Raw genomic sequence first — 115,343 nt, 5'->3', positions numbered from 1 at the left:
AACGGAGAGATAGGCTTCCTGAGCGATATCCGCCGCATGAACGTAGCCATGACCCGCGCCCGCAAAAAATTGGTAATGATCGGTGATAGCTCAACACTTGCATATGCTCCTTTTTATGGAGATATGATCAGTTATGCGGAACAGCTAAACGGCTATCAAAGCGCATGGGATTATGCAGGCTACGATTAAACGTCAATTGTTTGTTACATAAGCTTTAGCCCCATTCCAGCATAGGATAATGGTTAAATTTATCCTTTCAACATTATCCACGCCTTGTATGAATTTTAAAGCACACTATTTAACAAAACTCATCACGTTCGCAAGCTTTTTTATCTTTTCAGGGCAAACAAACAAAGTATCGGCCCAGGTCATGACCGATGATCCACATTTGGGCATTATCCCTGCCCCTGCTTCCATTACCAAAAATAGCGGCACGTTTACATTTAGCCAGCTTACAGCAATCAAGGCCGATAATCCGAAAGATAAAGCTGTTTTATGGCTAAAAAGCTATCTGCAGGATACCCGGCGCCTGAATATTAAAATAACTAAATACAATTCAAAGCTTAAAGCCGCAAAAAGCAGAGGGTTAATCTTAACTGCAAAGGGAGCCGATAAATTGCCCGTGGAAGGTTATAAACTAACTATCACACCACGTAATATCATCATAGTTGGTAAGGATGCAGGCCTGTTTTACGGTATCCAAACCTTGTTGCAACTTTTTCCGGTTGAAAACGCTGCCGTTTACAAATTGCCTTGCACGATAATTGAAGATTCGCCCCGCTTTGGATACCGGGGAATGATGTTGGACGTATCGCGTCATTTCTTCACCATTCCGCAGGTAAAAAAGGTGATCGAACTTATCGCTTCTTACAAACTCAATACCTTTCACTGGCATTTGGTTGATGGCCAGGGATGGCGTATCGAGATCAAGAAATATCCCAAACTTACGCAGGAGGGTGCATTCCGTCAGCAAACCATGTTTGGCAGCAACCGCGACTGGCCCGATTCGCTTAGCTACGGCGGCTTCTATACGCAGGAACAGATCAGGGACGTGGTAAAATTCGCTGCAGACAGGTACATCAACGTCATCCCGGAAATTGAAATGCCTGCACATTCAGAAGCTGCCTTACGTGCCTATCCCGAGTTTAAATGCGATACCGTTGCTGGCCAGAAAGCCCCGCGCGATATTAACAATCTATACTGCCCTACCGAGCAAACTTTTACCTTTTTACAGGATGTGCTTACAGAAGTTATGGCGCTATTCCCAAGCAAATACATCCACATTGGTGGCGACGAAGCCGGCAAGGAACCATGGAAACAATCGGCATTTTGCCAAGCTTTGATGAAGGAAAAAGGCCTGAAAGATGAAAAAGAACTGCAAAGCTATTTTATCCAAAGGATAGAAAAATTCATCAATTCCAAAGGCCGCAGCATTATAGGCTGGGATGAGATATTAGAAGGCGGCCTCGCCCCTAATGCCACTGTAATGAGCTGGCAGGGCGAGGAAGGCGGCATTAACGCTGCCCATCAAAAACATAACGTGATTATGACACCGCAAACCACCGGTAATTACTTTGATCATTATCAAAGCAGTTCGCCGCAGGAGCCGGTATCATTTGGCCGTTATGCTACTTTAGAAGAAACATACAATTATGATCCGGTTTCAAAGCAGCTTACCCCCGACGAACAGAAATATGTAATAGGCACTCAAGGCAACCTTTGGACGGAGTATGTGCCTACCGTAGCCAAACTTCAATACCAGATCATGCCGAGGGTATTCGCCCTTTCGGAAGTAGCCTGGAGCAAGCCGGAGAACAAGGACTATACAAACTTTTCAGAAGTACGCCTCGCCAAACACTTTGCAAGGCTTGATGCCATCAATTATAACTACCGTGTTCCCACTGCGCTGACAACAATTGATACCATGGTAGTAGGCCCTCATTTTGTTTACACGCTAAAATCGGTGGTACCCGGCGCTAAGATTTATTATACATTAAACGGCCGTGACCCGTTGGATACCGATTTGCAGTATGAGGGGCCTATCACGTTCTCCATTCCGCAAAACGAAAAACGGGAATTGAGGACAAGGGTAATTACACCATCCGGGCGCAGGAGTATCGCCACCCGCACTTTGATGTACAATAAAGCGCCACTACCTCCGGTAACCTACACGACTAATAAACAGGGGCTCAAATACAGGTGGACAAAAAATACATTCACCTCACCCGATCAGCTTAGTTATACAGCACCTCAAGATTCGGCTGTCAGCAATAAACTGGATGCTGAAGCTTTGAAAAAAGACAACCCGAATTTTGGTGTAGTTTATGACGGTTACGTGAATATATTGGCCGATGGTACTTATAACTTTACCCTTGCAAATTATGCCGCCAGTCAACTGTTTATTGATGGCGTACAGCTAACAGAAGCTGAATACGCGTTGCCGCTGGCAAAAGGTTTTCATCAAATAAAGGTAAAGTATATATACAACGCGCCGCCACCGCCAACCGGCAGGTACAGGCCCCGCGTAGCGCCGCTTAAAGTATATGTTACTGCTCCGGGAAGTTTTGAAAAGAAAGAGTTGAATGCAGCTGATCTTTATTATTGATACATGGAATTAGGTATTAGCACCTTTGGTGAGATCCACCCCGATGGGACGAGCGGCAACGCCGTAAATGCCCATAAGCGGGTTCAGGAGTTATTGGAAGAAGTAAAGCTGGCCGATGAGGTTGGTTTAGATGTATATGCCTTCGGCGAGCACCATCGGCCCGATTTTGTGATCTCGGCACCTGAAATATTGATATCAGCAGCAGCGGCTATTACCAAAAACATCCGGCTGTCAAGCTCGGTTACAGTATTGAGTTCGGTCGACCCTGTGCGTACATTTCAAAACTTCGCCACTGCCGACCTGGTATCTGGTGGCCGTGTAGAGATGATAGCCGGCCGGGGCTCCTTTATTGAATCTTTCCCGCTTTTCGGTTTCGACCTGGATGATTACGATGCATTATTTACCGAGAAGCTCGAAATGTTTTTGCAGATCAACAAGCAGGAAATTGTTTCGTGGCAGGGTAATTTCCGGGCACCAATCCGGAACCAGGGCGTATATCCTCGTCCGCTGCAACAGGAAATTCCGGTTTGGATTGGCGTTGGCGGAACCCCTGCCTCAGCAAAACGGGCAGGAGCACTTAACCTCCCTATGATCATCGCTATTTTGGGCAGCGCGCCAAAACATTTTGTACCCTTTGTTGAGCTTTATCGCGAGTCGGCGGCCAAAGCCGGGCACGATGTAAGCAAGCTCCAATTGGCCATCAGTTCGCAATTTTATATTGCAGGGACCTCGCAACAAGCAGCCGACGAGTTTTATCCAAGCTACGAAGCCCTCATGACCCGCGTCGGCAAAGACAGGGGTTGGTCACCCATGACAAGGGAACAATTTGAGTACCTGCGCGATTTTGGGCCATTGGTAGTAGGCGATCCGCAACAAGCCATCGACAAGATCATGCAACAATATGAGCTTTTTGGTAACACCCGTTTCGTAGCCCAGTTAGTTACGGGCTTTACCAAGCACAAGGATATTTTAAAAGCAATTGAACTTTACGGCACCAGGGTTGCACCTGTTGTACGTAAAGAAACTAAGGCAAAAGCTTAAGCTTTTGCCTTAGTTAAAAACTCTTCAATGATAGTTACCGCCGGGTAGTTCCCATCTTCACGAACCTCACTAATCTCACCTATATAATCGCCATGGCCTGCGGGCAAAATACAAAGTTGGGCATTAGGAAGTGTGCGGTATAGCTCAAGCGTATGCTCGGGCCTGATCACGTCTTTATCTCCGGCTATCACCAACGCCGGCATTGTTATTGAACGGATGGCCTCATCGCTCCAATCCTGAAAACCCTGCATCCGGTGAAGGTCACGCTTATGCATTATTTCTAAAGCGGCCTGGTCATTGTTTATGGCGAGGAATGCGTCCTGCAAAGGTTTGGGCATACTGTCAAGGGTCGCGTTCTTCATAAAATCCCAAAACCAGTCATCAAAACCACTGCGTTTATAAAACGAAGAAGCGATCACTATTTTATGAACCAGTTGCGGATGCCTGATGGCTATTTGCATAGCGGTATTACCTCCGTTGCTAAAACCCATAATATCGGCCTGTTTTATATCCAAATGCTTGAGCAAAGCGGCTACGTCATCAGCATCTTGTTCAAATGAGGTAGGTACACTTCTATCGGGCGTACGACCATGCGCCTGGAGGTCTACCCCAATAACCTGGTGATTTTTCGCAAAGCCCGACAATACCCTGCCAAAAGTAACGCTGATATCTGAACCGCCGCCATGGATTAATACCAGCGGGAAGCCCTCGCCGTGAATTTCATAATACATTTTCAGGCCGTTAACTGTGGCATAGTTACCGGAAACATTTATTTGTGTCATATCCATAGGTTTTAATTTCAATACAAACTTATCAGTATGAAGATAAGGCGCCGGGTAGTAAATATGACAATTTGAGGTATAAAAAATGACAGCTCCCAATTACTGCCGCACAGCCATAGCGGTAACGGCCTGCAAATACCAGGCGGCATGAGGTAACCATTGTTCTGTCCATCGCCATTCGTTGCCGTTGTCTTTTATTTTAAAATCGATACCGCTGCCGTCCGGGTTCTCCTTTTTACCGGTGATTCCGTTAGAAATCCCACCCTTGCCCGATCCATGGCCGAAATTTGAACTCATGTAAGGCACATTGTTTTTACCATACTGGTACATAAAGCACATTTGATAAGGGTTACAACCTAAAATCCAGGCTATCTGGTGCGATGCATACTCTGCCAGTTCTCTTTTTATGCCCCAGCCGCCTTTTTCAGGATAAACCAATCTTCCTCCTACTAATACCGCGGCAGCCAGCGAGCCCAGGCGCGCATTTTCTCCCTGCCACCACCAGCCGGTTTCATTTTCATGCGGGATAAAAAAGCCCTCTTTTACAGCACCTTTAAACTTAAAAGATTGGCGGGCGTAGCCAAACGGATTATCCACATTAGCGGTTACCTTCAGGTTATAATCCAGTGCTTTTTTTATGGTTGATAATGCATTGGACCGCTCATCAGCTTCTTGCTCCTTATCCAGGTACCTGCATAAAGCAATAACGGGTAAGCCGGCATCTGCTGCGTGCCAGAAAGGCCTGTCGCCGTCGTCAGCAATAAAATACCCCGCGGGGCTCATTCGCTTGTTCAAACTTAGCGCGCGTTTTCGGGCTTCATCACGATAAAGGGAACTATCGGTAGCAATCCACAATTCGGTAGCAGCCATCAGGGCACAATAGTCGTCAATGATATTTTCCTTGCCGTCGTCATCATATTGGGTATTGTTTGCCAGCAAGTGCGCGAAAGCCCGTTTGGCAGCGGCAAGATATTCCGCCGACTTAAAGTCACCGTCTTTTTTCAGTTGCGAGATTCGCGCCAACGATGCAATAGCCATCCCACCTCCTTCTCGAAAAGCAGCCTGGTACTCATCTGTTGTAACGCTGTTTGCTTTTAACCCTACAACACGCCTGGCTTTAGGATCTTTATTAAAATAGCTGAATACGATCATGTAAAAATAATCGTCTTTTGACAGGGCGCGCATCATGTAGTCGGCCCCCCAAAGTGCTTCATTCATCATGCCATCATAAATCCCCAGTTTATTTAACAAACCCGGCGCGGTTTGCATTGTATTGATCATTGACCAGGTTACCAACGGTATTTGCTGGGGCGACATAAAATTAGCATAAGCCAAATGCGAAAAGTATTTGCTTACATCGCCCGACGCATCGCACCAGCCGCCGCGCAGGTCAACTGTTTTATGGCTGCCATAAAGCTGAACGGCTGCGTCGGCCTGCAGCTCCGTTGGTGTGTTAGCCCGCTGCTTGTTATAGTAGCTTAATACCGATGGGATGGTAGTTACTGCCAGTGCGTTTTCCTTGATCTGAAACCAATCGGATTGGGAATGAAAATCTTTAGTACCAATGTAAACCCTGTATTTTCCCTCCGCTTTGAATTCCGAAAAGTCAGCCTGGTAAAAATATCCGTCCTTGTCCCATTCCTCAACCTTTAACGGGCCATTTAACGGAGCAATATATACAGCATTACCATTTGAGTTTTGTAACGCGAAAAGTATACCCGGCACAAGTTTGGTGTCGCAACGCACAACAACAGTTTTTGCTCCCCGGGCATCATACCCTACCTGGTTCATGTAAAAAACAGGATTCGCTTTACACAGATAGCAAAACAGCGAAAAAAAAGCTGACAGGATAATTCGGCGAACAAATGAATTCATGTAAATGCAGTTTAATGATCAATGCAATTTACAGTATTTATAAACCGACAGTTAGTAACCCTGGCCTAAAAGCGGCAACCATACCCCTAATTTACCACTACAATTTATCCAAAAAACGCTTTATAATTTAATGGGGTATTAAAACAAACTATAACATGCTGCCTGTTTACCCGTTTTATTTAGGTAACTTTGAAACTTATAAAAATTGGCCGTTACATTAAGCTGATTTATTGAGAACTATTAATGACGGGAGGTGTAACAACCTCTTTAACCCGATAACCGAAGCCCTTGTATAAATACTTTACGAGGGCTTTCGCTTTTACAAACACTATTATGGACGAAAGAAATTATTTAAGCACGTGGCAAAAGTACATGCCTGTAATACGCCTGCACTTGAAAAGAAGTCTGCAAGACGAGCAGCAGTTTAAGTTAAATATAACTGATTTTGAAGCGGCCGGCAGCAAGGGGAAATCCGGTTATACCTTTAATATCAATATCGAAAACGGCAAGGTCACCAACAACATCAGCGGATCGGCAGTGGCGCGCGATTTGTACGAACTCCTTAAAGCCGATGAAGCTGTTAAAGCGATTTTAAAGGATAAAAATGTAAAGATAAGCGTTGGCAAATCGTTTGTCCTCAGTATTAAAACTACGCACTTATCTTCGTACAGATAATAATATCCGGAAGTAACTTCAAAAAGGAAATAACCTGTCAGGGGCTTATTTCCTTTTTTTATGAGATGATTTTTTGCTTTTACCTGAAGAAGAAGACTTTTTTGAAGATGATGACTTCTTAGAGGACGAATGCTTTGATGAAGAAGAATGTTTTGATGAATGAGAGGTTCTTTTTGAAGACTTTCCATGTCTTCTCCTCGGGCGGTATCCTTCATCTTCTATATTCTGATCTGCCGGTCTCTCCATTTTCCTGATCTTCGGACCAAAATCAATAGCCTCATCATGGAAAAACTTATCAAAAGGATTAAAATAATAGATGTTAGCTGCATCGTAGATTTTGATACTTGCTTTTAAACGGTTATTGAAAGCTTCTTCGTCCTTAAGCTCAGGGGCTGTCCATCCAGCTTCGGCCAAACCGGCTATACGCGGAAACAGCATAAAATCAAGGCGCTTTTCAGAGCCGATCATTTCAGTCCAGACATTGGCCTGTACACCAATGATCTGTTTTGACTGCAGGTCTTCGTTATTCTGCATCTGCCTTTCAGGAAAACCATAAACGCTACCCACGGTATTATACACACCTTTCCACCTGCGGCCCGAGATATGATCAGCATCCTGCACAAAATCAAAATACATAGGCAGGCGCGGACAAAGCACTACCTGGTAGCCTTTTTGAACGGCTAAATGCAGCTGGCCCGGTAAATTTTGCCTCCACCAAAAGATAATAGTTTTATCAGCCGGCAGGTTTGTTCCGGTAGCTTCATCCCAGGCCAATACTTTATTACCTGCGTTTATGGCAGTGTCGGCTACGCGCTTAAAGAAATAACGCTCCAGCTCGCCTACATCGGCAAAATTATTTTTCTGCATAAACCCGGCTATTGAAGGGTTAAGCGACCAGGCTTTAACACCCAAAGCCACTTCATCACCACCCAAATGGATCATTTTAGAAGGAAAAAGCGTGCTGGTTTCCTTAATGATGTTACCAAGAAACTGGTAAGTGCTATCGATTGCAGGATTAAAGGTAAAATTAGGGTATCCTTCAACACTGCCGCCGCTAAACTGCGGATAAGCTTTGTTGGCCGCTGTAGCATGGCCCGGCATATCAATTTCGGGGATCACAGTTATAAACCTTTCCGCGGCATAAGCAATGATCTCTTTGATCTGTGTTTGGGTATAATATTGAGGATCGGCAATTGAATCACTGTAATTACCGATTCCGCCAATCAGTGTCAGCTTAGGATATTTTTTTATCTCCAAACGCCAGCCCTGGGCATCGGTTAAATGCCAGTGAAATTTATTCAGCTTATAGTAAGCCATCCAGTCAAGGATCTGCTTAACTTTTTCCATCCCGAAAAAATGGCGGGATTCGTCGAGCATCAGACCCCGCCATTGATAGCGCGGGGTATCGGTAATGGTTAAAGACGCTAAGCTGATGGTTTCGCCCCGGGGCTGGTCTTTGATCATTTGCAGCAAAGAGATCATCCCATAAAACACCCCATCACGGTTTGACGAAGAAATGGTAATTTCATTGGCAACAATTTTTAAGGAATATGCCCCCGCGGCGGGATCGCCGTTGGTTAACAACAAATGAATAACACTGCCTGCATCTTTATTATCAACGGCAAGCGTAAAACCGGCCGACAGGCTTACCTGTTTTTGGAAGTAACGGGCTATTGGCAACAACGAAGCATCATTTACACCAACGGTACTGTGATTACTAAAAGTAAACTGCCCTGTACCATTAACAACAGACTTGGGCTGCGGGATTATATTGACATTTTGCGCCCGTACGTATCCGGAAAACAAAATAAATACAAGTACGATCTTAAATTTCATTTAAAAACAACTCAAATAGTTTGGGGCTGCTATGATATGAATTTTCTTTGAAAAACCCGGTAATTTGTTTGTAACAAAGTGTTTAACTGCTGCAACCAGGCAGGTTTTATCCGTGAGGTCATGAAATCACCTGTTAATGCGTTCCGGGAGTTGTATAAATTGCTTCACAATTTTTGAGATACGATTGTAGAGTTAGCTATAACAACATGTAAAGCGTTACTAAAATTACCACAGCGCGAAGAACAATCACAAAACGAGCGTTCTGGATAAATTGCAAATTACTAAATTACAGCAATTTACATCAGCACAAGTATTGCATCCTATGAACCAGGCTCGCATCAAAAGGGCGGGAAGGAATATTTCTGGCCTGTTATTCCGCAACAGATATTTCGTGATTGCTTCGGTAGTAATTGTTGTTTTAGCAGCTTCAGTTTATTTACTTTTTTCATCCCCTAAATACAAAGTGAGCGTAGAGTTGGATGCTTCCGGCGATTGGGAACTATTAACGACAGCAATTAACGAGTTGCGCTCTGAAACCACGATAAAAAAAGCGGTCAATGCATTGGGGCTCCAGGTAAGTTATTATCATAAGGGAACTTTTACAACAAAAGAGATTTACGGGGATTCATTACCCATTAAGCTTATATCTGGAAAGAGCAACTTCTATACTGCTCCTGTTGAGATCACCATCAATTTAATTAATGGCAGCGTTTGCAGGATTGATCAGAATAATGTACTCACAGATGTACCTTTATACCACCCGGTTAAACACGGATCTTTACGCTATACCATAATAAAAGGGCCTGCCTTTAAACCCATACAACTACCGCTGATTGTAAAACTCACTTCCTCCGCCGATTTAACTGAACAATTTAGCAATAGTATGCGTGCGAAAATTTTGAGCAATAGCAATTTTGAATTGAGCATAAACGCGAATAATGCTCAAAAGGGGCATGATTTTTTGAACAAACTTGTAGAAATTATTAATGCCCAATATGCCAAACCAAGCTCACCCACTAAACCGGCGGTTATTGATACCATGTTACTTCTTAAATTAAACGATAGTATAGCATACTATAAAGCAATGGCCGATAAATATCATGAACAGCAAGCCATACTGAACAACATCAAAAAACCAAGGCAAATGCCAAAGCCGAGAGCTATTCCGGTACTGGTGACGGTAAAGACTGCATTGACTGAAAAAGAAAGAGCCGGCCTAAATGCGCTTACTGCCGTTAAAACATACGCCTTGAAACCTAATGACGCTTTTGTTATTATACCGGATAATCATCAGGTTAGCGATTACCGTATCGAAGCACTCATAAAGGATTTTAATAAAGCGCAACTCAATAAACAGCGGGTAATGCAGGATTCGGACAATGCTGATGCAAGCGTTTACGCTTTCAAACTCGAACTTAATTCAATAAAAGAAGCACTTGTTAACAGCATAACGGTAAAAGAACAGAAAATCAGAAATGCTCATCAAATTAAAGATGTCCGCCAACTTAAGTACATTGATCAACCAAAAGATGTTGAGCAACCTCAAGATAGTGTGCAACCAAAAGATGTGGATCAACCAAAAGATTCAAAATCAATAGCATCATTTTTATCGCTGCAATTGAATGATTCTATCGCCCAAATAAACGCTGTAATTGAAAGTAAGCAACAACAGTATAACAGGCTGTTACATGGCTCAGGCAGGCAAAATCCCGGGCCAAGGCTCATTATAAATGAAACGTGGCACACGCGGGAATCAATGATCTCCAAATCATTATTAGTATATTTTTTTGCTTTACTGACAGGTTTGCTGCTGCCTGTTTTATTGCTGATTATAAATGAATATATAACATCAGTAAAAAAAGGGAGGCGCAATAAAATGCAGGGAAAGACAAATCCCTAACATGCAAAACGGCCGATCAGGATTTCTGATCAGCCGTTTTCCGTTTTCACGGGGGTAGATAAAGCTTATTTCCAGCCGCCGCCTAATGAGCGATAAAGCTCAGCGTTGGCACTAAGTTGAGCCATTTTAATAGATGCTAATTCAAGCTCACCTTGCAATACATTACCTTGCGCAGTAATCACCTCAAGATAGGTAGCAAGCCCGTTTTTAAACAACATGCTCGCATTGCTTGTAGCTTGTTGCAATGTTTTAACGCGGTTAGCTGCGATAGTTTGTTGCTCTTTAAGCTTTTGGAGCCTTACCAAAGCGTCAGATACTTCGCCAACCGCATTTAATACAGATTGACGGAATTGGATCACGGTTTTTTCGCGGTCAACTTTGGCAACTTCATATTGGGTGCGCAGTTGTTTATGTTGTAACAACGGTTGCGCTATACCACCTGCTACTGTACCAAACAATGAAGCCGGAATATTAAACCAGTTGCTTGATTTAAATGAGTTTAAACCACCCTGACCGGTTATAGTTAATGAAGGGTAAAGCTGGGCTTTAGCGATACCAACCCTCGCGTTAGCTATATTTAAAGCCAACTCCGAACTGCGTACATCTGGCCTGCGGCTCACCATTGCTGATGGTACGCCTGCCGAAAGTGTTTCGGGGAAAGTAATATCATTAAGTTTAGCGCTACGTTCAATGGCGTCAGGTAACCTACCTGCCAATATGCTCAAGCCATTCTCCTGAACATTGATATCGCGTTCAAACTGAGGAACCAATTGCGCAGCAGCTTCTAACTGGGCCTGTGCCTGCTGAACACCTAAAAGTGTCACCTGGCCGGCATCGTACTGCAATTTGATGATGCGCAATGTACTGTCATTCAGTTTTACGTTCTTCTTAGCTATCTCCAGTTGCTCGTCGAGCATCAGCAAGTTATAGTAACCTTGTGATACACTTGATACGATGTTGGTTTGGATAGCCCTTTTAGCTTCGTTAGTTTGCAGGTACTGGGCCAAAGCTTCACGGTTTTGACTGCGAATTTTACCCCAGATATCAGCCTCCCATGAAAGTGAAAGGTTGGCGTTGTAATCTTCAACATGTTTTGTACCAATGTTAAACTGTTTAATGCTTAGCCCGGTAACACTGTTATCAGATGGACGGTTGCTGCTTGCCGTAACATTTAAACCAACAGATGGTACATAGTTCCATTTAACTTGTTTAAACTGTAATTGCGCAGCTTCGATATTTTTTACGGCCACTTGCATATCGTAATTTTTAACGATGGCACTGTCAATCAGCTTTTGAAGAGCAGCATCGGTAAAAAAGTTTTTCCATTGCAAGTCGGCAATGCTGCTGGTATCGCCGGTGGTAACCGCGTTCCTGAAAGCTTCAGGTTGCGCGTCCTTTGGCGTAGCAACATCTTTTGAAACTTTACAGCCTGCCAGCACTACCAGTGCTAAAGCCAAACTGCCTATTATATTTTTCATTGTTATATCTTTTTTAAACTATCACGGATTTTAAAGGCCGTGATAGTTTTAGTTGATGTTTTGATTGATTAAGCTGAATATTCGTTTTCTAAAACTACAGCATCTTTACCATGGTCGCCGGCAGCGGCAAGCGGCTTAGGTTTGCCACTAATGCGTTCCTGCAAGCCCTGGAATATCACGTATAGTACAGGTATGATAAATAAACCTAACAATACGCCTGAAACCATCCCGCCTGCTGCACCAATACTGATAGAGTGGTTACCCTGTGCAGATGGGCCGGTAGCGATACTCATCGGGAATAAACCGAATACGAAGGCCATGGAGGTCATGATGATTGGACGGATACGGAGCTGAGCAGCTTCGATAGCCGACTGAACCAGTCCATGCCCTGCCCTTCGCCGCTGTACCGCGAACTCTACGATCAGGATCGCGTTCTTCGCTAACAAACCGATAAGCATGATTAGCGCAACCTGCACATAGATGTTGTTTTCGATACCGGTTAAGCCTAACACAATGAATACCCCGAATAAACCTGTAGGTATTGAAAGTATTACCGCCAATGGCAGGATATAACTTTCATACTGTGCAGACAGCAGGAAGTATACAAACACCAAACATAACAGGAAGATCACAGTCGACTGACCACTTGAAGCAATCTCCTCGCGGGTTTGGCCGGTAAACTCATATGCAAAACCTTGCGGCAATTGCTCCTTAGCTGTTTCCTCAATCGCTTTGATGGCATCACCAGAGCTGTAGCCCGGTTTAGGGATAGCATTTATTTCGATAGAGTTGAACAAGTTGTAACGTGAAGCAGTTTCTGAACCATACACACGGGTTAATTTAACCAGGGTGTTGATCGGCACATTTTCGCCCGATTTGTTTTTAACAAACACACGGTCAATTGCCGATGGATCTGTCCTGTCGGCAATATCAGCCTGAACAACCACGCGGTAGTATTTACCAAAGCGGTTAAAGTCTGATGCCTGTGCGGTACCGAAATAAGCCTGCATAGTTGACAGGATATCCTTAACACTTACGCCCAACTGATTGGCTTTTTCGTCATCAACCTCTAATTGTAACTGAGGGTAATCAGCTTTGTATGAAGTAAAGGCGAAAGCAACAGCCGGCTTTTGCATCAGTTTCATGATAAAGTTATTGGCGACGCCGCTAAATTTATCCAGCCTGCCGTTGGTTTTATCCTGCAGCATTACGTCAAGCGCTTCCACGTTGCTGAAACCAGGAACGGTTGGAAAGCTGAACACGAAGAACGTACCACCTGGTATGCCTGCTAATTTGCCCCTAACAATATTCTGGATAGCATCAATATTCTTAACTTCTCCCCTTTCTTCAGTAGGCTTTAACAACAGGAAGATAACACCTGCCGACGGGCTGCTGGATTGTGTTAAGAAGTTAAAACCCGACAAGGCGGTAACAAATCGCGCAGATGGCAATGTTTTCAACTGATCCTCAGCCAGTTTAAAGGTTTTGTTAGTTCCTGCTAATGAAGTACCTGATGGTGTATTTACTGCTATCGCCACAAAGCCCTGGTCCTCGGTAGGAATAAAGCCTGTTTTGGTTTTGTTTACCATGTAAACTGTAGCAACAACTACTAAGGCAAGGCCGGCCATACTGATCCATTTGTTACGGATCAAAATTTTCAAGCCGCCAACATACCTGTTGGTCATATAATTGAAGCCACCATTGAAGCCCGCGTAAAATTTCTCTACGAAGCTTTTCTTAGGTGCGTTATGACCGTTTTCGCTATGTTTATTCTTTAAGAATAACGCAGCCAAAGCCGGGCTTAAAGTTAAAGCGTTAACAGCCGATATAATGATAGATATAGCCATGGTTAAGGCAAACTGGCGATAGAAGATACCTGTTGAGCCCGTCATGAAGCTCACCGGTAAAAACACCGCCGCCATAACCAGCGTAATGGATATAATAGCACCCGTAATTTCGTGCATGGCCTCCGTAGTTGCAGCCTTAGGGGTTAGGCTTGGGTCATGCTCCATTTTGGCATGCACCGCCTCCACTACCACAATGGCATCATCCACCACAATACCAATAGCCAATACCAACGCAAACAGTGTCAACAAGTTAACCGAGAATCCAAACAGGTTCATGAAGAAGAACGTACCGATAATAGCAACCGGAACCGCTATAGCCGGAATCAATGTTGATCTGAAATCCTGCAGGAATATAAATACTACGATAAATACAAGGATGAAGGCCTCAACTAACGTATGCTCAACCTGGTTGATAGACTCGTCAAGATCGGTTTTAGTACGATAGAACTGGTTGTATTTAATCCCGACAGGGAAATCTTTAGATAATTTCACCATCAGGTTGTCGATAGCGATCTGGATTTCGTTGGCATTTGAACCTGACAATTGGATAATACCGATGATAATACCATCGTGGCCATTCAGGTTACTAACACTATTGTATGAATAAGCACCCAGTTCAACACGTGCTACGTCTTTTAAACGCAATACAGAACCATCTGCATTAGCACGGATGGCGATGTTCTGGTACTCCTCTGGTTTGGTAAGTTTACCTTTATATTTAATTACATACTCAAATGCTTCGTTGCTGCGCTCGCCAAATTTACCTGGTGCTGCTTCAAGGTTTTTGTCCTGTATAGCGGCGGTTACTTCGGCCGGTGTAACATTGTAAGTTGCCATTTGGGTAGGATTTAGCCAAACACGCATTGAATAATCCTTAATACCACCAAAGATACTGGCAGAACCTACACCCGGAATACGTTTAATTTCCGGAACGATATTGATCTGCGCATAGTTGGCTACAAAGGTTTGATCGTATTTTTTGGGGTCTTCAGAGTAGATGGCCATAGCACCGATAAAGCTGTTTTGCTGTTTGGTAGTTGTAATACCATATTGCAAAACCTCGGCTGGCAACTGGCTTGAAGCCTGTGAAACACGGTTTTGAACGTTTACCGCTGCCTGGTCGGGGTTAGTACCCTGTTTAAAGTAAACGGTGATACCCAATGTACCGTCATTACTGGCGGTAGAGGTCATATAGGTCATATTTTCCACACCATTGATCGCTTCTTCTAAGGAAGGCGTAACGGAACGTAAAATAGTTTCGGCATTGGCACCCGGATACACGGCTGATACTAATACCGACGGAGGGGCAATATTAGGAAACCGCTCTAAGGGCAGTTTTGTTAAACCAAGCACACCCACTATCACCAACAATATGGAGATAACAGTTGAGAGTACCGGTCTTTCTATAAATTTCTGAAACATGACTTTAAAGTTTAAGTGTATGTATTATTTCTTAACTACAGCGGCTACTTTATCTGCAGCTTTTTGAGGCTGGATAACCATGCCTTCCTGTAATTTATCAATGCCCTCTAACACGATCTGGTCGCCGGCTTTAATGGCTTCTTTATCTTTAACCAGGTAGTGATCGCCCGATTTACCAATTATGTCGATAGGTTGTTTTTTCACTTTGCTGCTATCGCCAACTACAAATACAAATACTTTATCCTGCATTTCGATAGTTGAAGCTTCCGGAACGATCAAAGCATCTTTATGACTCAGGCTTAAACGGATCTTGCCGGTATTACCAGAGCGTAAAAGACCGTCAGGGTTTGAGAAATTTGCCCTTAAAGTGATAGCGCCGGTGTTTTTATCAAACTGACCGTCTACAATATCAATTTTACCTTGTTTAGCATATTCTGTATTATCAGCTAACAATAATGATACTGATGGTACATTTTTCAATTTATCTTTCAGGTTAGCGCCGGGATATTGTTCTTTAAAGGCAACAAAATCTTTTTCGCCCAATGAAAAGTAAACGTGTACATCATGAACATCTGATAATTGAGTTAGTGGAGCAACATCCGCAGGAGCAACAAGGCTACCTTGTTTCTTAGCAAGCAGACCGATATAACCGCTTACGGGAGCTTTTATTAAGGTGTAACCCAAATTGATCTGCGCGGTAGCTACGTTAGCTTTAGCCGATTCGATGTTGGCTTTCGCTACATCAGCTGCTGCTTTAGCCGTTTTTAGCTGGTAGTCAGAAACTACTTTATTAGCTACAAGCGGAGTTAATTTTTCAACTTCCAGTTGCGCATTTACATGTGCTGCTTCGGCGACGTGTAAGCTTGCTAATGCGTTATTTAAAGCCGCACGGTATGGTTGTTCGTTAATTTTAAATATTGGCTGCCCGGCAGATACGAAAGCGCCTTCGTCAACAAATACTTTATCTAAAGTACCGCTTACCTGTGGCCTGATCTCTACGTTAACGGCACCTTCAATTGAAGCAGGATATTCCTGGTAAGTAGTTTCGGTACCTGATACTATAGAAGCAACCGGTAAGGCTGGCGGTGGAGGTGCTGTTGGAGCCTGCGGTGCAGATGAACATCCGTATAATGTTAAAGCTGCAACTGCTGCTAAAAGGAGTGTTTTCATGAGTGATGATTTTAAGAGTGGTGAATGAATAGGATTAGAAAAAGCCGTTGGGCTTGTGATATATGATGATTTGATTGTTTTCATTGTTTTATTGTTGCCGATCATTTTCAATTGAGATGCCAGTTATATAATTAAACTGACTATCAATTACTTATATTTATAATATTTATTTCCAATGCCTTATATCGTTATTTTCACGATTTTTCATGACGATATACCGAAACGATGTACGCTAATTACAGCAGTTACATAAATTAGATGTTACAACACCGTTAAATCGTTTAACACTGTTAAATAGATTGCGAGGGTTGTGAGTGAGCTTTTTCATTGTATTAAGAGTTTGTTTTAAAAGTGCTTAACAATTGCCTAACACTGTAAGGTAATTTAACAGTGTAGTTTTCAAGCCGCAGAAAGAATTAATCTTTCATCGACCTGATGATACCGCCTATGGTATCTTTCAAAACCTGGCGGTTAACTTCGTCAGAGAATCCCCTGCTCAGTAAGTTGATGGATACCAAACCGTGTACGACCGACCAAAAGGTATAGTACTTGGTGCAGATCATTTCGTCATTGATATCTTTTATATCCATCAGTTGCATAATAGCCTCGCTAACCATAGTAGTAGGGAGCTGGGCTTCGGGCATTGATTTTACCATTTCGCAGCAACAGTTCATCTGTACGCCAAACATAACCTGGTAAAGTTCCTTATTGTCAAAAGCAAAGTTCCAGTAAGCAAGCCACATGGCCTCCAATTGCTTTTCGGGCAGGCGGTGCTTTTCTTTGGCTTCCTCCATGTCCTTTGCTAATATCAAATAGCCTTTGCGGGTAAGTTCCATTAATATAGCATCCTTATTTGCAAAGTATTCATATATAATGGGCGCGGTGTACTCAATTACATCAGCAATCTTACGCATGCTTAAAGCCTGCCAGCCTTCATGTTTAACTATGTGGAGCGCAGCATCCAGGATATTAACCCGGGTTTCCTCTTTTAAGCGCTGAATTCGTTCTTTACTTGCCATTTTGATTACACTATTAAATCATTTAACAGTGTTAAGCAAAAGTATAACGGTTTTAAGGATTATTTACCATCCCTTTGTAAAAAACGTTTCATCCAATTGTCATGGATTAAACCTTTTGAGTCAAATCTGGTCGGTAAACGCTTATTTCTTTACCAGGTAAACCAATTGCCCAATATGATAGCCCTGGTGTATAGTACGATTAATCAGGATATTTAATCTGTTACGGTGCGGCTCTTTTGCAAAATCATCTGCCGCGATGGCGCTATGCGGCTTAAACCAGTCTTCGGGCTGCATCGCATTCATTCTTTCGGTTAAAACCTCATTTACTTTAGCCCAATACTGTTTCAGCTCGGCCAATGAAGGCTTCTCCAAACCGGAATTTTCCGGATTTTTAACAAAAATTTGATCCAGCTGTGGATAGAGCCTTTCGCCCAAACCTAAATAGGTAAACATTCCGTCGCTAACAGCAGTAAGGTGACCCAGCAGGTAAATACCGCTGTTTCGGCCGGGAGCAGTTTCGGCAGCAAGAGCTTCGTCAGTTAACTTATCGAGTAAACCGTTTAGGCGACTGTTTTGCAGTTCCCAGTTGGAGACTACCATTTTGATAAATAATTCTGTTGACGGCTGTATGCTGGTTTCGGTAATGTTTGTGCTCATTTGTTGCAGATGTTATATCAAACCAGTGGGTTTGATGACACAATTATAAGCTAAAACGGGATTGACGTAAATACTAAGCAGCTTATATGACAAAACTATGATACCACGGGCTCATCTTCAATTTTACGCACCAGCCATATCATCATGGCAGCAAAGGCGGCAACAACAAAAAAGGCTATTTGCAGGTTTGCTGCCTGCGCAATAAAACCAACTATCGGCGGTACTATAACAAAGCCCAGGTAACCAACTGTTGATATGGCGGCCAGGGCCTGGCTGCTGTTCATTGTTTTTGATTTACCGGCCATGCTAAAAATAAGCGGCACTATACAAGACACCCCCATGCCTATCATGGCATAGCCCAAATAAACGGTTAAAGTATATGGTAAAAACACAGATACCAGCAAACCGGCCAAAACCAGCGAGCTGCTATAAGTTAACACCTTTTTTATACCAATGGCCGATACTACCCTATCGCCCGCGAAGCGGCCAATGGTCATGGTAACCATGTAAACTACAAAACCCGCCTCCGCAAATGATTTGGTGGCATGGACTACCTTTTCAAAATAAACACCGCTCCAGTCGTACAGCGTGTTTTCGCAGGCCATAGAGGCGAAACATATTAAAGAAAATTTAAGCAAGTGTTTATCGGGCATGGAAAACACCGATTTATTGGGTGTTTCGGCAGGCTGATAGTCATATGTTGAGGGATAAAATATTACCGAGAGGATCAGCATCGCAACTCCCACACCTAATAAATGATATGAAGGAGCCACGTTAAATAATACCATTAAATAGCCGACAGCAGCGCCGCCAAAACCGGCCAGGCTCCAGATGCCATGAAATGTTACCATGATCGATTTATCATACAAAGCCTGGATCCCCACGGCCTGCGAGTTCATAGATAAACCTAATATATTACGGGTTGAGCCAACAAAAAATAAAACTACTATCAGTTGCCACATATAAGCTGCAAAACCGGGGAGGCAAAGCACCAGGCTAAAGGCCAGTGCACCTATCAGCATCATTATACGGCTGCTGAAATGCTTGATCATTTTAGCCGTTAAAGGCATGGTAAGCATCAGGCCAACAGGCATGGCAAACAGCACAACCCCTAACTGGGCTTCATTTAAATTAAGCTGATGTTTTATGGATGGAATACGCGAGGCCCATGAAGAATACCCGAAGCCCGAAACAAAGAAGAAGACACTGTTGGCAATCCGCATTTTTGATTTGCCCGCAGCCGTTAGCTGATCCATACTTAATAATTAAGCGCAAATTTAGCTATAATTTATAAGTGCGGCTGCCGTTATCTGCAATTAAATGCAGTTTACATACATGGCTGAAGCTCGCCGCAGGGCTGATTGTTTCGCACTGCTTTATGAAAAACTTTATTGAAACCTTGTTGTACGTAAGTTAACCCGAGGTTTAAAAGGGCTGATACCTGCAGTGGTGTGGTATCCGGCAGGGTGAGTGATATGAGGTGTGATATGAGTTTCATGATTACATTATCGTTTCCGGCTGCAAAATTGCTACAATAGTTTCAAAAAAAATTTACCCGGATCAACAACTGACTTTAGGAAGATAATTGATAATGAGTATGATAAACCGTTGACAAACGGCCTACCTAATCCTCTCTTTGGGAGAGAGTTTGGGATGAGCCCTGCTCATCCAATTGCAATATTGATGCGTTAGTTTGTTAGCATGTTTTTTTAGCTTTACTTTTGAGATAAGTATTTAAATGAAAGACACCACCAAAACTTTGAGTTCAGGACCTACATATAAAGCAGCCGGTAAAGTAGCAACCATTATCGAAAGGCATTTCAGGCATTTTCACGCCAAAGCCCTCGCCGATAACGATGAGATAGACCTTGCTCCTACCCCCAGCTGCACCACTATTGAATCACTTATCGATATCTCGTTTTGGGCAAGCTTGCGCCGGGAAGAGGGATTTTCGCCAAAATTCACGCTTGCTTTTTTGCCGCCCGAAGCTGCCGGTCAGCCGTTGTTGTTTGGCGGTAAAATTAAACTCGCGCCTAATATCCTCACCAAATTTGCTTCGGCGGTACAACAGCCGGGCATCCATTTGGGCATCTGGATAGAAGATGATGAACTATACATCTGGGGGACCACCCTGGCTATCCCGGCTTATTGTTTTGTGCTGGAAGTAATTGAACCCGGATTATTAGTGATCAAACATCGCCGTATAGAGGGCTTTGGCAAATTTGTAAACATAGCCATATTAAAAGGCGACGATATTAAAGTAGTTGACGAGCATGGCTCCAGCATTTCTGATTGCCCTAATGTACTTTCGGCCATGCTTGATTTTACTTTACCATCCCTATGGAACGATCCGGTAAACGTATTAGTTCAGCTGGCTACCTCCATGCAAGCCCACAAACGTGGCGGCATATTATTAGTTGTGCCCTCCGGAAACGAAGAATGGCGCGAATCTATCATTACCCCGATCTCCTACCCTGTCGATCCTCCGTTTTCGGGCCTTACCGATTTGATGATTCACGAAGGCATCGACCGTTACCACACCTCATGGCAGGAAAAAATGCGGCGCGCGGTTGATACCATAGGCGGATTAACCTCGATAGACGGCGCTACGCTAATAAATGATAAACACGAGCTGCTGGCTTTCGGCGCCAAAATAGGCCGCGCAGCAAAAAGCTCACCTGTTGAAGAGATCGTAGTGACCGAGCCTATCGTCGGTTGCTCAACCAGGGTGATCCACCCGGCGCAAAACGGCGGTACAAGGCATTTAGCGGCAGCACAGTTTGTCTTCGACCAAAAAGATGCCTTAGCACTGGTAGCTTCTCAGGACGGCCGGTTTACGGTATTTGCATGGTCGCCGGTTGTAGGCATGGTGCATGCGCATCAGATTGATATTTTGTTGTTGTGAGTTAGAGGTTAGTGGCTGGAGATTAGAGGTTAGTGGCTATCGGTGTGATTTCATCGAGGTTGCCTGAACCTGAATTTACAGAATTAAAGAATTGGCAGGGTAAAAAGGAAAGACGAAAGACACATTCTATAAAATCCTCAATTCGTTTAATTCGAGCAAAAAAAATCTGTGAAACCTGAAAATCAAAAAATCCAGGTTCGGACTTAATCGCAATTCAATAACAAATCGTAATATTTCCGCATCAGTACGGTATCGTAGTTAACCAGCGACTGATAAGCTTCTGAAACCAGCTCACTGAGGATAGATGATCCAAGCTGCCCGCCTCCATTGGGGATGGAGTCGTAATAAACAATGATTTCCTTCACCCTTATTATTTCGTACAGTAACTGCTGAACCAAATCCGTCTGAGTACCCGTCTGCATACCAGCCGAATTGCTATTCAGGAAATCTAAAGGATCGTTAGCAGCAGGGGTCATTTTTTTATCAAACAGGATCGGAATTATGGTTTTATCAACTACGTATTAACAGTTAATAAGTTTAAACATCCGCTTTTTGTTTTAAAAAAATAAAAAAAATTAAAACAAAATAGCAAAACCCTCATAAAGAGGGTTTTGCTATTGTATAAAAACACTTAATTATTTTGCTTTGGCTCAGGCTTAGGTAAGAGAACCTTACGTGATAGCTTCAGTTTACCTTGCTTATCTACGTCAAGCAGCTTAACCCTTACTTCGTCGCCTATCTGGAAGATACCATCCATCGTTTCAATACGGCGGTGATCAATTTCAGATATGTGCAGCAAGCCATCTTTACCAGGCATAATTTCAACAAACGCACCGAAAGGCATAATTGATTTTACTTTACCTTCGTAAATCTCGCCCACTTCTGGTTTTGAAGCGATAGCGCGGATGCGGCCTAAAGCGGCGTCGATAGATGCTTTGTTATCAGCAAATACCTGAACGATACCCTGGTTGTCTTTTTCCTCGATAGAGATGGTTGCGCCTGTTTCACGCTGCATTTCCTGGATGATTTTACCACCTGGCCCTATAACCGCACCAATAAATTCTTTATCAATTTTAATGGTAACGATACGCGGAGCATGTGGTTTGTAGTCGGCACGTGCCTCGGTAATGGTTTTAGCCATTTCGCCAAGGATATGTAAACGGCCGTCTTTAGCCTGGTTTAACGCGTTGGTTAATACTTCGTATGAAAGGCCGTTGATCTTCAGGTCCATCTGTACAGCAACGATACCGTTTTTCGTACCGGTTACTTTAAAGTCCATATCACCTAAGTGGTCTTCATCACCAAGAATGTCAGAAAGGATAGCATATTTGGTACCCATTTCGTTGGTGATCAAACCCATCGCGATACCTGATACAGGCTCTTTAATTTTAACACCTGCATCCATCAGTGCCAGTGTACCGGCACAAACTGTAGCCATTGAAGAAGAACCGTTTGATTCCAAAATATCAGAAACTACACGGATAGTGTATGGGTTTTCATCTTCAGATGGCAGTACTTGTTTCAATGAACGCATGGCCAGGTTACCGTGGCCTATTTCACGGCGACCGGCACCCCTGTTAGGCCTAACTTCGCCGGTTGAGAAACCAGGGAAATTGTAGTGTAACAGGAATTTTTGGTAACCGTTAATGAACGCACCGTCAATCATTTGCTCGTCATCCTTAGCACCTAAGGTAACGGTAGTTAATGATTGTGTTTCACCGCGGGTAAATATCGCCGAACCGTGAGCAGATGGTAAATAGCCAACTTCGCTCCATATCGGGCGGATCTGTGTAGTAGTACGACCATCTAAACGTTTGCCCTCGTCTAACACAAGGTTACGGATAGCATCATACTCCACATCGTGGTAATATTTTTTAGCAAGGCCTTTAGTAATATCATCTATCTCACCTAAGGTTTCGATATAGGCGTCACGCACTTCTTTAAATTTAGCACTCCGCTCTTCTTTTGCAGATGCAGCAGAAGCAATGGCGTAAACCTGATCATAAGTAGCAGCGTAGATAGCTTTTTTCAAGTCCTCATTGCTATGCTCATGGCTGTAAACACGTTTTTCGGTTTTACCAACTTCAATGGTCAGTTCTTTTTGAGCTAAACATTGCAGTTTAATAGCAGTGTGGGCAAACTTGATGGCTTCAACCAATTCAGCTTCCTGAATTTCTTTTGATTCGCCTTCAACCATGTTGATATCATGCTCGCTACCTGCAACAATAAATTCTAAAGTTGCATTTTCAAGCTGGCTTAATGTAGGATTGATTACTAACTGTCCGTCAATTTTAGCAACACGTACCTCAGAGATTGGACCGTTAAAAGGTATATCAGATACAGATAAAGCTGCAGATGCTGCCAAACCGGCCAATGCATCGGGCATAATATCTTTATCGGCAGAGATTAAAGAGATCATCACTTGTGTATCAGCGTGATAATCTTCAGGGAACAAAGGACGTAAAGCACGGTCAACCAAACGGGAGATCAAAACCTCATAGTCTGATAAACGAGCCTCACGGCGTAAAAAACCACCCGGGATACGGCCTGTTGCAGCGTATTTCTCCTGGTAGTCAACCGATAAAGGCAAGAAGTCAACTCCTTCTTTAGCTTCAGGCGATGATACAACAGTAGCCAGTAACATGGTATCACCCATTTTTACTACTACCGAGCCATCCGCTTGTTTGGCCAGTTTACCTGTTTCGATCTCAATGGTGCGTCCGTCGCCCAGATCAATAACTTTTTTAATTACGTTTAAACTCATCTTTTTTTGTTTGTGATGCACTTTTCATCTTCGGGAGCGCATCGGATTTTATGTGTGTAAATATATGTTGCAAAAGTAAAAAAGCCATCCTAAAATGGGGATGGCTTTTAAATAAAAAAGGAGAGAATTACTTAATGATATCCCTTAGCTGTAAAGCTTTGATGATAGCACGGTACCTTTCAATGTCTTTATTATACAGGTAAGCAAGTAACGCACGACGTTTACCTACTAATTTTTGTAGCGATAATTGAGTTGAAAAATCCTTTTTGTTTTTTTTCAAATGCCCTGTTAAATGAGCAATACGGGTAGTAAATAAAGCTACCTGACCTTCGGCCGAACCTGTGTCAGCTGCTGATTTACCGTGTTTTGCAAAGATCTCTGCCTTTGCTTCTTTACCTAAATACATTACTTGAATAATATTAAAGCGTTAACTATTTTATTAATTGTGGGTGCAAAGATAGTGATTAATTATGCAAAAGCAAGGGGGCGGATGGATTTGTTTTTGGGGTTTGTTTTAATGGTGAATGGCTGATTGGGTTGGATTAAGTGAGTGGTTATCTTTTCAGGAGTGAACGGTTGGCTGGTTGATTAAGTGAGTGGTTGGTTTATGATGAGATTTATGATGAGTAGTTAGTTTTTGAAGTGAAGGTGGTTGGGATGAGTTCGATAAGTGCCTATTATAGTCTGAACTCAAATTTTTGGAATTAAATAATTGGCAGAATTCCAGGCAAATTCATAAATTCCTCAACTCGTTCAATTTCGGTTAAGCTATAATAAATTCGAAATCAAAAATCCCGACTCCGAAATCAATTATGGCGTTACCTTCGGCCCGCGCTATACGCTCATACTGCACAGGCATTAGCCACGAGGCCGGTACCCGCTACTATCGCTAACGCAAATTGTCTGAATCAGAATTTACAGAATTTTGGAATTAACAGAATTTCTTGCGACTCGTTTATAATTTTGAAAATTCTCAAATCCTGTAAATTCTGATTCAGACAACAATCAACGCCCCTCCGTCCAGCTTTTAAAGATAGCCGATTGCAGCTGATCAGGATTTGGTAACGGAGTTATCCTGAATGATTTTTCACGCTTTTTACCAAGCGCTACATCAATATCTTTGGTGACTCCATCTTTCAGAATGGTAAACTTCACTACATCGCCTTCTTTACGGTTATCCAGTGCTTTACCCAAAGCTTCTGGATTAGCGGTCTCGCCATTAACCTTCAAAATAACACTGCGCCCACGAATGCCTGCATTCCAAGCCGGCGATTTATAAGCAACAGTATTGATCCGGAGGGTGTCACCCTGCTGCCGCACGTTAAGGCCAGCCCATGATTCCGATACCACTTTAGTAGCAGTATCAACAGCTAGTCCTCCGTAAGCGAAATATTTTGGATAATCAGGCGGTTTAACGGTGGATGCATATTCAAATACCTCGGTTAAAGGTACGCCCGCCATTTTCTCACATTCATTCCTGAATTCCTGTTCTGTAAAACCGCGGTTCAGCTTTTTGTAATACTTATAATAAAGCAGGCGCATTACATCATCAAGCGTTTTTTTATTTTGCGTTGCATGGCGGATGCTGAAATCAAGCATCAAACCAAGAATCGGCCCTTTATCGTAGTATGAAATGGTTTTATTAAAATCATCGCCCTGCCTGCCGTTTGGCCCGTCATCCCAGGTGTTGTAACTGGCCTGTGTTGCCGATTGATACAAATGGCCCGGCTCATTTTCGTAGTTACGCAGATTATTCTGAAAATCACCAAACATATCTTCATTGTTCATTAAACCGGCATGCCTGGTTATCATATACTCATAATAAACGGTAAAGCCCTCTGATACCCAAAGCATATTGGTATGGTTCTCTTTCGAATAATCAAACGGCCCAAGCTCCACCGGCCGAATACGTTTAACATTATAATGGTGAAAATACTCATGCGCTATAAAGTTGTACAGCTTTTTACGAGCTTCGGTAGTATTAAACCCTTCACCTCCGCTAAAACTTAACGAGGTTGAGTTTAAGTGTTCGATACCGCCGCCGCCAGCGCCTATTGATAAAAAGGTATAATGTGTATAAGGAATTTCTCCTATGATGTTGCTGCCGGTCACTACTATCTTTTTTAGGTCGTTCATAAACGCCTTCCTGTCAAAAGCAGGCAACTTATAACCGATAAAGTTGTGTGGTTTATTCTGCACGCTGAAAGGTGGCAAAACTTCCAGCTCGCCCATTAAAAAAGGGCTGTCATAAAGCACATCAAAATCGGCCGCTTTATAAACATGGTATTGCCCTTTCAGGGTGTCCAGCCCGGTTGCTACCAGATCATTCCATTTACTGTAAGGCTTCATTTGGATGGTGACCGGATGGCGTAATTCCTGGTCGAGGTACATGAACAGGCCCCCGGGGGTGATGTAGCCTCTTGTTTCGTCAAGGTAAACGTTGCCCACAAACGGCACAACGGCTTTAACATCGTATGAGATCTTTACATCTCCGGCCGAGGGGTTAATAACCTTCCAGGTATCCTTAGTGGGCTTATCAAATTTAAGCGAATTGCCTTTTGCATCGGCAACAGTAAAATTTTGTACAGCTCCGGCAAAATTGATTAGCTGGTAATATCCCGGCGTCCAAACGCACATCTTAAAATCGAGCGTTTTGAGGTGGGTTTTATTGGTCAACTCAACATGATACAAATGGTCGGCCGCCTTTTCCATCGACACAGAATATTGCATATTAACAGGTTGCTGGGCCCAAACACCGGCACAAAAAAACAGGCAAAACGACAGGGTTAAATTAGATAGTAATTTCATTATCTGCTTGGGTTTTGCCGAATATAACAAACAGCGGTTTATTTATCCCACCAATCACCGGAAATTAGCCCGAAAAATGCCTGTATTTATCCACTGGGGATAAATTTACCAGATGTTTTAACTTAAGAAAACAGGCCATGATCAGCTTATTTCCCGGATAAACTACTCCTTCGGCAGCCCATCTTCAAACCCACAATCGCCACTGCTCGCAGCTATATCCAGGTTCCAGGCCGAAGTTAGGAAATAAGGCGCTGTACCATCGGCATTCTTAGTGCTATAGGTACACTTAATCACCCTGCTTTCGCCTGGTGCCAGCGAGATATAGTTATCGCTGAAGATCACCGGTAAAATATCGTCACCACCTTGCCCTTTTAAAGCGCGCAGATGTACAAAAAACGCAACTGCACTGCCTGTATTTTTGATAATTACTATATGCGAGGTGCTGTCCCCTTCAGCTTTACCGGTTTGACTAACCACTAATTTAGTTTTGGGTAAAGATTGCAGGGCTGAATAATCCGCATAAGCCGATTGTGGTGTAGTAAACCAGTTTGATTTTTTCCAATTCAGCTCATCGCTTTTTTTGGAGAGCCAGTACCAGTTGATGCTTTTAGTTCCACCGCTTTTATCGCTTAGCTCAAGGCGCAACAGGTAAGTATCCGTTAAACCGGTAATGGCGGGCAGGGCGAATAATCTTTTTGATGCATCGGCACCTATATCGGCAGTTGCGGTTTTGCTGAATTTATTTGACCCATCGAGGTTATAAACATCAGCCTTAACTTTTAAACCGGTAAAGATTTTTAAATAGGAGTTGATAATTGCTACCTCATTAGTTTTGTAAGAATACAGCACATGCAGCGGCTCCATCGCCTTTTTCATGCCAAAGTAAGTACCGGCCGGATACAGGTAATAATCATATGTATGCCAGATAATGCCTGGCCACGGATTGCTCAGCATCCATTGCACGACGCCAGTGGCAGTTTGATATTTGTTTAACCCGTAGGCTTCCATCATGGCGCGGTGAGCCTCGTAGTTTTGTGCCTGAGCTTTGGCTACATAATTTTTAATGGATGCAGTTTCGCCGTAACGGCCGTAAAGCGCTTTGGTGAATACCTTTGTGGTGCCAAATGAGCCTGTACCGCAATGATAGTTCCAGGCGGCCGAGGTTATGTTCAGCGAATCTTTAGGAATAAATTTCACCAGGCTTTCATACGGCGGGATTGACGGGCCGGGCGAAATCTCGGTAGCAAAACTGTAAGTACCGCCATACTTTTTGGCGGCATCGGTTTCCCAATAAATAGGCGGCACCCACTCATACGGGCCGGCCATTTTTACACCGCTATAGCCCGATACCTTTGACTTACTTTCATTAGCGGTTGCTAATAAAGGGTTAGGCCATTTTAACTGCTTTTCAATCTTCAGGTAATCGCGCTCAACAGAGGTATCTGTCGGTGGCATATCGCTGCCATTGAGCCATACAAACAAGCTGGCTTTGTTGCGCAGCCAGTACATCACACTACTATCTGACGCCATGGCAACTTTTCGTTCGGCCGGATCCCATTTTTCGGGATGTTGCCAGGTGCCGCAGCACATCCAGCCGTTCATCACCATCAGGCCGTATTTATCGCACAGATCGTAAAAATTATCGTCTTCCATTTTACCCTCGGAGCGTACAATGTTCATGTTCATATCACGCACCAGGCGGATCTCCTGCTCCTGCCTTTCGGGCGAACGGCGCTGAAAAATATCAGGCGACCAGGCCGCACCTCTTAACATAATTGGCTTGCCATTCACAATAAACTCCCGCGACTGGTTATTGTCAATAATCCTGGATATAAACTGCCTGATCCCAAAGTTCTCACTCACTGAGTTGCTCAGCTTTTTATTAACCAAAGCCGATACTTCAATGTGGTTGAGGTTTGGCTTACCATATTGCCAGGGCCACCAGATGGATGGATCTTTAATATTAAGCTGCTTAAACTCCAAAGGCGAAAAGTTTATGTTCTTCGACTCGTTAGGCAGCAGGTGTACTTTTTTTTCGAAGGATATATTTTCATTGATCCTGCCTTTTATCACCGCATCCTGTGGTTTATTGGTATAGTTAGTCACCTGGGCATCTACGGTTAAATGGGCTACCGCAAGCGAAGGCAGGTCAAAATCAGTAGTAACCAGCGGGAACTTTACGCCTACTTTATTGTAAGTTCTCACTTCGACGTTGTTGATGATACCACCATTATAATCCTGCGGATAGGGAATCCAGTCGGCATAATCAATGGCAAGGTCGCCATCACGTTTGTTTGGGGTAAAAGGCCTAAGCACTTCAATAGCTAAAGCGTTGGTGCCGCTATAGTTGATATTTTTGGTGAGGTCAAGATCAATGATGCGATATGGGCCCTTCACTTTTGTTGAATCGGCTATTTTAACCCCGTTGACCCAAACGTTGGCTTTATAGTTGATGCCATGTAATCGAAGGATCACGTTTTTGCCATTTTCGGCAGCAGGCAGGGTAAACTCCTTCCTGAACCACCATGGTTTATCCAGCTTCGGATCTGCCAGTTTTTCAAGGTTCCTGCCCATAAACGGATCGAATTTGTATACGTGATTGGCCAGTAAGCCAGCTAAAATGGTTGATGGCACGCTTACTTTATACCAGCCTTGGGTATCAAATTTTTCTTTAGAGATGTCTGTAGCAGCGGCAGGTGCCGTAACTACCGATTGCATTTGCCAGTCATCCTTCAACAGTAAGTTAAAATTCTCCTGCCGCTCCTGCGCAAATGCCCTTGTACTGAGCAGGGCTATTACCGACATTAATAATATTTTTTTCATGATAGATTGACTTTACTTCTGATTATCGTAATACAAAGCAGCCGCACCAATGATACCGCTGTTTTGCAGTTCCGAGATCTCGATTTTTATACGTTCAAGCGTTTTTGAGTAGGCAAAGGTTTTCACCTGCTGCCACATGGTATCTTTAAAATATTCAAAAGCCTGGCTTACCGATCCGCCTAAGATAATCAGCTCGGGATCATAGGCGTACATGATCATTTTTACAGCATTCCCTACATGGTTTCCTAATTCGGCATACAGCTCCAATGCCCTTTCCTTGTCGGCCTGTGCATCTTTAAATACCTGTACGCCATCCAATCCGTATACATTACTAAAAAATGAGCCGCTGCAATAGTACTCCAGGATGTTATCGATATAGGGAAAAAGACCTATCTCCCCGGCGCCGCAATTGTGGCCTGTGTACAGTTTACCATTGGTGATAATGCCGGTGCCGAGCCCGGTGCCCAGGGTCACGCCAACCATGCTGTCAGTACCTTTTCCCTTTCCAAAATATAACTCACCTGCGGCAAAACAATTGGCGTCATTATTTACATATACCGGGATGTTGTATCGCTCCTGCATCAGTTTTTTCAGGTGTACTTCCTTCCATGAGGGAATATATTGCACATCATAAACAATACCTTCGGCCACATCAACCACGCTGGGCACACCTATACCAATGGCGCTGGCCTTATCGTTTTGCAGCAGGGCATCAACAACGGCATAAATATCGTTCAGCACATCTTCCACACTGCCGTCGCTTTTTATCCGTTGCGATACAATATTACCGATGGCATCATGATTAACCACCGCGCCGCGGATATTGGTAGCACCCAGATCAATACCTATAACTTTTATATTGCTCATTTATATATTATGCTTTATTATCAAAATATATATTATGCTTTATTATCAAAAATAGTTTTGTTGGTAACCAGCGGCTTAGCCCAAAAACCGATGCTAAGCATGTAGCCAAATGTAATGTACAGGAAAAACATTCCCTGTCTTAAGCCAAACAGGCTGCCCAGGCCGCCTATCAGGAGCTGAACCACTGCGCCGCCAATAATACCGGTAACCAGGATCCCGGCAAATGAACCGTGATCTTCAGCTATCGAACTCAACGCCAGCGAGAATATAATGGGATACATTACCGACATGAAGAAGCCAACTATTGAAAATGAGTACAATGATGTTTGAGCGCTGCCGAACAAGCCAAGCGTGAGGAAAATGAGTGCCAAAATGGTAAAGATCACCAGCAGCTTGCGGCTATCCATCAATTTAAGTAAAAACAAACCTAAAATGCCGCCGGCAGTCATCAATCCCCAGAAATAGGCTACCGCGCTGGCACCTGTGGTTTGCGGATCAAACTTGTGGTAAACGAGTAAAAATTGCGACATCCAGTAGGATACGCCCTGCTCGCTGCCCACATAACAAAACAGGGCTATAAAATAAGCTATAACAACGGGCTTTTTAAAAAGGTCAACGTGGGTTTTCCATGGCCCGGCTTTTTCATCGCTGGCCAGTTCAACCTTCGGAAATTTAGATACCAGCATAATCACCAACATACCTAAACAAATAACCGCAAACAGCCAGTACAGCGAGATCCAGGGCATGGCTGTAGGTACGTGCGCCTCAAGCAAAGGGAAAATACCACCCTTGCTGCTCCCCATGTTTTTAACCATGTATGAATAAACCAGCGGACTAACAAATGATGCCCCGCCGAATATGAGCTGTGCCAGTACCGAGGTAAAAGCGTAATTTTCCTCTCCGCCCGATGTGCGGAGCAATGGATTAATCACCACCTGCAGCATGGCCATACCGCAGCCAATTAAAAATAATGATATAATGGCGGTGAGATAATTAGGATAAACAGCTAACAGTAAAGAGCCAAAGAATGCCACCACAAAAGCAGCAACCATAATGGTTTTCTCATTATACTTTTGAACCAGTATGCTCGACGGGATTGACATAACCCCGTAGGCAATAAAAAACGCGAAGGGCAATACCCCTGCCAATACATCGCTCAGCTTGAAATCCTTAATAAACTCGGGAGATAACGGCCCGATGATATTGGTTAAAAACGAAATAACAAAAAACGTAAGCATGATCAGCGTTACGATGTAGTAGCTTTTCTTCATCAACTGGAGGGTTATGGTTTTTGGTTCGGTATAAACCTAAATATCGGTAAAAAAGCCGTTGGCGGAATAATTTTACAAAAACTCATTTAAATTGTTACACTTCCTTTTTAAAACATTTTAAAAAGTTTAAAAGCAATCGATCTCAATCTCTTTCGTAATATCTTGTTAACTTAATTCAATCAAAACATTTAGGGTACATGAATGTGTTAATGGAACAAATACCTGCTATATGACCCCAAAAAAAGAGAAAGAGCTTACTTATATCGAAAAAGTATGGCACACTGTTGCTATTGTTGCCTTATTGGTTGTAGTGATACTGATAGCCCGGGTGGCTTTTAACGTACTACTCATGGTACTTTCAGGCGCACTGATCGCGACTTATTTTCATGGCCTTGGCGACCTGATAGAGCGCAACACTAAAATGCCGAGGCGGTATGCCATGATCATATCTGTAGTTGGTTCATTTTTAATTGTGGCGGGCTTGTTTTATTTGATGGGCACAACCATACAGCACCAGATAGCTTTACTTAAAGATACACTCCCGCATACGGTTAATAATTTTAAAGCTAAACTGGCTTCAAACCCAACCGGGCAGCAAATACTTGATTATTTTTCGGGCGATAATGACCCTGACAAAGTTGTGGTTACCGTACAGCACTTTTTCAGTACCAGCTTTGGCGTGCTGGGTGATATTTATATCATCCTGTTCCTGAGTATTTTTTTTACTACCAATCCCGATGTTTATAAAAACGGCATTTTAATGCTGCTATCAGATCAAAAAAAACCTTTGGGACAAGATATTATGGACAGGATCAGTCTTTCATTAAAAGGCTGGCTTAAAGGGATGCTGCTCTCTATGGTATTATTGGGCTTGCTGCTTACCACCGGCTTAAGCATTATGGGAATTCCGGCGGCATTGATATTAGCCTTATTTGCAGGCATGTTAAAGATCATCCCTAACCTGGGCTCGGTTATAGCCATGATACCGGGTGTATTACTTGCCCTTACCGTGGGCACAAATACCGCCATTATAGTGGCGCTCATTTATGTTGTATCGCAAACCGTAGTGAGCAATATCGTAGTGCCGATAGTACAAAACCGTATGATCAACCTGCCTCCTGCGCTTACCATCATCAGCCAGGTGGTTATGGGAACGCTTTCGGGGGTACTGGGTATCATATTGGCAGTTCCTATTGTGGCCATTATTGTGATTTTGGTTGATGAATTGTATGTTAAAAAACTTGGCGATGCCGAGGTAATAGCGCATTAAGGAATATGATCTCATCAAAAAAATCGATATATAGCGCGCTAATTGCCAACCTGCTCATAGCAATAACCAAATTTATAGCGGGCGTTATAGGTCGAAGCGGGTCTATGATCTCCGAGGGTATCCACTCGTTAGTGGATACCGCTAACGAATTGCTGCTATTGTTTGGCCTGCACCGGGCCCGCAAAGAGCCCGATAAAACCCATCCTTTTGGCTACGGTAAGGAGCTATATTTTTGGTCGTTCATTGTATCTATCATGATATTTGGCCTGGGCGGAGGGTTATCTATTTACCAGGGTATATTACATATCCGCGAACCCGAACCCCTTGGCGACCCGACGATGAGCTATATCGTTTTGGGATTATCCGTCATATTTGAAGGCTCGTCGCTCATCATCGCCCTGAAAGAATTTAACGCCATAAGGGGAGATCAAACCTGGTGGGATGCCGTAGTTAAAAGCAAAGACCCATCAACCTTTTTAGTGATGTTTGAGGATAGCGCAGCCGTTGCCGGACTTTTTATCGTTGGCATCTGCATGTTCCTGAACCATCGTTATCACATCCCCGTGCTTGACGGTATAGCATCATTATTGGTTGGTTTAATTTTGGTTGGTGTTTCGGCCATATTAGCCCGGGAGAGCAGGAGTTTGCTTATGGGCGAAGGCATTTCGTCTGAATCGCGGACGAAGATAAGCACCCTCGTTGAACAGGATAATGCCGTTTTAAAGGTGATGCACATGCTGTCAACCTATCAATCGCCCGATGAAATTATTTTGATGCTGATAGTAGCTTTTAAAGATGATCTGAATACCGAACAAATCAACGAAGCTATAGGCCGGATCCGGGATTGTATTAAGCAGGAGTTTGGTTTGGTGCGCTTTGTGTTGGTACAACCCGAAACATTTTCGGCAGAAATTACTGAAACAGGCAGCGTACTTTAATTGTATATTAGCTATTGATAACAAACACCTATCTCATGGAAGAACAAAAATTTCATTACGCAACTGTAACCGAAGCTATAACCAAATTAAAAGAACAAGGCTATACCCATGAATTTAGCCTGGAAGGTGATCACCTTAAAGCAGGCGCGGAAAACTTCCCGGTAAAAGAATTTGAAATAGTGGACCTGTACCGCTACGAAGGCCCCTCCGACCCCTCCGATGAGGCTATTGTTTACGCCCTTGCTTCAGCGGAAGGTATTAAAGGAACACTGGTAACGGGCTATGGGATCTCGACAGATGAGGCGACTATAGAAACGCTAAAGAATTTACATTATAAGTATCGGCAGGGCCGACAATAGTCTGGCCCTTTAATCGTAGTCACCTTAGTTCCAACACACATTTCAACCTTCACTTTAAAGGAAGGCAACCATCTCGGGATAGTAAATTGACCGAAAGAAAAAAGGAATTATTTTAAATACTCTTCGTAATACTTTGTTATCAGCACCTGCTCATGAAATGTCGTTCGGATAATTTCGCGGCCATGCTTGCGGATGTGATCTAATTTTTGCGTTGCAAGGTGAGCTTCGTTCAGCTTTCCGACAATGTCGACGGTATCTAATGTACAAACCCAGCCCAAGTTATTTTCACCAACAAAATCAGAAAGACCTACATTTTCGGAAACTAAAACAGCTGTACCCATATGCAATGATTCAACCACCACATTCGCGAAGTTTTCATTAAAGGAGGTGAGGACACACAGATCAGACTGGTTAAGCCGTTCAAATTTCTCATCCCGGTTCACCCAGCCTATCCAGTCAATTTTTGAAGCTATATTTAACTCATTTGCAAGTTGTTTCAATTGCTGTATATATGCTTCCTCTCCATCGCCCGCAATAACAAGTTTCAGGTTAAAAGAAAGCTTGCTTATAGCAATAAATAGTTTTTCAAGTCCTTTTTTATGATGAATGCGCGACATAAAAATAATCGTGAAGCACTCATTATGGGGCCCCTTTATTTCAATATCAGGTAATGATAAAATATTGGGTAATACAAAGCCCTGCCAGCCCGGAATCAACTTCCTGCATTCCATATATTCAGATTGGGCGGTAGCGTGCAGCACGCATTTCTTTAAAATTTTACGACCACCTAATTTATGGATCAATTTTTTGTAGCTGCTGTTCCCGCTTTCAAATACGTACCCGCTCAGCATGCCGCGGGGCGCCAAAATCACTTTGGCCTTACTGAACAAGGCGATCCGTGCAGCCATTACGTTTAAAATGTTCCACCACGAATGGATGTGGATCACATCATAATGGCTGGCGGTTTTAACAAGCCTGCGCCATAATGCCGGACTAACGTGTGTATGATCACCGGTGATCCGTTTAAAATAAATTACATTAACCCCTTCCACATTTGTTATAGTGCCGGGTATTACATCCAGTTCGGTTTTACCGTTGGCTGTAGTGGTATAAACGTCAACAACATGCCCATTAGCTGCTAACCCCTCGCAAAGCCGCGATACAGATTCAGTTGGACCTCCGTAGCCATAAGCGGGTTTATAAGCAGGTATAATGTGCAGTATTTTCATAAAACATCATTAGCAATATGCGAATGCAAATATGCATCCCGCGGAGGGATTATTTAGCCTGCTGCAATTTTAAACCTAAAATTAACGAGGTATAAACGGAGCAGGCAAATCCTGGACGAAACCAACGGTACTAACTCCTAAGATTATCTGCGCTGCGCTCCCCGCCGGGACGAAGTAAAAATAAAAAATGTTTAACGCCGCAGCTCAATTAAAAAGAAGCAGAGTTAAACATTTTTTATCAGATCTTAATATTTTTAACCGGCAACTTTGGTTTGGACCGGTTTAAAATTAACATCGTATAATACCATACTATCTTCTATCACCTGATGGCCGTAACTTACCCCCATCCAGCGTTCAACAGTTACATTTTTGCCTTCCAAAACCTTGTAATCTTTAAAGAAGCACTCAATCTCTTTAATAGTATGTGGCGGCAACTCGCTTAAATCATTTATGTAGTTTACCGACATATCATTATTGGCAACCGCAATGATTTTGTCATCCTGTTCGCCATTGTCAACCATATGCATTACCCCTATCACCTTAGCTTCGATGACAGACAACGGAAAAACATCAACCGAACATAAAACTAAAATATCAAGCGGATCCTGATCATCACAATAGGTTTGTGGGATAAATCCATAATTGGCCGGATACATTACTGACGAAAAAAGAACACGGTCTAACTTTAAAAGCCCGGATTCTTTATCAATCTCATATTTAGCTTTTGAGCCCTTGGGAATTTCAATAACGGCGTTTACAACATAGGGAATTTTAGGTCCGGTTGAAACTTCATGCCATGGATGCTGTGTATTCATTGGTAGTAATTCAATATTTTGGTTATTTTTTTATGAAAGTACTAACAATTTACCGATTCGATTAAAATATTTTCATTTTATTTCAATTCACTTTATTACCCAAATGCATCAAAGAGCTTGTTACCGTTCAGTTTCAAGGGTTTACGGCTTTTATAAAAATGCAGGCGGTATGCATGCTTTTGGTACATACCACCACTGCAAACTAACATAATAAACCAGCAATCAATAAACCACAAAGGCAGGCTGCGGGTTTAACTCAGTGATCTGCCAATGTAAAAGTATATGGTTATAAACCATTTTTTATCCATTAACTGTTATTTAATGATCAACAACCAGCCTTTGCCTTTTTCAACCGGGATCCTGTCATTCAAGCCAAATATTTTGCCAGGCTGATAACTTTTTATCTCAGGAGCAGTAATTGTTGCTCCGGCCGGATTGATACCTAATTTTTTCCAGTCGATATTTAATTGAAAGTCGGTATCTGCATCTTCCCAGCTGGCAACGGCCACCATGGCAGCGCCATCTTTTTTGTAAACGGTGGCTATCACTTTGGCTTTATCGGTTTTCACCGGATTATCGTCAACCCAGTAACCAATCATTTTTGTGCCTTTCATACCAAAGTTATCCCAGGCTTTCCAGATCAGGCGCGGATCGGCACCGTCGCTCCATGGCATACGGTTGGTCATGCCGTAAACCATGCCACGCCATTTATTGCCTCCGCCCTGCAGCATCTCGCCCATTAAACCAAACGGAATACCACTCACTTCAGTCAGGAAGAAATCAGGATCATTTTTTTCATAGTCAAAATACTCACCAAACCATAAACGGTTCAGGTAAGGGAAATGCTCCATATACAGGTTAGCACTGTTATTAAATCCGTCGCTTTTGTTGTACTGGTTAGCAGAATGTAAGTCAATAATGCCGGGATGACCATCTTTGGTTAATACACGTTTGATACGTTTCATGGTAACACGGTCGAACGCCACGTCATCAAGGTAAATACCGTCGATACCTACGTTTTGGGTTAACCAGTTCATACCTTCCACGTAGTAATTATGCCAGCGGTTCATGCCGCTGTTAATAATAGCGGCATCCTTGATTTCAGGGACAAACCAGGCGGCAATATAGTCATCGCCCACATGCTCCTGTAACCAGCTAAAACCTCCACCCTTGCCCGGTGAATAGATCTCATGGCCTAAACTGCGTAACGCAAAAGTTTCATAGGCATGGTTTGATAGCTCGCGGATGGTATTGTAGATTTTCACCTTTAACCCGGCGGCATGGGCCGAGTCATCATAGGCCTTCATTTTTTGCCATGCAATAAACGGGTAGTTAATAGTTGGGTTTATTGCCGTTGCGTGGTGAATATTGATAAGCGTTGCTCCAGCTTTTTTTATAGTATCAATAGGTTTGTACGCGTGATAAAATCTTGTAGCCCACTGAAAATCGGTATTGATGGTATGGAAAGGCGTTATCAATAAAGTAAAGTTATAATAAAGCTCATCCCCTTTTTTCAGGTCGTGCTCGCCGCTGTAATTATTGGCCAATACCGCTTTACCATCAAATGCTACTTTAATACCGCCTTTGTTATCGTTACCCCATGAAGTTGGTAACAACAACGGCTTTTGCAAATAGAAATTAGTATTCAGCGGACGGACATATTTTTCATCTCTTAACGAATACTGCAAACCGCCGTTCACATTGCCTATCCAGGCACCATCCTGGTTTTTATGGGCAACATCCCATTTCCATTCAAAGTTTTCGGGTCGGTAGCCCCCTTTTTGACCAAGGCCTATCATATATTTGGCAAAATCCTTTTTAAAAGGGATGTGCATGGTAATATCTTTCAGGCTAACATCCTGCAGGGCTTTTACTTTCACGGTATAAGCCATAAAGCCGTCAAACTCCAGCGAGGCGGTTACATCCATCTGTAAACTATCATTAGCGCTTACTGCCGTCCACTGCACTGTGCCTGCCTCTTTTTTAGTGAATTGCACACCCTGGCTTTTCAGGTTTATCTTTTTACCGGCGGCATCAATAAAATGAAAGTGGATGCCCTCGGTAAGCAGGTTATTAGGTGTTGCCGCGTACTCCGTCATCTCTGGGGTAAAGTAAGTCTGGATCTGTTTGGGGAAACCATCTTTATTCACCTCCACTTTACGGCCAAGCAGGCTAATAGTATTGCCGCTTATTTCAAGCGGCGTATACGGCGAAATAACGGTATTTTGTTGCGCCATGGTTGAGTTTAACCAGCCCAGGCGGGTCATTTTATAAGGCTCGCTTACACCGCCATCTTTCGATATTTTGCTATTTACCTTAACAGATAAGGCAATTGTTTTTGCAGGTTTTCCGTTGATGCTAATGGTAGCCTTACCGGTATAAACTGAAGGTAAAATTGCGGCAGGTACATTCACTCCACACCATAAAGCCTGAATGTCGCCCTTAGCCACGTTTACTACTTTAGTAAGTGGTTTTGCGTCATAAGTAGTGCCCCCTGTATTGATACAAAATAGTGCCGAAGCCGGGATCACCTTACCTGTAGCCGATTTCAAATCGCTGAATGTTACCTGTACATTTTCGATATTTTGCAGCGCGTAAATGCCCAACTGAAATGCAAAGTTTTCACCGCGGGCTGCTTCACCGGCATATGTACTCCTCGCACCAAGCTCAATCCAGCGTTGCGGTAAATCTTTGGTCATGCGGATGGAGTTCATCCTGTCTTCCGGGAAAACTAAAAATGCTTCTGCTTTATGTTTACTAATCAAAGCTTCAGTTTCTGCTTTAGTAGCAATCACCTCCATCGGGTAAAAACTGTTAAAAGCATCAATAGACTGATACTCTTTTACCGAAGCTACAGGCGCCTTGCCGCTTACTGCATTAAGCCAGTCAGATGAAGCTGTATTTTCGGGTTTGAGATAAACACCTTTAGGATAGTTTGAGCGCCCCTCATTTTTATAAGGCATGTAATACACAAAATAAGTGCCCTTACCCGATGTCGGCTCAAAATACATCTCGCCACTTTCACGGTTTACTGCTCCGATTTTTACGTTGGTAATCTTTTGTTTGGTTTTAGCATCCTCAATAATGATCCGCTTGTTTTCGGGCTCGTTATCCCTGCGCCGCCAGTTGATCACTGCTTTAGCCACTTTACCTGTACCATTAAAGGTTAACACCACACGGTGGTTACCCAATGAATCGGCCAGCCAGCATTTATCGCAATTGGTATAAGGTACTTTTTGCGCCGAAGCAGCAAAGCCGGATAAAAGGAAAGTGAAAGCTAAAAATTGTTTTTTCATGAAATAAATTTAGTCAGTCTTTTTATAATAAAAACTATGTCATTATAAGCATAGCGTGGCTATCGCGTAGCTAATGCATACCGAAGATGCATAACTACGAGATTGCTTCGTCGTCCCTCCTCGCAATGACATAGTTGGGTTTGGTATTATCTTCTAAATAGCCGGTGTAATCCCCTTGCCTTCCCAATAATCAATGATCGGCTTGTACGGCCCGTATTTATGCTGCTGTTCGGAAAAAGGATCTTTAAACGGCCCTTTGTCGTAATCAATCGCTTTTTCTTCGTAATGCGGATAATCAACCTCCTTAGTAGTCTTAGGCAGCGGGCGTTTATGTTTTTTATCGTCATTAACAAAAGCAGCTATATCAAGCGCCTGGGCATCGGTCAGGAAGGGTTTGCCTTCGGCTGTTTTATCATAAGGCATGTTGGCCTTCAACCATTGCGCCAGTTTAACCACCCTGTGCATACTTGAACCCGGGCGATAGGCCAATAATCCCCATACCGGTGGATATTCGTAAGTTACATTATCAAAACGCATTTTGCCTTCGCCGTTTTTGGCATGGCAGCGCTCGCAGTTTTGCGCGTATAGCACTTCGCCCCTGTCTGATGATGCCGCAACATCCGGCAGTTCGACTTCCATATTCTTTAACCCTTTGGTAGTTTTAGATATGTTTGACGAATCACTCAGAAACTTCAGGTAAGCCATGATTGAAACCATCTCTTTACTATCCAATGGCAGCGGCCTGCCTAAATTAGGGCGCATTACACAATTGTTGATGCGCTCGGCCAAAGATAAAATCCTGCCCTCTCTTGCCCTGTACTGCGGATAATCACGAAATGACCTAACCAAATTAAAAGCGTATGGTCTTGTACCTGCATCGCGGTGGCAATTGGTACAATTCATTTTATTGCCGGTGTAATGGCCGTTAACCCCTTCGGGGCCAATATAGTATGCGGTATGCAACATCAGTTCGCGACCATAACGCACCGCATCGCCGTATTTACCGCCGGGCATTTTGCTGGTATCCACAGCAACCAGGTTATTCACGGCTGACGAATCAGCCTTATCCGCCTCTTCGGCCCTGCTCCCACTGCACGATACTAATTGCATAGCGTTAGCCAAAGCAAATAATAGCGACAGGAAAGTTATATATTGATATTTCTTTTTCATTTTTAATGATCTATGGTTTTAAATATGGATCAAGCTGTTCGTATTTTATAAAACCTGCACGGTAAGTTGGCACCGATGTTTCCATCGTCCATTGCAAAACGCCTTTATCATTTGCCAGCACCACAATATGCCTTTTGGAGCAACATACCAATGTGATTGTATCATTGATCATATAGGCACTGCCCATACGTCCGTTAAAAATTTCTTTAGGTAGTTTAATGTGCATGGCAATGGTTGAGGTTTGATTTTTTTCATCAATCTTCATAGCATATACACCCGACTGGTGTTTCTCTACCCCGTTATCAAAAAACATGAGGTTTCCCTGCTTATTAATGTGGGCAGCGTGGGCCTGGGTAAAGTTGCAGTCGGCAGGCATGGCGATGGTCCCCCCCTGGCCAAATTTGTAAATCACTTTACCGGTTTTGCTATCTATTTTCCAGATCTGTCCGTTATTATAAAATGACATCAGGTAATTACCATCAACATCATAATTTAAACTGTTGGCATGCATCCAGTCCTTTTTTGTTTTCAGGATTTTTGGATCTTTCAACGGATCCATTACATCAAACACGCTCCATTTATAAACCTGCCTGCCGGTTTTATCCATCACCATAATACCATCGCCGTTAACGGAATCCTGTTTACTACCTCCAACAGATGTGAGATCCATAATTTTCTGATCAACAAAAATGGTTACCAGCTGGCCTTTATCATTCTTCAGGATTTCGTGGTGAATGGTTTGCTTAAAATCGCCCTGCCCTTTGGTGAGGTGCAGTAGGGTATCGCCAAGCATATTGATCTCCAATATCTCACTGCCGTAACTGGTGGGTTCATCGTTGCGGCCTAAAATAGAGAGCAGGGTTTTATCCCTGGTAAAATTGATCACTTTAAAACCCAACCTGTCAATCATGTGGTACCACCTGATTTGCCCTTTGGCATCAACCAAAAACGCCACACCAGGCGCATAACGTTTGTTGATAAGCATTAAGCCGTCATTAAACTGTACCGGCAGTATTGCTTTTGCAGCAGTTTTTGCATGAAACTGTTCCTGTAAAAACAACGGTAGCTGGTGCGATTTGAACGTATGAGGCTTACTAACAACTGTATCGCCGCCATCTACAGTTACAATATGGTAGGAATAAGTAGTATCAGGCAAAATATTACAAAGCAAAAGCTTATGTGACGTGCCGCTGGCGGTAGCAGTCGACCGGTATTTAACCGGCTGCTTACCTTCTATCCAATATTCGGCGTACAGATCAACGGGCTTGCTGGTCATAACATCAAGCTTAATTTTTAGCTCGTTATTATTATACAGGCCTATGTGAATTTCTTTTATAAGATTGCCGCCTGAACATCCGCAAATTACTGAAATCAACAGCCCCTTCGCTAAAACTTTAAACCAATCCTTCATCACTAATTTTGTAATACCGGTTAAACAGTAAAGAATATACAACCCATTGAAGGCTGTATACTCTTTACTAATATTTGAATTGTATGCTTATTGCTGCCTGCCCGCATTATTCAGCTTGGGGTTGATGTTAACCTGGTTAAGCGGATATGGGAAATACTCGTCGCGCGGCAACTGTACGGTATTGGTTTGGCCAACACGTTTCAGATAGGCGTTCACGATCACATCATATTTGCCAAAGCGTTTCAGGTCGGCCCTTCTTTTGCCTTCATAATATAGCTCCCAGCCGCGTTCCTGTAACAATGCATCGCGGAAAGTTGCCTGGGTCAAATTAGCCTGCACCAATAATTTGGCATGTGAGCGGCCTTTAACCTGGTTTACTAATGAAACAGCCTCTGCGGTTGGACCATTCAATTCGTTTAAAGCTTCGGCGCGACTTAATAACACATCTGCATAGCGTAAAACATCCACACTATGGCCATCATAGTAAGTGTTGGCCCCATTTGGATCGGCATACTTCATGGTTGCAACATCCGGCATATACAATACTCCATCCGGAGCGGTAGCGCCCTGCGAAGGGGCTTGTTTGTGGGTTAAGCCGTCGACGCCCTGGTATTGGGTGAAGAACATCTTTTTACGGTCATCCTCATCGCCATAGCTGTTGTAAAAATCCCAGGTTACAGCGTAGTACTGCCACCTGTCGGTTAACACCGGATGGCTTAGCGGACCGAAGTGGTTCAATAACTCTGTTCCGTTAACGTTAGCATCGCTTAATACCGAGAAGATATTTTCAGAACACCAGGTGTTTGATTCTTTAAACAAACCCTCATAAGTTGGATATAACTGGTAAATACCCAAATCCATTACCTGTTTTGTAAGGTCGGCCGCTTTTTGCCATTGGTGCTCACGCAAATAAACCTTAGCCAGCAGGAACATCGCCGCACCTTTAGTGGCCCGGCCAACATCGTTAGTTGTGTAGATATCACTTTTTGTGTAATCTTTAGGCAAAACATTGATTGCATTTTGCAGGTCGCTGATCATCAGCGCGTCAACATCCGCAACAGGGCTTGGTGCAGTTTGAGCCTTATAATCAGGATTGGCTATATCTTTTTCGGTAGTTAAGATCACCGGTCCCCAGGCATCAGTAAGGTCAGAGTAAGCTATAGCACGTAAAAATTTCATCTCGGCTAAAAACTGATTTTTCTGGGCATCTGTAATACTTTTCATTGCCGAAATATTATAGATAGCGTTATTGGCGTTGGCCACCAATTTATAGATCTGCCTGTAATCTTCAGCTATCAAACCGTTGGCCGAGTTCCATTGCACCAGTGACAGTTGTCCCGGGTCGCCGGCGTAGCTACAGTGGCCTACATCAGTAGTTAAATCGGTAAGGGCGAAGTGCCTTACCGTCCAATAATCAAAATTGTCACCAACCGCCGGACCTTTTAAGCGGGCATAGACTGAGTTAACCGCTGCAATGGCGTCAGACTTGGTTAAGAATGCGTTTTGGCTTGTTAAGCTGCTGTATATTTTAGGCTCGAGGTTGGTTTTGTTACACGAAAACTGTGTAACTACCGCGGCTGCTAAGAGTAGAATATTATATTTTTTCATTTTGACTAAAATTTTGTTGATCCCCTAAATGGATAATTTCATTAATGGATAGATGCCTTAATACCGAATGTTATCGTTCTGAATGCCGGGAACGAGTTAAAGTCTAAACCGCCACCGGTAGCACCAGAATGTACGTTAACTTCCGGGTCGGTACCTTTATAGCCCGTAATTGTCCATAAGTTTTGTGCTTCCGCATAAACCCTTATTCCCTGTAAAATTTTCAGGTGCTGAAACAATGATGAAGGGAAGTTGTAAGCCAGTGTAAGTGATTTTAAACGTACATAAGAAGCATTTTCAACAAAGCGCGAGTTTACATAGCTGCCGTAAGTACTTAGATAATAACCTTCGCGAGGGATAGAGGTATTTTCGTTTTTACCTGCAACAAACCTGTTTAATCCAGCTACACCTGTAGTTGACTCTAATACCATGGCATTCATGTTGTACAGGTAATAATCAAATGCGCCCTGGAAGAATATCCCCAGATCAATGCCTTTGTAATGAAAATCGTTACCAAAACCTGCCATGTAATGCGGGTTAGAGTTGCCCAGGTAAGTGCGGTCGTCCGGGGTAATTTTACCGTCGCCGTTCACATCTTTGTATTTAGGGTCACCTGCTTTTGAATTTGGCTGCGGTGCATATTTTTCACCGGTTTTCACTACGCCTTCGTAAACGTAGCCATATAGCTCACCTAATTCAATACCCGGTACAACCCTTGTAAATTCCTGTCCGGAAACAGTACCGCTTGGGTTCGCAGTATTGGTACTGATCACGGTTACTCCCGGACCTAAATCCAATGCTTTTTGCTTATTGTAAGCAAAAGTAACCGTACTGTTCCATGACAAATCTTTACCACGCACATTGTTGGTATTTACAGAAAGCTCGATACCACGGTTTTGAATAGCGCCGCCGTTTACATACTGATTACTGAACCCCCATTGCTGTCCTATAGGGATCTGAATTAACAGGTCGGTTGTTTTTTTACTGTAATAGTCGATACTTGCATTAATACGGCCATTGGCGAAACCCATATCCAAACCAACATCAAACTGCCTGGTGCTTTCCCATTTTAGATTAGGGTTAGCCAATGTTTTTGGTTCTATCCCTGTTTGAAGATTACCGGTTTCATTCAGTACTACACCATAAGGCCCAAATGTTGAAAGATATAAGCTCGCAGGGATACGGTCATTACCGGTAACACCGTAACTAACACGCGCTTTTAAGTTTGAGAAGGTATTCAGATCTTTTATAAAATCATCATCGGTAAGTTTATAAGCTACTGCGCCTGCGGGGAAAAAACCTGAACGCTTGTTTGAACCGAAGTTTGACGAACGGTCGTCACGATAAGAGAACGAGGCTAATAACTTATCCTTATATGCATAATTAAACCTTGTAAAATATGAGGTCAACATAGCCTCTGCCTTACTGCTGCCATAACCATTTACCAATGATCCGGCACCAAGGTTGTAGTATAAGAATGCATCGGTTGAGAAGCCTTTAGCACCGGCACTTAACCCTTCGGTAACATCTTTTTGATTTGATGTGCCTAATAAAACAGTGAAGTCATGATCCTTAGCAATGTTGAACTTATAGGTAAAGTAATTTTCAACTATCCATCTGAAAGCTGATGATGTTTGCTCACTGGCAACACCACCCTGCTTGGCGCCTGCTATGGTAGTAGTAGGCAGGTACTGGCCTGCTGTAGTTTGAGTGTATTCGGTACCGGCCGTAAGATGATAAGTTAAGCCATTAATTATTTTATAGTCTAAGCCGATATTGGCGTTAATCAATTTATTGCCGCTATTGTTTGTTGGTTCCAAAAGGCCGGCCAAAGCGTTAGTCTTTGTACCCTGGGTAACGTAATAATTATAAGTACCATCGGCATTATATGGTTTTACGTTTGGTGGTGCAGTCAATAAACTAAATAATGGCGCGGTTATATCGCCGGAGTACGATTGCAATGTTGAGCTTGAGCTGGCACCATAAAAATTAGCGCTGATCTTCAGGTTTTCATTCATTGTTTTCTCAGCTCCTATCCTTGCAGTATATCTTTCAAAACCGGTATGTTGCAACACACCAACCTGTTTAATATGATTACCAGCAACATAGATCTTTGAATTCTGATCACCTGAACTTAAACTGATGCTTTGATTTTGAACTGTTGCGTTGCGGGTTGCAAGCTTTAACCAATTGGTGTTGGCCACCTGGAAACTTGACGGGTACGGCTGTGGTTTACCATCTTCAATAGCTGTAGCATTCTGAATATCAGTATACTGCTGCCCGGTTAACAGATCCGGCTTATACCTTAGATATTGCGTACCGCCTGATATATCGGCATCCAAAGAAACCTTGCCGTTTTTTCCTTTTTTGGTGGTGATCAAAACAACGCCGTTACCGCCCCTTGCTCCATAAATGGCTGTTGCAGAAGCATCCTTTAATACCTGGATATCTTCGACGTCATTAGGGTTAACCTGGTTGCCATTATCGCTGATAAAACCGTCAACTACATATAAAGGAGAGGTTGATGTATTGATAGAGTTGCCACCCCTTACAGTGATATTAATCCCTGAGCCCGGCGCAAAACTGGCCTGTTGTACCTGCACACCGGCTGCTTTACCCTGAATGGCCTGACCGATATTAGTAGTTGTACCACCAAGTGTAAGGTCATCACTTTTTATTGAACTAACCGATCCTGTTATATTTCCTTTTTTAACGGTACCGTAACCTACTACTATTACTTCGTTCAGTTTATTAAGGTCCTCCTGTAAAGTGATAGTAACGTCTGAAGAACCGTTAATCGATACTTCCTGTGGTTTATACCCTACATAAGAAACAACCAACACTGTTGAATTGCCCTTTAATGTAATTTTAAACTTACCGTTGACATCAGTTGTAGTGGTATTTTTGACACCTTTTTGGGTAACGGTAGCACCAATTACAGGACCGTCTTTATCTTTTACGCTACCGTTGATTATTGTTTGCGCGTTGGCAAGTACCGGCAATAATAGTAGCAGGCAACAGCACATCAACTTAAAAAGGCCATTGATCTGCCTCCTTAAATAAATGTGTTTGCTGAAGCCCTGATCGGGGTTTGAGTAAATTTTAATCATACGTGGTGGGTGTTAGTATTAATTAATTGTTAGTTTTTTGTTGTGATTTAGCCTTGTTTTTGAATATTGGAAATTAGAGATACAGGATTTTGAAAGCAAAAAATCGCCCCTCCAAACACAGCGCAAACGTTTGCTTTGGGTAAAAACAGGCTTACGCAAACGTTTGATTCAAAGTATTTTGCAGTGAGAAAACTTAATTTTCAGAGGCGTTCAGCGCGTTAAACAGGTAATGGGAGGGATAAAATGGGCATCAATTTTATGGATTCTGCCTATTTGAGGATTAAGTCTGAAGAATTTGATTATAAGCGCGTTGGAATATCATTTACAATCACGCTCGCCACTGCCCGGCCGGCGCTCATAGCAGTTAGCATAAGCGGACAAGGGGGTTAACAGGGTTAACACAAATTCAATTATTCATATATAAATATCTAATAATCAACTAAATACAAAAAACAGGGGTTACACTAAAAAGCTACCGCTGTGCCGGAGCCAGGGGCAGCTATGATTGTTTAAAAAAATAAAGCCCGGCTTTTGGCCGGGCTTTACACAAAACATGCAAAAAATATAAACGATAATTAAAAGCCGCTGTCATCAAGCGCGAAGGTATTTTTGCGCTCTTTCCATTTACCGCGGGTAAAATCAGGAAACGCTATGCTGGCATTACCTTCTTTTAATGATTTTGTTGATAAAGGCGTAATTACACTCATGGTAACAGAATCATAAACATCAATAGGTGTTTGGCGTTTTTGCTTTACTGATTCAACAAAGGCGTTAAACACAAACCAGTCCATACCACCGTGACCGGCACCTTCGGCAAATTTTTCGTATTTTTTCCAAAGCGGGTGGTCATATTTATCAAACCATTCTTTTGCCGGATCCCATGAGTCATCTTCTTTTGATTTATGATCGATATACACGCTTTTGTTTACATCCATCCACAAACCCTTAGTACCCTGCACCCTGAAACCTAATGAATATGGGCGCGGCAGGTGCGTATCATGGCTCAGCATTATGGTTTCGCCATTGGCACAGTTGATCATGGTAGTAGTTACATCTCCGTTTTTGTAATTGATCTTAGCGTTCGGGTGACCGGGCGATAATTCTTCTACGTATGCTGCCAAACCCTTTGCTTTAGTGCTAAACGATACCAGGTTGGTAAAACGGTTACCTGCATTGATATTGGCATAGTGCATACATGGGCCTGCACCGTGAGTTGGATAGATATCGCCATCCACATCGATATTGAACTGCGTACGCCATTGGGCCTCGCTCAGGGCTTTAGGGCCAAACTCAACGCCGCCACCGTAATATTGCTTACCGTTATTGAATAATACTCCTCTTAAATTATGCTGATATCCGCCTTCTAAATGGATGATTTCGCCAAACAGGTCATGGCGCACCATGTTCAAGGCTGCCATCACGTCACGACGATAACAAACGTTTTCAAGCGTCATGTATGGGATACCTGTTTTTTCAGACGTATTAACGATGTCCCAGTGGTCTTCAACCGTAAGACCGGCAATTACCTCGCAGCCTACATATTTACCGGCTTTCATGGCATCAATAGCCTGCGGGTGGTGAAACTGCCATGGCGTAGCAATAATTACCGCATCGATATCTTTATGGTCGAGCAGTTTTTTGTAAGCATCCAGTCCGCCGGTGTATTCCTTTACGGGGGCATGGCCTTTTTTGGCGATGTATTCGCGGCAAATCTTCAGTGAGCTTTCCTGTGTATCACAAATGGCAACGATCTCCACATCATCGCGAAGCAAACCTTCGGCAATATGGCTCATGCCGCGGGCACCTACGCCTATGTAACCTAAACGGACTTTCGCAGGTGCCGATGCAAACAGCCTTCCTGACGGTAAAATGCTAAAACCGGCTGCCGCAATCGCGCTGGTTTTCAAAAATTGTCTTCTTTCCATATATAATATTGAGGTTTTTGGGGCTTATTTATTAGGGAGTTTTTCAAAATCAATTACAGGCTTTTGCTTTGTTGCGTTGCGATCGTACGGAGTTTTAAGCGGTACGTAATTGTTAAAAAAACCTCCGTTTTGAAGAAAGAACTTGTCGCCTTCCTTTCCTCCTGCATAATCCTTACGATAGTTGGCATTAGCCGTAGCGTCGCCGGTATAAATGGCATGGGTAAGCTCCTGCCAGTTGTTTTCGCTGTCACCTATCCACTGGTTAGTAAAATAAGCTTTGCGGATCTTATCGCCATTTTCAGGTTCAAAATTTTCCACAAACGAATACAAATGAGTTAAATAAGTGGCCTTCTGCGGGCGGGTAAAGCTGGCTATTAAAAACCATTTCCCGGCAGTTACATCTTTAAAATATGCGGTATAAGTGGTTGTGTATTTTGCATTATCCGGCTCGGCGCTAAGCAAAAAGGCGTAAGCTTGCCCGGCTTTCCATGGGAAACGCATATAACTTTGGCCTCCCGAGCCCTCATTCCCGAACTCACCTATATGCACATTACTGCCACTCTTAACCCGTTTAATGCGCATGCTATCCGGGATACTCTTCGGATCTTCAGTATTAAAAGGGCTCCATACTGAAAATAGCACCCTTCGTTCGGTTGCGGAATTTACCTGCATACCGAAATATCCTTCTCCAAAACCATCTGCCATAAAATAAGAGCCTATCACGTCCTGGCCTTTGGGCACGATAATCTCGTTATAAAACCATTTTACTTTATTCTCTTTGTCGGTGGGGACTGGGTAGCGTAAATGCACAGAAGGCCCCCTTCTGCCAAAATGAAATGAGCTGCCTTTTGCAACATATGAAATATCATTATCCGGCTTTTGCAGGGTAATTACCAGGTCAGATACATCTGCATAAACAGTCCCGGTTTTACTGATGCCTTTTAAACTGATCTTTACATAACCCGGCCGACTGATGTGAACCTTCCCAAAACTGACAGTATCAAAGCTTGTGTTGCTTATTTTTTTGACGACAGCATTTTTTCCTGCCGATACCAGCAGCGTACTGTTCCCCTGCGGTACCCGTACCACCAGCGCAAGCTCAAGGTCCTGTGCAACACTAACCCTGAAATAAATATTACAGGTTGATTTTATGCTTCTCAGGCCAATCAAACCTTCATCGGTTATAGTATCCGGCGCGCTTACCCAGGCATTACCACCAAAAGGGATAACATGACGCAGTTTTGAAGCATCAATGTGTACCGTCTGTGCAATGGCAGCTCTATTTCCTATGCAAATAAACAATATTGAAAGACAAATTATAACGGTTTTCTTCATCATTGGGTTATAACACAAGTATCGTTTCATAAATGTACTCGCATTAGTGGCTTTAAGAAAAAATAAATGTTTCAATTTCAACGCAAACGTTTGAAAAATGGGCATAATTATCCCTTAACTGGCATTAATTGAAAAACAGATATTTATCAAACATTATGGGTTGATGACTTCGGCTTCTAAAATTGGAGGTAAATATGCCTGCTAAACGATTATTTCTTTATTGCAGATAAGCGAGGCTCTCTAAATAAAATTAAAAGGGACTATATGGCATTGCCAATATTCAAATCTCCACTATACTAACCGGCCAACCTATGCAAACCGATGATTTAGCCACGCAAACGTTTGCAATGCAGTTAATACAAGCTATTTCATAATAATCGCTTAACTTTAACTATAAAAACAACATTAGCCCGTAATTAATGCAAACAAAGCCAACTACTATAAAAGAGATAGCACAAATATTAGGCATCTCGGTTTCTACAGTTTCAAGGGCCTTGCATGATCATCCGAGCATAGGACTCACCACAAGGGCGAAAGTTAAAAAGCTGGCCGGCGAGTTAAACTATGAGCCTAACCAAACCGCTATTTTTTTGCAAAAGGGCAAAACCCTCACCATCGGGGTCATTTTACCCGAGCTTTCGGAGGCTTTTTTCTCCTCGGCCATAAGCGCTATTGAAGATACTGCCTATAAAAAAAATTATACCGTATTGCTGGCACAATCACATGATGATGAGCAAAAGGAAAAACAGCTGGTTGAAAAAATGAAAAACCACCGGGTTGATGGCCTGCTTGTATCGGTAGGGAAAAATACCTCCTCGTACCAGCATTTTGAAAACTTAAAAAAATACAATATCCCGGTAGTTTATTTCGATAGGATCCCGGCTATACCCAACATCCATTATGTAGCCTGCAATATGGAAATCGGCACCATTGAGGCAGTGAGTTACCTGCTAAAAAAAGGTCACCGGGCAATAGGCATGATCAACGGGCCGCAAACCATGGTTGCTACCGGTGAGCGTAAAGAGGGCTACATCAAAGCCATGACCAAAAACAGGCTTAAATATGACCCTTCACTCATAGTTTCGTGCGACCTTACCGAAGAAGGCACCAGGAAAGCGTTAGATGAATTATTGGCCAGCAAACGCAAACCAACCGCTATAGTAACCTTTAATGATTATGTAGCACTTTTTGCTATTAAACATGCCAGTAAACTAAACATCAGGATCAATAAGGATCTTGAATTTGTAAGCTATGCCAATTTACCGCTAATCAATTATATGGAGAATATTCCCGCCGCTTCGGTTGAACAATTCCCATATTTACAGGGACAAAAAGCAACTGATATTTTGATGGACCTGCTGCACCACCAGGGTACCGGCGGCAATGAACCAAGCGCCTTTTACAAGGTGATCATTGAATCGCAACTGGTTGAAAACAAAAAATAAACCTAAACAAAAAAACACTCAAACGTTTGCGCATGGCTATCGTTTATGAAATTAGCTATGTTTGATGAGTTAACGTCTATAATATGTTTGATGATATCCTTATAAATTTTGGATTAAACGTTTCTGAATACCATATCCGGCCTTTTGGTTCGGGTTTAATAAACTATACTTATAAAATAAGTGGTGCTAACCATTCCTATATTCTTCAGCAAATCAACGTCGCTGTTTTCAAAAGGCCCCATCATATCGACAGCAACCTTGTACTAATCAAAGAGTATCTTGATAAACACAAGCCAGGTTATTTATTTGTAGCCCCGCTAAAGAATCAAAACGGGAAATCGATCATTCAAGCCGCCGACGGTAAGTTTTACCGGCTTTTCCCATTTATTGAAGGGTCACATACAGTAAACTTTTTGCAGGATACAAAGGAAGCCTATAGCGCCGCGGTGCAGTTTGGCCGGTTTACCCGTTTGTTAAATCATTTTGACATCAGCAAACTCGAATACACGCTTCCGGATTTTCATAATCTAAAATTACGGGTTGCACAGTTTGAACAGGCTTTAAAAACAGCCGAACGCCGAAAACTGGAACAGGCAGCTAAGGAAGTAAAAGCTGCTGATGATCATATCAACATATTGCATACCTATAACCTATTTACAACCAATAACGAAATCCCGCTCCGGGTGATCCACCACGATACCAAAATAAATAATGTGCTGTTTGACAAAGAGCAAAACGCGCTATGTATTGTTGACCTTGATACAGTAATGCCCGGCTATTATTTAAGTGATGTTGGCGACATGATGCGTACCTATTTGTCGCCCGCCAACGAAGAGGAAAAAGATCTGGATAAGATTATCATCAGGACAGATTTTTTCAGAGCGATATATAAAGGTTATATGAGTGAAATGAGCAACATCCTTACTGAAACTGAAAAACAGTATTTCACCTTTTCGGGCAAACTAATGATCTATATGCAGGGCCTCCGTTTTTTAACAGATTTCTTAAATAACGATATTTATTATGGTACACAATATGAAGGGCATAATTTGATCAGGGCTAAAAACCAGTTTAAACTACTTGAAGGTTACATCAATGCCGAACCTGTATTTAGTGAAATAATTGCCGGTGTAGATAAAGAATTACTGACCACTGCCAACGGCATTTAACCTGTCGGGCCGCACAATGTTACCAACAAACCTTGCACAGGCCTCGCTAAATTCATACTTTCGACGCCCGTATTGGCAGCAACCGGCCTAAACCGGGGCACGGGAAACAACATTTATGAAAGTTATTATAGCCGAAAAACCATCTGTAGCCAGGGAAATTGCCAAAGTTTTTGGGGCAACTACAAAGAAAGACGGTTATATTGAAGGCAAGGGTTTCACCTTTACCTGGGCTTTCGGTCACCTGCTGCAGCTTGCCGCCCCGCAGGAGTATGGTTATTACGGCTGGAGCGTTCAGCACCTGCCGATGCTGCCTCAAAAGTTTAAGCTCTCTATTCGTAAAGTAAAAACCAAGGATGGTTTGGTGGATGATCCAACAGTAAAAAAACAACTGGATACCATTCAAAAGCTATTTGATGAATCCACTGAGATCATTGTAGCAACGGATGCCGGGCGCGAAGGGGAACTCATCTTTCGCTATATTTACTATTACTTAAAATGCAAAAAGCCTTTTAAAAGGCTCTGGATCTCATCGCAAACTGATGAGGCTATCAAAGAGGGCTTCCGTAACCTGAAGCCCGGCAGCGATTATGATACACTGTTCAATTCGGCCCATTGCCGTTCCCAGTCGGACTGGCTGGTAGGTATGAACGCCACGCAGGCACTTAGTCTTTCATCGGGGATCCGTGGCGCGGTACTTTCATTAGGCCGGGTGCAAACCCCCACCCTTGCCATGATCTGTTCTCGGTACCTGGAAAACAAAAACTTCGTACCCGAAACATTTTACCAGGTAAGCATTCACCCCGATAAAGACGGGCAGGTATTTAAAGCGATATCTGCCGAAAATTATAAAACAAAAGATGAAGCACAGGCCGTGCTTGACAAGGTACAGGATATTGAAGGCGGCTTTCCGCAGGGCGGTCATATTTTACAGGTAGAAGCAAAACCACGTAAAGAACCACCTCCTTTGCTGCACGACCTGAGCAGTCTGCAGCAGGAAGCCAACAAACGCAAAGGTTTCACCGCCGATCAAACCCTTACCATCCTCCAAAACCTTTACGAAAACAAACTGGTTACCTATCCCCGTACCGGCAGCCGCTATATAGGCGACGATGTTTTTGCAGGCGTGCCTGCACTGATTGAAAAGCTGGAACAACATCCGCTGTTTGGCAAACAAGCCATTGCGTTGGGCAGCGCTACGCTTAACAAACGAAGTGTAAATGCAAAAAAAGTAACAGATCACCACGCCGTGCTTACTACCGGCGAAAACCCGCACCAGCTTTCGCCTGATCAGCAAGCTGTTTACGACATGGTGGCCGGCCGTATGCTCGAAGCATTTCATCAGGATTGTATTAAGGAAGTCACAAAAATTGTGGTGCAATCGGGCGCTAAATTCAACGCCAGCGGAACGGTGATCCATACTGCCGGCTGGCGTTCTGTATTTAACGATAAGGAAGACGACAAAAAGGACGAAGAGAACGCAACGCTGCCTAAAGTAACCCAGGGCGAAAACCTCCCGATAACAGCCAAAGCCCTGCTCGAAAAGCAAACCAAACCCCGGCCACTATACAACGAAGCCACCCTGCTTAAGGCATTGGAAACGGCAGGCAAAGAGATTGACGACGAAGAGCTGCGTTATGCCATGAAAGATAGCGGCCTCGGAACGCCGGCAACAAGAGCAGCCATCATCGAAACCCTGCTTAAACGCAATTATATTATCAGGGAAAAGAAAAACCTGGTACCCACAACTACCGGCATTGCCGTTTATGAGGTAGTAAAAAATCAGCAGATAGCCCAGGCCGAACTTACCGGAACATGGGAAAAACGTCTGGAAGAGATCCGTTCAGGAGCATCCGTTACCGAATTCCAGAACGAGATCAAAACCTATACACGAGCCATCACTTCCGAATTACTGGCGCAGGGAAAATCATTGAAAATCCCGGCTGTGGAAGCAGTCGGGAGTAAAGTTACAGCCTAAAGGATGGCGACATGAATAGCGCTATCAATAAGAATAACAGGGCCTTAACTGCAACTACTCCGGCGCTGGTTAAAACGTTAAGTGTCGATTTTACTTTGGTAACACGATAAATTTGATATTCGTCCGTATAAAAGCTTACATTCATTGCATTATGGATCTAACCACGCTTATTGTCATTACCATTATAGTTTTTATTATAGCATTTGCGGCTTTCAGGTTATTTGATGTTAAGAAGAAAAAGAAGAAACTTGAATTGGAGCGATCAGCAAGGATTTTACCACTTTATAAAAAGGCGGAAGCGTCTGCAGGTTTAACCGCCGAAGATGTTTTGCCCTTTGCCCAAAATCTGCTTACCCGCTACGACACCTTTTTGTATTTAAAAGAACTTGAGGAATTACACTTGTTCCCGGAGGCATACCTTACGCTTATTAAAGGGGCGGAAAGCTCACTGGCCCAATGGCTGGAGTTCCCTACCGAATTGGATGCCTGCCCCGACGAAATTGAACATATTAAACGGGTTACCATTGATTTTGACGGCAGAAACAATTTTATCCACTACGAGGTGTTTAAATACCGTGTAAACCCACCCCACTGGGCTGCTAAAAACGGGTGGATGCTTGGCGTTGTCGGTCCGTTTTTTGACGATAGCAAACCTTATGATTTCCCCGGGGCTACTTTTAGCAGGGTAAACAGTACCATTGATAAAGTAACCCCGGAAGAAGAGGCCAAATGGGTACACGAAAACATTGGTATGCGGAGGTAAGCGCAACAAGTTTTGAACCAGACTTACGAAGTTTTAAAAACTTCGTAAGTCTTCAATTCTTAAACTCATTCATCATCCTTCAGTTCAATCCAAACCGGTGCGTGATCGCTTGTTTTTTCCCAGCCTCGTACATCCCGGTTTACACCTGCAGCTACCAGACGTTTTTCCAGGTGAGGGCTCAGTAAAAAATGATCGATCCGTAAACCGGCGTTACGGCCGTAGGCATCGCGGAAATAATCGAAAAAGGTATAAATCACTTCGGTAGGATAAATTTTGCGGATAGCATCCGTCCAGCCCTGTTCTACCAGTGTTTTAAAGGCTTCGCGTGTTTCAGGGCGAAAGAGCGCGTCATTTACCCAGCGCTCGGGTTTATAAACATCGAGCTCGGTAGGCATTACGTTATAATCGCCGGTTAATATAACCGGTTTATCAGCAGCAAGTAAACCGGCTGCGTGAATTTTAAGGCGTTCAAACCAACCTAATTTATAATCGAACTTGGGTCCGGGTGCAGGATTGCCGTTAGGCAGGTACAGGCAGCCAATGGTAATACCATCAACAAGTGCTTCAATATAACGGCTATGCTCATCTTCCGGATCGCCGGGAAGTGCGCGGCATACCTCTGTAATTTCCCTGTCTTTTGCCAGTATTGCAACGCCGTTCCAGCTTTTTTGGCCATGCCAGATGGCTTTATAACCTGCATCAAGTATGGCCTGCTCCGGAAAGTTTTCCTGTGGAGCTTTAAGTTCCTGCAAGCAGGCAACGTCAGGGGATGTTTCCTTTAACCAGCGGAGTAAAACAGGCAGGCGCCCATTTACACCATTTACGTTATACGTAGCTATTTTCATGATGCAATTTAAATAGTTTAGGTTATATCATGCATGTTCCAAAATATTAAAAGCACGGCCACCCATCGCAAGCAATTAGTTGCAATGATTCATGAGCGGTAAATTATTCCCTTACTTTTCAAACTCATCCGGGTCCACTTCAGGCTGGCTTGGCTCAGTATCGGGGATTTCATTCGGGATATTTTCCGGCGCTTCTTCGGGCATTTCCGGCTCTCCGGGGTCCGTAGGCTGCCTGATCTCCGGCCGCTCCGGGTTTACCGGCATTTCATCTGGCTCGTTTGGCATGGTTCTCTTCTTTGACATATCTTAATAACCACCAAGCCCGGGATAGGTTTTCCTAAATGACTATTTAAGGGCCATAATGTGCCTTGTTTCCTGCGAAAACTGGTCTATCTTTTTCGTGCTGGAAAAGCTTTTAATAACTAATGCTTTTTGCTTGTTAGATCCCGGTACCTGGAAATACATGTTAATATCGGTACCCGAGTAAACGAAATTATAGGTACGCCTGGTGATTTGAAAATTAATAAAATCGGCAAAGGCAAAAGTCTGATTACCGACACCAAGCGGATTGATCCTGCTTACAGTCTTGTTCGCCGTATCGAAAACTATTTTAGTAAAGGCGGAAAACACAAACGCTGCTCCCCCCAGCAAAAATCCCCCAATAACTAAAACCTTATGAAAAAGGTCCGAATCATGAGTCATAGATTGATTGATGAATTCATTTAAAGCAAGGGCTATCAAACATAAACCAATCAATAGCCCGCCAATCCACTTACGCTTAATTGCATAATAAGGCGGGTGGGTGTCATAAAATTTATAATCGGTAATAGCTGTATCGGCATAAGTGGGCTCAATGTAACCCGTCGAAAGGAATTGCATAATTACCGGGAACGCTTCCTGGGTTAAGGCAATTGCGTTCGCATCATCATTCTTTGTATAATTTGCCGATACTACAACCCCTTTTCCATATTTGTTTCTTTTTGGAAAAGCGCGATAATTATAGCCCCCCATGGTATTACGCACAACGCCTATGTTATCCAAATCGTCAAATTTTTCAGAACGAATATTAAGCCAACCAAAAAGTTTTTTACGCATTACCCGTGCACTGCTATCAAAAACCACTGATGTACGGCCAACTCCCCACAATATGCCAACAATAATCGTCAGCCCCAGGAACATGGTTATCATAAGCGATACGGATTGCGAGGGGTCGGGATAAAGTGTTTTACAAAAGAAAATGATAAATGCCGTAAATATTACCGCGAAACCAATGCTAAGTACATTATAAATACGATAAGGATACAATGTCACCCGCTCGCTTTCAATATCCCAGCGGGTTTGTGCAATTTTTTTTAGTGCCATAAAGGTTTAAATTTAGTATCCATTAAACAAGCCTTTCTTAGCAAGGTTTTAACTATGAGGTAATATTTCCAACCTGACTAAATCTTATTGCAATACGCTGTCATGATCCCATTAAAAAACCTCTTGCATTTTAAAAATGTTTAATTACATTTGTAGTGTACTACCATACTAATACACTATAAAATGATTCAAATAAGCAATTTGAATTTTAGCTACAACAGCCGGAAGCCCTTGTTCAAAAATCTGAACCTTTCGTTAAAGGCCGGCCACATTTATGGCCTGCTGGGTAAAAACGGAGCAGGGAAATCAACCCTGCTGAAAAATATTGCCGGCCTGGCTTTTCCGCAATCGGGCAAATGTCTTATCAACGGAACAGAAAGTTCAAAACGATTGGTATCAACCTTACAAAACCTTTATTTTATTGCGGAAGAGGTTTACGTGCCGGCGTTAACTCCGGGACAATTTTTGGACAGGACAGCGAGCTTCTACCCTGCCTTCAGCATTACCGACTTTTACAGTTATCTGAAAATATTGGATATTGATCCCGATCTGCTGATGACCAAAATGTCATACGGGCAGCAAAAAAAGATGATCATCGCTTTCGGGCTGGCTACCAATACCAGCGTGCTGATCCTTGATGAACCTACCAACGGGCTTGATATCCCTTCAAAGGTCCAGTTCAGAAAATTGATCGCATCGGTTTTAAATGAAGAGCGCTGCATCATTATTTCAACCCATCAGGTAAGGGATTTGGACAGCCTCATTGATACCGTGTTGATTTTGGATGACCACCGCATAGTGATTGAAAATACGGTAGACGAGCTTACCGAGAAACTATTTTTCGGTGTTTTTAAAGACCTTACCGGGATGAATGCGCTGTACGAAGAAGAAACCCTCATGGGCAAATACGCTATTGTACAAAACACCACCGGCAAGTACGGAAAAATGGACCTTGAGTTATTATTTAACGCAGCAACAACCAATAGCAGCAAATTACTAAACGCACTAAAACCAAGCACAAATCATGAATAATTACTTCAGTTTAAAGCGCTTTGGCCTGTTGTTTATGAAGCACACTGTTGAGCATTACCGCGCCTATTTAATGTCGGCAGCGGTTTTGGCAGGGGTATTTTTACTTGGCGGTTCGTTTGTGTTTTATATGATCCCGGGTCCGGTAGATGCCGGCTTTCAGATGGCCATGTTTGGAGTACTCATGATTATCGCAGGGCCATTATTTACAAGCACTGTTTTTACTGATCTGGGTGATAAGCGCCGGGCAGTTCCAATGTTAACCCTGCCTGCATCACAACTCGAGAAGTTTATGGTCGGCTGGGTTTATTCGTATGTTATATTCCTTTTGGTGTACACAGGCGTTTTTTACCTGGTATTATTTATCCTGATCAATCTCAAACCCTGGCCGGCGCATCAAATTGAAATACTCACCCTATTTCAGGATAAATTTGTACTGGTGATGATATTGTTTTCCTTGCTGCATGCCGTCACGATATATGGAGCAATCCGGTTCGAAAAATTACACTTTATAAAAACAGGTTTCAGTTTCTTTATTTTTTATGCACTGCTAATCCTTGTGAATACAGTGTTCGTAAGATTTATTGTTGGCAGGCCAATCAAACCGGTAACGCCTTTTTCATTTCTCAATTTCCAGGATGGTATGAACTTTTACTCCATTGGTTTAAATGCGCAGCAATCTGCCTGGGCTTTTATTGTGATTCCTATTATATCGCTGCTGATCTGGATAGCGGCATATTTTAGGTTTAAGGAGAAACAGGCTTAAAAAAGACGATCATGGAATTTAAAGATAACGAAGCGATATACCTCCAGATAGCGGCTTTTGTGAGCGATCAGATCCTGATGGGCAAATGGCCCGGCGGGCAAAAGATCCCATCGGTACGTGATATGGCAGTTGAGCTGGAAGTAAACCCAAATACGGTTATGCGATCGTACGAATTTTTGCAGGGGCTCGAAATTATTTATAACAAACGCGGCCTGGGTTTATTTGTGGCAGAGGATGGCTTTGACAAAGTAAAAGCTTACCGCAAAGAAAACTTTGTGCGTCAGAACTTACCCGAACTTTTTAAAAACATGTACCTGTTAGGTATATCGATAGATGAGATCAGCCTTCAATATCAACATTTCCAGGCGCAACAAAATAATGAATTAAACCAGGCAAGCAACGATGAAAACAAGCAATAAATTCTTACTTACCGCGGTATTGTTACTGATAGTTTCGGTTGGGATCTATGACTTTCAGCTAAAAGCAGAATATTTTAAAGGTGAGTATAAAAACCCTTATAATGGCTTTAACAACCTAAATTTCCAAAACTTCAAGGTTATTGAGCTTGGTTCATCAACGGCTATCAATATTATGCTGGTTCAAGGGCCATTCAAAGTACTTGCTGACCCTGCCGCCATGGAGTTCATGAAAATTGAACAACGGCACGATTCGCTCTTTATTCGTGCCGCGTTTAAAGATAACTTTCATAATGTACAAGCCCCAAACGTTCTGTACATATCCATGCCGCAATTAAACGCGTTTTACGCCGATGCAAAATATAAGGCAGGCGACACTCAAATTGTCGATACCACTGCCGCGCAAGACTTCAAATGGCGCGCTACTACCATCAGTGGTTTCAACGGGGACGGGCTCAACATTATCCAGGACAATGCTTCCACTGTCCTGCTAAAAAACAACAAGTTTAATGTATTAAATGCCGTCATAGGCAAAAGCTACAATAGCTCTTCAAATCTATCTATTGAAACAGGTAACCAATTCAGTAAAACCAACCTCGATATCCGGAACAAAAGCCGCTTGTGGATCAAGGACGATAGCCTCAGCAACATAACCTACAAACTTGCCGACAGCGCTAAACTCGTCCTGAATGGAAATACAAGGATGATCCGTAATAATAAATGACCAAAACTTAGCAAATCATGAAATTAGTAATCAACTCACTCTCCAAAACCTATGCCAACGGCGTACATGCTTTAAAAGATGTTTCGCTGACCCTTAATAATGGCATGTTTGGCCTGCTTGGCCCAAACGGAGCCGGTAAATCATCACTGATGCGTACCATAGCCACCCTGCAGGAAGCCGATAAAGGCAGCATTTTTTTAGATGACCTGGACGTATTGAAAAACAAAACCGCGGTACGCCAGCTGCTTGGTTACCTGCCGCAGGAGTTTGGGGTTTACCCAAAAATATCGGCCGAACGAATGCTTGACCATATTGCCCAGCTAAAAGGTGTTGGCAACAACGCCGAACGCAAAGACCTTGTACTTCAATTACTGGAAAACGTAAACCTTTATAAAGACCGGAAAAAGCACCTTGGCACCTACTCCGGCGGTATGAAACAGCGTTTTGGAATAGCACAGGCACTAATCGGTAATCCCAAACTGATTATTGTTGACGAACCCACAGCAGGCCTTGACCCGGCCGAACGAAACCGTTTTTACAACCTGCTGAGCCGTCTGGGTGAAAACACCATCGTGATCCTGTCGACCCATATTGTTGAGGATGTAAGCACACTCTGCGCTAATTTCGCTATCATTTGCCAGGGCGAGGTTTTATACTCAGGTGACCCGGAAAGCGCGGTAAATGAACTGAACGGAAAAATTTACAGCAAGGTGATCACCCAATCAGAACTGGGCTTTTACAAAGATGATTACCAGGTGATATCAACGCAGCTTAAAACCGGCAAACTCCATATCCGCATTATAAACGAAGCCGATCCCGGCAACGGTTTTATCAGCAGCACGCCAAACCTGGAAGATGTGTACTTCAGCAACATCGCCACACGTATAGATGTAGATACCATTTAAAACTACTATAAACCAATAGTTTATGTTTCTTAAAATATTTCTGTTCGAGATCCGGAACCGGGTCCGCAGGCCAGCCGTTTACCTTTATTTTTTGGCAGCACTGATATTTACAGTGTTCACTTTTTCAACAGGCTCGTTACCATTAGGCGAAAAAGAGCACATCAACGCGCCTTATGTACTTGCGTTGTGGTGTTCGGGCATCACTATGATGATGACGCTTGTGAGTTCATCAATTATGGGCACTGCCTTATACCGCGACATTGAATACAACACAAAAGATTATTACCTAACCTACCCTATCACCAAAGCAGGTTATTTCTGGGGCCGTTACCTGGGCTCGTTCGTTTTCATGCTCCTGATCTCAACAGCGGTTATCATTGGCGCCTTAATAGGCACCAAACTGGGCCCTGCTATGGGATGGACGGATGCAAAACAATACGGCCCCAATAACCTCATTTACTATCTGCACCCGTTTTTCACAATCGGGCTGCCTAACGTTTTGTTCACTTCTTCATTGTTTTTTGGACTTGTAGCCATCACCCGCAATGTAAAGGTTATTTACTTTGGCGGTATCCTGCTGTTCCTTTTTTACTTCATCGCGTTGTTTTTTCTTAACCATATTAACAACCCCACGGTAATAAACCTCAGCGATCCTTTTGGGCTTAACGGTATCAGGATGCAAACCAGTTCTTCAAGCATCATTGAGCAAAATACTACCTTATTCCCGGTTACCGGTACGTTTATGCTCAACCGTGTATTATGGGGCGGTATTGGGATAGTTATTGTGCTTTTCACTTATTTCAGGTTTAGCTTTGAGCGTTTCTTTAGCGGCAGGCGTGATAAGGCTGCTATTGACGAGGCAGGCACAAAAACTAAAACCCAGGTAACTATTAAACCAGTTGTTATCTTTACAGGCAAATACAACAGGAATACCTTATACAACCTGGTAAAGGTTGAGCTGCTTAACATCATCCGCGATAACTACTTCTGGATCATATTAATCGCCGGCAGCTTATTCCTCGGTTTTGTATTCTGGCTTGGCGACAACAGGAATGGCGTACCGGATTTTCCGCGTACAGTTACGTTGTTGGCGATCTTCAACGATGCCTTTCCCTTTTTCATTTTCTTTATCCTGATGTTTTATACCGGCGAAACCCTGCACCGTGACAGGGCAACCCGCTATGCATTTATCAATGACTCTCTCCCGCCTCCAAACTGGATTTTAAACGGATCGAAGCTCATCACCTTATTACTTATTAGTACCGGCTTATCCTTCCTACCCATACTAACCGGGGTTATCGTTCAATTATTAAAAGGTTATCACACATTGAATCTATCAGTGTACTTTCTCTACATAGCCTACATATTGCTGCCCGCTTTGCTGCAGATGGTTGTTTTTTGCTATGTTGTGCACGTTGTTATCAACAACAAATTTGCAGCCCATGGCATAGGCGTGTTTTTATGGGTGATTGTTTTCTTTTTGCGCAAAACCGGCACTTTTGATTATAATCTGCTGCTGTACTCGTACACCCCATCGTCGGGAATATCTGATATGACTGGCATAGGGCATATGGCAGCGCCCATTAGCTGGTTCAACCTGTACTGGATGTTGTTTGCTGGTTTGCTGATCGTTGTTTCGGGATTATTTTATTACCGAGGCGTAACATCGTCCTTTAAAGAACGATTACGCCTGCTACCTCAGCGCTTCAATCGCAGTACAGCCTTGATCACTGTAATAGTAGCCATAGCATTTTTGGCTGTAGGCGCATGGAATTACTACAATGTGAGCTTTTTAAACAACTATCTCATCAAGTATGAAAATACCGCAAGGGCCGTGCAGTATGAAAAATCGCTCAAAAAATATGAGCACCTTTCCCTGCCTAAAGTAACCAGCATAAAAATGCAGGTAGAGCTTTACCCGGATAAACAACAGGTAGCCACACACGCATTGGTAACCATCATCAATAAAAACAAAGTTGCCATATCACAAATGCTGCTCGACGGCGATGAGCTCACCAATTATTCGCTTAAAACCAATGGCGTATTGGTTCCGTTTACTACCCCGCTGCTTTATCCCCGCGGATTTTTCAACTGGTTCAGGCCGAAGACAGATACTGCTGACTTCCGGTTATACAAGTTCATAAAACCGCTAATGCCGGGCGATTCATTAACATTAGAGATCAACTCAGAAATAGTGCATAAAGGGTTTACCAATGGCATGTATGCTGCAGCTCTCATTAACAACGGTACCTTCTTTAACGGAGGATTACCGGGTTTAGGCTACGATGAAGATGACGAATTAAACAGTCCTTATGAACGCAAAAAGGCTGGTTTGCCCGAAAAAAAGCAGGAGGAAATACAGCAAAATAATACTGAAGGCATCAATACACTTAAAGCAGGTAGGGCCGCCGATCTTTTGAAACTTGATGTTACAGTTGGCACACTCGCCGGTCAAACAGCTATTGCTCCGGGGCAGCTCGTAAAAAACTGGCAGCAGAATGGCCGTAACTACTTCCATTATGTGCAGGATAAGCCCGGTATGTATATGCCAATGGGGATTATATCCGAAAGACTGGCCGTAAAAAAAGCCGCTGTTCAACTGGACCACAACGTAAATATCGAGGTTTATTATAATCCTGAGCACAGCACCAATATCGACAGGTATATCGCGGCTTATAAAGATGGTTTAAATTATTACAGCAAGGTTTATGGTGCCTATCCGTTTAATGATATCCGACTGGTGGAAACTTCTGTTTACGGTCCGCAGGATGCCTCCATGACAACGCTGGACACTTACGCAGAATACTTTGGCTGGAATGCCGATTTCAGGGATCCCAATAGCTTTGATTATTGCTATGCCAATACAACAAGGCTGCTGTCGCAACAATGGTGGCGTTTCCAGACAGCCCCAAACAGCACTGTAGGAAGTTTAGTGATCCCCGAGGGCCTTTCAAACTATGATCAACTGGTAATGTCCGAACATAAATACGGTAAGGACAACATGCGTTATATCGTTTTAGACCAGTTATGGTATTACCTGTTTATCAGGCGGCACCTTAATGAAAACGAGCATCCCTTGATCAAGGCCAATCAATGGTTTTTATGGGGTGGAAAAGCAAGCGTGGCACTGTATGGTTTGCGCGACCTGATTGGCGAAGACAGTCTGAACGTGGCACTGCGCGAATTTAAAAAGGCCTATACTTTTAAAACAGACGGCCCGTTTGCCGGCGCCAACAATCTTTATCAATGCCTTCAAAAGCATGTGCCCGATTCGCTGCAGTATTACCTTACCGATACCTGGCAAAAGATCACACTATATGATAACAGGGTGGTTGAAGCCAGCAGCAAACCGACAGGTAATAAAAATGAATATAAAATTACTTTTAAGCTTGATGTTAGCAAAGTTTGGAAGGATGCCAAAAACAACGATATCCCGGCTGTAAACATGAACGATTATATTGATATCGGGATTTTCGGTAAGCAGGTTCAAGGTGCCGGTAACCGGATGGTGAGTAATACCCTGTACATCAAAAAGTATAAGCTTAAACGCGGGGTACAGCAAATCAGTGTTATTGTTAAAGGCCAGCCCGCCTCTGTAGGCATCGATCCGTTCAGTAAACTCATTGACAGAAATCCTAACGATAATATCAAAGACCTTTAAAAGCAAAAAACGGGGTTGCGCAAAACGTACCCCCGTTTTTCATAATCTCACCAAATTTTACGGCTTAAATAATTTGTTCTCCCCTTCTATTTCAACATTAGCCTGTTCAACTATAGCCTTGTATTCGTAATCGGCTTTTAGTGGAATGGTCGCTTCAAAAGTGCCATCAGTCTTAATATTTACCCAGGTGCCGGCTGTCCACTTACCTGCATATAAAGTTTCTACCTGTCCATGGTAAGGGCGATAATCAAACCGGGCCCTTTTTGCCGAAATACTTTTGTAATTCAGGATTTTACCTTTTAAAACTGCACCGGTCTTTATTTTTGAACCCGCACCTGTTTCAACAATGGCGGCTTCTTTAAAAACGGGGTCAACATTTTCCAGTTTGATCACTACCGGATTAGGCCAGCGGTGATCATCATAAATACGCTGCGCCTTTACAACAGATACTTCAAGCCCCTTATCGGTTTGCTTATACCGGCAGCTTACATCATCGGTTTTATATTCAATCACCTTACTATTTTGCCCCAATACGCTTACTTGAGTCTGATCATTGGCGATGGCAGAACGGATCAGAAAAGTTTTGCGGCTCCCCTCCTTCCAATCAGCCGCATTGGTAACAATGGCATAAAGTGTATGCCCGTTTTTAGCGGTAAACCAGGTATCGCCCTCCTTGCTGATCACCCAACTTCGCACACTGTCAATACATTCGCGGTTAACAAAATACCAGGTCGACACTTCCCGTAACCGCTCTTCCTGTTCAATGGGCAAGGCGCCATCAGGCTTCGGGCCAACGTTTAACAACAGGGAGCCACCTTTGGCCCTCGCCTCTATCAATAAACCAATTAACTGGGTGCCCGATTTATAGCGCTCGTTAGTTGGCTGATATCCCCAGGCAGTTCCCATCGTAATGCATGACAGCCATGGCTCATTGATCATGGCACCCGGCATGATCTGTTCGGGGGTTTTGATAGCACCCCGGGTTATCAGCAAGTCCGGCTGTAACTTCCAGCAGGTTTGCTTTACCACATCCTTAGGATCGCCATCTATAAAAAGTATATCTATTTTACCATAATTGGTCATCAGTTCCTCGCATTGCTTCCGGGTGTATTCGTCATATTCATGGCGGGTTTGGGCATCCATCTTCACATCGGTACGACTTATAGGTATATGATGATCGCGAAGAAAATTAAAGTCCTCGGGCGAAAAATAAAATCCTACCTGCAAACCTGCTTCGCGAGTGGCATCCACAAACTCTTTTAACAGGTCTTTCTTGTATGGTGTATGGGTTATACTAAAATCGGTTGTTTTGGTATCCCACATACAAAAACCCGAATGATGCTTGGTAGTAAACACAATGTATTTCATGCCGGCCAGTTTTGCCAGCGTTGCTATCTGGTGCGGATCAAACTTGGAGGGATCAAAAGTTTTGGGCAGCTCATTAAAATAACGGTTTACGTAATCGTCACTTGCCCCAACCAGCGAGTGACTGATCACCACACCCAGCTGGCTATCCATACTAAAATGAATAAACAAGCCCAAGCCGGTATTTTTAAGCCACAGTTCGCGCTCGGGTTTGTTCAGGTTATAATTACTTGCATTATCATCCTTAACCAAATCATTTTGTGCCGATACGCGCTGAATACAACAAAGCAGCAATAGGAAAAAAAGGTATTTCTTATACATCAAAAAAAGGTTAAAAAAATCAGGGAAGGCCCCACGCCCTCCCCGAAACAACATCAACTAATTTAACAAATCAAATTTTAACATTATTGTTTATCCCACCACATCCTGGTTAAAAAATCATCCGGTCCCTGGCGAGATATGGCAGCTGCATATGATGCAGCATTTAAATTCTGCTCGCCAACAGGGTACAGCATCCTCCTGAATATTTTACCGCCTGTAGCATTACCAACATAATTATTTGGTACAAGTGCGGGGTAGCCGGTACGCCTATAGCTTGCAAAAACCTCTTGTGCATCAGGAAATATGCCAACCCAAAACTGGGTATAGATCTGCTCCATTTTTTGATCAAGCGTGCCGCCTGTATTGAATGGATGCGCGTTGATATAAGAGTTTATTTGAGCTGTTGTTATGGTGCCTGCACTGCCGGCAATGATGCTCCATTGACGCATGGACGCCGCAATGCCATTTTGGTATAATGACTCGGCGGTAGCAGCGGTATACCATCCCCTTGCAGCAGCTTCAGATAATAGGAAGTAACTTTCGGCAGCTGTAAAAACCAATCGCGGAGAATTTAACAGTAATATAGTTTTAGGATTTGGCTCTGAATAGGTTACAAAATCGGCAGGTTTGGCATTTAATCCTGCTGACATACCTTTTTGAATAGCTGAAGTAGTATCAGCTACGCCGCCGTTCCACACTACAGATACTACGGCCAGGCGCGGATCTTTATTGGCTTTCAGATAATTAATAAACACATCCTGGTACTTGCCTCCTTCGGTATTGGTACTGCCGTTACCTGCAATATAATCGTTGTTATAAAGATCAAGCGCTAAAGGGTTTTTGTTGATGTCCTGGCCGGCACCAACGTAAGCTACTTTGGCCACATCGGCATCATCTAAAATAACACCGCCCGCTATAGCTTTTGTTGCCCATGTTTGCGCTTGAGCGATATCAACTTTGGTCATGCGCATGGCACACCTGAGCATAAGCGAGTAAGCAAACTTTTTCCACTTTACGGTATTGCCGCCATAAATTAAATCGGCCGAACCGAAAGTTGTCTTGGCAGCATCAAGGCTTTGGGCCGCCTGGTCAAGCTCCTTCAACAAATCGGCATAGATATCTTTTTGTGCATCGTAAGCCGGCTTATATATAGCCTGATTATAACCCTGTGCAGCCTGCGAATATGGGATATCGCCATACAAGTCGGTAAGCCTGCTGAAGCAATATACTTTCCAGATCCTCGCTTCGGCCTGCAGGTTTACCAGTGAAGCATCGGTGCCAACTGCCTTTAAAACCTCACCTAATTCGTTGATCTCATTAGGATAAGCATTGGAGAAAGCTGCCGCCGACTGCGGGCCCTGGCTCAATACATATTTTGACCCGAAACCGGCCACGTCATTAAAACTGGTGGTGTACTGCATGGTGCCCAGTAACAAATCAAGCATACGTGCTGTACCGTCATATTGAGATTTGGTAAAAATGTACTGTGGTACCGCTTTTGATGATGCATCAGGGTTGATGTTTAGCGTATCAAAGTTTTTAGTGCACGATTGTGTGGCGATAATGCCAAGCATTATTAGTGCGTAATAAATATATTTGGTTAAATGTCTTTTCATCGTATTCAATTTAATTGTTAAAACTTAACAGCCAGGTTTACACCAAGTGAACGTGTACGCGGTAAGCCAATAGACTCGAAGCCCTGAGTTTTACTATTGGTAAAGCTTTGCTCCGGATCGAAATTATCTGTCTGCTTATAAATAGTCCAAAGGTTCCGGGCCACGAAAGAAATACTGGCCGACTGGATTTTAACTTTGTTTAAAAGGCTTGTTGGAAGTGCATATGACAGGATAACCTGACGAAGTTTAACAAAGCTGCCATCGTGCAAAAACAGTTCGGAATACGTTTTGTAATTATCATAGTATGACCTCAGACCACTTACAGGTACCGTGCGGGTGTAAGGAGCACCAGTTTGATCAACACCGTTCAATACTAAGCCGTTTTCCCTTCCCGGCAATGTTGATTTCATTAAGCCCAAACGGGTAGCGTAAACTTCCATAACCGAAAACACTTTGTTACCGAATTTGCCGTCAACCAGGAAGTTTAACGAGAACCGTTTATACCTGAATTCGTTGGTTAAACCCATGGTAATCGGGGCAACGCTTTTACCCAATTGCTGTAGTGGGGTTTGTACCGGTAAGCCTGTGGTAGCGTTAAACACTACATTACCATTAGCATCCTTTTGCATACGGGTACCAACCAGCATACCAAAGGGTTTTCCTTCAATGTTATCTAAAATACCCCAGTTACCTACCGAAGTGGCCAGCTGAATGGTATTAAGGCCGGGGGCCAGCTTAACAACTTTATTATCATTATAGGCTACATTATAACTCGTGCTCCAGGTAAAACTGCTCGTTTTTACAGGCGTACCATTCAATAATACCTCAATACCCTTGTTGCTTACCTGACCAACGTTCAGGATCACGTTATTATAACCCGATGTTGAAGAAATTGCTGTATTTACAATGTCGTTGGTTGTTTTACGATCATACAGCGTAACATCCAAGCCTAAACGGTTCTTAAGCATCTGCAATTCAAAACCACCTTCAAATGTTGTTGAAGTATATGGTTTAAGAGTGCTGTTGGTAATATTATTACTGGTTACATTTTGCAGCGGCTGCCCGGCACTTGGCACATTACTGTAAGTAAGGTTGATAGCATATGCATCAGGATCGCCTCCGCCTACCTGGGCCCATGAGCCACGTAGTTTTACAAGATTAAAAAAATCAGGGAGTTTAACTGCATCCGAGAGGATGAAGCTTCCGCCCACGCTTGGGTAAAATATACTGTTGCTTTTAGGACTAAGCACTGAAAACCAATCTTTCCTGCCGGTGAATGACAGGAACACCAGACTCTTGTAATCAAAATCGGCGGAGCCAAAAATCGAGTTGGTCACAATCTTGGCATTGTATGGTAGGGTTGATGAAACTGCAAGGTTGGTGAAGCTGTAAAAATATGGAATCGTAAATTGCGAACCATTAAGCGTTAGCTGATTGGTTGTGTATTTACGGCTGTTTACGCCGCCCAAAACATTTACATTTAAATCACTAATGATCTTTGTTTTATAACTAACGGTAGCTAACTCGTTGGTTTCAGACACATCCGATTTAATGCCTGCATATTGGCCATTAGGTATGTACAATGTACCGGTTGGTAGTATATTGGTATAGTTGTAATTGAAAAAGTCGCGGCTGATGGTGGCTTTGAAAGTAAGGTTTTTTATGGGCGAGTAAATAACTGATCCCTGGCCAATAAAACGGTTCTTCACATCATCCTCTTTGTACTTATTGATCACAAAATATCCGTTTGACGCGATGGATGCATCGTTCCAGATCTGCTCATTACCCATAGCATCATAACCCGGCTTCAACCAGCGAACATCAACGGTATTAGCAACCTCAAGCGGGGTCCAGTTTGGGTTGCCCAAAGCATCGCCTGCGCCTGTACGGTTATGACCGGTTTCAACGTTGTATTGTGCTAAAGCCTCAATCGATAGCTTATCGCTCAGTTTGCCGTTCAGGGCGAGATTAAAAGTTTTACGATCATAGGTAGTACCCGGCAAAATACCTTTACTGTTCAAATCGGCAGCCGAAAACCTGTAGGTAAAAGCTTCGTTGCCGCCCAAAAAAGCCAGACTGTTGGTATAAGTACTACCTGTTTGATAATAGTTTTTAAGATTATTTTTCTGTGCAACATAAGGGTGGGTTTTCCCATCAACAGCTACATAATCAGTAGAGCCGTCAATTTTCGAACCCCATGAGCGCCTTCCGCTTGCCTGCGCAGCCGCCAGGGTGGTTGGTTTTACGCCGCCATCGCCCTGCCCGTACTCGTACTGGTAATCTGGGAATACAGCTACATTATCATAGGTGGCTGTCGAGTTAAACTCAACCCCTACCCCTTTCTGGATCCGGCCTTTTTTGGTGGTGATTAAAATAACGCCATTTGCTGCACGCGAGCCATAAAGTGCCGCAGCCGTACCGCCTTTAAGTACACTAATCGATTCAATATCGTCGGGGTTTATAGCTGCTATACCATCACCGCGGTCAACATTATTGGTAATACCATTAACCGTAGCAGGGCCACCGGGTACGCTGTTATCAATCGGCATACCGTTCACCACATATAATGGCTGGTTATCACCGGCAAGACCGCCGTTACCCCTGATCACCACGCGGCTTGAACCGCCCGGACCGGTTGATAAGCCCGCCGCGTTAACACCGGCTACTTTACCGGTAAGCGCGTTGGCTACGTTATTTTCACGGGCCTGAGTAAATTCGGTACCCTTAACCTCAGTCACCGAATAGCCCAATGATTTTTTTTGCTTGCTGATACCAAGGGCAGTAACCACAACCTCATTAAGGGCTTTGTTATTTTGCATCAGTTTAATTTGCAAAGGTGATGCAGGGTCAGTTACGGAAACTTCTTCCTGGTTGTATCCTACATAGGCTACCACCAGCGTCAATGGCTTACCCGTGTACTTATCTGGCACTATCAATCTGAAGCTGCCTGTAATATCGGTAATTGCCCCCACCTTATTATCCATTTTTAAATAAACCGATGCGCCAACAACCGGCTGCCCATCGCCTGCATCCACTACCTTACCTGTTAATGTAACTGCTGCAACAACTGCATTAATATCCTTTACTGTAAAAATGGAGATCTGATTATCATTGATCTTCCGGTACGTTAACTGAAAGGCCGATAATAATTGTTTCAGATTATCGTCAAGCGTTAACTGGCTGATGTTGCTTGTTAAATTTGCAGGCACAAACTTGTTATCAAGCAAGCCTTCCTGGTAAGCTATCTGAATATTGAATTGTTTTTTCAGGTTTTCAAGTGCATCTTTCAGGAGCACTTTGCTTTCAACAGCCTGCGGTGTTGAATAACCGAAGGTTTTTGCGTGGATCCTGTTGTTACTGGTTAATGCCATTTGGGCATAGCCGTATGCCGACCGGCCAAGCAATACCATCAGGAAACAGCAACATCTTAAAAAAATGAATGAGTCGAGTTTTCTCATAAGTTATTAGTTTAGGGGTTTAATTTTGTTATAGTGATATTTTTGTCTGTTCGGGTAATTTTCACCGGAAGTGTAGTGGATATAGTTTCAATCAGTTCCTCAACATTAGGCACGTTGATCTCACCTTCTATTTTGAAATTGGCTAAGTCAGGGCTTGAAAAATCAACCTGATAGCCGTAATCATCGATCATGATCTCGCTGATCTGCGCCAGGCTGGCATCATTAAATAAAAGCTGGTGTTTTGTCCATTTGGTGATTTTTTCAGGAGCGGGAAGAGTAATGCGGGTAAGTGCTTTTTTATAAGTATGCTGCACGTAATCGCCCGGTTTCATAATAAGCGATTGTTTCCCCGTTACGGCATCAACGTAATCAAGCCTGATCTTTCCCTGAACTAAACCTACGTTGGTTTTATTATGCCTGCTTCTGACATTAAAAGTTGTGCCCAACACCTCAATATCCATATCAGGGCAATGCACAATAAATCTTTCAGAAGGCTTAATATGGGCTGGGTCTTTATTGATATGCGTTACATTGAACAATCCTTCTCCATTTATCCAAACCTCTCTTGAATTTTTATCCCAGTTATCGGAGTAAGTTAATTTCGAGTTACCATTGAGCACCACGGTTGAGCCATCGGGCAAGGTGACAGTGCTCAACTCTCCATAAGTAGTATCAATTTCATTTTGCCTGCCTTTTATCAGCCATAAAGCGATACCTATGGAGGATACAAGCAACAACATCGCAGCAACACGGAGGAACCCGTTTAATGTGAAGATCTTTGGCTTAACCCGATCTTTTTGCAACGTTGATTCAATCCTCTGCCAAACTTTCGATTGATTTTCTTCGTTGGTAAAAACATCCTGTTTACGGTATGCTTTAATAATTTTTGAAGCTTCGGCAATTATTTCTTTCTGTTGCGAATATTCTGCTGTGACCTGCTGCCAAAAAACAGTGTCGTTATGTGTGGGATTGATCACAAAACGGAGAAAATCATCGTCCTCTAAAAAATCCGGCAGGGTATAATTACTGTATTTGGCTATCTGCATTGTTTATAAGGTGTTATTTACTCCTTATAGACAGCACCCTACCCCAATTATCCCTACAAACTGAAAAAAAATTTATTTTTTAATGATTATTTATGCAGAAGCACGAATACAGGGCTAAAACAATAGCCAATTTTGAAGTTTTTAGCACATCCTGGAGGTTATCGAATGCTTTATAGATCAGTTTATAGGCCGAACTAATGTTTATTTCCATGATATCGGCAATTTCATCATAACCTAAACCCTCATAAAAACGCAGGTATATAATTTCCTGCTGCCGTGCCGGCAAAGCTTTAACATGAAACTTAATCTTCTTCTGCAATTCCTGTTCTTCCTCATCGGCCATGAGCTGCTGATCGAATGAAATTTCAAAGGGAAAGTTATGCTCCGCTTCATCCTCAATATCAACAAAGCGCGATTTCGACTGCAGCTTACGGAAAATAATGCTGCGCAACGATTTGAAAAGATAGTTTTTTACCGATACAGGATTGCCAAGCCCCGCCCTGTTTGTCCAAAGCCTAATAAAAAGATCATGTATGGCATCCTCAATTACATTAACATCCCTGGTAAATTTGTGCCCGTAGTTGTTGAGTACCTTAAAATATTGGTTATATAATTGCGTGTAAGCATCCCAATTGCCTTCTTTAAAAGCAAGCCAGACAGCAGTATTATGATCGTCATGAACAATTTGTTCGTGAGACATAGCTTAACCAGGGGATAAAACGTTTTACAATTGAAATCAGGTACAATGTAATAATTATAACAATAATTTTACACCTAATTAAAAATCAATAATACAATTAAATTGATATAAAATTGCTTTTGCCGGAATTGAAGAAGTTATCGCCAAAAAGCCACACCCTTTTGACAATGGAAAACACTCAGATATTTCAATTTTTAAAATAACTTAGCCCGTATCAAATATTTCCTGATATTTAAAAACCGATCGCCACGCTAAATTATGTTTGAATCAGTTACTATTAAGGATATTGCCAAGGCTTTGGGTGTGTCAACATCAACGGTATCAAGGGCGCTGAACGGAAGCTACGAAATAGGCACCGAAACCAAAAAGCTTGTCCTTGAGTACGCTGAAAAAATCAACTACCGGCCTAACCCTATTGCTTTAAGTCTTAAAGAACAAAAAAGCCACTCCATAGGCGTAGTGGTTTGCGAAGTGGCTAACGATTATTTTTCGCAGGCTATTAACGGCATTGAATCTATAGCTTATAACCGCGGGTATCACGTTATCATCACCCAAACGCACGAATCATTTGACAGGGAAAGTGCCAATGTAAAACATTTATTATCGCGGCATGTGGATGGTTTGTTGGTATCGCTATCAGCGCAAACAACCGATACATCTCAATATAAATACCTGCTGGATAAAGGTTTCCCTATCGTATTTTTTGACAGGGCAGCGCCTGACCTGAATACTCACAAAGTGATAGCCAATAATTTTCAGGGCTCATTTAACGGCACCGAAGCTTTGATCAATTCGGGTTTTACCAAAATAGCACACCTCACCAATTCAAATAACCTGCTTATCAGCCACGAGCGCTTTGAAGGCTACAAGGCGGCACTTGATAAACATGGCGTCGAGTTCAGGCCCGAATACCTTAAACATTGCAACCATGGCGGCATGATCCACGACGAAGTGGAGCTTGTGCTGAAAGAATTGCTGGCATTGGATGACAAGCCGGAGGCTATTTTTAGCGGCAGCGACAGGCTTACCATCAGCAGTATATCGATATTAAAAAAATGGGGCTTAAAAGTTCCGGGAGATATCGCGATAGCCGGCTTTACCAACTCAGATGTTGTTGACCTGTTTGATCCGCCGTTAACTGTGGTTCGCCAGCCTGCCTTCCAGATTGGACAAATGGCTACAGAAATGCTTATTAAAACAATAGAAAGCAAATGGCCTATTGAAGAGTTTACGACTGAGAAAGTGGATACGCAATTGATTGTGAGGTCATCTTCAGCGAAAGGTATAGTTTAAAATTAGCTTCGGTTAACACACCCAATAATGCCATATTCAAAGCCCAAAGATGATTTTACCATAATAACAGCAAGATCCAGACTTTTAGCCTTGGAGATGAAACACGGCTTTATTGATTGTGTCCATTTGTTTTTGGCGATGTTGAAAGAGACATGTTTAGCGGGTAAATACTTACAGGCCATTGATGCAGAGGTTTTAGATAAACAGATAAGAGACTTATATCCGGCTAATGGCACTCAAACAATAAAAGACGACTTCGCGTTAACGGTTTGGGCTGAACGTACAGTAAAGCACGCGTACACTATTGCCAGAATAAATGAACAGCGGTCAATAAACAGTATCCATTTGCTGCTGGCTATCCTCAGTTTTGAAGATAAAACAATAACAGGGCCTATTGAGAGGGCTGGCATTTTAATTGAAGATATAACCGAAGACTATTTCAAAAAGAAAATTAAAAAATTCTCTGCCCCTTTCGATGTCATTCGAGCCAAAACATATAACAAGGTTGAGATTTTCTTACTCGAAATAACGGGAAAAAAGAATAAAAAAATACAGCAGATTTATGAAACTGCGGTCGCTCTCTATTACTATTATCAGTTTGAAGATGTGACTAAAATTTGCGAGACCGGTTTAAGCCTATCCCCGGGTGACTTGAGTTTTAAAAACTTGATAGCCTGTGGCAAATACAAATCAGGTGATTACCAATCGGCAATAAAGTTAATAGACGAACTAATTGAAAACAGACCTGATTCGGATAATATTAATTATGAAGTTACAAAGGCCTATATCTATGATATAATTGGCAACCATGATAAATCTGCAGTTATCCTTGATAAACTGCTCGCCATGAATCCCGACGACAAGGAACTTTTAAACCATAAGGGTTTCAATCTTTCAAAACAAGAACAATACACAGAATCTATTCCTTTCTTTGAAAAAGCCATCGCCATGGATGCAACTGCTTCTTTTACGTTGAATAACCTTGGCTTTTCAAAATTTAAACTTGGGGATGTAAACGGTGCCATGGCACTCATCGATAAATCCTTAGCATTACATAAGGGTAATGCTTACGCTTATAAAAACAAAGGGATCATTTTAATGGAACAAGGCAACAATGAAGATGCCTTACAAAACTTTGACCTTGCATTAAAATTTGGTTATACAGAAAAATATGGAGACGAAGTACTGCAATTAATAAAGCAGATTAATTGACTTCTAACTATATACCATTAAACCACCGTTACCTTCACCCCTTTTTCTTCCAGCATATTGAGCATTGCCGGGCTAATACCGCTATCGGTAATAATTTCGTTGATTTGATCAAGCGCGCAAATTTTTGCCAGGCCCCGCTTACCAAATTTGGTACTATCGGCCAATACAATGGTAGTTTGGGCCGCATTGATCATTTTTTGGTTAAGGCGGGCTTCGGATAAATTAGTAGTAGTCAAGCCTATTTCAGGATCAATGCCATCTACTCCTAAAAACAACACGCCGCATAACATATCGTCCAGCATCAGTTCGGCATAATTACCGGTTACCGATGAGGATGTGTTTCGCATTTGTCCCCCCAATTGAACAATATCAACCTGCGGATGCTGCAAAAGTTCAAGCGCTACCGGCAAAGCTGCGGTGACTACCGTAAGATGCTTATTAGGCTGCATGGCACGGGCAAGGGCGAGCATTGTGGTACCTGAGGCTATAATAACCGAATCATTGGTATCTATCCTTATCGCTGCTTCTGCGGCAATTTTTCTTTTTTCGGGGCCGTTCAGTTTCTCCTTTTCGGCTACCGGCCTGTCATTAGCATAAGGGTTAGTTTGGCTTGCACCACCATGCGTTCTGAAAAGTAGGTTTTTATCTTCCAAAAGTTTCAGGTCCTTTCGGATGGTAACTTCCGAAACACTTAACAGGTTGCTCAGATCCTGCACATTCACAAAACCATCTGTCTCAACCTTTTGCAGGATAAACTTATGCCGGTCGGTGTTTTTACTCATAATCGCTAAATTAAACAGAAAAATTGACTGTAATGTTTTGCAAAGCTTACTGTGCTCCGTGTTAGTCAAATGTAACCAAATAAAATTATTTTTAATTTCATTTAGTTTTATTTTATTTCGATTTTATATATTTGAATAAACATCGAAATAAAATGAACTCATTTACAAGAGAAGCGAACCTTAGCCACCTTAACGATACCGAAAAGATCTGGGACCTGGTCATCATAGGTGGCGGAGCTACCGGACTTGGCGCTGCAGTTGATGCAGCCTCGCGCGGTTTCTCTGTATTATTACTGGAACAAGCCGATTTTGCAAAAGGAACATCAAGCCGTGCCACCAAGCTGGTACACGGCGGAGTGCGATACCTGGCACAGGGCGATATCGGCCTGGTGCGTGAAGCCTTACGCGAACGGGGATTACTATTGAAAAACGCGCCTCATCTTGTAAAAAACGAAAGTTTTATTATTCCTAATTACTCCTGGTGGGACGGTGTTTTTTATACTATCGGCCTCAGCATTTATGATCTACTGGCCGGGAAGTTAAGTTTTGGCCGGGCAAAACACATTTCCAAAAAAGAAACCACTAAACGACTGCCGGGAATACAAGAAAAAGGGCTTCATGGCGGGGTGGTTTATCACGACGGGCAGTTTGATGATTCGCGACTGGCAATTAACCTGGCGCAAACCGCCGTTGAACAGAGTGCAACCTTGCTCAATTACTTTAAAGTAACCGGATTAATCAAAGATACTACTAATAAAATCATAGGCGTAAAAGCCACTGATACAGAGACAGGCGCCGGGTATCAATTAAAGGCAAAAACAGTGATCAATGCCACCGGCGTTTTTGTTGATGATGTACTAAAAATGGATACCCCCGAAAAGAAGCCCATGGTTAGGCCAAGCCAGGGCGTACACCTTGTACTCGACCGTTCATTTTTACCGGCCGACGATGCGCTGATGATCCCAAAAACGGAAGATGGGCGCGTACTTTTTGCAGTTCCCTGGCATGAGAAATTATTGATAGGCACTACAGATACCCCAATCAACTCGCACAGCCTTGAGCCGGTGGCACTGGACGAAGAAGTGGAATTTATACTACGAACCGCGGGCAAATACCTCACCAAAGCCCCTACCCGTGCCGATGTATTAAGTGTATTTGCGGGTTTACGACCGCTTGCCGCCCCACAAGATGGATCATCAAAAACAAAGGAAATTTCCCGAAGCCATAAATTAATCGTTTCCGCATCAGGGTTAATTACCATAACAGGCGGCAAGTGGACCACCTACCGCAAAATGGCCGAGGATATTGTTGACAAGGCTATTGAAACAGGCGGGCTTACAAACACACCTTGTAAAACTGCATCTCTACCCATCCATGGCAGTCGCCCCACCCCCGACCGTACCAACCCTATGTTTGTTTATGGTGCCGACATTGAAAAGATTGTAGCACTGCAAAATGAAAACCCGGATTGGGGAAACCCGGTTCACCCTAAAGATAGGTATACTAAGGCTGAGGTAATCTGGTCGGTAAGGAATGAAATGGCGCGTACTGTTGAGGATATCCTGGCGCGCCGTACCCGTGTACTATTTTTAGATGCCCGTTTGGCTGTCGAAATGGCTCCCGAAGTAGCACACCTCATGGCCGGCGAATTGGGGAAAGATGCTGCATGGGAAACGGCACAGGTCAAAGCATTTAACGACACAGCAAAAAATTATATACTAACACCACATTAAAATAAAATTTAATGTGATATTCAATAAATAAACCAAGGTAAACCAAACCAAATTATGCAGGAATACATTTTAGCGCTCGACCAGGGCACTACCAGTTCGCGGGCAATAGTTTTTGATCATACAGGTAAAATTATTGCTTCGGCACAAAAAGAATTTAAGCAATACTTTCCTAAGCCCGGCTGGGTTGAACACGACCCTAATGAGATTTGGGCAGGCCAGATTGGGGTTGCCGCAGAAGCTATTGCAAAAGCAGGCTTGGGTGGCGGCAATATTAAAGCCATAGGTATAACTAATCAGCGCGAAACCACCATAGTTTGGAACCGCAAAACCGGCGAACCAATTCATAACGCCATTGTTTGGCAGGACAGGCGTACCGCCGCCTTTTGCGATAAACTAAAGCAAAACGGTCATAGCGAAATGATCCGCGATAAAACCGGCCTGGTAATAGATGCTTACTTTTCCGGCTCAAAAATAAAATGGCTCCTGGACAATGTTGAAGGTGCCAGGGCACAGGCCGAAGCCGGTGAACTGGCCTTTGGCACGGTTGACAGCTGGCTCATCTGGCAGCTAACCCGCAGCGAAGTTCACGCTACCGATGTAACCAATGCCGGCCGTACAATGCTGTTCAACATCCGCACACAACAATGGGACGAGGAGTTGTTACGACTGTTCAATATCCCAAAAAGTATCTTGCCCGAAGTAAAACAATCAAGCGAGCTATATGGACAAACAGCCAATAATTTGTTTGCGCAACGGATCCCGATAGCAGGCATAGCGGGCGATCAGCACGCGGCTTTATTCGGGCAAATGTGTATTGATAAAGCTATGGTTAAAAACACCTATGGCACCGGCTGTTTTATGCTGATGAATATCGGGCATGAGTTTATCAAATCAAAAAACAACCTGCTTACCACCATCGCCTGGAAAATAAACGGGGAGATCACCTACGCTTTTGAAGGCAGCATTTTTATAGGCGGTGCGGTAGTACAATGGCTGCGCGATGGCCTGGGCATTATCAAAACATCCGCTGATGTTGAAAAGCTGGCCACATCAGTAAAAGATACCGCGGGTGTTTATTTTGTGCCTGCTTTTGCAGGCCTGGGCGCCCCCTACTGGGACCCGGAAGTTCGCGGCGCTATTGTTGGCCTAACCCGCGGCGCTACTGCCGCCCATATTTCAAGAGCCGCACTGGCATCAATAGCCTACCAAACCATGGATGTGCTTAAAGCTATGGAGGCTGATGCAGGCATGGAGATAAAAGAACTGCGTGTGGATGGCGGGGCGACTGCCAATAACCTGCTGATGCAGTTTCAGTCAGACGTATTAAACTGCAAAGTGATCCGGCCCGAAGTTACCGAAACTACAGCACTTGGTGTAGCCTATATGGCCGGGCTGGCTGTAGGCTATTGGAAAGATATAGCCGAAATTCAGCACTTGTGGGCCGCCGAAGCGGAATTTACTCCGGCTGACGATCTTGATGAAGTAAAATCGGGCATTGCGGGTTGGAAACGTGCGGTAAGCACTGCTCAATGCTGGTCAAATTCCGGGCATCCTGTAACAGTTATTTAATATCCATCTTTAAAATATTTTAACATGTCTCCATTTGTAGCCGAACTGATAGGCACCATGCTCTTGATATTATTAGGTGATGGTGTAGTGGCCAACGTAGTTTTAAAAGATACTAAGGGAAATAACAGCGGATGGATAGTAATTACCACTGCCTGGGGATTAGCTGTTTTTGTAGGGGTAGTTGTTGCAGGGCCTTATAGCGGTGCGCACCTTAATCCTGCCGTAACCATAGCACTCGCTATTGCGGGTAAGTTTGCCTGGGCAAACGTTGTGCCCTACATTATTGCCCAATTTGCGGGCGCTTGTATCGGTGCATTTTTAGTTTGGGTAATGTATTATGATCATTTTAAACGCACAAATGATCAGGCCTCGATACTGGCCGTATTTTGTACGGGGCCTGCTGTACGTAATTACGTTTCAAACATTGCCAGCGAAGTGATTGGCGCATTTGTATTGTTGTTTACCATCTTTTACATAGCAGGTGCTGAAATTACTCCTGCTAAAACGCCAATTGGCCTGGGTTCAATAGGTGCCATCCCTGTAGCATTACTGGTTTGGGTGATAGGCCTGTCATTAGGTGGCACTACAGGCTATGCTATCAACCCAGCCCGTGACCTTGGCCCACGCTTTATGCATATGCTGCTACCGATAAAAGGCAAAGGAACCAGCGATTGGGCTTATGCATGGATCCCGATTATCGGCCCATTGGTTGGGGCTTCCATTGCTGCTTTATTGTATCTTTCAATTAAGCTATAAATCTCATCAAAACAGCATTAGCCTAACGAAGTTTTAAGGGCTTCGTTAGGCTTTAAAAGCTCAGTTAAGCTACTGCAGCTACTGCAACAACGACTTAATCTTGTTAAAGATCTCGGTATTACTATAAACCCCTCTGAAATCCAGGGAATGCGGGCCGTAGCTAAATACCGGAACAGGGGTACCGGTATGATCGTTGGTGCTAAAATCGCCCCATACATAACCGTTGTTGATACTGCCATCAAGCAGGGTTAAGCCGCCTGTTTCATGATCGGCGGTTACAATTACCAGGGTTTCGCCATCTTCATCAGCAAACTTCAGGGCGTCGCCAACTACACGATCGAAGTCGCTATTTTCGGTTATTACTTGTTTCAGGTTATTTGCATGGCCGCCATGGTCTATCTGCGAGCCCTCAATCATCATAAAGAAACCTTTGGGAGCATTTTTGAACGTTTGGGTTACTTTATTAAATGCCAGCGGCAGATAACTCCCCCTGCCTTCCATTTTCGGGCGGGTTACGCTATCATCCATCAAACCCAGGATTTTAGGCGCCGAACTATTCAAAAACTCATCAAAATTGCGGATAACCGTGTAACCCCTCTTCTTCATTTTATCAACAGGGCTTTCACCATTTACCGGCCAGATAAAATCTTTATAGCCCGAACCCAGAAAAATATCAATAGGCGATGAAGTAATTTGATTGGCAATGGCCGTAGAGTGGCTCCGTTCCGAATCATGCGCATAGAATGCCGCCGGGGTAGCATCTGTCAATTCACAAGCCACAATATCAGCAGTCTTTTTACCTGCTTCCGCACTGTAATCCGCTAATGATTTTAATGGTTTGCCTGACGGATCAACACCTACTGCCCTGTCGTTAGTTTTTTGGCCCGATGCAAAAGCAGTAGCTCCAGCTGCAGAGTCAGTGATATAAGCATCGGCAGAATTAGTTACTGAAAAGCCAATGTTCAGCATCTGGAAAATATTCAATTGTCCGCGGTTAGCAGTGTAGGTGGAATAGATCTGCGATAAACCCATGCCATCGCCGATACACAAAATGATATTTTTTACTTTCTTAACCGCGCCATCTGATTTATAAGTTGGCTTATAAATAGCATACGGCTGCGGCGCGGTATATTCGCTTGCGGGCTTCTTGTTCAGAAAATCGCCAAGCTCTTCTATTTTATCGGTGCCAATTACATCAACACCTAAACGGATCAGCGCCAGCCAGCTGCTTTTAGTGTCGGGAGTTTCCCAAAAACGGACCTTTTTACCGGAGTTATGTACGCTATCTATCCCCGCTTTTATCCTCGCGATCTCTTCGTTATTCAATACACCTTTACCGTTCCAGTGCAAGTATTTGCCAAACGGAAAACTTACCATGCCAATCTTTTTCCATTGCGCTGGTGTAAAACCGTTCATATGGTCAACATCAAACGAGATCCAGGCCGGATAATTGGTCATCTCTGCCGCAGGGGGTACTGCTCCTGTCATAACTATAGATAGCCGTCCCGGGTGACCTTCATAATTAAAATACTGTTCTAACGGTTTCAGTTCTTTGATCACCAAGGGCAATACCGCCTTATGATCTTCCTTAATTTCGATAAGCAGCCTTAAATGGCGCTGTGGGTCGCGTTTAAATTTTTCAATCAGCGGATCGATGTACAAGATCTTTAACGACCGCTTAGCGTCAATCTCCTTTTTATCGTGAGCCACCATCAACTGCCCGTTAACGGCATAACAGTCGGCCTCGATAGAACCGAAACCTTTTTCATAAGCCCTGTAAAAAGGAATGTTGTTTTTGTAATCATTGTGGGAGTGTGCGTCGGCTACGGTGTAGTTTTTAACCTGCGCATTGGCCGTTAAACCAACGTTTGCCAGCAGCGTCGCCAGCGTAATTAGGGTAGTACTTTTTTTCATTTGGTGTAGATATAGCAAAACCGGGCTGAGCCCGGTTTTGTAAGTTTCAATATGTCAATTACCAGCCGGCATTCTGTTTCAGCTGGCCCTGGCTTATCTGGATATCTTTTGGCGGAATTGGCCAAACGTTATCCCTTGCCGGGTCAAAGTTACGAGCTTTCCATACAATTGAGCCATCCGAACCGTGTAACGGTTTTGCGTAAATTGCCTGTGCATCGCCCCAGCGTACCAGGTCAAAGTTACGATCACTCCACTCACCTGCCAATTCAACACGACGTTCGTGTTTGAGGTTTGCCATTGTGGCATTAGTAATCGGGGGCAATCCTGCACGTACACGCACCTGGTTAAGCGCGGCATCACCGTTTTTGCCCTGCATGATCTGCGCTTCGGCTTTAATCAGCAGGATCTCGGCATAACGCAACAATGGTACGTTTAAATCTGTAGAAGGCTCATCGCCGTTAGGACTTACGTGAATGCCGCCTGCATAGCTAAATGGCTCCATATATTTATTAAACTGGTAGCCGGTTAAGCTGTTGCTTTTACCACCAATTGGGTAAGTATAAGTTTGACCGAAATACTGGAAGCTATCGCCTTTTTGCAGGATAGTAGCCGGAAGCCTTTTATCGCCGGCCTCAAACTCGTCAACAAGCTCTTTAGTTGGCTGATAGTAACCAAAACCATTATATAAACCCCAGCCTTTGTTCTCTAACATAGCGCCCGGTAAAATGCTTTGACCATTCAGGTTACTTGCTACCGACCAGATATACTCAGAGCTGTAGTTATTAGCGATCTTAAATACATCCGCATAGTTACTTAGCAAAGCATGTTTTCCGCTGAGGATAACCGAGTCGGCATATTTTTCGGCGTTAGCGTAATCCTTAGCATGCAGGTAAGTTTTAGCCAAATAAGCATAAGCAGCAGTTTTATGAGCGCGGCCTTTATCGGCAGCAGCAAGCTTATCAAAGTAAGGCAGTAAAGAAGCCGCCTTTTTCAAATCAGCCTCAATATAAGCGTAGTTATCTTTAACTGAGGGCAATTGCACCGGGAACGCTAATGGATTAGCGCGATTTTGCAAAGGAGCGCCTTGTTTGTCTGATCCGTATAGATCGGCAATTTCCAGGTGCATTACAGCATGAATAAAGTAAGCCTGGCCCAAAATAAAGTTTTTGGTAGCTGCATCCATGTTGATGTTCGGCACGTTGTTGATCACGTCATTAGCACGTTTCATCACAACAAAGTGCAACTGCCATGGCGCGTAAATACTACTCTCGTTACCGGTACAGATAAAGTTTTTGATATTTTCCCTGTCGGCAGATGTACGGCCAACAACCATGTCATCGCTGGCATTAATGAACCAAAAGAAACCGCGGCCATAAAGGTCTTCGCTGTTACTTTGTTTTTCATACAAACCATTGGCCGCTGCCTGGGCATCATCAGCAGTTTTCCAGAAGTTGGCGGTAGTTGGCGAACCTGCTGGTTTAATATTATCTAAAGTACCTTTTTTACAGCTTTGGGCCAGTGCAATAATCATTACACCCATTAAGCCTTTGCTAATTATATTTTTAAATTTCATCTCTGTATCTCCTTAATTATGGTTCCTGATTTTTTATAAACCTACGTTAACACCTACTAAAATGATCCTTGATTGTGGATACAAGCCTAAATCAACACCATTTTGGTTGATACCAACTTCCGGGTCAAGACCTGTGTATTTGGTAAATGTGGCCAGGTTTTGCGCATTAGCGAAAATTCGGGCACTACGTACACCAATTTTAGTCAATAGTGTTTTTGGTAAGGTATAACCCAGGGTTACATTTTTAATACGCATGTATGAACCGTTCTCTACATAAAAGTCAGATACGTTGCCAAAATTGCCATTTGCATCACTTGCCGACAGACGTGGAATATTAGTGTTGGTATGGCTTGGTGTCCAGGCATTTTTTGCATCAGCCAGCAGGTTATAGTTTTGAATAGATGCATTAAGGCCGGTGTATTTAACTGCATTGAACAATTTATTACCTGCTACACCCTGCAAAAACACACTCATATCAAACGGGCCGTAATTAAAGTTGGCTGTAAAACCATAACTAACTTTAGGAAACGGTGTACCCATGTACGTTTTATCTGCTTCGGTTATTTTACCATCATGGTCCGTATCCACGAACTTAATATCGCCAGGTTTCGCATTTGGCTGAATAAGCGCTCCGGTTGGACCTTTGTAGTTATTCACTTCATCCTGCGATTGGAATAAACCCGCAGTTTTGTAACCAAAGAAAGAATACATCGCGTAACCTTGCTTCAACCAAACAGGCACCAGGCTGCCCCTTACGCTTGGGTCGGCAAGAATTGTTTGTTGGCCAGGTAAAATGTCATCAATTTTATTTTTGATGTATGAACCATTGGCAATGAAATTGTAATGAAGTTCGCCCACGTTACCCTGATATTTGATAGATAGCTCAATACCTTTATTCTGGATCTTTCCACCATTAACATACGGCGGGTTTGATACACCATAAACAGCTGCAACCGGTGGATGAAATATAAAACGAGTATTTGTTTTTACAAATGCATCAGCTGTAACATTCAGCTTGCCGTTCATCAGGCCTAAATCAACACCAACGTTGGTTTGTGCTGCTTTTTCCCAAATGAGATCAAGATTAGCTAAACCATCAACAGCTGCACCGGTAACTCCTGTAGCTGGGTTTCCGAGATATCCGGATGTTTTTGACACACTAACCGAAGTAGGGAAGTAGGTATTAAGCCCTGCAAGGTTACCTGATTGACCGTAACTTGCCCTTATTTTGGCAAAAGACACTAAGCCGTCTTTAGGGAAAAAATCTTCTTTGCTAACTATCCAACCACCGGAAACCCCCGGGTAGTTTTCAACTCTGTGCTGCGCTGCGATGCTTGAAGTAGCGTCACGACGAAATATCCCATTAATAAAATATTTTCCTTCAAAATCGTATCCTACCCTTCCAATGTAAGAAATTAAACCCTGCTCAGATTTTGCTCCCTGTAATGGCAAACCTGTAGGATTAAGTGTGCCATTAATGATATAACGAACCGCTGGATCTTCGCTCTGATAATTATCAGTATTTACGCTGACAAACTCGTTCATATCATCCTGATAAGTGTAACCTGCCAATGCCGATATGTGATGTTTTTCGCCAAATGTTCTGTCGAAGTTTAAAGTTTGTTCGGCGAGAATGGTACGCGAGTTGTTCTGCTCCTGGAACAGGAAGTTGTCAAAAAACTTTTTACCCGGCTCCAATATCCTTGTGCTGAAGTTTTTGATAGTTTCTGAGTTTTTGGTAATACCTAAATTTGAGCGGAATTTTAAGCCTTTGATCAGGTTTATTTCAACATAAGGGTTAACGTTGAAGCTGCTTACACCATCACTGTTATCTAAACGTTTCAGGTAAGCAACCGGGTTAATTACGTCGCCGTAAGAACCCGCGTAGTCAGCCGGCACACCGCCAAAACTACCATCGGCATTGTAAATAGAAGCGTTTGGCGGATAAAATATAGCTGATAAAATAGCACCGGTATAAGCGCTTGTTGTGTTAGCGCCCTGGCCGTTATTGTAAGAGTATGACATACTTTCACCAATTTTTAACCAGTTGTTGATTTGGTGATCAGAGTTTACGCGAAAGTTATAACGGATAGCATTGGTATTTAAAAGAATTGCGTTGTTTTTTCGATAACCGCCCGAAATATAAAAAGTAGATTTTTCGCTGCCGCCGCTGATATTCAGGTTATAATCCTGTATGTAGCCTGTCCTAAACAAGGCGTCAGTCCAGTTAGTACGTGTGATGCGCGAATCGGGATTTACAGTAGCATCAAAGGCCGGCAAACGCTTTTTGCCTGCATTATCATAAGCTGTGTTGATCGCATCGGCATAATCAGCAGCGTTTAAGGCCTGTAATATTTTCAAGGCGTTTTGTACGCCGCCTTTTGCGGTAATATCTAAATTGGTTTTGCCTTGTTTACCGCGTTTGGTTGTGATCAGTATTACGCCACCGGCAGCTTTGGCACCGTAGATGGCGGCGTATGAATCTTTCAATACGTCAATTGATTCGATATCGGCCGGGTCAATAGGGCCACCATTATAAACGGTTCCATCAACCACAATCAGCGGGCCTTCAGTATTAAAAGAGCTTTGACCGCGTAGCCTGATGCTTGGGCCCGAAGTTGGATCGCCACCTTCGTTTAGTACGGTAACACCTGCAATTTGTCCCTGCAGCATTTCGGTCACCGAACCTACCGAACGATCTTTAACATTACTAACTTTTAACGAACCTACCGAACCGGTTACATCGGTATTTTTTTGAGTACCGTAACCTACCACTACTACGGCGTTTAAACCCGTAACGTCGGCCTCCAAAGTAATGCTAAGCGGCGATTGACCGGCAGTAACTTCGCGGCTTTTGTAGCCGATAAAGCTAAAAACCAGCACCTCGCCCTTTTCAACAGTAATTTTAAAATTACCATTAACATCGGTTGAGGTAGCGGCAGTTGAAGTTTTGCTGCGTACAGCCACGCCGGCCAGCGGACCGTCTTTATCGGTCACTGTTCCGGTCACCGTAATTTTTTCGGGTGCACGTACCACCTTTTTGTGCGAGATGATAATAGTGCCGTACTTTTCGCGGTACTCCAATTGCGTATTGGCAGTTAAAGCGTTAAGCACATCTTTTAATGGCTTGTTAACAAATGAACTTGCCTTTACTTTTACCACGGCCACATCATCCATCTTGTAGTTAAATGCAACGGTATTTACCGCTTTTTTGAGTTTCTCGAGCGAGGCGTCCATGGTTTCATCGGCAAACTTTACGGTTACCGGCTGATCCATCAGCGATACACTACGCTCGGCGAAGGCGCGTGAGGGCAATACTGCCGTCAGGGTTGTTACCAGCAACAAAATTGCTGAGATTAATCTTCTTGAAATCCGGGTTAAAGATTTTTCCATACATTTGTTTTTAAAGTGATTAGTAACTGCCTGTTGGCTTTTAGTTTTGGCAGCTACACTTAATTGAGCCAGTGCCTGTTGGAGCAGGCATTGGTTTTCCTTTTATATTGCTATTTAATATTTACCGTATCTCCGTTTAACTTATACTTTCGGCCATCAATAAACTGAAGTATATCCAGCACCTGCCTGATATTCAACTTATTTGAAAACCTTACCGAGTAGTGCTGCTGCGCCAGCCGTTTTTCATTGTATTTAAAATTCACGCTGTAGCGGTTTTGCAGGTAAACGGTGATCTCCTTAAATGACGCATTATCCAGTATCAACTCCTCATGCATCCAGCTTAGGGAATGATCGGCCATTAGTTCCTGGTGTGTAAAGCTTTCATGCTGTTTATTATAGGTTAGCTGCTGCCTCGGTGTATAAAAACCCAATGTATGACGCTGATCATGCACCTCAACCTTGCCGCTGTTCACATAAACCTGCAGGTCGGGCAGCTCTTTATAAAATTTGATATTGAACGATGTACCAAGCACCTGAGTAGTAACCTTAGCGGTGTGCACCATAAAGGGCCTTTTAATATCATGCTTCACATCAAAAAAGGCTTCTCCATTTATCAGCGTTACTTCTCTTTTTGAATCGCCAAAGCTAACCGGGAATTTTAATGATGTACCCGCGTTTAACTGAACAGTTGAGCTATCTGGCAGCATTACCTGTTTCATGCAGCCTTTAGGAGCGGTGATTACCTGGTAAGCAATTTGCTCATTTTTGTGGGTGGCTAATTTTGAGTAGAACAGTCCGGCACATACAGCTACCAAAACAGCAGCGGCAACTTTCAACCAGGTGGTATTTAGCCTGCGGATTTTACCTCTTTCTATGGTTTGTTTTTCTATCCGCTCCCAAAGCGGTTGCTTAAGGGCTTTAACATTGTCGCCGGTTTTGGCATCCGTGTCAAGGTTATGCATCAGTTGTTGTAAAAGCTGCAATTCCTCGTCGGTGCATTTACCGGCGTTAAACTTATTGAGTAGTTTTTTTATTTCTCTTTGATTCACCTAACAGGGGCTTTATACCTGATAAGTGACCTGAGACGGAGGAGTGTACTATAACTTTTTGAAAAAAATTATCAACAGCAAAAATCTGCTATAATTATCAAAGGGGATGACATCGTAATACTTCTGAACAGATTTCTTCAGCCTGCTTAAAGCATTACTGATTTGGTTGCGTACGGTTTGGTGCGATAAGCCTAAAAACTCGGCAATCTGCGGGCCGGTCATGTCCTGCTCACGGCTGCACAGGTACACCTGGCGCATTTTTTCGGGCATATCCGCTATTTCCTGGTCTATCAAAAAGTGCAATTCGGCAAGGGAAAGTTTTTGATCGGTGCTGTGTTCATAAGTTTCCTGTATTTCGGAAACATCATCTAATGGCCGTGGTTTGATGCTTTGCTTTTTGTACCACTTATAGCTCATGTAGTTAACAGAAACCATGAGGTAGGCTTCAAGCGCTCCATTTACCTGGATAGTATTACGATTTTTCCATATGGAGAGGAACAGCTCCTGTACCATATCCATCGCTTCATCCTCGTTTTGGGTTTTCTTTAACGCGAAGGCAATCAACCTATCCGCATAACGCTCATAAATTTCCTGGAATGCACCATCGTTACCGCCCTGCAGTTCAAGTAGAAGTTGTGCATCCGAATATTGTTTCACAAGGGGTATTTTTATGGCATCAAAGTAACGGCACTAATGTTAAGCTAAATTTAAATATATATTAATGCTTTAGAAAACACAGGCTAATAATTGGCACTATTTTTTAAAAATAGATTTTGCCCCCAAAATAACTTTTATTTCTCAAACAAACCTATACCTTTGTAATTCATCTGATGATTTACACAAATGAGTAAAATTATTAAAAGGTCGCTGGCTGAAGAGATTGCTGAGAAACTGAAGGAGCAGATTGCCGGAGGAAGGTATCAAATAAATGATAAACTACCAACCGAACCGGAGCTTATGACCGAGTTTGGTGTTGGCCGCTCAAGCATTCGCGAAGCAACAAAAAGCCTGGTACAATCAGGCCTGCTTAGGATCCAGCAGGGTGCGGGTACTTTTGTAGAGCGCAGTACTGTTAATCCGGAGCCAATGGAAGCCCGTATTAAACGCGCCCGGTCACAGGACCTTGACGAAGTGAGACAGTTACTGGAGATGAAAATAGCCGAGAAAGCTGCTATAAACCGCTCGCAAAAAGATATTTTTAACATGAAAAGCCATTTAGAAACCCGAAACAGAACTGCCGAAGCCGGGCTATTGGAAGAGTGTATTGACGCTGATGTTAAATTTCACATCGCTATTGCCGAAGCATCAAAAAACGAGATCCTGAGCGATCTATATAAAACGGCAGCCGTACATTTAAAAAACTGGTTCACTGAAATCCACCCTGATACGCGCATTTTTATCGAAACTCAGCACCTGCACGAAAAGCTCCTGAAAAACATTCTCGATTGCGATTCGAAACAGGCCTGGAATACCGTTATCGAAATTCATCAATATTAAAAAATTTCATCAAATTCATCTGATGATATAATGTTTTATAATTTAATCTGTCGCTAATGGAATCTACATCGCCAACAACTATTATCCCCGAACCTAAAAAATTGGTTCAGCAAACAGTGTATTCAATTTTGTTTACAATAAGCCTTGCACACTTTATCAATGATATGCTGCAATCGGTTATACCGTCCATATACCCGCTTATCAAACAACGGTTTAGTCTTAATTTTACTCAAATAGGGCTAATCACCTTCACCTATCAAATTACCGCTTCTATTTTGCAGCCATTTGTAGGCCTTTATACCGATAAAAAACCCAAACCATATTCATTGGCAATTGGCATGGGTTTCACTCTATCCGGACTGATGCTTGCCTCTTTTGCCGGCAACTTTTCTATTATGCTGATGGCCGTAAGTCTTATTGGTATTGGCTCATCCATATTTCACCCGGAGTCATCCCGGGTGGCACATTTAGCATCGGGAGGAAAAAAAGGACTGGCTCAATCTATTTTTCAGCTGGGTGGTAATGCCGGCAGCGCAATTGGACCGCTGCTTGCAGCTCTTATCGTGATCCCTTACGGACAATCAAACGTGATCTGGTTTTGCCTTATCGCCTTCGCCGGAATTTTGGTATTGCTCCGCATAGCTAAATGGTATGCCGAACGCCTCAGTTTTAATGCAAAAAACAAAAATGCTAAAGAAACCGTTCAGTTGAACATCTCCAAAAGAAGGGTGATATTCTCCCTGGGCATTTTGCTGGTGCTTATATTCTCCAAATATTTTTACCTGGCCAGCATCACCAGCTATTATACTTTCTTCCTGATCAATAAGTTCCATTTAAGCATTCAGCAATCACAAATTTATCTGTTTATGTTTTTAGGATCAGTAGCTGCGGGAACGCTTTTCGGCGGGCCGTTAGGTGATCGTTTTGGCCGTAAATACATCATCTGGATTTCGATATTGGGTGTAGCGCCCTTTACCATGCTCCTGCCCTACGTATCGCTATTTTGGACGGGCGTTTTATCTGTGTTTATCGGCCTAATCCTTTCATCGGCATTTTCGGCAATTTTAGTTTACGCTACCGAACTTGTACCAGGAAAGGTAGGTTTAATAGCGGGCTTATTCTTCGGCCTGGCTTTTGGTATGGGCGGTTTAGGATCGGCTATATTGGGTAAAGTTGCTGATATGACCAGTATCAACTATGTATTTAAGGTTTGCGCGTACTTGCCGCTGATAGGTATCTTCACCGGCTTATTGCCTAATATTGAAGGGAAGAAGGCAGTGAGTTAAGATTTTAAATGCCCTTAATATCTCGCGCTCGTTTTCAACGAGTGCGTAACGTGGGTTTGCGTTTATAACGCAATGGCGATACAATCGCCGAACCATATTAAGCGCTCGTTATAAACGAGCGCAAGATGATCGCCTTAAAAACGGCATCAATTTATTAAAACCGTCATTGCGAGGAACGAAGCAATCCCCTATTAGCAAAGCAGCTATACAAGTCTCTCTGTACAGTTTGCGATTGCTTCGTTCCTCGCAACGACGTTTTTTTTACAACTCTCTTACCCAAACATTACGATAACTGATCGGTTCACTTTTATCACCGTGCGCCTGCAGCTTTATGGGAGCAGCACCATGTTTACGGTATTCAGGCTTACCAATGTAAGGGGTATCTCCTATTAATGAGGTATTGTTTTGAACCAGCACACCATTGTGAATTACGGTAGCGCGGGCGGCCGATTTTAACGAACCATCCTCATTAAAACGGGGAGCTGTCCAGATCACATCATAAGTTTGCCACTCGCCGGGTTTGCGGCAAGCGTTTGCCAAGGGGATGGCTTGTTTATATAAACTGCCCACCTGCCCGTTCACATAGGTTTTATTATTATAGTTATCAAGCACCTGCAACTCATAACCACCGGCTCCCCATGGCAGGGCTGCCAGGAAAATGCCGCTGTTACCGCGTGCTTGTCCGCTGCCGGTTATGTTTGATGGGATGCGATATTCGATATGCAACTGAAAATCCATGAATTTACGTTTGGTTTGGATATCGCCTGCGGTTTTATCTACCGTAATAATTTTATTATCAACTTTCCATTTATGGTTTGATGTACTATCGTTGGTGGCTACCCATTCGTCGAGGTTTTTGCCATCAAACAAAATGATGGCATCAGAAGGTGCATCTCCCAGAGTTTTACCAGGGGTAACTACAGCCGGCACCGGCGACCAGATCTCGGTATCCTCCGGCTTCGCATTTTGCTGCGCGAATATTGTTAAAGAACTGCCTGCTAATAAAGCAGTGAAAATAAGTTTGCGTTTCATTTTTAAAACAATTGATCAGGGTTAAATAATCAGATAACTATTCATGTTTAGCTGAAAGCCTAAAAGCTTTTAAGGCAGGGCCTTTAGCTTTTTGCTTTAAGCCTTCGGCTTTCAGCTTTATTTCGCAAGCGATTTGATCCATAAAGCTATCTTACGGGCCTCTTCCTTAGGAACCTGCGGCATAGGTGGCATAGGCGTTGAATAATCTGGCCAGTGCTCGGGCTTCGGACTACGGATCAGCTGGATCAATTCGGCCACGCTATATTTGCGTTTAGCTACATCCACGTAAGCCGGACCAACCTGTCTTTTTGTAGCGTTATGGCACGAAAGACAGGTATTTTTCAGCAGGATCGGCTGCACCTCTGCATAAGTAGGAACCGCGCTTAACCCAACTGCAGATTTTACTGCCGCAGCTTTTTTACCGGCAACGCCTTTTTTCAGATCGGCCGCAGCTGCGGCTTTGGCGGAATTTATCGTACTTACCTCCGTCATGGAAAGTTTTTGCCCTTCGGGGATATTATTCAACGTATAATAAGCCGTTGGGTGAACTAAATTGAAATAGTTTTCCTTATCGCGGATGCCTGCAAGCGTAATGGTGTGGATATAATATTTACGCAGGTTATTCACAATCAATCGCGCTTTTAAACCATCTGCAGATACCTTCACACCTGCTATCGGGCATTTTTCGGTATTCACCGGCGGACTGCCATATACGCCATGGTATTTATAGATATAGCTTTCTACAGAGTATGAAGCAATATCTTCAGCTACTTTCTTATCAACCGGCTTGGTAAACTCTATCTCAAAACCATCGGGCATTGCATGGATAGCACGCATCTCAAACGGAACTTTATTGTTCCATACCAATCGCTGCAAGCCCATAGTGGCCTCCCCTGCAGATCCCCAGCCACGGTTGGTTTCGCCTGCAGCCAATGAACCATCAGGTAACCAGGCCAGCCTTACTATGCCCGATTGGAAACCGCTTCTAAAAGCCCAGGCCGCGCCTTGGTATTCGCCGTTAACCTTCTCTAAAAACACCCTGTCGACCATACTTTGGCCCTGGTCGCAGATCAGTAATTGCCCGGCAAAAGGGCCGAATGCGCCTTCCGGGATTTTAACAATTTCGGAGTTGGAGATTCCTAAGATCCCATGCGGTAACCAAACCGCGGGCAGTTGTAATTCAGGGATTTCCTTTTTAGCCTCAAACTCCGTTTTAAATTTTTCATTAACAATATCCTGCGGCTTTACTGGTTGGCCGTTTTTATCAAATTCTATCCTCGGGTTGTTTTTGGCAAAGAATTGCTCGGAAGTGAGTTTTAGCGGCGAGTTAGGCAAACCCGTCCAAACCAGGCTTGAAGGATGCCCCATAAAAGCTCCTTTTTTGATCGGCATGATACTACCTGAACCAACCCAGTCGCCCTGGTTATCTGAATACCAAAGTTCGCCATCAATCATACTAATACCGCAAGGCGAACGCAAGCCCGCTGCCCATGGCGTAACAGTGCCATCTTCTTTAATATTTAAAGCCCAGCCCCGGTAAGGCACAAAGCTTTTCGGGTGCCACCAATCGGGCGGGAAGCCGAGGTTCAAAGTCACAAAGAATGAGCCATCGGGCGCTATTTTAGGCCCGAAGCTATACTCATGATAGTTACCAGATAATGGCCATGCATAAATAGTTTCAAAAACATCGGCCTTACCATCCATATTGGTATCAACCAGCTTGGTCAATTCGCCGCGTTGAACAACGTACAACGCACCATCTTTCCAGGCGGCACCCAGCACCTCATGCAAGCCCGAAGCAAACTTGCGGAAAAAAGGATGCTGACCGGTTGGATTTTCGACCATAAATATATCTCCACGACGGGTAGTTACCGCCAGGGTGCCATTAGGCAGCGTACACAAACCGCCAACTTCCAGGATAGTACCCTCAGGCGCGGGCACTTTCATGATCTTAAAAAAGTCATCTTCTTTAGGCGATTCGGCCTGGGCAAAAGTATTTTTGATATCGCTCAACAGCGCGATAATTATAAGCGTAAATAAAAACGTGCCCTTGTTTATCATTTGTTTTAAAGTATTGTTCATGATCAAGGCAGCTTAAAAAATGATAGAATAGGTTAATTTCTTTTGAATGGGGATGATGAGTTCCTGCTTTCCTCCCGCATCCCGAACAATAGGTTTGGCGCCTGCTGCATCATCAATACGGATATAGTAAGATTTATCGTCAATGACATATAATCCATTGCCAAGCGTTTCGATATTGCCCGATGCCAGATGATAAAACAGGCCGTCTACTGCATTGGCAAGTGTTACTTCCCGGTGAATGCCTTGCCCTTTATCCATCACACTGCTGGCATCATTTACCGAAGTGCCATAAATATTGTACTTAAATGCAGGAACATCGTCGGCATTCAAAACATAGCCTTTTGGCCTGTACCCTGTACCGGCAGTATCCAAAGCCCAGGCGGCATTTGCATCGCTCAGCTTTTCGATAGCAGGGACAGGTTTGCCAAGATATTGTACAGACCCAGCCGGGCGCGATGAGCCATCGCCCCTGTCATGCCACATGGGTGTGGCATCTAAAAAACCACCACGCCAGATCTCAACAATCATTCCTTTATCCAGATCATAAGTGTAGTGTAACAGTTCGGGGCTGCCTACATTTACACCATGGGTAACCCTGATACCTCCGGGCAAATCAGAAAAGCTCCGTAATACAGTATTTGAAGTTGCATTAATCAAAATAGGATCAACAGGATCATTGTTGCTTACATTGGCATCGCTCAATAAATATTCGCGGATGCCAGGGCCTGATACCGTAAGCCCTAAAGCCGGTCTGGCCCAGTCGACAGTTTTTGAGTAGAATAATTCAAACGGATGATCACCGGGTTGTAACTGAGTCTTGCCCTCACCCTTGTTTTCGGTTAACGTAACCGCGTCGGCGCCGTCAATACGCAACTTGCCTTTACCACCCGGTACATTTAGTTTAAAAACGTATTCGCCGGCTTCTTTAATTTGAATACTGCCAGTATAACGGATTAGGAAATCATTGGTAAGCTTACCCTGGTTTGATGATAATACAGGCGAAGTTCCTTCTGATTCGGGTTTTAGTTTCTTATAACTATCTCCCTCAATAATCCCATCTTTATAAACCCCGTATTTCAGGTTTGAAAGTGCAGGGTGAGGCTTGTCAAAACTGGTTATCCTGATATTCCTGAAAGCTACCGGACCATGATCACCCTGTAAACGCAGCGGACCGGTGGCGGCCTCCTTAGTATCAAAAGCTCCGCGGGTTGGTCCGGCAAGCTCCACATTATCCTGGATCAAAACACCATTGAGCCAGATGTAAAGAACCTTGGCGTTACTAATCTTTTGGCCGTTGCCATCAAAGCGCGGCGCCTGGAACGAAATTTTCATGTGCTGCCACAAACCCGGCGCACGGCTGGCATTTTGCCTCGGCGCATGGCCATCATAACCTTGCTGACCTTCGGGCTTGCTATCGTCCCAGCGCTCATAAATACCGCCATTATCGCCCGATTTTGGGTTTACCGTTCCCCAGCTATCCAACAACTGGATCTCGTAACGGCCCTGCAAATAAATACCCGAATTGGAACCTTTGGCCATCATATAATCAAGCTCCAGATCGGCATCGCCATAAGTGGTTTTGGTAAACAGGTCTTTCGCGTCCTTTTTGCCGGGCAGATTTACCAAAATCCCGTTACCGTCTTTAAGGGTTAAAACTTCATTCTGCGCAATATCAGCCTGTACGCCGGCCGCTACTTTCCAGTTAGGTGATGGATTATCAAAAAAAGAAAGATCATTAAGTGATACCGTGTTTTGCGCCCTGAGTTGCTGGCAACCCAACAGGCAAACACACGCTATCCAAAACTTTTTTCTGCCGAAGAGCTTAGGAGATTGATTAAAGCAATGCATTGATTTTTAATTATAATATGGTTTATTGGCTAAAGCGCATAACAATGCGGCCTTATATTAGCGACGCAAGATAATTAATTTACGCAATCGATTACGAAATATTTTAATCAATTTCCGGTGTAATTTCACCCGATGGTAAAACACCTAATTTACAAGCCTTTGATTACCCTTGTCATCAAAAACGGTAACGCTTAATATTTTGTCATTAAGCTGTATAAACCTTGCTGATTGCGACAAAAAAGATGAGCCAAAATAAAATTCCTGCCTTGAGGTATTGGCGTTCTTATATTTAATCAGTGCATAAACATCATTGGCCTTAACCGGGATAGTTTTTGTTTTATTTTCTGATCTGAAAACTTTTAAAACATCTTTATGCTGACTGGCGGCCAATATTACCTGCCCATTTTTATCACGGAACTTAACCAGAGCCTTACCATCCCCCGGAATATAAATACCGCTTTGCATAATACTTAATGGCTTAAAGTTGCCTTTGCCGTCACCTTTCAGCATTAAACCGTTAAGCGCATCATAACGCCCGATAGTAGCATCACTGCCATAATCGTTGCCATTGATAACTACATCGAGGTTTCCATCCCCGTCAAAATCGCCGGTTTCCATACCGTTTAATACCGATACCTGGGCTTCAACCGGCAGCGGGATAGCTGTAAATTTACCATTACCATCATTCCTTAAAAAACATGATTGTAAGGTATTAGCTTTCAGCCTCAACGCCCCGCTCCTCTGTTCGGGTGAAAGCACCTCATCCATAGTTGCCAAGGCGTACGAGCGATAATTGGTAAACTTTTTTCTCATGCTGATCATTTGCTTCAGCATATCATCGCGACCGTACATTGGGTACTCTTTTTTGTCCCCGTTTTGATCGGGTAGGAAAATAGACGGAATCGCGCTGTAGATGCCGCTCTTATCAAATTCTTTAGCTGTAATGTAAACAGGATATTGGTCACTGGCTTTGATCAGGCTATTCTCGCCCAAATTCCCGACAATATAATCCGTACGGCCGGTATGCCTGAAATCTCCGGCTACCAATGAGTTCCACCAACCCAGCTTATTGCCCAGGCCGGATTGAACTGTGGTATTAACAAACTTACCATGTTCATTTTTAAGGAATGTTACCGGCATCCACTCGCCGGCCATGACCAGGTCGGGCCAGCCGTCGTTATCATAATCGGTAAACAGGGCATCACAAATCATGCCTATGTTTTTCAAAGCCGGGGCTACCTGTGCTGTAACATCCGTAAATTTTGCGTGACCATTTTCACTATCGTTCCGCAAAATAAAACTCGAAACAGGGTTGGGGTATTTCCATGGCTCAACTCTTCCTGATACAAACAGGTCGGGCTTGCCATCTTTATTATAATCACAAGCCCGTACGCAAAGTTTGCTGGTGAGATTTGAAGGCAAAGCATCAGCAGTAAGCGTAAAATTGCCTTTGCCATCATTGATATAAAGCCTGTCCTGGTATTCTGGACCATTTGCTGCAAATTCGTAACCTCCACTGGCTGCATATAAATCGAGTTTGCCATCACCATTGGCATCAAAAAGCAACAAACCCTCGTCTTGAAAGTTATGGACAGGATTAATATTGCCTGTTAACAGGTTACGGCGGTTAAATTTGCCGTCGGGCATCTGGAAAAAAACCTGGGCCTGATCGTAAGCGGTGCCGCCAATGATCAAATCATCAAAGCCATTGCCGTCGATATCACCCGCGGCTAAAGCCGGATTATACTCCGAAAGTTTGTGCGGGAGTAGTTTCTGGATATTAAAATCAAGAAAACCGCTTCCCTTGTTGGTATAATGGATCCCTATGGAATCTGTTATTTCTTTAAATAAAGCGTTCGCGGCTATTTGCGGCTGAACAAAGGAATAAGGGTCTTGAGCATTTTTTATATCAACCTTTATTAACTGATCTGCTTTTAGCTTTGTCAGCTTTTCTCTTTTGCCATTGGGCCATTTGATCAAAACCGAATCTATTGCGGTAACTTTACCCAAACCGAAATGCGCTATACTTTGTACCGATGAAATATATCCCCGGTAGGGATCATTTTCATATACCTGTGTCTTATCCTTATCGTAAAATATCTCGGCCGTAGCACCTAAGCCGTTAATATTTTGCCTATCACCTTTAAAGCTGATTTGCAGGTAGTGCGTTTTATCGAGGTTATTTTTATCATCGCGAGATGTGTTGCGATAAACTAAAGCTTCATCGTTGATATTGTTAACCACCATATCCATAGCCCCGTCATTATCCAGATCCACGTACACTGCACCGTTTGAAAAAGTAGGCAGGCTTAAGCCCCAATCCTTACTCACATCGGTAAAGGTGAGGTTGCCGTTATTCGCAAAAGCATAGTTATGCAGCTTAATTTCGGGGATTTGATCCAAAACTTTTTGTTTGGAAGTAACGGCATAGGCCTGCTCACGGTAAGTCATAAAATCATGGTCAGACACATCCTTAGGGAAGCCGTTGGTTACGATCATGTCCCGGTAGCCGTCATTATTAAAATCGGTGATCAGCGGTGTCCAGCTCCAGTCGGTTTGAGCAATGCCACTTAAAAAGCCTATTTCGCTAAAAGCAGGGGCGCCAATAGCACCATTCTGTCCTAAACGCGGCCCCTGGTTTAATTGCAGGGTATTGCGTACATATTGATATTGTGTACCATAAATATCAAAGTTTTGATAAGTTTGGTAACTATTGGGACCGAGGATCATCTTTTTGCGATAGTTGTCCTCCGGATTCATGTCCAGTTCAACAACATCAGGCAAGCCATCATTATTGATATCGATAACATCCTGCCCCATAGCGTTGTAGGATGTATGTTTAAAATATTCTTTAGTGCGATTGGTAAAGGTACCATCACGGTTGTTGATGTAAAGGATGTTGTTTGATATAAAATCATCCGATACGTAAATGTCTTTCCACCCGTCGTTGTTAAAATCGATCGTTGTGGCTGCATGGCCGTAACCATCCAGGTTAATACCTGCCTGTGCGGATACATCATGAAACACGCCATGATGTAATTTTTCATTCCAATCGTTACGGTACAACCTGCCCCGGCTATGATTTGCCGTATAATTTGAATTACCGAATAAATTAGGGTTGTAACTTGCTGTGGCGCTGTTTACTGTAAGGTACATATCCAGGTCACCATCGTTGTCATAGTCAAAAAAGCTGGCCATGGTTGATTGCGCGCCAGCTTCCAGACCATATTCTGAAGCCTCATCTTTAAAATGAGGAATACCATCGTTGCCTTTCCCCTGGTTAACGTATAGTATATTCCGCCTTTTTAGCGAGTCTTTGGTAATGGTGTTGCAAACGTAAATGTCCGGTAAACCATCATTGTTGATATCAACTACTGCAACACCTCTTCCCCATCGGCCCGCGCCATTTACACCCGCGGCATCGGTAATATCATCAAACTTAAAATCACCTTTATTAAGATATAGCTTGCTTGCCACTATATTACCTGTAAAGTATAAATCGGGCAGGCCATCGCCATTAAAATCGCCAACCCCTACGCCTCCTCCATTGTAAATATTCACCAAGTCTAACGGGTTAATCGAATCGTTTTCGATGATCTCATTTTTAAAATGAATGCCCGAATGAGATGATGAAACCTGCTGAAAAAGTGAAGTTTTTTTACAGGAGAATAAGGCAGATGAACATAGTATAACGATGGGTAAAATTTTCTTCATCAACAAAACTTACAATGGTAAAAGGGTTTCTCCCGATTGGAAGAAACCCTTTTAGCAAGATTAACAATATTAATAGCCCGGGTTTTGAGTTAAATTGGGATTAAGGCCAATTTCAAACTGAGGGATAGGATACAATTCGCGACCGGCAGGTATAGTTACGCCGTACACATTCTTAACAAATTCGGTAGCTACACCGGCTCTCCTCAAATCATAAAAAGTTGAATATTCGCCAGAAAGCTCATGCCTGTATTCACTGTAAATCATTTGTAAAGGATCAGTTATGACTTTGCCATCGCTAATGAAAGTTAACGGTGCTGAGCCGCCAAAAGCACGGTCACGAACCAGTTTCAGGGTAGCCAACGCACCAGCGGCATCGCCTGTGCGGGCCTGGCATTCAGCCTTGCTTAACAAAACTTCGCCATAACGTAACAGTATCTGGTTTTGAGCACCAAATATGGTTTGATCGCCTGAGTTACCTACCAATGTAGGGTCTCTCCAGAATTTTTCGTTGTAATAACCAGTTCTCAACTGCGTGTTATCAGAACCAACCCAAGGATGTGTTTTTGTACCGCATGTGTTGATGATCTTTCCATCATCACCTGTATACTTTGCCTTTACAACTGGATCAGTACTTGCAAAACCTGATATTACAAGCGGATATGATTTGATACCACCACGCGCTTTTATACCAGGGCTTGGGTTTTCATCGCCGGGTCCAATAACTGTAGCAATCCTACGTAAGTCGCCGTCCTGGAAGGAACTTGCCAACGCCGAATTGGCATAATCATAACCAAAGTTGGTTACCTCTTCGGGCATACCAAAAGTGCTGATCCAGGCCACCTCATTACTGGCGCCCCAACTTTGGGTGCCGGCAACATCAAATTGAACCTCGAAAAGTGATTCGGCATTGTTTTGTTTGTCATACTCATTTACATCAATAAAGTTAGGCAACAAGGTATACTTGCCTATTAACTGATTGTATGACGATAAAGCATCCGCATATTTTTTAAGCCACATTTGTGCTGCACCCAGGTACCCTAAAGCTGCACCTTTGGTAGCGCGGCCTTTATCTGCATCGGCCAGCGCTTCTTTCCATGGCAACAAGCCTGCTGCTGTTGTAAGATCGGATACAACCTGAGTAAACACCTGATCCTGGGTACTTCTTGGTGTTAAGCCAAGGTTTGTACCATCCTTTAATTCTAACGGAACACCGCCAAAACTTGCAGCCAGGTAATAGTAAGTCATGCCACGTAAAAAGTAGACTTCGCCGGTAAGTCTGTCGGCAAGCGCTGCGGTCAAAACTCCATTAGCTTTCATTTTTGCAATGATAGGTAACGCTGAATTTGCGCGGGCTATACCAACATAAGCACGGGTCCAGAACACCTCGATAGCGCCAAACGTCGAAGGGATCGCATAGGTATTATAGAACCTATCATTACCCCAGTTAAAAAAATCATGCGACTGAAAATTTGCATAATACCAAATTGACTTTTTTAACAGATCGGCATTTTGATAGGTATCATAAATGGCATTTACAAGTGCTATCCCGTCGGCTGGTTTATCAAATAAAGTTGTCGCTGTAGGGTGCTGTGAATCGGTTTGATCCAGAAAGTTTTTCTTACAGCTTAACGGGAGCAATACTGCCAGTCCAACTGAAAGTACGTATATATATTTCTTGTTGAATTTCATTTCTTTACTGTTATGCTAAATGTTTATTTAGAAAGTTACATTTAAACCTAAGGTGTAAAATTTTGATGAAGGGTAAGTACCTAAATCGATACCTGAGCCTGTTGGATTTGTGATAGTAGCGCCTGTAATAGGATCGGTACCGGTAGCCTGTCCAATTTCAGGATCAAGCCCTGTGTATTTGGTAACAGTAAACAGGTTTTGAGCTGCTATATAAAACCTTATTTTAGTAACACTCATTTTTTTAGTAAGTGCAGCAGGTAGTGTATACCCCAACGTAACGTTTCTTAAACGCAGGTAGCTTCCATTTTCAACATAAACACTTGATGCAACATTATTTGCACTAACGTCATCATTGTAGGTAGCCCTTGCAAAACGATTTGACGGGTTGGTTGGTGTCCAGCGGTTTTCATAGTATTGCTGGCTTACGTTCTCAACGCCCACAAAGCCCGGTGCCTGGAAACTTTCGAGGTTACGCTCCTGGTAATTGAAGATCTTGTTACCATAGCTGCCATAAAAGAACGCATTAAAATCAAATGCTTTGTATGACAGGTCGATGTTTAAACCGCCGTAAAATTTCGGGATTGGGCTTCCCAAACTTGTGCGGTCATCGGCAGTGATCTGACCATCACCATTAATATCTTTAAACTTGCGATCGCCGGGTTGCGTAGTAGCTACCTGGTAATGCCCGGTAGGCGATTTGGCATTCAGTGCATCAATCTCTGCCTGGGTTTGAAATATCCCCAATGATTGATATCCATAAAATTCACCCACCGGCTGACCGATATTTGTTTCACTAAAGGTTGCCCAGCCATTTGCAGGAAGCGGCAGATTGACCAGGTTGGTAATAAATTTGGTGTTCTTATTTATACTTACCAGTTTATTGCTAACAGTAGTAATGTTTAATCCTACACCATAATTAAAGTCCCTGATCGAATGCCTGTAATTTAAAGCAAATTCAAAACCTTTATTGCTGATACTACCCGCATTTTGTGTTGCCGACGTAAAACCGGTTTGTGCCGGGGTTAGCAGATTTAACAAGAAATCTTTCGAATCTTTTTTATAATAGTCAACCGTTAACGTTAAACTATTGTTCAGGAATGCCACATCCATACCAATGTCGGTTTGTTTGGATGTTTCCCACTTTAAATTAACGTTATCCAGATTGGTAAGTGCCAAACCGCTCTGATAGATCTTTCCAAAAGGATATCCAACATTTGACCCCGAAGTAGCCGGGCCGCCAGAGGTATAACGCGCTAAATATTGGAAAAGACCAATACTTGACTGGTTACCCACTGTACCATAGCTACCACGGAATTTCAAATCGGAAAGCCAGTTAACATTCTTTAAAAATGATTCTTCTTTTGCTTTCCATGCAACCGAACCCGAAGGAAATGTACCGTATTTATGTCCCTGGTAAAATTTTGATGAACCATCGCGCCTTACTGTTGCAGTAACCAAATATTTATCGGCAAACTTATAATTTAACCTTGCAAACTGTGATGCAAGCGAATAGGTTTGTTGACCTCCGTAAGCAGTAAGGTTTTGCACCTGGCTTAAATCCCGGATAGCATTGCTTGGTAGATTGTTGCCGCTGCCGCCTATTTGCCTGCCTGTATTCTCCTGTTCTGATACACCACCTACAAAATCAATAGCATGCTGACCAAATGTTTTGCTGTATGATATGGTATTTTCCCATAGCCATTCAAATGTATTACTGGCATTTTGTGAGTAAACACTTAATTGGTTTGCGCCACCCAAATTATATTGCTCGCTTGATCTGTCATCTTCAGGCTGAAAATAATAACCGGAAAAATCACTGGTATTGATACCTAAATTACTCTTAATCTTCAGGCCATCAAATATGGTAGCTTCTAATGAGGTAGAACCTAAAAAGTAATTCTGCAGGTTCTTTATATCCTGAGTCTCGATTGAATAAACAGGGTTATTCCAGCTTTTAGTGTAGATATTTACCGGGTTAAAGAAACCATAATTACCTTTTGAATCTTTTATCTCATTAGTAAGCTTATTACCACCGTCAAGGGTCGGGATCAGTTCGCTCAATTGCGCTAACGACCCTGTTCCAAATGGATTTTTAGAGTTTTGTCTTGAGAATTTGGCACTGGTCGATGACTTTAACCATTTACTAATATTATAATCGATATTCATACCAAGGTTAATCCTTTTAAAAAACGAACCAAGTACAATACCCTTTTGATCATAATAGCCTGCAGAAAAGGCGGACTGAACTTTATCGTTCCCGCCGCGGATCGCCAGATTATAATCTTGCTTTAAGCCCTGGCGATAAACGGCATTTTGCCAGTCAACATTATGCAAAGATGATGGGTTGCTCCATTCAGGCAGTTCAGTAAAACCTTCGGCAGCGTGAACCTCATTTGCCAATGTTGCCCATTGCTGTACATTAAGCACCTTATATTTTTTGGGCTCCGACTGCAGCGAAGCATAAGCATCCAATGACACCTGCACACCGTCTTTTTTGCCTTTTTTGGTTGTAATGATGATAACACCATTTGATGCCCTTACACCATAAATAGCAGTAGCCGATGCATCCTTTAACACATCCATTGAAGCAATATCATTTGGGTTGATATTATTAAGCCCTCCGGTGATAGGATAGCCATCAACCACATATAACGGATCATTGTTGCCCAAACTGCCAATACCCCTAATCTGTACACTAACCCCACCGCCCGGTGCACCATCATTATTGGTAACCTGTACACCTGATGAACGGCCTTGCAAAGCCTGATCCAACGCTGTTACCGGCACTTTTGCAATCTGGTCTGCTGTAACAGAACTAACCGATCCCGTTAAATCTTTACGCTTAGTAGTACCATAACCCACAACAACTACCTCGGTCAGTGTTTTATTATCAGGCACTAATGATACGTTAATAACCGATCTGCCGTTTATGGCAACTTCCTGGTTTAAGAAGCCAACAAAGCTAAAAACGAGTGTTTCATTATTACCGGCGGTTATTGAGTAGGTACCATCGGCCTTTGAACCCGCAGCCTGCGTGCTCCCTTTTATCTTAACGGTAACACCCGGCAAAGGTAGTCCGTTGTCCGAACCGGTGATCTTACCGGTAATCAATTTACTTTGGGCTTGCCCCGACAGGCTTATCAACACAAATGATAAACTTGTACAGAATAAGGCCACAACTTTTTTGATACGTAGTTTTCCTCTCATACGTTTTACTTTAATTTGTTAAAATTGGTTTAAAGCACATGATCACTTCTTAACAGTTATCGCCAAAGAGAGATTATATGCTAAGTAAAAGTAGCCAGAGGTAACAATCGATTATAATACGATATGAGTGGTTTTTTGTATTATTTTAACATAACCTAAAAATATAAATTTAAAATTTCAAATAACTAATTATCAATTAGTTAAAACTTAAAAACAAAACCAAAAGTCAATATATTATCGCCATTGTGATAAAATAATACATATCAATGTTAAAATTAAATCACCGAATAAATGTTATTTTAACAATAAAATTAATTTTGATTGTAAAACATTACCCTAACGTTCTGCAGGTTGTATAAACAAAAATGCCCCCCGGTTAACACCGGAAGGCATTGATCATTTTTAACTTTTTAAATCCCCTATTTTAGCTTCACAAAATAGATCCTGTTCCTGTCAACCGAATTGGTAGCAGGCAGAATTTTAGCTGCAAAGCCATTTTTACCGTTATCAACAACACCAAAATCGTCGTCATTTGATATAGCGAGGATATTACCGGGCAATAAAGCCAAACCTTCGGCTTTATCATGAGGGTATACCTTTGGCAAGTCTTTAAGTAAATCGAGCACCAGTGTTTTGGTAACCGGGGTAATACCGGCTGCCTGTAAACCGGCTGCATCATTAAGCTCTTCAACAGTTTTGGTGTTATATAATTTGCCGTTAGCACCGTTCGCGGGGTCGGAGATATCGGTAGCATTGCTGATATCTATTTTAAATACTTTTTTAAACGTAGCTGGATCGGTAGGCGCACCTCCGAACTTACCATCACGTTCAATAGTTAAAAATGTAGTGGCATTAACAGCGGTTATGTCACTAACTCCCGTTAATGAAGTATTATCCATAAGGTAAGCATACTGTTTTGTATTGCCAGTTGCAATATCAAAAGTAAGGATACGCAATACAGTTGAATTAGCAACCTTTGCTTTAGATGGGTTATACATTGGCGATTGCATCATGCCAACTAATGTTTTGCCATCAGGTGTGATAGCCAACCCTTCCATACCGCGGTTAGCCCTGCGGGTAGCAAATACGGCCGGGATTTTACGGCCGCCGGTTCCTGATCCGTAAGGGTTAATGCGTTCGATGGTTTTGCCACTGGCATCAAAGTGAACAATATGCGGACCGTATTCATCGCTTACCCAAAAAGTACCGTCGGCTGCCAAAACCAAACCTTCCGAATCAATACCATCGGCACTTGGAGATAATTGATTTCCGCTCAGATCAAATGGAATTTCGCCCGAAGCTCCCACTCCGGCGGGGTTTGGTAAACCATTTAATTTCCCGCCGTTGGCATTTTTCAACTCTATGGTTTGTTCCAGTACCAGTTTATCATCCTTTAACCTGAACTTACCTATCTGCGGATCAAAGTCTGGTTTACCGATGATGATGGAATTGGCTGTCTGCCCGGCAACGTTTGAACCACGGTCGGTAAGCAGGTAAAACACATCTTTCTGGTTAGGATCTGCTGCCACTGCCGATCCAAAGCCGCCATTATAAACCTTTACACCGTCGGCAGTGGTGAAAAGGATAGCCGGATTTTGCGCCTCGGCCATATCAGGATAGCTGAATGGGTTTATCTTATTATCATCGTGGCAGGAAGAAAGGATCGCCGCGGATACCGCGATGACGCTAAGGAATTGTTTTTTCATTTGATAAGTGATCGATTAGTTTTACAAAGGAATCGGCCATATGTAAACCTACTGTTAACTCTATAACAATAATTTAACCTACAGGAACAAATTCTATTGAATCTTAACATATCAACAACTCAACATTTTGCAATAATTATGTTACTTACCAATATCATTGCCGATAAAACGTATTACCTCGTCCGCTTTTCATATTTTTAACCTTATGAAACATATTTACCATTATACCTGCAACAACCTTTGGAACAAGGCAAGGCCTTTTGTTTTGGGCATGCTGCTTTACAGCGGCATAGCTTCGGCACAATCAACTAACCCGGTTATCAACAGCATCATGACCGAAGAAACTACCAATTCGCAACTGGAAAAGCTGGCCCACGAATTGTTTGATGGCATTGGCCCCCGTTTGGTGGGTACGCCGCAAATGAAACAAGCCAACGATTGGGCAGTTGCTAAATACAAAAGCTGGGATATCCAGGCTAAAAACGAAAAATGGGGCGAATGGCGTGGCTGGGAACGAGGGATCTCGCATATTGATATGGTATCGCCAAGGGCAAAATCCTTAGAAGGCACCCAACTGGCCTGGAGCCCGGGCATGGGTAAAAAGACCACCACTGCCGAGGTAATTATTCTGCCGGACGTGGCTGACTCAGCAGCCTTTCAACAATGGCTCCCCAATGTAAAGGGTAAATTTGTAATGATCTCCATGCTGCAGCCAACCGGCAGGCCCGATTATAACTGGCAGGAGTTTGCCCTGAAGGAATCATTTGACAAAATGAAAGCCGAACGCACCGCCCAAACCGATGCCTGGAAAAAACGCATCAGCAAAACCGGGTTTACCAATAAAACTTTGCCTGTAGCATTGGAAAATGCGGGCGCAGCAGGTATCCTGACCAATAACTGGTCGGCCGGGTTTGGGGTTGATAAGATCTTTGCTGCTTATACCAAAATTGTGCCTACGGTTGATATTGCATTAGAAGATTATGGTATGCTTTACCGCCTGAGCGAATCAGGCAACAAGCCGGTGATCAGTATTCATTGCGAATCAAAAGAATTAGGCGTAGTGCCAACCTTTAATACCATTGCCGAAATCAAAGGAAGCGAAAAACCTAATGAGTATGTAATGCTGAGCGCGCACTTTGATTCGTGGGATGGCGGCACGGGTGCTACTGATAATGGTACAGGTACCTTGACCATGATGGAAGCCATGCGCCTGCTGAAAAAATTCTATCCACACCCAAAACGTACCATATTAGTAGGCCATTGGGGCAGCGAAGAGGAAGGCCTGAACGGCTCACGTGCCTTTGTTGAAGACCATCCAGAAATTGTTAGCAATCTGCAAGCCTTGTTTAACCAGGATAACGGCACCGGCCGCGTGGTAAACCTTACCGGCCAGGGCTTTGTTGAAGCTAAGGATTATTTAAGCAGATGGCTTGCCGCTGTACCGGATACTATCAAAAACCGGATCAAAACTGTATTTCCTGGTCAGCCCGGCGGTGGTGGGTCTGATTTTGCATCGTTTGTAGCTGTTGGTGCGCCTGGCTTTTCTTTGGGTTCACTTAACTGGTCGTACGGGTCATATACCTGGCATACTAACCGCGACACCTATGACAAAGTTGTTTTTGACGATCTGAAAAACAACGCCATTTTAGCTGCCATCATGGCTTACATGGCAAGTGAAGATCCACAAAAAACGGTTAATACCAAAACCGAAGGCATTAAATGGCCGGCACAGGTTAAGGCAACGCGCCGGGGCGGATTGGATAAGTAGACTGAGGATGAGATATAATAAAACGGCCTTATTTACATTCCTGTTGCTGCTCTTTAGCTTTAGTTTGCAGGCACAGGAAAACAATAAAACCAGATTTGTGCACCCTGGTATTTTAAATACCAGGGCCAGTTTGGACCTCATCAGCGCACAACTGAAAGCAGGTGACACCATGCGCACCGCAGCTTACCAAAAAGTGCTGGATTTTATTAAAGATCATGAATACCCGATTTCATTTCCATCAACCATAGTAGTGGGTTCAAATGGGGCTACTTCACCTTCAAAAACCCAGATCAGGAAGGATTGCGAACTGGTGTACGCCTTCGCGCTGGCCTGGGCTGCTACTGGTAACGCTGATTATGCAAAAAAAGCAATTGGTTTACTGAATGGCTGGGCTTATGCCTTTAAGGATTATGGCTTGCTGGAAGGAAAAACCAACCCCAACCAGCCCGATCTGGAAGCATCATGGACAACACCAAGCTTTGTTGCTGCCGCCGAGATCATCAGATATTATAAGGTGAAGGGTAAATCTGCCGGATGGGCTGCTGCTGATATTCAACAATTCAGTAAATATCTTATCAACGTAAAAGATGATTACATCAACAAGATCCCCGATTATAAAAACAACTGGGATGCCTCTGCAGGATATGCAAAAATGGCCATCGGTGTGTTTTTAGATCAGGATTCGGTTTATCGGGCTGGGTACGATTTGCTGGTAAAAGAATTGCCAAACATCATTCAACCGGATGGAACTTTGCCCGAGCTTTGCGTACGTAAAGACTGCGTGCATTACCAATATTCGTTAACAGCTTACGCATATGCTGCTGCTATTGCCCAAATACAGGGAGATAATAGTTTATGGAACCTCGGCGATAAAAACATCAGCCTTGGCTACGATTTTATGCGGAAAGCTTACGAACAAAAAACGGGCTGCGACTATTGTAATTTAAACAGCAGGATTTTCCCGGGCGTTGAGGTTGCCTATGGCCATTATAATACTGATAACCTAAAATATCTGAGGAGTTTGCAAGCACCGCTTGGCGTCCCTATAGACAATACCTTTTTAGGTTTTACCACCTATACCCATTATAAAGTTAAAGGGCTATAAAAACAACCCAACAAAAACGCCGTCCGAAAAGGCGGCGTTTTTGTTTTATGCTACCGGATGCTTCTCCAACTCCGGCGTATATTTGCCATCACGGGCAATGGTGTTGATATGCGCACGTTCATATAATAATCTCTGGGCCTCTTCAATATTTTCGTCCTTACCACCCCATTTTTCAAGGGCCGGTTGTTGCACAGCACGTGAATATGAGAATGTTAAAGCCCATGGCAATTTACCTTTAAAGCGCACATGCATAGCATTTAACCGTTCGGAAGCCAACTCGGGAGATTGCCCGCCAGAAAGAAAAGCGATACCGGGGACAGCCGCAGGCACACAGCGTAAAAAACAATTGATAGTAGCGTCGGCCACCACATCAGCGCTATCCTGCTGCGCAGCCTTAATTCCGGGAACTATCATATTAGGTTTTAATATCATACCTTCAAAATTTACCCTTTGCTGATACAGTTGGTTAAATACAGCGTGTAAAACCTCATTGGTTACATCGGCACAGGTTTGAAGCGAGTGATCGCCGTCCATTAAAACTTCGGGTTCCACAATGGGCGCAATGCCTGCCTCCTGGCAAATAATCGCATAGCGGGCCAACAGAAAAGCGTTGGCTTTGATGCTTCCACTTGTTGGAGTATTTTCACCTATGGTTATAACAGCACGCCATTTGGCAAAACGGGCTCCCATTTTATAATATTCGGCCAGGCGCTCCGGTAAACCATCCAATCCCTCAGTTATTTTTTCGCCAGGGAAACCATCCATGTCCCTTGCGCTTTCATCTACCTTAATACCGGGGATAATTCCTTTTTCCTTCAGGATCTCAACAAACAGCTTACCATCTGCAGTGCTTTGCCTTATAGTTTCATCAAACAAAATAGCTCCGCTAATGGCCTCCTCCAGCTTTGGCGTATTCACGATCAGGTCGCGGTATTTACGTCGATATTCTTCCGTTTGCGGGATATTCAACGCTTTAAAACGTTTGTTACAGGTTGCGGTACTTTCGTCCATTGCTAAAAGGCCCTTATTACCGGCCATCAGCTGTTTTGCGATATCTTTCAGGCTTTGCAGTTCCATAAGTAATTTGCTTGATTGTTGGTGGATAACACAAGTTAATTCATACTTGTTTTAAGCGGAGCATGGAATATTGCAGCTTTACTTGTGGATGACTTTAGGGGATAAATTGATGTGCGAAAAGCCGCGAATTCAAAGCAATGATTTTTTATATTGATCATTAAAAAAATTCATTGCCGTTGACTAAAGTGACTGTTGCACAACATTAAAGTCCACGGCAATGAAACAGAAAATTAATGTTTCAAACGATTTACAACCCAAACCCTTCAGGCACAAAATCAAGCGATACAGAGTTCATGCAAAACCGTTTATGCGTTGGCGGCGGACCGTCATCAAATATATGCCCCAAATGCGAATCGCAGCGGGCACAGATCACCTCGGTGCGTTGCATGCCATATGAGTTATCTTCCTTATAGATTACACTGTTTTTGCGTACAGGTTCATAAAAACTTGGCCAGCCACAATCGCTGGCAAACTTGGCATCCGAGCGAAAAAGTTTATTGCCGCATACCGCGCAGTAATAAGTGCCTTTAGTATCCTTGTTCCAGTATTTACCGGTAAATGCGCGTTCGGTTTCCTGTTCTCTTGCCGTGGCGTACAAAGCAGGCGGCAGGATCTTTTTCCACTCGGCATTTGATACATTCAAATGCTTTGTATCGGTATTGGAATAATAGGGGTTGTTTTCGTGCCCCTTTATTGTCTTTACTTGCTGCGCAAACACTCCCATTGTAAAAAACAACAGCGCTGCTATTATAAATACCGCTTTCATTATTGCTTCAGTTTATCTTTAAATACTTTTTTAAACTTTTCCAGTTCGGGTTGGATCACATATTTACAGTAAGGCTGACTGCCGTTCTGGTTAAAATAGTTTTGATGATAATCTTCGGCCTTGTAAAAAGCTTTGTATGGAACTACCTGCGTTACTATCGGATCTTTATAAGCTTTTTCGGCATTCAGCTTCGTAATGTAACATTGGGCCTTTTGCTTTTGCCGGGCATTATGATAAAATATAGCCGACCGGTATTGTGTGCCTACATCATTACCCTGCCTGTTTAATTGCGTTGGGTCATGCGCCACAAAAAATGCAGCCAGCAATTCGTCGTAGGTAATTTTTGCCGGGTCGTAGATAATATTGCAAGCTTCTGCATGACCGGTTGTACCGGTACAAACCAACTCGTAAGATGGGTTGGCCACATGCCCGCCGGAAAATCCGGAGATCACTTTTTCAACCCCTTTTAATTGCTGAAATTTAGCTTCGGTGCACCAGAAGCACCCTGTAGCAAAAGTGGCGGTATCTAACACTTTTTTAGGGGCAGATGCCGACACGGAGAAACAAGCCGTTAACAGTACAGCTATGAAACAAGTTATTTTTTTCATGTATAACATATGGGTTTTATACGATGCGTATCTATAGCAACTAACGTAAAAAACATGGGTAGCGTTGAGCAAAATTACCATATTAATGCTTTGTGATAGTTGTTTGACAAAACATGCTGTTTTACTTCGAAAGAATAATGGAAATTTAAAACATTTTGAGATTTTGCTAATTGTATCAATATCAATTAACCAATTAAAATTTCCGTCATGAAACATGCATTCATTTTTGGGACTACCATATTTTTGTGCGAGCAAAATACGCTTACTTATAGCGATGGGCTTAGTAATATTGAGTTTTTGAGGATCCTTTCATTTTATAATGAGCAAAAGGGCAAAGTGCTTACCATCGAGGCCAATATCAACGCTCCTAACGGCGAAACGATCAGGATAAGTGCTAATGCCAATGAAAACGGCGCTGATATACGCCTTGATGTAACTAAAGGCCGTATTAAGATATTTCAACCCGGACACGCGGAGCCTGTGCTGGACGTTTATCAGTTCGATCCGCATGAATACAGCGGTTTATCAAGCCATGTGCTGAATGAGATCCACGCGCAGCATCCTGACCATGTATTAACCATTAAAGGAAATTTCTTTGTTGGCGGAGCGCATTTCCTGATAGAAAACGAAAAGATGTTCATAGATAATAATGGCTATGCCAACGGTGTAGTGAATGCACATAATGGGATAATACTATCGGCTGCTGTGGCTTAGCAACTAAAATATATGAGGATAGGATAATATGATTACGATGAACGAAGCAACCCCCGATTTGCAAAGCCGTTCTGTATTGGGATTGCTTCGTTCTTTTCAATGATATTTTTTTTGCTATAGATTAACATAGCTTACTCAAACACACTCTTCGCCTTCTTAATAGTTTTTTCCAGGTCGATGCCTTTTGCCAGTACACCTTTAAAAAGGTCGCCGGTTTCTTTAAGGCGGTCGATGGAATTAAAAATGGTAAAATCTTTCATGGTGAGCCCGGGTTTCACTTCGTCCCAATGCAGGGGCATAGAAACAGTAGCACCAGGTTTAGGTCGCAAGGAATACGGCCCCGCTATGGTAGCTCCCGGACGGTTCTGCAAAAAATCAAGGTACATTTTACCATTTCGCTTGGCTACCATACGTTCCAAACTTGTATAATCGGGAATTTGCTTATGAACAATGCCCACCACGAGCCGCGCAAACATCTGTGACTGATCATAATCATACTTCGCGCCCAACGGGATATAAATATGCATCCCTGTTGATCCCGATGTTTTACAGTATGAAGGTACATCTATAGCGTCCAGCACTTTTTTTACCTCCAAAGCAGCCGCGATCACCTGGTCGAACGTGTTTTTATCCGGATCGAGGTCGATCACGCAGTAATCAGGATTGTCCGGCGATTGTACCCGGCTAAACCAGGGATTCATTTCAATACATCCCAGTGATGCCATCCATAGTAAATAAGATTCATCAGAACCTACTAAATATTCTTTATGTTCCCCTTCGCTGGTGGTGTACGGGAAAGTTTTAGTGATCCAATCGGGGGCTTTACCTTTCACATCCTTTTGGTAAAAACTTGGCCCATGAATGCCATTAGGAAACCTGTTGAGCGACATTGGCCTGTCTTTTAAATAAGGCAAGATATATTCAGCGACCTGGTAATAGTAATTGAACATATCCCGCTTGGTTACACCATCTTCGGGCCAGTAAACTTTGCTCAGGTGTGTAAATTTAAGCTCATGTCCGCAAATTTTGCGTACCTGGGTTTCATCTTTAGGATTAAGCAGAGTTTTCCGGTCAGTATTTTTCACGGGTTTAATGGCTTTAGCGTGTGTATCGTTATCAGCTCCTTCAGCTTCCTCAACCGTTTCGGCTGTATGTTTCGGAGTTTCCAGTACAACATCTTTTGTTTTTTTATCGCTACGCATCCCTTTAAAAGAGGCTTGCCTGAACACCCCATCGCCGGTTACCTCAGCAAATGCCACCTCGCAAACCAATTCTGGTTTAAGCCAGGTGGGCTTAGCCCCTAAGCGCTGCGGCCTAAACCTTGATGGCTTATCCACATCAGGCTCCACCTCAAACGGACTTTTATCGGTAATAAGCGGCTTAAACTGTTCCATCATTTCTTTCTGCAGTTTATCAGAAAAGCCTGTACCCACTTTACCGGCATACTGTAGTTTGCCCTTATCATCATATAAAGCAAGCACCAGCGCGCTGAACGATTTGGAAGTGCCCGCGTTTTTGGTAAAGCCGGCAATGATCACTTCCTGCCTGCGCTGCACTTTTATTTTGAGCCACTCTTTTGAGCGAAGATCGGAAGTATAAACACTGCTGGCCTTTTTGGCGATGATTCCCTCCAGGCCTATTCTTTCGGCGGCGTTAAAAAATTCAATCCCGCCTGTATCAAAAACTTTGCTTTGACGGATGCGGTCATCATTGGTGGGAAGAACCGCACTTAAGATAGCCTGGCGTTGTTTAAGGGGCAATCCCATCAGGTTTTTACCCTCATACCAAAGGATATCGAAAACATAATAAACCAAATTGCCATCGGCCTCGCTCCGCCAGTTTTGCAGCGCTCCAAAATCGGAAACACCTTTATCATTCAATACCAGGATCTCGCCATCAATTACTGCATTGATCTGCCAGTCTTTCAGCAATTTATTAATTGGATAATATTTATCAAAAGGAAGATTATTACGGGAAATCAGCTCCGCTCCTTTCTTGTCGACCATTGCAATGGCCCTGTAGCCGTCCCATTTAACCTCGTAAAGCCAATAGGGGTCATCAAAAGGCTCGTCTACAAGGGTGGCCTTCATTGGCTTTATGTTAGTTGGCGCTTTTGATTCAGGGGCTTTTTTCAGAAGTTGCGCAACATCAAAATCCTCTGTATCATTAGTGTCCACTTTCTTTTCCAGTTGTTCA

The 115,343-nt window shown here is 43.2% G+C and carries 81 protein-coding genes (2 of these 81 only partly in view); 29 read left to right on the top strand and 52 right to left on the bottom strand.

Going from position 1 to position 115,343, the window contains the following annotated elements:
• From FHW88_RS06475 to FHW88_RS06465, 3 genes are all read left to right on the top strand, one after another.
• On the top strand, positions 1–189 hold the 3' portion of the coding sequence (locus tag FHW88_RS06475; protein ID WP_176624016.1) for an AAA domain-containing protein. Its footprint begins 1,722 nt before the window's first position; 189 of the gene's 1,911 nt are visible here — the last part of the coding sequence; its start codon lies beyond the left edge, outside the window; its stop codon occupies positions 187–189.
• 88 nt (positions 190–277) lie between these two features.
• Positions 278–2,605, top strand: coding sequence for a family 20 glycosylhydrolase (locus FHW88_RS06470; protein ID WP_176624014.1), 2,328 nt, complete (start codon positions 278–280; stop codon positions 2,603–2,605).
• A 3-nt stretch (positions 2,606–2,608) separates the two neighbouring features.
• A complete protein-coding gene (locus FHW88_RS06465; protein ID WP_176624012.1) occupies positions 2,609–3,646 on the top strand; it encodes an Atu2307/SP_0267 family LLM class monooxygenase in 1,038 nt (345 codons plus the stop codon).
• Here the strand turns inward: FHW88_RS06465 and FHW88_RS06460 are convergent.
• Positions 3,643–4,428: an alpha/beta fold hydrolase gene (locus tag FHW88_RS06460; RefSeq protein WP_255485214.1), complete on the bottom strand. Its 786-nt coding sequence runs from the start codon at positions 4,426–4,428 to the stop codon at positions 3,643–3,645. The two genes, FHW88_RS06465 and FHW88_RS06460, sit on opposite strands and share 4 nt — an antisense overlap.
• A 99-nt stretch (positions 4,429–4,527) precedes the next feature.
• A complete protein-coding gene (locus FHW88_RS06455) occupies positions 4,528–6,303 on the bottom strand; it encodes a glycoside hydrolase family 9 protein (RefSeq protein WP_176624008.1) in 1,776 nt (591 codons plus the stop codon).
• Between the two features lie 333 nt (positions 6,304–6,636).
• Between FHW88_RS06455 and FHW88_RS06450 the strand changes: the two genes are divergently transcribed.
• The gene (locus FHW88_RS06450; protein ID WP_176624006.1) at positions 6,637–6,978 is read left to right on the top strand and encodes a hypothetical protein; all 342 of its coding nucleotides are present in this window, start codon (positions 6,637–6,639) and stop codon (positions 6,976–6,978) included.
• A 45-nt stretch (positions 6,979–7,023) separates the two neighbouring features.
• Here the strand turns inward: FHW88_RS06450 and FHW88_RS06445 are convergent, their stop codons facing one another.
• Positions 7,024–8,814, bottom strand: a complete 1,791-nt coding sequence (locus tag FHW88_RS06445) for a beta-N-acetylhexosaminidase (RefSeq protein WP_176624004.1) — start codon at positions 8,812–8,814, stop codon at positions 7,024–7,026.
• 322 nt (positions 8,815–9,136) lie between these two features.
• Between FHW88_RS06445 and FHW88_RS06440 the strand changes: the two genes are divergently transcribed.
• Complete coding sequence (locus FHW88_RS06440; protein ID WP_176624002.1) at positions 9,137–10,714, top strand: hypothetical protein; 1,578 nt, start codon at positions 9,137–9,139, stop codon at positions 10,712–10,714.
• Between the two features lie 65 nt (positions 10,715–10,779).
• On the opposite strand, the gene FHW88_RS06435 is transcribed toward FHW88_RS06440, so the two are convergent.
• From FHW88_RS06435 to FHW88_RS06405, 7 genes are all read right to left on the bottom strand, one after another.
• Positions 10,780–12,192, bottom strand: a complete 1,413-nt coding sequence (locus tag FHW88_RS06435) for an efflux transporter outer membrane subunit (RefSeq protein ID WP_176624000.1) — start codon at positions 12,190–12,192, stop codon at positions 10,780–10,782.
• A 68-nt stretch (positions 12,193–12,260) separates the two neighbouring features.
• Positions 12,261–15,461 (bottom strand): efflux RND transporter permease subunit, encoded by a 3,201-nt coding sequence (locus FHW88_RS06430; protein ID WP_176623998.1) that lies wholly within the window; start codon positions 15,459–15,461, stop codon positions 12,261–12,263.
• 24 nt (positions 15,462–15,485) lie between these two features.
• Positions 15,486–16,631: an efflux RND transporter periplasmic adaptor subunit gene (locus tag FHW88_RS06425; protein WP_176623996.1), complete on the bottom strand. Its 1,146-nt coding sequence runs from the start codon at positions 16,629–16,631 to the stop codon at positions 15,486–15,488.
• Positions 16,632–17,047: 416 nt separating this feature from the next.
• A complete protein-coding gene (locus FHW88_RS06420; RefSeq protein WP_090524775.1) occupies positions 17,048–17,650 on the bottom strand; it encodes a TetR/AcrR family transcriptional regulator in 603 nt (200 codons plus the stop codon).
• A 141-nt stretch (positions 17,651–17,791) separates the two neighbouring features.
• Entirely contained in the window at positions 17,792–18,307 is a 516-nt protein-coding gene (locus FHW88_RS06415) for a DinB family protein (protein WP_176623994.1), read from the bottom strand.
• 95 nt (positions 18,308–18,402) lie between these two features.
• Complete coding sequence (locus FHW88_RS06410; RefSeq protein ID WP_090524771.1) at positions 18,403–19,563, bottom strand: MFS transporter; 1,161 nt, start codon at positions 19,561–19,563, stop codon at positions 18,403–18,405.
• Positions 19,564–19,634: 71 nt separating this feature from the next.
• On the bottom strand, positions 19,635–19,805 hold the full coding sequence (locus FHW88_RS06405) for a hypothetical protein (RefSeq protein ID WP_175489912.1): 171 nt from the start codon (positions 19,803–19,805) through the stop codon (positions 19,635–19,637).
• A 240-nt stretch (positions 19,806–20,045) separates the two neighbouring features.
• On the opposite strand from FHW88_RS06405, the gene FHW88_RS06400 reads away from it, so the two are divergent.
• Entirely contained in the window at positions 20,046–21,212 is a 1,167-nt protein-coding gene (locus FHW88_RS06400) for a putative sensor domain DACNV-containing protein (RefSeq protein WP_090524769.1), read from the top strand.
• Positions 21,213–21,415: 203 nt separating this feature from the next.
• Here FHW88_RS06400 and FHW88_RS06395 read toward each other — a convergent pair whose 3' ends face one another.
• The 7 genes from FHW88_RS06395 to FHW88_RS06365 all read right to left on the bottom strand — a co-directional run bounded on the left by FHW88_RS06395 (position 21,416) and on the right by FHW88_RS06365 (position 31,745).
• Complete coding sequence (locus FHW88_RS06395) at positions 21,416–21,688, bottom strand: hypothetical protein (RefSeq protein WP_176623992.1); 273 nt, start codon at positions 21,686–21,688, stop codon at positions 21,416–21,418.
• A gap of 155 nt (positions 21,689–21,843) precedes the next feature.
• Positions 21,844–23,976 carry a polyribonucleotide nucleotidyltransferase gene (gene pnp / locus FHW88_RS06390; RefSeq protein ID WP_090526179.1) on the bottom strand — a complete coding sequence of 711 codons (2,133 nt, stop codon included), beginning with the start codon at positions 23,974–23,976 and terminating at the stop codon, positions 21,844–21,846.
• A 127-nt stretch (positions 23,977–24,103) separates the two neighbouring features.
• Positions 24,104–24,382 (bottom strand): 30S ribosomal protein S15, encoded by a 279-nt coding sequence (gene rpsO / locus FHW88_RS06385; RefSeq protein WP_090524765.1) that lies wholly within the window; start codon positions 24,380–24,382, stop codon positions 24,104–24,106.
• A 599-nt stretch (positions 24,383–24,981) separates the two neighbouring features.
• Positions 24,982–26,784 (bottom strand): M61 family metallopeptidase, encoded by a 1,803-nt coding sequence (locus tag FHW88_RS06380; RefSeq protein ID WP_176623990.1) that lies wholly within the window; start codon positions 26,782–26,784, stop codon positions 24,982–24,984.
• A gap of 162 nt (positions 26,785–26,946) precedes the next feature.
• Complete coding sequence (locus tag FHW88_RS06375; protein ID WP_176623988.1) at positions 26,947–29,607, bottom strand: glycoside hydrolase family 2 protein; 2,661 nt, start codon at positions 29,605–29,607, stop codon at positions 26,947–26,949.
• A 12-nt stretch (positions 29,608–29,619) separates the two neighbouring features.
• Positions 29,620–30,474 carry an ROK family protein gene (locus FHW88_RS06370; RefSeq protein WP_176623986.1) on the bottom strand — a complete coding sequence of 285 codons (855 nt, stop codon included), beginning with the start codon at positions 30,472–30,474 and terminating at the stop codon, positions 29,620–29,622.
• Positions 30,475–30,506: 32 nt separating this feature from the next.
• The gene (locus FHW88_RS06365; protein ID WP_176623984.1) at positions 30,507–31,745 is read right to left on the bottom strand and encodes an MFS transporter; all 1,239 of its coding nucleotides are present in this window, start codon (positions 31,743–31,745) and stop codon (positions 30,507–30,509) included.
• Positions 31,746–31,974: 229 nt separating this feature from the next.
• On the opposite strand from FHW88_RS06365, the gene FHW88_RS06360 reads away from it, so the two are divergent.
• From FHW88_RS06360 to FHW88_RS06350, 3 genes are read left to right on the top strand one after another with little or no spacing between them, the layout of a single operon-like run.
• Entirely contained in the window at positions 31,975–33,015 is a 1,041-nt protein-coding gene (locus tag FHW88_RS06360; RefSeq protein WP_176623982.1) for an AI-2E family transporter, read from the top strand.
• Between the two features lie 5 nt (positions 33,016–33,020).
• Positions 33,021–33,953: a cation diffusion facilitator family transporter gene (locus FHW88_RS06355; RefSeq protein WP_176623980.1), complete on the top strand. Its 933-nt coding sequence runs from the start codon at positions 33,021–33,023 to the stop codon at positions 33,951–33,953.
• A gap of 35 nt (positions 33,954–33,988) precedes the next feature.
• Positions 33,989–34,312 (top strand): hypothetical protein, encoded by a 324-nt coding sequence (locus FHW88_RS06350; RefSeq protein WP_176623978.1) that lies wholly within the window; start codon positions 33,989–33,991, stop codon positions 34,310–34,312.
• A 107-nt stretch (positions 34,313–34,419) separates the two neighbouring features.
• Here the strand turns inward: FHW88_RS06350 and FHW88_RS06345 are convergent, their stop codons facing one another.
• From FHW88_RS06345 to FHW88_RS06305, 9 genes are all read right to left on the bottom strand, one after another.
• Positions 34,420–35,541, bottom strand: coding sequence for an XrtY-associated glycosyltransferase XYAG1 (locus FHW88_RS06345; protein ID WP_176623976.1), 1,122 nt, complete (start codon positions 35,539–35,541; stop codon positions 34,420–34,422).
• Positions 35,542–35,795: 254 nt separating this feature from the next.
• Complete coding sequence (locus tag FHW88_RS06340; RefSeq protein WP_091168153.1) at positions 35,796–36,356, bottom strand: inorganic diphosphatase; 561 nt, start codon at positions 36,354–36,356, stop codon at positions 35,796–35,798.
• 314 nt (positions 36,357–36,670) lie between these two features.
• On the bottom strand, positions 36,671–39,652 hold the full coding sequence (locus FHW88_RS06335; protein WP_176623974.1) for a glycoside hydrolase domain-containing protein: 2,982 nt from the start codon (positions 39,650–39,652) through the stop codon (positions 36,671–36,673).
• 153 nt (positions 39,653–39,805) lie between these two features.
• Positions 39,806–40,822, bottom strand: coding sequence for a c-type cytochrome (locus FHW88_RS06330; protein WP_218117132.1), 1,017 nt, complete (start codon positions 40,820–40,822; stop codon positions 39,806–39,808).
• 10 nt (positions 40,823–40,832) lie between these two features.
• Complete coding sequence (locus tag FHW88_RS06325) at positions 40,833–42,233, bottom strand: aryl-sulfate sulfotransferase (RefSeq protein ID WP_176623972.1); 1,401 nt, start codon at positions 42,231–42,233, stop codon at positions 40,833–40,835.
• A gap of 87 nt (positions 42,234–42,320) precedes the next feature.
• Entirely contained in the window at positions 42,321–43,841 is a 1,521-nt protein-coding gene (locus FHW88_RS06320) for a RagB/SusD family nutrient uptake outer membrane protein (protein WP_176623970.1), read from the bottom strand.
• Positions 43,842–43,882: 41 nt separating this feature from the next.
• The gene (locus tag FHW88_RS06315) at positions 43,883–46,948 is read right to left on the bottom strand and encodes a SusC/RagA family TonB-linked outer membrane protein (protein WP_176623967.1); all 3,066 of its coding nucleotides are present in this window, start codon (positions 46,946–46,948) and stop codon (positions 43,883–43,885) included.
• Positions 46,949–47,523: 575 nt separating this feature from the next.
• A complete protein-coding gene (locus FHW88_RS06310) occupies positions 47,524–48,873 on the bottom strand; it encodes a Gfo/Idh/MocA family protein (RefSeq protein ID WP_176623965.1) in 1,350 nt (449 codons plus the stop codon).
• Positions 48,874–48,897: 24 nt separating this feature from the next.
• Positions 48,898–50,211: a DUF3472 domain-containing protein gene (locus tag FHW88_RS06305; RefSeq protein WP_175489911.1), complete on the bottom strand. Its 1,314-nt coding sequence runs from the start codon at positions 50,209–50,211 to the stop codon at positions 48,898–48,900.
• Between the two features lie 416 nt (positions 50,212–50,627).
• Between FHW88_RS06305 and FHW88_RS06300 the strand changes: the two genes are divergently transcribed.
• The 3 genes from FHW88_RS06300 (at position 50,628) to topB (ending at position 54,797) form a co-directional block, all read left to right on the top strand.
• Complete coding sequence (locus tag FHW88_RS06300; protein WP_090524728.1) at positions 50,628–51,653, top strand: LacI family DNA-binding transcriptional regulator; 1,026 nt, start codon at positions 50,628–50,630, stop codon at positions 51,651–51,653.
• 83 nt (positions 51,654–51,736) lie between these two features.
• Positions 51,737–52,822: a phosphotransferase enzyme family protein gene (locus FHW88_RS06295; protein ID WP_090524726.1), complete on the top strand. Its 1,086-nt coding sequence runs from the start codon at positions 51,737–51,739 to the stop codon at positions 52,820–52,822.
• A 115-nt stretch (positions 52,823–52,937) separates the two neighbouring features.
• Positions 52,938–54,797 (top strand): DNA topoisomerase III, encoded by a 1,860-nt coding sequence (gene topB, locus FHW88_RS06290; RefSeq protein WP_176623963.1) that lies wholly within the window; start codon positions 52,938–52,940, stop codon positions 54,795–54,797.
• Here the strand turns inward: topB and FHW88_RS06285 are convergent.
• On the bottom strand, positions 54,787–54,942 hold the full coding sequence (locus FHW88_RS06285; protein WP_175489910.1) for a hypothetical protein: 156 nt from the start codon (positions 54,940–54,942) through the stop codon (positions 54,787–54,789). The two genes, topB and FHW88_RS06285, sit on opposite strands and share 11 nt — an antisense overlap.
• A gap of 6 nt (positions 54,943–54,948) precedes the next feature.
• On the opposite strand from FHW88_RS06285, the gene FHW88_RS06280 reads away from it, so the two are divergent.
• Entirely contained in the window at positions 54,949–55,560 is a 612-nt protein-coding gene (locus tag FHW88_RS06280; RefSeq protein WP_090524723.1) for a hypothetical protein, read from the top strand.
• 65 nt (positions 55,561–55,625) lie between these two features.
• Here FHW88_RS06280 and xth read toward each other — a convergent pair whose 3' ends face one another.
• From xth to FHW88_RS06265, 3 genes are all read right to left on the bottom strand, one after another.
• Positions 55,626–56,405 (bottom strand): exodeoxyribonuclease III, encoded by a 780-nt coding sequence (xth, locus tag FHW88_RS06275; RefSeq protein WP_090524720.1) that lies wholly within the window; start codon positions 56,403–56,405, stop codon positions 55,626–55,628.
• A 111-nt stretch (positions 56,406–56,516) separates the two neighbouring features.
• Complete coding sequence (locus FHW88_RS06270) at positions 56,517–56,708, bottom strand: hypothetical protein (protein ID WP_139159915.1); 192 nt, start codon at positions 56,706–56,708, stop codon at positions 56,517–56,519.
• Between the two features lie 42 nt (positions 56,709–56,750).
• Positions 56,751–57,767, bottom strand: a complete 1,017-nt coding sequence (locus FHW88_RS06265; protein ID WP_176623961.1) for a hypothetical protein — start codon at positions 57,765–57,767, stop codon at positions 56,751–56,753.
• Positions 57,768–57,950: 183 nt separating this feature from the next.
• On the opposite strand from FHW88_RS06265, the gene FHW88_RS06260 reads away from it, so the two are divergent.
• The 6 genes from FHW88_RS06260 to FHW88_RS06235 are packed head-to-tail and all read left to right on the top strand — an operon-like array spanning position 57,951 to position 65,268.
• Positions 57,951–58,799 (top strand): ATP-binding cassette domain-containing protein, encoded by an 849-nt coding sequence (locus FHW88_RS06260; RefSeq protein ID WP_176623959.1) that lies wholly within the window; start codon positions 57,951–57,953, stop codon positions 58,797–58,799.
• Positions 58,792–59,562, top strand: a complete 771-nt coding sequence (locus FHW88_RS06255; protein WP_176623957.1) for a hypothetical protein — start codon at positions 58,792–58,794, stop codon at positions 59,560–59,562. Before FHW88_RS06260 ends, FHW88_RS06255 begins: the two co-directional genes overlap by 8 nt.
• Before the next feature lie 11 nt (positions 59,563–59,573).
• Positions 59,574–59,981 carry a GntR family transcriptional regulator gene (locus FHW88_RS06250; RefSeq protein ID WP_112655279.1) on the top strand — a complete coding sequence of 136 codons (408 nt, stop codon included), beginning with the start codon at positions 59,574–59,576 and terminating at the stop codon, positions 59,979–59,981.
• Positions 59,965–60,702 (top strand): hypothetical protein, encoded by a 738-nt coding sequence (locus FHW88_RS06245; RefSeq protein WP_176623955.1) that lies wholly within the window; start codon positions 59,965–59,967, stop codon positions 60,700–60,702. Before FHW88_RS06250 ends, FHW88_RS06245 begins: the two co-directional genes overlap by 17 nt.
• Before the next feature lie 17 nt (positions 60,703–60,719).
• Positions 60,720–61,607 (top strand): ABC transporter ATP-binding protein, encoded by an 888-nt coding sequence (locus FHW88_RS06240; RefSeq protein WP_176623953.1) that lies wholly within the window; start codon positions 60,720–60,722, stop codon positions 61,605–61,607.
• A 22-nt stretch (positions 61,608–61,629) separates the two neighbouring features.
• Positions 61,630–65,268 (top strand): ABC transporter permease/M1 family aminopeptidase, encoded by a 3,639-nt coding sequence (locus FHW88_RS06235; protein WP_176623951.1) that lies wholly within the window; start codon positions 61,630–61,632, stop codon positions 65,266–65,268.
• A gap of 57 nt (positions 65,269–65,325) precedes the next feature.
• Here FHW88_RS06235 and FHW88_RS06230 read toward each other — a convergent pair whose 3' ends face one another.
• From FHW88_RS06230 to FHW88_RS06210, 5 genes are all read right to left on the bottom strand, one after another.
• Positions 65,326–66,954, bottom strand: coding sequence for an alpha-L-fucosidase (locus FHW88_RS06230; protein ID WP_176623949.1), 1,629 nt, complete (start codon positions 66,952–66,954; stop codon positions 65,326–65,328).
• Between the two features lie 83 nt (positions 66,955–67,037).
• Positions 67,038–68,570 (bottom strand): SusD/RagB family nutrient-binding outer membrane lipoprotein, encoded by a 1,533-nt coding sequence (locus tag FHW88_RS06225; RefSeq protein WP_176623948.1) that lies wholly within the window; start codon positions 68,568–68,570, stop codon positions 67,038–67,040.
• 17 nt (positions 68,571–68,587) lie between these two features.
• Positions 68,588–72,028 (bottom strand): SusC/RagA family TonB-linked outer membrane protein, encoded by a 3,441-nt coding sequence (locus FHW88_RS06220; protein WP_176623946.1) that lies wholly within the window; start codon positions 72,026–72,028, stop codon positions 68,588–68,590.
• 11 nt (positions 72,029–72,039) lie between these two features.
• On the bottom strand, positions 72,040–73,074 hold the full coding sequence (locus tag FHW88_RS06215; protein WP_176623944.1) for a FecR family protein: 1,035 nt from the start codon (positions 73,072–73,074) through the stop codon (positions 72,040–72,042).
• Between the two features lie 79 nt (positions 73,075–73,153).
• Positions 73,154–73,774, bottom strand: a complete 621-nt coding sequence (locus FHW88_RS06210) for an RNA polymerase sigma factor (protein ID WP_176623942.1) — start codon at positions 73,772–73,774, stop codon at positions 73,154–73,156.
• Positions 73,775–74,032: 258 nt separating this feature from the next.
• Here FHW88_RS06210 and FHW88_RS06205 point away from each other — a divergent pair, with 258 nt between their 5' ends.
• Positions 74,033–75,067: a LacI family DNA-binding transcriptional regulator gene (locus FHW88_RS06205; RefSeq protein WP_176623940.1), complete on the top strand. Its 1,035-nt coding sequence runs from the start codon at positions 74,033–74,035 to the stop codon at positions 75,065–75,067.
• A 27-nt stretch (positions 75,068–75,094) separates the two neighbouring features.
• Positions 75,095–76,279 carry a tetratricopeptide repeat protein gene (locus FHW88_RS06200; protein ID WP_090524694.1) on the top strand — a complete coding sequence of 395 codons (1,185 nt, stop codon included), beginning with the start codon at positions 75,095–75,097 and terminating at the stop codon, positions 76,277–76,279.
• 17 nt (positions 76,280–76,296) lie between these two features.
• On the opposite strand, the gene FHW88_RS06195 is transcribed toward FHW88_RS06200, so the two are convergent.
• Complete coding sequence (locus FHW88_RS06195) at positions 76,297–77,061, bottom strand: DeoR/GlpR family DNA-binding transcription regulator (RefSeq protein WP_176623938.1); 765 nt, start codon at positions 77,059–77,061, stop codon at positions 76,297–76,299.
• Between the two features lie 152 nt (positions 77,062–77,213).
• On the opposite strand from FHW88_RS06195, the gene FHW88_RS06190 reads away from it, so the two are divergent.
• Genes FHW88_RS06190 through FHW88_RS06180 form a run of 3 tightly spaced genes read left to right on the top strand, consistent with a single transcriptional unit; the run spans position 77,214 to position 81,119 of the window.
• A complete protein-coding gene (locus FHW88_RS06190; protein WP_176623936.1) occupies positions 77,214–78,794 on the top strand; it encodes a glycerol-3-phosphate dehydrogenase/oxidase in 1,581 nt (526 codons plus the stop codon).
• A gap of 54 nt (positions 78,795–78,848) precedes the next feature.
• Complete coding sequence (gene glpK, locus FHW88_RS06185) at positions 78,849–80,363, top strand: glycerol kinase GlpK (protein ID WP_176623934.1); 1,515 nt, start codon at positions 78,849–78,851, stop codon at positions 80,361–80,363.
• Between the two features lie 24 nt (positions 80,364–80,387).
• Positions 80,388–81,119 (top strand): MIP/aquaporin family protein, encoded by a 732-nt coding sequence (locus tag FHW88_RS06180; protein ID WP_176623931.1) that lies wholly within the window; start codon positions 80,388–80,390, stop codon positions 81,117–81,119.
• A 78-nt stretch (positions 81,120–81,197) separates the two neighbouring features.
• Here FHW88_RS06180 and FHW88_RS06175 read toward each other — a convergent pair whose 3' ends face one another.
• The 5 genes from FHW88_RS06175 to FHW88_RS06155 form a co-directional block, all read right to left on the bottom strand.
• On the bottom strand, positions 81,198–83,033 hold the full coding sequence (locus FHW88_RS06175) for an alkaline phosphatase (RefSeq protein WP_176623929.1): 1,836 nt from the start codon (positions 83,031–83,033) through the stop codon (positions 81,198–81,200).
• Between the two features lie 58 nt (positions 83,034–83,091).
• The gene (locus tag FHW88_RS06170) at positions 83,092–84,606 is read right to left on the bottom strand and encodes a RagB/SusD family nutrient uptake outer membrane protein (RefSeq protein ID WP_176623927.1); all 1,515 of its coding nucleotides are present in this window, start codon (positions 84,604–84,606) and stop codon (positions 83,092–83,094) included.
• 33 nt (positions 84,607–84,639) lie between these two features.
• Positions 84,640–87,999 carry a TonB-dependent receptor gene (locus tag FHW88_RS06165; protein ID WP_176623925.1) on the bottom strand — a complete coding sequence of 1,120 codons (3,360 nt, stop codon included), beginning with the start codon at positions 87,997–87,999 and terminating at the stop codon, positions 84,640–84,642.
• Positions 88,000–88,109: 110 nt separating this feature from the next.
• Positions 88,110–89,048 (bottom strand): FecR family protein, encoded by a 939-nt coding sequence (locus FHW88_RS06160; RefSeq protein ID WP_176623923.1) that lies wholly within the window; start codon positions 89,046–89,048, stop codon positions 88,110–88,112.
• A 48-nt stretch (positions 89,049–89,096) separates the two neighbouring features.
• On the bottom strand, positions 89,097–89,705 hold the full coding sequence (locus FHW88_RS06155) for an RNA polymerase sigma factor (RefSeq protein WP_176623921.1): 609 nt from the start codon (positions 89,703–89,705) through the stop codon (positions 89,097–89,099).
• Positions 89,706–89,891: 186 nt separating this feature from the next.
• On the opposite strand from FHW88_RS06155, the gene FHW88_RS06150 reads away from it, so the two are divergent.
• Both FHW88_RS06150 and FHW88_RS06145 read left to right on the top strand, forming a co-directional pair.
• Positions 89,892–90,545, top strand: a complete 654-nt coding sequence (locus FHW88_RS06150; RefSeq protein ID WP_176623919.1) for a FadR/GntR family transcriptional regulator — start codon at positions 89,892–89,894, stop codon at positions 90,543–90,545.
• 56 nt (positions 90,546–90,601) lie between these two features.
• Complete coding sequence (locus tag FHW88_RS06145; protein WP_176623917.1) at positions 90,602–91,831, top strand: MFS transporter; 1,230 nt, start codon at positions 90,602–90,604, stop codon at positions 91,829–91,831.
• Positions 91,832–92,092: 261 nt separating this feature from the next.
• On the opposite strand, the gene FHW88_RS06140 is transcribed toward FHW88_RS06145, so the two are convergent.
• The 7 genes from FHW88_RS06140 to FHW88_RS06110 all read right to left on the bottom strand — a co-directional run bounded on the left by FHW88_RS06140 (position 92,093) and on the right by FHW88_RS06110 (position 107,109).
• A complete protein-coding gene (locus FHW88_RS06140) occupies positions 92,093–92,863 on the bottom strand; it encodes a DUF1080 domain-containing protein (protein WP_176623915.1) in 771 nt (256 codons plus the stop codon).
• Positions 92,864–92,980: 117 nt separating this feature from the next.
• Positions 92,981–94,945: a c-type cytochrome gene (locus FHW88_RS06135; RefSeq protein ID WP_218117131.1), complete on the bottom strand. Its 1,965-nt coding sequence runs from the start codon at positions 94,943–94,945 to the stop codon at positions 92,981–92,983.
• Between the two features lie 12 nt (positions 94,946–94,957).
• A complete protein-coding gene (locus tag FHW88_RS06130) occupies positions 94,958–96,793 on the bottom strand; it encodes a family 16 glycoside hydrolase (RefSeq protein ID WP_176623913.1) in 1,836 nt (611 codons plus the stop codon).
• 144 nt (positions 96,794–96,937) lie between these two features.
• Positions 96,938–100,507, bottom strand: a complete 3,570-nt coding sequence (locus FHW88_RS06125; RefSeq protein ID WP_176623911.1) for a VCBS repeat-containing protein — start codon at positions 100,505–100,507, stop codon at positions 96,938–96,940.
• 69 nt (positions 100,508–100,576) lie between these two features.
• Complete coding sequence (locus FHW88_RS06120; RefSeq protein WP_176623909.1) at positions 100,577–102,196, bottom strand: RagB/SusD family nutrient uptake outer membrane protein; 1,620 nt, start codon at positions 102,194–102,196, stop codon at positions 100,577–100,579.
• A gap of 27 nt (positions 102,197–102,223) precedes the next feature.
• On the bottom strand, positions 102,224–105,403 hold the full coding sequence (locus FHW88_RS06115) for a SusC/RagA family TonB-linked outer membrane protein (RefSeq protein ID WP_176623907.1): 3,180 nt from the start codon (positions 105,401–105,403) through the stop codon (positions 102,224–102,226).
• Positions 105,404–105,822: 419 nt separating this feature from the next.
• Positions 105,823–107,109, bottom strand: coding sequence for an esterase-like activity of phytase family protein (locus FHW88_RS06110; RefSeq protein WP_176623905.1), 1,287 nt, complete (start codon positions 107,107–107,109; stop codon positions 105,823–105,825).
• Positions 107,110–107,314: 205 nt separating this feature from the next.
• On the opposite strand from FHW88_RS06110, the gene FHW88_RS06105 reads away from it, so the two are divergent.
• A complete protein-coding gene (locus tag FHW88_RS06105) occupies positions 107,315–108,877 on the top strand; it encodes a M20/M25/M40 family metallo-hydrolase (RefSeq protein ID WP_255485213.1) in 1,563 nt (520 codons plus the stop codon).
• Between the two features lie 7 nt (positions 108,878–108,884).
• On the top strand, positions 108,885–109,982 hold the full coding sequence (locus FHW88_RS06100) for an alginate lyase family protein (protein ID WP_176623903.1): 1,098 nt from the start codon (positions 108,885–108,887) through the stop codon (positions 109,980–109,982).
• 45 nt (positions 109,983–110,027) lie between these two features.
• Here the strand turns inward: FHW88_RS06100 and FHW88_RS06095 are convergent, their stop codons facing one another.
• From FHW88_RS06095 to msrA, 3 genes are all read right to left on the bottom strand, one after another.
• Complete coding sequence (locus tag FHW88_RS06095) at positions 110,028–111,059, bottom strand: class I fructose-bisphosphate aldolase (protein ID WP_176623901.1); 1,032 nt, start codon at positions 111,057–111,059, stop codon at positions 110,028–110,030.
• 247 nt (positions 111,060–111,306) lie between these two features.
• Positions 111,307–111,825, bottom strand: a complete 519-nt coding sequence (msrB, locus tag FHW88_RS06090; protein ID WP_176623899.1) for a peptide-methionine (R)-S-oxide reductase MsrB — start codon at positions 111,823–111,825, stop codon at positions 111,307–111,309.
• Positions 111,825–112,433, bottom strand: coding sequence for a peptide-methionine (S)-S-oxide reductase MsrA (gene msrA / locus FHW88_RS06085; RefSeq protein ID WP_176623896.1), 609 nt, complete (start codon positions 112,431–112,433; stop codon positions 111,825–111,827). The genes msrB and msrA overlap by 1 nt, the downstream gene beginning before the upstream one ends.
• A gap of 207 nt (positions 112,434–112,640) precedes the next feature.
• On the opposite strand from msrA, the gene FHW88_RS06080 reads away from it, so the two are divergent.
• Positions 112,641–113,147, top strand: a complete 507-nt coding sequence (locus tag FHW88_RS06080; protein WP_176623894.1) for a hypothetical protein — start codon at positions 112,641–112,643, stop codon at positions 113,145–113,147.
• Positions 113,148–113,278: 131 nt separating this feature from the next.
• Here the strand turns inward: FHW88_RS06080 and ligD are convergent, their stop codons facing one another.
• Positions 113,279–115,343, bottom strand: partial view of a DNA ligase D gene (gene ligD, locus FHW88_RS06075; RefSeq protein ID WP_176623892.1) — the 3' portion only. It continues 662 nt past the right edge of the window; only the last 2,065 of its 2,727 coding nucleotides appear in the window; its start codon lies beyond the right edge, outside the window — the gene reads right to left on this strand; the stop codon is at positions 113,279–113,281.

This window comes from Mucilaginibacter sp. SG538B (genome assembly GCF_013376065.1).
GTDB lineage: Bacteria > Bacteroidota > Bacteroidia > Sphingobacteriales > Sphingobacteriaceae > Mucilaginibacter > Mucilaginibacter rubeus.
This window is presented reverse-complemented; position numbering and strand designations above follow the sequence as displayed.

Bases quoted from the DNA above. Each gene is read 5' to 3' on its own strand.
- FHW88_RS06470 (WP_176624014.1), top strand. From the start codon at position 278: ATGAATTTTAAAGCACACTATTTAACAAAACTCATCACGTTCGCAAGC.
- FHW88_RS06465 (WP_176624012.1), top strand. From the start codon at position 2,609: ATGGAATTAGGTATTAGCACCTTTGGTGAGATCCACCCCGATGGGACG.
- FHW88_RS06460 (WP_255485214.1), bottom strand. From the start codon at position 4,428: ATGACACAAATAAATGTTTCCGGTAACTATGCCACAGTTAACGGCCTG.
- FHW88_RS06455 (WP_176624008.1), bottom strand. From the start codon at position 6,303: ATGAATTCATTTGTTCGCCGAATTATCCTGTCAGCTTTTTTTTCGCTG.
- FHW88_RS06450 (WP_176624006.1), top strand. From the start codon at position 6,637: ATGGACGAAAGAAATTATTTAAGCACGTGGCAAAAGTACATGCCTGTA.
- FHW88_RS06445 (WP_176624004.1), bottom strand. From the start codon at position 8,814: ATGAAATTTAAGATCGTACTTGTATTTATTTTGTTTTCCGGATACGTA.
- FHW88_RS06440 (WP_176624002.1), top strand. From the start codon at position 9,137: ATGAACCAGGCTCGCATCAAAAGGGCGGGAAGGAATATTTCTGGCCTG.
- FHW88_RS06435 (WP_176624000.1), bottom strand. From the start codon at position 12,192: ATGAAAAATATAATAGGCAGTTTGGCTTTAGCACTGGTAGTGCTGGCA.
- FHW88_RS06430 (WP_176623998.1), bottom strand. From the start codon at position 15,461: ATGTTTCAGAAATTTATAGAAAGACCGGTACTCTCAACTGTTATCTCC.
- FHW88_RS06425 (WP_176623996.1), bottom strand. From the start codon at position 16,631: ATGAAAACACTCCTTTTAGCAGCAGTTGCAGCTTTAACATTATACGGA.
- FHW88_RS06420 (WP_090524775.1), bottom strand. From the start codon at position 17,650: ATGGCAAGTAAAGAACGAATTCAGCGCTTAAAAGAGGAAACCCGGGTT.
- FHW88_RS06415 (WP_176623994.1), bottom strand. From the start codon at position 18,307: ATGAGCACAAACATTACCGAAACCAGCATACAGCCGTCAACAGAATTA.
- FHW88_RS06410 (WP_090524771.1), bottom strand. From the start codon at position 19,563: ATGGATCAGCTAACGGCTGCGGGCAAATCAAAAATGCGGATTGCCAAC.
- FHW88_RS06405 (WP_175489912.1), bottom strand. From the start codon at position 19,805: ATGAAACTCATATCACACCTCATATCACTCACCCTGCCGGATACCACA.
- FHW88_RS06400 (WP_090524769.1), top strand. From the start codon at position 20,046: ATGAAAGACACCACCAAAACTTTGAGTTCAGGACCTACATATAAAGCA.
- FHW88_RS06395 (WP_176623992.1), bottom strand. From the start codon at position 21,688: ATGACCCCTGCTGCTAACGATCCTTTAGATTTCCTGAATAGCAATTCG.
- pnp (WP_090526179.1), bottom strand. From the start codon at position 23,976: ATGAGTTTAAACGTAATTAAAAAAGTTATTGATCTGGGCGACGGACGC.
- rpsO (WP_090524765.1), bottom strand. From the start codon at position 24,382: ATGTATTTAGGTAAAGAAGCAAAGGCAGAGATCTTTGCAAAACACGGT.
- FHW88_RS06380 (WP_176623990.1), bottom strand. From the start codon at position 26,784: ATGAAATTACTATCTAATTTAACCCTGTCGTTTTGCCTGTTTTTTTGT.
- FHW88_RS06375 (WP_176623988.1), bottom strand. From the start codon at position 29,607: ATGAAAAAAATATTATTAATGTCGGTAATAGCCCTGCTCAGTACAAGG.
- FHW88_RS06370 (WP_176623986.1), bottom strand. From the start codon at position 30,474: ATGAGCAATATAAAAGTTATAGGTATTGATCTGGGTGCTACCAATATC.
- FHW88_RS06365 (WP_176623984.1), bottom strand. From the start codon at position 31,745: ATGAAGAAAAGCTACTACATCGTAACGCTGATCATGCTTACGTTTTTT.
- FHW88_RS06360 (WP_176623982.1), top strand. From the start codon at position 31,975: ATGACCCCAAAAAAAGAGAAAGAGCTTACTTATATCGAAAAAGTATGG.
- FHW88_RS06355 (WP_176623980.1), top strand. From the start codon at position 33,021: ATGATCTCATCAAAAAAATCGATATATAGCGCGCTAATTGCCAACCTG.
- FHW88_RS06350 (WP_176623978.1), top strand. From the start codon at position 33,989: ATGGAAGAACAAAAATTTCATTACGCAACTGTAACCGAAGCTATAACC.
- FHW88_RS06345 (WP_176623976.1), bottom strand. From the start codon at position 35,541: ATGAAAATACTGCACATTATACCTGCTTATAAACCCGCTTATGGCTAC.
- FHW88_RS06340 (WP_091168153.1), bottom strand. From the start codon at position 36,356: ATGAATACACAGCATCCATGGCATGAAGTTTCAACCGGACCTAAAATT.
- FHW88_RS06335 (WP_176623974.1), bottom strand. From the start codon at position 39,652: ATGAAAAAACAATTTTTAGCTTTCACTTTCCTTTTATCCGGCTTTGCT.
- FHW88_RS06330 (WP_218117132.1), bottom strand. From the start codon at position 40,822: ATGAAAAAGAAATATCAATATATAACTTTCCTGTCGCTATTATTTGCT.
- FHW88_RS06325 (WP_176623972.1), bottom strand. From the start codon at position 42,233: ATGAAGGATTGGTTTAAAGTTTTAGCGAAGGGGCTGTTGATTTCAGTA.
- FHW88_RS06320 (WP_176623970.1), bottom strand. From the start codon at position 43,841: ATGAAAAAATATAATATTCTACTCTTAGCAGCCGCGGTAGTTACACAG.
- FHW88_RS06315 (WP_176623967.1), bottom strand. From the start codon at position 46,948: ATGATTAAAATTTACTCAAACCCCGATCAGGGCTTCAGCAAACACATT.
- FHW88_RS06310 (WP_176623965.1), bottom strand. From the start codon at position 48,873: ATGGAAAGAAGACAATTTTTGAAAACCAGCGCGATTGCGGCAGCCGGT.
- FHW88_RS06305 (WP_175489911.1), bottom strand. From the start codon at position 50,211: ATGATGAAGAAAACCGTTATAATTTGTCTTTCAATATTGTTTATTTGC.
- FHW88_RS06300 (WP_090524728.1), top strand. From the start codon at position 50,628: ATGCAAACAAAGCCAACTACTATAAAAGAGATAGCACAAATATTAGGC.
- FHW88_RS06295 (WP_090524726.1), top strand. From the start codon at position 51,737: ATGTTTGATGATATCCTTATAAATTTTGGATTAAACGTTTCTGAATAC.
- topB (WP_176623963.1), top strand. From the start codon at position 52,938: ATGAAAGTTATTATAGCCGAAAAACCATCTGTAGCCAGGGAAATTGCC.
- FHW88_RS06285 (WP_175489910.1), bottom strand. From the start codon at position 54,942: ATGAATGTAAGCTTTTATACGGACGAATATCAAATTTATCGTGTTACC.
- FHW88_RS06280 (WP_090524723.1), top strand. From the start codon at position 54,949: ATGGATCTAACCACGCTTATTGTCATTACCATTATAGTTTTTATTATA.
- xth (WP_090524720.1), bottom strand. From the start codon at position 56,405: ATGAAAATAGCTACGTATAACGTAAATGGTGTAAATGGGCGCCTGCCT.
- FHW88_RS06270 (WP_139159915.1), bottom strand. From the start codon at position 56,708: ATGTCAAAGAAGAGAACCATGCCAAACGAGCCAGATGAAATGCCGGTA.
- FHW88_RS06265 (WP_176623961.1), bottom strand. From the start codon at position 57,767: ATGGCACTAAAAAAAATTGCACAAACCCGCTGGGATATTGAAAGCGAG.
- FHW88_RS06260 (WP_176623959.1), top strand. From the start codon at position 57,951: ATGATTCAAATAAGCAATTTGAATTTTAGCTACAACAGCCGGAAGCCC.
- FHW88_RS06255 (WP_176623957.1), top strand. From the start codon at position 58,792: ATGAATAATTACTTCAGTTTAAAGCGCTTTGGCCTGTTGTTTATGAAG.
- FHW88_RS06250 (WP_112655279.1), top strand. From the start codon at position 59,574: ATGGAATTTAAAGATAACGAAGCGATATACCTCCAGATAGCGGCTTTT.
- FHW88_RS06245 (WP_176623955.1), top strand. From the start codon at position 59,965: ATGAAAACAAGCAATAAATTCTTACTTACCGCGGTATTGTTACTGATA.
- FHW88_RS06240 (WP_176623953.1), top strand. From the start codon at position 60,720: ATGAAATTAGTAATCAACTCACTCTCCAAAACCTATGCCAACGGCGTA.
- FHW88_RS06235 (WP_176623951.1), top strand. From the start codon at position 61,630: ATGTTTCTTAAAATATTTCTGTTCGAGATCCGGAACCGGGTCCGCAGG.
- FHW88_RS06230 (WP_176623949.1), bottom strand. From the start codon at position 66,954: ATGTATAAGAAATACCTTTTTTTCCTATTGCTGCTTTGTTGTATTCAG.
- FHW88_RS06225 (WP_176623948.1), bottom strand. From the start codon at position 68,570: ATGAAAAGACATTTAACCAAATATATTTATTACGCACTAATAATGCTT.
- FHW88_RS06220 (WP_176623946.1), bottom strand. From the start codon at position 72,028: ATGAGAAAACTCGACTCATTCATTTTTTTAAGATGTTGCTGTTTCCTG.
- FHW88_RS06215 (WP_176623944.1), bottom strand. From the start codon at position 73,074: ATGCAGATAGCCAAATACAGTAATTATACCCTGCCGGATTTTTTAGAG.
- FHW88_RS06210 (WP_176623942.1), bottom strand. From the start codon at position 73,774: ATGTCTCACGAACAAATTGTTCATGACGATCATAATACTGCTGTCTGG.
- FHW88_RS06205 (WP_176623940.1), top strand. From the start codon at position 74,033: ATGTTTGAATCAGTTACTATTAAGGATATTGCCAAGGCTTTGGGTGTG.
- FHW88_RS06200 (WP_090524694.1), top strand. From the start codon at position 75,095: ATGCCATATTCAAAGCCCAAAGATGATTTTACCATAATAACAGCAAGA.
- FHW88_RS06195 (WP_176623938.1), bottom strand. From the start codon at position 77,061: ATGAGTAAAAACACCGACCGGCATAAGTTTATCCTGCAAAAGGTTGAG.
- FHW88_RS06190 (WP_176623936.1), top strand. From the start codon at position 77,214: ATGAACTCATTTACAAGAGAAGCGAACCTTAGCCACCTTAACGATACC.
- glpK (WP_176623934.1), top strand. From the start codon at position 78,849: ATGCAGGAATACATTTTAGCGCTCGACCAGGGCACTACCAGTTCGCGG.
- FHW88_RS06180 (WP_176623931.1), top strand. From the start codon at position 80,388: ATGTCTCCATTTGTAGCCGAACTGATAGGCACCATGCTCTTGATATTA.
- FHW88_RS06175 (WP_176623929.1), bottom strand. From the start codon at position 83,033: ATGAAAAAAAGTACTACCCTAATTACGCTGGCGACGCTGCTGGCAAAC.
- FHW88_RS06170 (WP_176623927.1), bottom strand. From the start codon at position 84,606: ATGAAATTTAAAAATATAATTAGCAAAGGCTTAATGGGTGTAATGATT.
- FHW88_RS06165 (WP_176623925.1), bottom strand. From the start codon at position 87,999: ATGGAAAAATCTTTAACCCGGATTTCAAGAAGATTAATCTCAGCAATT.
- FHW88_RS06150 (WP_176623919.1), top strand. From the start codon at position 89,892: ATGAGTAAAATTATTAAAAGGTCGCTGGCTGAAGAGATTGCTGAGAAA.
- FHW88_RS06145 (WP_176623917.1), top strand. From the start codon at position 90,602: ATGGAATCTACATCGCCAACAACTATTATCCCCGAACCTAAAAAATTG.
- FHW88_RS06140 (WP_176623915.1), bottom strand. From the start codon at position 92,863: ATGAAACGCAAACTTATTTTCACTGCTTTATTAGCAGGCAGTTCTTTA.
- FHW88_RS06135 (WP_218117131.1), bottom strand. From the start codon at position 94,945: ATGAACAATACTTTAAAACAAATGATAAACAAGGGCACGTTTTTATTT.
- FHW88_RS06130 (WP_176623913.1), bottom strand. From the start codon at position 96,793: ATGCATTGCTTTAATCAATCTCCTAAGCTCTTCGGCAGAAAAAAGTTT.
- FHW88_RS06125 (WP_176623911.1), bottom strand. From the start codon at position 100,507: ATGAAGAAAATTTTACCCATCGTTATACTATGTTCATCTGCCTTATTC.
- FHW88_RS06120 (WP_176623909.1), bottom strand. From the start codon at position 102,196: ATGAAATTCAACAAGAAATATATATACGTACTTTCAGTTGGACTGGCA.
- FHW88_RS06115 (WP_176623907.1), bottom strand. From the start codon at position 105,403: ATGAGAGGAAAACTACGTATCAAAAAAGTTGTGGCCTTATTCTGTACA.
- FHW88_RS06110 (WP_176623905.1), bottom strand. From the start codon at position 107,109: ATGAAAAAACAATTCCTTAGCGTCATCGCGGTATCCGCGGCGATCCTT.
- FHW88_RS06105 (WP_255485213.1), top strand. From the start codon at position 107,315: ATGAAACATATTTACCATTATACCTGCAACAACCTTTGGAACAAGGCA.
- FHW88_RS06100 (WP_176623903.1), top strand. From the start codon at position 108,885: ATGAGATATAATAAAACGGCCTTATTTACATTCCTGTTGCTGCTCTTT.
- FHW88_RS06095 (WP_176623901.1), bottom strand. From the start codon at position 111,059: ATGGAACTGCAAAGCCTGAAAGATATCGCAAAACAGCTGATGGCCGGT.
- msrB (WP_176623899.1), bottom strand. From the start codon at position 111,825: ATGAAAGCGGTATTTATAATAGCAGCGCTGTTGTTTTTTACAATGGGA.
- msrA (WP_176623896.1), bottom strand. From the start codon at position 112,433: ATGAAAAAAATAACTTGTTTCATAGCTGTACTGTTAACGGCTTGTTTC.
- FHW88_RS06080 (WP_176623894.1), top strand. From the start codon at position 112,641: ATGAAACATGCATTCATTTTTGGGACTACCATATTTTTGTGCGAGCAA.